Origin of the sequence: Alloalcanivorax profundimaris (assembly GCF_015265435.1) — a bacterium.
GTDB classification, from domain to species: Bacteria; Pseudomonadota; Gammaproteobacteria; order Pseudomonadales; family Alcanivoracaceae; genus Alloalcanivorax; species Alloalcanivorax profundimaris.
The window spans coordinates 221,620-335,946 of the sequence record NZ_JABJWH010000036.1 but is presented as its reverse complement, the minus strand read 5'-3'; the positions used below and the strand labels follow the sequence as shown (position 1 = coordinate 335,946).

99 protein-coding genes and 1 pseudogene (2 of these 100 cut by a window edge) are annotated in these 114,327 nt (G+C 66.6%); 66 read left to right on the top strand and 34 right to left on the bottom strand.

Going from position 1 to position 114,327, the window contains the following annotated elements:
• A protein-coding gene (gene dnaA, locus HMJ39_RS16205) for a chromosomal replication initiator protein DnaA (RefSeq protein WP_194298081.1) crosses the window boundary here: on the bottom strand, positions 1-639 show its start. The gene continues 756 nt to the left of window position 1, outside the view; the window shows 639 of its 1,395 coding nt (coding positions 1-639); the start codon lies at positions 637-639; its stop codon lies beyond the left edge, outside the window.
• Positions 640-1,099: 460 nt separating this feature from the next.
• Here dnaA and rpmH point away from each other — a divergent pair, with 460 nt between their 5' ends.
• The 11 genes from rpmH (at position 1,100) to gdhA (ending at position 15,695) form a co-directional block, all read left to right on the top strand.
• Positions 1,100-1,234 (top strand): 50S ribosomal protein L34, encoded by a 135-nt coding sequence (gene rpmH / locus HMJ39_RS16200; RefSeq protein WP_161382733.1) that lies wholly within the window; start codon positions 1,100-1,102, stop codon positions 1,232-1,234.
• 40 nt (positions 1,235-1,274) lie between these two features.
• Positions 1,275-1,664 carry a ribonuclease P protein component gene (gene rnpA / locus HMJ39_RS16195; RefSeq protein ID WP_161382734.1) on the top strand — a complete coding sequence of 130 codons (390 nt, stop codon included), beginning with the start codon at positions 1,275-1,277 and terminating at the stop codon, positions 1,662-1,664.
• 42 nt (positions 1,665-1,706) lie between these two features.
• On the top strand, positions 1,707-3,452 hold the full coding sequence (gene yidC, locus HMJ39_RS16190; protein ID WP_194298080.1) for a membrane protein insertase YidC: 1,746 nt from the start codon (positions 1,707-1,709) through the stop codon (positions 3,450-3,452).
• A gap of 95 nt (positions 3,453-3,547) precedes the next feature.
• Positions 3,548-4,924: a tRNA uridine-5-carboxymethylaminomethyl(34) synthesis GTPase MnmE gene (gene mnmE, locus HMJ39_RS16185; RefSeq protein WP_194298079.1), complete on the top strand. Its 1,377-nt coding sequence runs from the start codon at positions 3,548-3,550 to the stop codon at positions 4,922-4,924.
• Between the two features lie 111 nt (positions 4,925-5,035).
• The gene (locus HMJ39_RS16180) at positions 5,036-6,067 is read left to right on the top strand and encodes a GGDEF domain-containing protein (protein WP_194298078.1); all 1,032 of its coding nucleotides are present in this window, start codon (positions 5,036-5,038) and stop codon (positions 6,065-6,067) included.
• Positions 6,068-6,130: 63 nt separating this feature from the next.
• A complete protein-coding gene (locus tag HMJ39_RS16175) occupies positions 6,131-7,507 on the top strand; it encodes a class II fumarate hydratase (RefSeq protein ID WP_161382738.1) in 1,377 nt (458 codons plus the stop codon).
• 101 nt (positions 7,508-7,608) lie between these two features.
• Positions 7,609-9,243, top strand: a complete 1,635-nt coding sequence (locus HMJ39_RS16170) for a fatty acid--CoA ligase (protein WP_194298077.1) — start codon at positions 7,609-7,611, stop codon at positions 9,241-9,243.
• 207 nt (positions 9,244-9,450) lie between these two features.
• The gene (locus HMJ39_RS16165; protein WP_194298076.1) at positions 9,451-10,539 is read left to right on the top strand and encodes an efflux RND transporter periplasmic adaptor subunit; all 1,089 of its coding nucleotides are present in this window, start codon (positions 9,451-9,453) and stop codon (positions 10,537-10,539) included.
• Positions 10,539-13,643, top strand: coding sequence for an efflux RND transporter permease subunit (locus tag HMJ39_RS16160; RefSeq protein ID WP_194298075.1), 3,105 nt, complete (start codon positions 10,539-10,541; stop codon positions 13,641-13,643). The genes HMJ39_RS16165 and HMJ39_RS16160 overlap by 1 nt, the downstream gene beginning before the upstream one ends.
• On the top strand, positions 13,633-14,283 hold the full coding sequence (locus HMJ39_RS16155) for a M48 family metallopeptidase (RefSeq protein ID WP_194298074.1): 651 nt from the start codon (positions 13,633-13,635) through the stop codon (positions 14,281-14,283). The genes HMJ39_RS16160 and HMJ39_RS16155 overlap by 11 nt, the downstream gene beginning before the upstream one ends.
• A 77-nt stretch (positions 14,284-14,360) precedes the next feature.
• Positions 14,361-15,695, top strand: coding sequence for an NADP-specific glutamate dehydrogenase (gene gdhA, locus HMJ39_RS16150; RefSeq protein WP_194298073.1), 1,335 nt, complete (start codon positions 14,361-14,363; stop codon positions 15,693-15,695).
• Between the two features lie 63 nt (positions 15,696-15,758).
• On the opposite strand, the gene cspE is transcribed toward gdhA, so the two are convergent.
• Positions 15,759-15,962, bottom strand: a complete 204-nt coding sequence (gene cspE / locus HMJ39_RS16145) for a transcription antiterminator/RNA stability regulator CspE (protein ID WP_089033873.1) — start codon at positions 15,960-15,962, stop codon at positions 15,759-15,761.
• Between the two features lie 205 nt (positions 15,963-16,167).
• On the bottom strand, positions 16,168-17,538 hold the full coding sequence (locus HMJ39_RS16140; protein ID WP_194298072.1) for a WS/DGAT/MGAT family O-acyltransferase: 1,371 nt from the start codon (positions 17,536-17,538) through the stop codon (positions 16,168-16,170).
• Between the two features lie 250 nt (positions 17,539-17,788).
• Here HMJ39_RS16140 and HMJ39_RS16135 point away from each other — a divergent pair, with 250 nt between their 5' ends.
• Together HMJ39_RS16135 and HMJ39_RS16130 are read left to right on the top strand one after the other, a co-directional pair.
• Complete coding sequence (locus HMJ39_RS16135; RefSeq protein WP_194298071.1) at positions 17,789-20,197, top strand: ExeM/NucH family extracellular endonuclease; 2,409 nt, start codon at positions 17,789-17,791, stop codon at positions 20,195-20,197.
• Positions 20,198-20,253: 56 nt separating this feature from the next.
• Positions 20,254-20,835, top strand: coding sequence for an HAD family hydrolase (locus HMJ39_RS16130; RefSeq protein WP_194298070.1), 582 nt, complete (start codon positions 20,254-20,256; stop codon positions 20,833-20,835).
• Between the two features lie 6 nt (positions 20,836-20,841).
• Here HMJ39_RS16130 and HMJ39_RS16125 read toward each other — a convergent pair whose 3' ends face one another.
• From HMJ39_RS16125 to HMJ39_RS16115, 3 genes are all read right to left on the bottom strand, one after another.
• Positions 20,842-22,656, bottom strand: coding sequence for an acyl-CoA dehydrogenase C-terminal domain-containing protein (locus HMJ39_RS16125; RefSeq protein WP_194298069.1), 1,815 nt, complete (start codon positions 22,654-22,656; stop codon positions 20,842-20,844).
• 176 nt (positions 22,657-22,832) lie between these two features.
• Positions 22,833-23,645 carry an SDR family NAD(P)-dependent oxidoreductase gene (locus HMJ39_RS16120; RefSeq protein ID WP_194298068.1) on the bottom strand — a complete coding sequence of 271 codons (813 nt, stop codon included), beginning with the start codon at positions 23,643-23,645 and terminating at the stop codon, positions 22,833-22,835.
• A 77-nt stretch (positions 23,646-23,722) separates the two neighbouring features.
• On the bottom strand, positions 23,723-25,429 hold the full coding sequence (locus HMJ39_RS16115; protein ID WP_323370922.1) for a potassium/proton antiporter: 1,707 nt from the start codon (positions 25,427-25,429) through the stop codon (positions 23,723-23,725).
• A 274-nt stretch (positions 25,430-25,703) separates the two neighbouring features.
• Between HMJ39_RS16115 and mnmG the strand changes: the two genes are divergently transcribed.
• From mnmG to glmS, 15 genes are all read left to right on the top strand, one after another.
• Complete coding sequence (gene mnmG / locus HMJ39_RS16110; RefSeq protein WP_194298066.1) at positions 25,704-27,590, top strand: tRNA uridine-5-carboxymethylaminomethyl(34) synthesis enzyme MnmG; 1,887 nt, start codon at positions 25,704-25,706, stop codon at positions 27,588-27,590.
• Positions 27,587-28,204 (top strand): 16S rRNA (guanine(527)-N(7))-methyltransferase RsmG, encoded by a 618-nt coding sequence (gene rsmG, locus HMJ39_RS16105; RefSeq protein ID WP_194298065.1) that lies wholly within the window; start codon positions 27,587-27,589, stop codon positions 28,202-28,204. The genes mnmG and rsmG overlap by 4 nt, the downstream gene beginning before the upstream one ends.
• Positions 28,201-28,992, top strand: coding sequence for a ParA family protein (locus HMJ39_RS16100; protein ID WP_194298064.1), 792 nt, complete (start codon positions 28,201-28,203; stop codon positions 28,990-28,992). The genes rsmG and HMJ39_RS16100 overlap by 4 nt, the downstream gene beginning before the upstream one ends.
• A gap of 29 nt (positions 28,993-29,021) precedes the next feature.
• The gene (locus HMJ39_RS16095; protein ID WP_161382753.1) at positions 29,022-29,939 is read left to right on the top strand and encodes a ParB/RepB/Spo0J family partition protein; all 918 of its coding nucleotides are present in this window, start codon (positions 29,022-29,024) and stop codon (positions 29,937-29,939) included.
• 346 nt (positions 29,940-30,285) lie between these two features.
• On the top strand, positions 30,286-30,666 hold the full coding sequence (locus HMJ39_RS16090; protein WP_161382754.1) for an ATP synthase subunit I: 381 nt from the start codon (positions 30,286-30,288) through the stop codon (positions 30,664-30,666).
• A gap of 24 nt (positions 30,667-30,690) precedes the next feature.
• Positions 30,691-31,599: a F0F1 ATP synthase subunit A gene (gene atpB, locus HMJ39_RS16085; RefSeq protein ID WP_194298063.1), complete on the top strand. Its 909-nt coding sequence runs from the start codon at positions 30,691-30,693 to the stop codon at positions 31,597-31,599.
• Positions 31,600-31,644: 45 nt separating this feature from the next.
• The gene (atpE, locus tag HMJ39_RS16080; protein ID WP_138773561.1) at positions 31,645-31,866 is read left to right on the top strand and encodes a F0F1 ATP synthase subunit C; all 222 of its coding nucleotides are present in this window, start codon (positions 31,645-31,647) and stop codon (positions 31,864-31,866) included.
• A 58-nt stretch (positions 31,867-31,924) separates the two neighbouring features.
• Complete coding sequence (locus tag HMJ39_RS16075) at positions 31,925-32,395, top strand: F0F1 ATP synthase subunit B (RefSeq protein WP_194298062.1); 471 nt, start codon at positions 31,925-31,927, stop codon at positions 32,393-32,395.
• Positions 32,396-32,414: 19 nt separating this feature from the next.
• Positions 32,415-32,951, top strand: coding sequence for a F0F1 ATP synthase subunit delta (locus HMJ39_RS16070; RefSeq protein ID WP_161382757.1), 537 nt, complete (start codon positions 32,415-32,417; stop codon positions 32,949-32,951).
• Positions 32,952-32,967: 16 nt separating this feature from the next.
• Complete coding sequence (gene atpA, locus HMJ39_RS16065) at positions 32,968-34,512, top strand: F0F1 ATP synthase subunit alpha (RefSeq protein WP_161382758.1); 1,545 nt, start codon at positions 32,968-32,970, stop codon at positions 34,510-34,512.
• Positions 34,513-34,535: 23 nt separating this feature from the next.
• The gene (atpG, locus tag HMJ39_RS16060) at positions 34,536-35,396 is read left to right on the top strand and encodes a F0F1 ATP synthase subunit gamma (RefSeq protein WP_161382759.1); all 861 of its coding nucleotides are present in this window, start codon (positions 34,536-34,538) and stop codon (positions 35,394-35,396) included.
• 49 nt (positions 35,397-35,445) lie between these two features.
• Positions 35,446-36,831, top strand: coding sequence for a F0F1 ATP synthase subunit beta (gene atpD, locus HMJ39_RS16055; protein ID WP_194298061.1), 1,386 nt, complete (start codon positions 35,446-35,448; stop codon positions 36,829-36,831).
• 21 nt (positions 36,832-36,852) lie between these two features.
• Entirely contained in the window at positions 36,853-37,278 is a 426-nt protein-coding gene (locus tag HMJ39_RS16050) for a F0F1 ATP synthase subunit epsilon (protein WP_194298060.1), read from the top strand.
• 117 nt (positions 37,279-37,395) lie between these two features.
• Positions 37,396-38,754 (top strand): bifunctional UDP-N-acetylglucosamine diphosphorylase/glucosamine-1-phosphate N-acetyltransferase GlmU, encoded by a 1,359-nt coding sequence (gene glmU / locus HMJ39_RS16045; RefSeq protein ID WP_194298059.1) that lies wholly within the window; start codon positions 37,396-37,398, stop codon positions 38,752-38,754.
• A gap of 28 nt (positions 38,755-38,782) precedes the next feature.
• A complete protein-coding gene (gene glmS / locus HMJ39_RS16040; protein WP_194298058.1) occupies positions 38,783-40,615 on the top strand; it encodes a glutamine--fructose-6-phosphate transaminase (isomerizing) in 1,833 nt (610 codons plus the stop codon).
• 20 nt (positions 40,616-40,635) lie between these two features.
• Here glmS and msrA read toward each other — a convergent pair whose 3' ends face one another.
• The gene (msrA, locus tag HMJ39_RS16035; protein WP_194298057.1) at positions 40,636-41,736 is read right to left on the bottom strand and encodes a peptide-methionine (S)-S-oxide reductase MsrA; all 1,101 of its coding nucleotides are present in this window, start codon (positions 41,734-41,736) and stop codon (positions 40,636-40,638) included.
• A gap of 213 nt (positions 41,737-41,949) precedes the next feature.
• Between msrA and HMJ39_RS16030 the strand changes: the two genes are divergently transcribed.
• The gene (locus HMJ39_RS16030; RefSeq protein ID WP_194298056.1) at positions 41,950-43,350 is read left to right on the top strand and encodes a phospholipase D family protein; all 1,401 of its coding nucleotides are present in this window, start codon (positions 41,950-41,952) and stop codon (positions 43,348-43,350) included.
• A 15-nt stretch (positions 43,351-43,365) separates the two neighbouring features.
• Here HMJ39_RS16030 and HMJ39_RS16025 read toward each other — a convergent pair whose 3' ends face one another.
• The gene (locus HMJ39_RS16025) at positions 43,366-44,976 is read right to left on the bottom strand and encodes a class I adenylate-forming enzyme family protein (protein WP_194298055.1); all 1,611 of its coding nucleotides are present in this window, start codon (positions 44,974-44,976) and stop codon (positions 43,366-43,368) included.
• 224 nt (positions 44,977-45,200) lie between these two features.
• Between HMJ39_RS16025 and HMJ39_RS16020 the strand changes: the two genes are divergently transcribed.
• Both HMJ39_RS16020 and HMJ39_RS16015 read left to right on the top strand, forming a co-directional pair.
• Positions 45,201-46,493: an ABC transporter substrate-binding protein gene (locus HMJ39_RS16020; RefSeq protein ID WP_228462410.1), complete on the top strand. Its 1,293-nt coding sequence runs from the start codon at positions 45,201-45,203 to the stop codon at positions 46,491-46,493.
• Positions 46,494-46,501: 8 nt separating this feature from the next.
• On the top strand, positions 46,502-46,942 hold the full coding sequence (locus HMJ39_RS16015) for an acyl-CoA thioesterase (protein WP_161382770.1): 441 nt from the start codon (positions 46,502-46,504) through the stop codon (positions 46,940-46,942).
• Positions 46,943-46,950: 8 nt separating this feature from the next.
• Here HMJ39_RS16015 and HMJ39_RS16010 read toward each other — a convergent pair whose 3' ends face one another.
• Positions 46,951-47,205 carry a hypothetical protein gene (locus tag HMJ39_RS16010; RefSeq protein ID WP_194298054.1) on the bottom strand — a complete coding sequence of 85 codons (255 nt, stop codon included), beginning with the start codon at positions 47,203-47,205 and terminating at the stop codon, positions 46,951-46,953.
• Positions 47,202-48,026, bottom strand: a complete 825-nt coding sequence (locus HMJ39_RS16005) for an MlaA family lipoprotein (protein WP_194298053.1) — start codon at positions 48,024-48,026, stop codon at positions 47,202-47,204. The genes HMJ39_RS16010 and HMJ39_RS16005 overlap by 4 nt, the downstream gene beginning before the upstream one ends.
• 196 nt (positions 48,027-48,222) lie before the next feature.
• On the opposite strand from HMJ39_RS16005, the gene HMJ39_RS16000 reads away from it, so the two are divergent.
• Both HMJ39_RS16000 and HMJ39_RS18975 read left to right on the top strand, forming a co-directional pair.
• Entirely contained in the window at positions 48,223-48,798 is a 576-nt protein-coding gene (locus tag HMJ39_RS16000) for a histidine kinase dimerization/phospho-acceptor domain-containing protein (RefSeq protein ID WP_228462409.1), read from the top strand.
• Between the two features lie 18 nt (positions 48,799-48,816).
• On the top strand, positions 48,817-49,044 hold the full coding sequence (locus HMJ39_RS18975) for an ATP-binding protein (protein ID WP_256244428.1): 228 nt from the start codon (positions 48,817-48,819) through the stop codon (positions 49,042-49,044).
• Positions 49,045-49,053: 9 nt separating this feature from the next.
• Here HMJ39_RS18975 and HMJ39_RS15995 read toward each other — a convergent pair whose 3' ends face one another.
• Together HMJ39_RS15995 and HMJ39_RS15990 are read right to left on the bottom strand one after the other, a co-directional pair.
• Positions 49,054-50,031: an NADPH:quinone oxidoreductase family protein gene (locus HMJ39_RS15995; RefSeq protein ID WP_194298052.1), complete on the bottom strand. Its 978-nt coding sequence runs from the start codon at positions 50,029-50,031 to the stop codon at positions 49,054-49,056.
• A 270-nt stretch (positions 50,032-50,301) separates the two neighbouring features.
• Positions 50,302-53,433 carry a penicillin acylase family protein gene (locus HMJ39_RS15990; RefSeq protein WP_194298051.1) on the bottom strand — a complete coding sequence of 1,044 codons (3,132 nt, stop codon included), beginning with the start codon at positions 53,431-53,433 and terminating at the stop codon, positions 50,302-50,304.
• 213 nt (positions 53,434-53,646) lie between these two features.
• On the opposite strand from HMJ39_RS15990, the gene HMJ39_RS15985 reads away from it, so the two are divergent.
• A complete protein-coding gene (locus HMJ39_RS15985; RefSeq protein ID WP_194298050.1) occupies positions 53,647-54,786 on the top strand; it encodes an alkane 1-monooxygenase in 1,140 nt (379 codons plus the stop codon).
• 72 nt (positions 54,787-54,858) lie between these two features.
• Here the strand turns inward: HMJ39_RS15985 and HMJ39_RS15980 are convergent, their stop codons facing one another.
• Both HMJ39_RS15980 and HMJ39_RS15975 read right to left on the bottom strand, forming a co-directional pair.
• Positions 54,859-55,704 (bottom strand): MerR family transcriptional regulator, encoded by an 846-nt coding sequence (locus HMJ39_RS15980; protein ID WP_161382780.1) that lies wholly within the window; start codon positions 55,702-55,704, stop codon positions 54,859-54,861.
• A 70-nt stretch (positions 55,705-55,774) separates the two neighbouring features.
• On the bottom strand, positions 55,775-57,505 hold the full coding sequence (locus HMJ39_RS15975) for an SDR family oxidoreductase (RefSeq protein ID WP_194298049.1): 1,731 nt from the start codon (positions 57,503-57,505) through the stop codon (positions 55,775-55,777).
• Positions 57,506-57,816: 311 nt separating this feature from the next.
• On the opposite strand from HMJ39_RS15975, the gene HMJ39_RS15970 reads away from it, so the two are divergent.
• Positions 57,817-60,114, top strand: coding sequence for a mechanosensitive ion channel domain-containing protein (locus HMJ39_RS15970; protein WP_256244429.1), 2,298 nt, complete (start codon positions 57,817-57,819; stop codon positions 60,112-60,114).
• A gap of 248 nt (positions 60,115-60,362) precedes the next feature.
• Here the strand turns inward: HMJ39_RS15970 and HMJ39_RS15965 are convergent, their stop codons facing one another.
• On the bottom strand, positions 60,363-61,205 hold the full coding sequence (locus tag HMJ39_RS15965) for a metal-dependent hydrolase (RefSeq protein WP_194298048.1): 843 nt from the start codon (positions 61,203-61,205) through the stop codon (positions 60,363-60,365).
• A gap of 88 nt (positions 61,206-61,293) precedes the next feature.
• Here HMJ39_RS15965 and HMJ39_RS15960 point away from each other — a divergent pair, with 88 nt between their 5' ends.
• Entirely contained in the window at positions 61,294-62,283 is a 990-nt protein-coding gene (locus tag HMJ39_RS15960) for a hypothetical protein (RefSeq protein WP_194298047.1), read from the top strand.
• Positions 62,284-62,295: 12 nt separating this feature from the next.
• On the opposite strand, the gene HMJ39_RS15955 is transcribed toward HMJ39_RS15960, so the two are convergent.
• On the bottom strand, positions 62,296-65,163 hold the full coding sequence (locus HMJ39_RS15955; RefSeq protein ID WP_323370921.1) for an EAL domain-containing protein: 2,868 nt from the start codon (positions 65,161-65,163) through the stop codon (positions 62,296-62,298).
• 156 nt (positions 65,164-65,319) lie between these two features.
• Here HMJ39_RS15955 and uvrD point away from each other — a divergent pair, with 156 nt between their 5' ends.
• Both uvrD and HMJ39_RS15945 read left to right on the top strand, forming a co-directional pair.
• Positions 65,320-67,479 carry a DNA helicase II gene (gene uvrD, locus HMJ39_RS15950; RefSeq protein WP_161382784.1) on the top strand — a complete coding sequence of 720 codons (2,160 nt, stop codon included), beginning with the start codon at positions 65,320-65,322 and terminating at the stop codon, positions 67,477-67,479.
• A gap of 63 nt (positions 67,480-67,542) precedes the next feature.
• Positions 67,543-68,703 carry a TRAP transporter substrate-binding protein gene (locus tag HMJ39_RS15945; RefSeq protein WP_194298046.1) on the top strand — a complete coding sequence of 387 codons (1,161 nt, stop codon included), beginning with the start codon at positions 67,543-67,545 and terminating at the stop codon, positions 68,701-68,703.
• A 69-nt stretch (positions 68,704-68,772) separates the two neighbouring features.
• On the opposite strand, the gene HMJ39_RS15940 is transcribed toward HMJ39_RS15945, so the two are convergent.
• Genes HMJ39_RS15940 through HMJ39_RS15930 form a run of 3 tightly spaced genes read right to left on the bottom strand, consistent with a single transcriptional unit; the run spans position 68,773 to position 71,143 of the window.
• Positions 68,773-69,162 carry an acyl-CoA thioesterase gene (locus tag HMJ39_RS15940; protein WP_194298045.1) on the bottom strand — a complete coding sequence of 130 codons (390 nt, stop codon included), beginning with the start codon at positions 69,160-69,162 and terminating at the stop codon, positions 68,773-68,775.
• A gap of 47 nt (positions 69,163-69,209) precedes the next feature.
• Positions 69,210-70,589, bottom strand: a complete 1,380-nt coding sequence (locus tag HMJ39_RS15935; RefSeq protein WP_194298044.1) for a TRAP transporter large permease — start codon at positions 70,587-70,589, stop codon at positions 69,210-69,212.
• On the bottom strand, positions 70,580-71,143 hold the full coding sequence (locus HMJ39_RS15930) for a TRAP transporter small permease subunit (RefSeq protein WP_228462407.1): 564 nt from the start codon (positions 71,141-71,143) through the stop codon (positions 70,580-70,582). Before HMJ39_RS15930 ends, HMJ39_RS15935 begins: the two co-directional genes overlap by 10 nt.
• A 332-nt stretch (positions 71,144-71,475) precedes the next feature.
• Here HMJ39_RS15930 and HMJ39_RS15925 point away from each other — a divergent pair, with 332 nt between their 5' ends.
• The 9 genes and pseudogenes from HMJ39_RS15925 to arsH all read left to right on the top strand — a co-directional run.
• The gene (locus HMJ39_RS15925) at positions 71,476-72,474 is read left to right on the top strand and encodes a substrate-binding domain-containing protein (protein WP_161382788.1); all 999 of its coding nucleotides are present in this window, start codon (positions 71,476-71,478) and stop codon (positions 72,472-72,474) included.
• A 102-nt stretch (positions 72,475-72,576) separates the two neighbouring features.
• The gene (gene pstC / locus HMJ39_RS15920; RefSeq protein WP_161382789.1) at positions 72,577-73,953 is read left to right on the top strand and encodes a phosphate ABC transporter permease subunit PstC; all 1,377 of its coding nucleotides are present in this window, start codon (positions 72,577-72,579) and stop codon (positions 73,951-73,953) included.
• Positions 73,953-75,314: a phosphate ABC transporter permease PstA gene (pstA, locus tag HMJ39_RS15915; protein WP_194298043.1), complete on the top strand. Its 1,362-nt coding sequence runs from the start codon at positions 73,953-73,955 to the stop codon at positions 75,312-75,314. The genes pstC and pstA overlap by 1 nt, the downstream gene beginning before the upstream one ends.
• 26 nt (positions 75,315-75,340) lie before the next feature.
• Complete coding sequence (pstB, locus tag HMJ39_RS15910) at positions 75,341-76,144, top strand: phosphate ABC transporter ATP-binding protein PstB (protein ID WP_228462432.1); 804 nt, start codon at positions 75,341-75,343, stop codon at positions 76,142-76,144.
• 25 nt (positions 76,145-76,169) lie between these two features.
• Positions 76,170-76,886 (top strand): phosphate signaling complex protein PhoU, encoded by a 717-nt coding sequence (phoU, locus tag HMJ39_RS15905; protein WP_161382792.1) that lies wholly within the window; start codon positions 76,170-76,172, stop codon positions 76,884-76,886.
• A gap of 117 nt (positions 76,887-77,003) precedes the next feature.
• Positions 77,004-77,345, top strand: a complete 342-nt coding sequence (locus HMJ39_RS15900; RefSeq protein WP_194298041.1) for an ArsR/SmtB family transcription factor — start codon at positions 77,004-77,006, stop codon at positions 77,343-77,345.
• A 282-nt stretch (positions 77,346-77,627) separates the two neighbouring features.
• Positions 77,628-78,122, top strand: coding sequence for an arsenate reductase ArsC (locus HMJ39_RS15895; protein ID WP_194298040.1), 495 nt, complete (start codon positions 77,628-77,630; stop codon positions 78,120-78,122).
• Complete coding sequence (gene arsB / locus HMJ39_RS15890; protein WP_194298039.1) at positions 78,122-79,141, top strand: ACR3 family arsenite efflux transporter; 1,020 nt, start codon at positions 78,122-78,124, stop codon at positions 79,139-79,141. Before HMJ39_RS15895 ends, arsB begins: the two co-directional genes overlap by 1 nt.
• Before the next feature lie 114 nt (positions 79,142-79,255).
• Positions 79,256-79,960 (top strand): annotated as a pseudogene (gene arsH / locus HMJ39_RS15885) (arsenical resistance protein ArsH); the annotation flags it as partial.
• Here arsH and HMJ39_RS15880 read toward each other — a convergent pair.
• The 3 genes from HMJ39_RS15880 to HMJ39_RS15870 are packed head-to-tail and all read right to left on the bottom strand — an operon-like array spanning position 79,947 to position 82,253.
• Positions 79,947-81,128 (bottom strand): hypothetical protein, encoded by a 1,182-nt coding sequence (locus HMJ39_RS15880; protein ID WP_194298038.1) that lies wholly within the window; start codon positions 81,126-81,128, stop codon positions 79,947-79,949. The pseudogene arsH and the gene HMJ39_RS15880 overlap by 14 nt on opposite strands.
• Positions 81,129-81,133: 5 nt before the next feature.
• Positions 81,134-81,685: a YaeQ family protein gene (locus HMJ39_RS15875; protein ID WP_194298037.1), complete on the bottom strand. Its 552-nt coding sequence runs from the start codon at positions 81,683-81,685 to the stop codon at positions 81,134-81,136.
• A gap of 19 nt (positions 81,686-81,704) precedes the next feature.
• Positions 81,705-82,253, bottom strand: a complete 549-nt coding sequence (locus tag HMJ39_RS15870) for a TMEM165/GDT1 family protein (RefSeq protein ID WP_194298036.1) — start codon at positions 82,251-82,253, stop codon at positions 81,705-81,707.
• Positions 82,254-82,562: 309 nt separating this feature from the next.
• Between HMJ39_RS15870 and HMJ39_RS15865 the strand changes: the two genes are divergently transcribed.
• Positions 82,563-83,159, top strand: coding sequence for a TetR/AcrR family transcriptional regulator (locus tag HMJ39_RS15865; protein WP_256244433.1), 597 nt, complete (start codon positions 82,563-82,565; stop codon positions 83,157-83,159).
• A 23-nt stretch (positions 83,160-83,182) separates the two neighbouring features.
• On the top strand, positions 83,183-83,389 hold the full coding sequence (locus HMJ39_RS15860) for a SlyX family protein (protein WP_161382801.1): 207 nt from the start codon (positions 83,183-83,185) through the stop codon (positions 83,387-83,389).
• A 36-nt stretch (positions 83,390-83,425) separates the two neighbouring features.
• On the opposite strand, the gene phoR is transcribed toward HMJ39_RS15860, so the two are convergent.
• The 4 genes from phoR to HMJ39_RS15840 all read right to left on the bottom strand — a co-directional run bounded on the left by phoR (position 83,426) and on the right by HMJ39_RS15840 (position 86,984).
• Positions 83,426-84,736, bottom strand: coding sequence for a phosphate regulon sensor histidine kinase PhoR (phoR, locus tag HMJ39_RS15855; protein WP_194298035.1), 1,311 nt, complete (start codon positions 84,734-84,736; stop codon positions 83,426-83,428).
• Between the two features lie 36 nt (positions 84,737-84,772).
• Positions 84,773-85,477, bottom strand: coding sequence for a phosphate regulon transcriptional regulator PhoB (gene phoB / locus HMJ39_RS15850; protein ID WP_161382803.1), 705 nt, complete (start codon positions 85,475-85,477; stop codon positions 84,773-84,775).
• An 88-nt stretch (positions 85,478-85,565) separates the two neighbouring features.
• Entirely contained in the window at positions 85,566-86,453 is an 888-nt protein-coding gene (gene ubiA / locus HMJ39_RS15845; protein WP_194298034.1) for a 4-hydroxybenzoate octaprenyltransferase, read from the bottom strand.
• Positions 86,454-86,456: 3 nt separating this feature from the next.
• The gene (locus tag HMJ39_RS15840; protein ID WP_194298033.1) at positions 86,457-86,984 is read right to left on the bottom strand and encodes a chorismate--pyruvate lyase family protein; all 528 of its coding nucleotides are present in this window, start codon (positions 86,982-86,984) and stop codon (positions 86,457-86,459) included.
• Positions 86,985-87,213: 229 nt separating this feature from the next.
• Between HMJ39_RS15840 and rd the strand changes: the two genes are divergently transcribed.
• The 4 genes from rd (at position 87,214) to HMJ39_RS15820 (ending at position 89,654) form a co-directional block, all read left to right on the top strand.
• Positions 87,214-87,378, top strand: a complete 165-nt coding sequence (gene rd / locus HMJ39_RS15835) for a rubredoxin (RefSeq protein WP_138773523.1) — start codon at positions 87,214-87,216, stop codon at positions 87,376-87,378.
• A gap of 47 nt (positions 87,379-87,425) precedes the next feature.
• Positions 87,426-88,577: an NAD(P)/FAD-dependent oxidoreductase gene (locus HMJ39_RS15830; protein WP_194298032.1), complete on the top strand. Its 1,152-nt coding sequence runs from the start codon at positions 87,426-87,428 to the stop codon at positions 88,575-88,577.
• Positions 88,578-88,599: 22 nt separating this feature from the next.
• A complete protein-coding gene (locus HMJ39_RS15825; protein ID WP_194298031.1) occupies positions 88,600-88,971 on the top strand; it encodes a hypothetical protein in 372 nt (123 codons plus the stop codon).
• Between the two features lie 80 nt (positions 88,972-89,051).
• Positions 89,052-89,654, top strand: coding sequence for a hypothetical protein (locus HMJ39_RS15820; RefSeq protein WP_194298030.1), 603 nt, complete (start codon positions 89,052-89,054; stop codon positions 89,652-89,654).
• Positions 89,655-89,741: 87 nt separating this feature from the next.
• On the opposite strand, the gene HMJ39_RS15815 is transcribed toward HMJ39_RS15820, so the two are convergent.
• The 3 genes from HMJ39_RS15815 to znuC are packed head-to-tail and all read right to left on the bottom strand — an operon-like array spanning position 89,742 to position 92,623.
• On the bottom strand, positions 89,742-91,049 hold the full coding sequence (locus tag HMJ39_RS15815; RefSeq protein ID WP_194298029.1) for an MATE family efflux transporter: 1,308 nt from the start codon (positions 91,047-91,049) through the stop codon (positions 89,742-89,744).
• Positions 91,050-91,059: 10 nt separating this feature from the next.
• Positions 91,060-91,845: a zinc ABC transporter permease subunit ZnuB gene (znuB, locus tag HMJ39_RS15810; RefSeq protein ID WP_194298158.1), complete on the bottom strand. Its 786-nt coding sequence runs from the start codon at positions 91,843-91,845 to the stop codon at positions 91,060-91,062.
• Entirely contained in the window at positions 91,838-92,623 is a 786-nt protein-coding gene (gene znuC / locus HMJ39_RS15805; protein WP_194298028.1) for a zinc ABC transporter ATP-binding protein ZnuC, read from the bottom strand. Before znuC ends, znuB begins: the two co-directional genes overlap by 8 nt.
• 93 nt (positions 92,624-92,716) lie before the next feature.
• Here znuC and HMJ39_RS15800 point away from each other — a divergent pair, with 93 nt between their 5' ends.
• Entirely contained in the window at positions 92,717-93,604 is an 888-nt protein-coding gene (locus HMJ39_RS15800; protein WP_194298027.1) for a metal ABC transporter solute-binding protein, Zn/Mn family, read from the top strand.
• Positions 93,605-93,695: 91 nt separating this feature from the next.
• Positions 93,696-94,829, top strand: coding sequence for a cellulase-like family protein (locus tag HMJ39_RS15795; RefSeq protein WP_194298026.1), 1,134 nt, complete (start codon positions 93,696-93,698; stop codon positions 94,827-94,829).
• A gap of 10 nt (positions 94,830-94,839) precedes the next feature.
• On the opposite strand, the gene HMJ39_RS15790 is transcribed toward HMJ39_RS15795, so the two are convergent.
• Entirely contained in the window at positions 94,840-95,763 is a 924-nt protein-coding gene (locus tag HMJ39_RS15790) for a homoserine kinase (protein WP_194298025.1), read from the bottom strand.
• Between the two features lie 106 nt (positions 95,764-95,869).
• On the opposite strand from HMJ39_RS15790, the gene HMJ39_RS15785 reads away from it, so the two are divergent.
• From HMJ39_RS15785 to HMJ39_RS15755, 7 genes are all read left to right on the top strand, one after another.
• A complete protein-coding gene (locus HMJ39_RS15785) occupies positions 95,870-96,916 on the top strand; it encodes an alpha/beta hydrolase (RefSeq protein WP_194298024.1) in 1,047 nt (348 codons plus the stop codon).
• Between the two features lie 149 nt (positions 96,917-97,065).
• Complete coding sequence (polA, locus tag HMJ39_RS15780) at positions 97,066-99,831, top strand: DNA polymerase I (RefSeq protein WP_194298023.1); 2,766 nt, start codon at positions 97,066-97,068, stop codon at positions 99,829-99,831.
• 2 nt (positions 99,832-99,833) lie between these two features.
• Entirely contained in the window at positions 99,834-100,337 is a 504-nt protein-coding gene (locus tag HMJ39_RS15775) for a hypothetical protein (protein WP_194298022.1), read from the top strand.
• Positions 100,338-100,353: 16 nt separating this feature from the next.
• Complete coding sequence (gene tmpT, locus HMJ39_RS15770) at positions 100,354-101,019, top strand: thiopurine S-methyltransferase (RefSeq protein ID WP_194298021.1); 666 nt, start codon at positions 100,354-100,356, stop codon at positions 101,017-101,019.
• 60 nt (positions 101,020-101,079) lie between these two features.
• A complete protein-coding gene (locus tag HMJ39_RS15765) occupies positions 101,080-101,328 on the top strand; it encodes a DUF4160 domain-containing protein (RefSeq protein ID WP_194298020.1) in 249 nt (82 codons plus the stop codon).
• Positions 101,306-101,566, top strand: coding sequence for a DUF2442 domain-containing protein (locus tag HMJ39_RS15760; protein WP_194298019.1), 261 nt, complete (start codon positions 101,306-101,308; stop codon positions 101,564-101,566). The genes HMJ39_RS15765 and HMJ39_RS15760 overlap by 23 nt, the downstream gene beginning before the upstream one ends.
• A gap of 138 nt (positions 101,567-101,704) precedes the next feature.
• Positions 101,705-102,094 carry a DUF3775 domain-containing protein gene (locus HMJ39_RS15755; protein WP_194298018.1) on the top strand — a complete coding sequence of 130 codons (390 nt, stop codon included), beginning with the start codon at positions 101,705-101,707 and terminating at the stop codon, positions 102,092-102,094.
• Here HMJ39_RS15755 and HMJ39_RS15750 read toward each other — a convergent pair.
• The gene (locus tag HMJ39_RS15750; protein WP_194298157.1) at positions 102,091-104,439 is read right to left on the bottom strand and encodes a helicase-related protein; all 2,349 of its coding nucleotides are present in this window, start codon (positions 104,437-104,439) and stop codon (positions 102,091-102,093) included. The two genes, HMJ39_RS15755 and HMJ39_RS15750, sit on opposite strands and share 4 nt — an antisense overlap.
• Positions 104,440-104,612: 173 nt before the next feature.
• Here HMJ39_RS15750 and HMJ39_RS15745 point away from each other — a divergent pair, with 173 nt between their 5' ends.
• A complete protein-coding gene (locus tag HMJ39_RS15745; protein ID WP_194298017.1) occupies positions 104,613-106,703 on the top strand; it encodes a VIT and vWA domain-containing protein in 2,091 nt (696 codons plus the stop codon).
• A gap of 86 nt (positions 106,704-106,789) precedes the next feature.
• Here the strand turns inward: HMJ39_RS15745 and HMJ39_RS15740 are convergent, their stop codons facing one another.
• A complete protein-coding gene (locus HMJ39_RS15740; protein ID WP_194298016.1) occupies positions 106,790-107,470 on the bottom strand; it encodes an SDR family oxidoreductase in 681 nt (226 codons plus the stop codon).
• Between the two features lie 215 nt (positions 107,471-107,685).
• On the opposite strand from HMJ39_RS15740, the gene HMJ39_RS15735 reads away from it, so the two are divergent.
• The 3 genes from HMJ39_RS15735 (at position 107,686) to HMJ39_RS15725 (ending at position 111,529) form a co-directional block, all read left to right on the top strand.
• The gene (locus tag HMJ39_RS15735) at positions 107,686-108,159 is read left to right on the top strand and encodes a peroxiredoxin (protein WP_194298015.1); all 474 of its coding nucleotides are present in this window, start codon (positions 107,686-107,688) and stop codon (positions 108,157-108,159) included.
• A gap of 344 nt (positions 108,160-108,503) precedes the next feature.
• The gene (locus tag HMJ39_RS15730; protein ID WP_194298014.1) at positions 108,504-110,498 is read left to right on the top strand and encodes a hypothetical protein; all 1,995 of its coding nucleotides are present in this window, start codon (positions 108,504-108,506) and stop codon (positions 110,496-110,498) included.
• Between the two features lie 203 nt (positions 110,499-110,701).
• Positions 110,702-111,529 carry a mechanosensitive ion channel family protein gene (locus HMJ39_RS15725; protein WP_194298013.1) on the top strand — a complete coding sequence of 276 codons (828 nt, stop codon included), beginning with the start codon at positions 110,702-110,704 and terminating at the stop codon, positions 111,527-111,529.
• 54 nt (positions 111,530-111,583) lie between these two features.
• Here HMJ39_RS15725 and HMJ39_RS15720 read toward each other — a convergent pair whose 3' ends face one another.
• Together HMJ39_RS15720 and HMJ39_RS15715 are read right to left on the bottom strand one after the other, a co-directional pair.
• Positions 111,584-113,365: a thiamine pyrophosphate-requiring protein gene (locus tag HMJ39_RS15720; RefSeq protein ID WP_194298012.1), complete on the bottom strand. Its 1,782-nt coding sequence runs from the start codon at positions 113,363-113,365 to the stop codon at positions 111,584-111,586.
• A 23-nt stretch (positions 113,366-113,388) separates the two neighbouring features.
• Positions 113,389-114,327: the 3' portion of a pyridoxal phosphate-dependent aminotransferase gene (locus HMJ39_RS15715; protein WP_228462406.1), read on the bottom strand. It continues 240 nt past the right edge of the window; only the last 939 of its 1,179 coding nucleotides appear in the window; its start codon lies beyond the right edge, outside the window; it ends in the stop codon at positions 113,389-113,391.

The window sequence follows — 114,327 nt, the reverse complement described above, 5'->3', positions numbered from 1 at the left end:
GTTACGCAGCGCCGAAATCATGTCCGCCACGAAACGCTCGCTGTGCAGGTACACCACCTTGGCGTTGGGATTGCGGCGCTGCAGTTCGTTGCCCACGGCATGCATGAGGTGGGTCTTGCCCAGGCCCACGCCGCCGTACAGCAACAGGGGGTTATAGCCGTGGCTGGCCGGGTTCTCCGCCACCTGCTGGGCGGCCGCGCAGGCCATGCGGTTGGACTTACCTTCCACGAAGGTAACGAAGGTAAAGCTGGAATTCAGATTGCTGCGGTGCTTAGCGGCGCCGCCCAGTTCCGGCGAGACCGCCTTGGCGCGAGGTTCGCTCACCGCCTGGGGGGCGCGCCGCTCCGCCGGGGCCGGACCGGGAGCCCGAGCCGGCGCCGCCGGTGCCCGGGAGCTGCCCACCTCCAGGCGCAACTGGGGCAGGGGGCCGCTCTGCAGCTCGCCCAGCACCTCACCGATGCGTTCCAGGTATTTGTCGCGAACCCAGTCGACCACGAAGCGATTGGGGGCGAAAAGGGTGAGTTCTCCGCCGTCCGCGGACGCCGTCACCTGCAGCGGACGGATCCACATATTGAATTGCTGCGAGGGCAATTCATCCTCCAGCCGCGTCAAACAGCGATGCCAAAGCTCCTCGGACACGTCCCCGCCTTTGCCTGAATACATGGAAAACAAGACGTCGCATTCTATACCCCGGCCCGGTCGATTATCCACAGCTGAACGGCTGTTTTTCGGGTCCCGCACGCTGTGGATAACTATGACCACAACCCTGTGCGCCACCGGGCCGATAACCCTGGGGACAACCCGCTGGACCAATTCATTCCACAACCTTCGACAGACTATCCGCCGTCCATCACCAAAGGTTACACACAGTTATACGGTAGTTACCAACATGACAACCCATTGATTTCATTATGGTTTTAGCACTTTTCCACAAAAACGACCTTCCCCTACTATTACCACTGCTACTAAAAAATATTTAAATTCATAATTCTTTTAGTAACTGAACCCGGCCCGGAACAACGCGATTGACACAGGGCCACCACGGGACTATTATCCGCGCCCTCTATTGACCACGAACGCCACTTTTGGGGATGACGCCATGAAACGGACATTCCAGCCGAGCAACATCAAGCGCAAGCGCAACCACGGTTTCCGTGCCCGTATGGCCACCAAGAATGGCCGCAAAGTACTGGCCGCCCGTCGCGCCAAGGGCCGTAAACGGCTGACGGTATAAGTCAGCCTTCGGTGCTGACTGACTTCCGTCACTGTTCTCCATGGTGCGCCAGTCAGCGCCGGCCGTTCCCCGCCCGCTTTCCTTCACCCGTGATCAACGCCTGACCGATGGCGGCCAGTTCCGCGCCGTGTTCGACAAGCCGGATTACCGGGTTTCCGATCGCCATTTCCTGATTCTTGCCCGTCGCAACGATCTGTCCCATGCCCGCCTGGGTCTGGTGGTGGGACGCCGTCGTGCCCGCCGCGCCGTGGATCGGGGCGCTATCAAGCGCCGTGCCCGGGAACAATTCCGCTTGCGCCAATACGAACTGGCCGGCCTGGACCTGATCGTCCTGCTGCGCGCGCCCTGTCCCGCCGATGGTGGCCGAGGCGCCACGCCGTTGCTGGCCGGGCTGCTGGACAAGCTGCTTGCCAAGCGCGGGCAAGACTGAGAAACTGCCGTCCGCTTTTTCTCGCCAGAATTAAATCTGACTATGGACATCCCCCGCGCGTTAGTGATCACCGGCATCGCCGTTGTTTCCTACCTGCTGATCCAGGCCTGGCAACAGGACTACATGGCTCCGGACACCACCCCGGTGGCCCAGGAGCAAACCGCCGCCCCGAACAGCGGCGCCGCCGCCGAGGATCAGGACGAGGAACACCTGCTCCCCGAGCCCGATGCCGGCCCGGAGCAGGGCGCTGTACCGGACGTGGCCGCCGGCCAGGACACCGGTTCCGACAACGCCGCCACGGCGCGGGCCGATCGCATCCAGGTGAACACCGACGTGCTGTCGCTGGAGATCAATCCGGTGGGCGGCGACGTGGTGCGTGTGGCGCTGCCGGAATACCCCCGCCACGCGGATACGCCGGATCAGCCTTTCGTGCTGCTGGAGGACGACGCCACCCGGACCTATGTGGCGCAAAGCGGTCTGGTGGGCCCCAACGGCACCGACACCCGGGAAGGCCGGCCTACCTGGGCCGCCGCCCAGCCCAGCTACAGTCTGGACGAAGGCCAGAAGGAACTGAACGTGGACCTGACCCTGGATCAGGGCGGTGGCGTTCAGATCATCAAGCGCTACACCTTCGAGCGCGGCAGCTACCTGGTGCGGGTCAGCCACATCGTCCGCAACAACGGCAACCAGCCCTGGCAGGGCGCCCTGTACGGCCAGATCAAGCGGGATGGCAGCGATGACCCGGGTAAGAGTACCCAGGGCTTCATCCCCATGCCCACCTATCTGGGCGCCGCCTACTGGAGCGAGGAAAAGCCGTACAACAAGCTGCCCTTCGACGACATTCAGGAAGATCCGCTCAAGCTGACCCAGGAAGGCGGCTGGATCGCCATGCTCCAGCATTACTTCGTATCCGCCTGGGTGCCGGATGCCCAGGGCCGCTATACCTATTCCACGGTGTACCGCCAGAACCGGGACGAATACCTGCTGCGCTTCGTGGGCGCCAACCAGGAAGTGGCGCCCGGCGAGGAGAAAGTGTTCTACGCCGAGTTCTACACCGGCCCCAAGGTCCAGGATCACCTGGAAGCCATCAGCCCGGGCCTGAACATGACCGTTGACTATGGCTGGCTGTGGTTCATCGCCCAGCCCATCTTCCACGTGCTGGTGTTCCTGCAGAGCGGTGAGCTGGATCTGTTCGGCCTGGAACTGGATCTGGGCGTGGGCGTGGTCAATTGGGGCGTGGCCATCATTCTGCTGACCCTGATCATCAAGCTGCTGTTCTTCAAGCTCAGCGCCACCAGCTACCGGTCCATGGCCAAGATGCGCAAGGTGGCTCCGGAAATGCAGCGCATCAAGGAAGAGTACAAAAGCGACCGCCAGAAGCAGCAGCAGGAAACCATGAAGCTGTTCCAGCGCGAGAAGATCAATCCGCTGGGCGGCTGTCTGCCCATGCTGGTGCAGATGCCGGTGTTCATTTCCCTGTACTACGTGCTGCTGGAATCCGTGGAGCTGCGCCAGGCGCCGTTCTTCCTGTGGATCAATGACCTGTCGGTGATGGATCCCTACTTCGTACTGCCGATCCTGATGGGCGCGTCCATGTTCCTGCAGACCCGTCTCAACCCCACGCCGGCGGACCCCACCCAGGCCCAGGTGATGAAGTGGATGCCGCTGATCTTCTCGGTGTTCATGCTGTGGTTCCCGGCCGGTTTGGTGCTGTACTGGCTGACCAACAACCTGTTGTCCATCGGCCAGCAGTATCTGATCACCCGCAAGATCGAAAGCGAAAGCTAGCGGTTCTCCGACACCGCCACCGTGAAAAGGCCGGTCCCCGTGACCGGCCTTTTCTTTCCTGGCCTCCGAGCCCCGGCCCTTTCTATAATTCCGCCATGTCTGTGAGCGCCCCGGATACCATTGTTGCCGTCGCCACCGCCCCCGGTCGGGGCGGCGTGGGAGTGGTGCGTTTGTCCGGACCGGACGCCGGGCGCATTACCCGGGCGCTGATTGGCGATCGCGAGCTGACGCCGCGTACCGCCCATTTCGCGCGCTTTCGGGACCCGGCCGGAGAAGTCATCGACGAAGGCCTGGTGCTCTGGTTTCCGGCACCGGGCTCGTTCACCGGCGAGGAAGTGGTGGAATTGCAGGGCCATGGCGGGCCGGTGATCCTGGATGCCCTGGTCGCCGCCTGCGTGCACCAGGGGGCGCGCCCGGCCAGGGCTGGCGAGTTCTCCCAGCGTGCCTTCCTCAACGACAAGATGGATCTGACCCAGGCCGAGGCGATCGCCGACCTGATCGACGCCGGCACCCGTGAATCCGCCCGGGCCGCCCTGCATTCCCTGCAGGGGGTTTTCTCCCGGGAGGTCAACGAGTTGGTGGAGCAGTTGATCCAGCTGCGCATCTATGTGGAGGCGGCCATCGATTTCCCCGAGGAGGAAATCGACTTCCTGTCCGCAGGCGGCGTCGCCGACGACCTGAACCGGGTCATCGACCAGGCGGGGGCGGTGCTGGCCAGTGCCCGCCAGGGCCGGCTGGTTCGCGAGGGGCTGACCCTGGTGATCGCCGGCAAGCCCAATGCCGGCAAGTCCTCCCTGATGAACGCCCTGGCCGGCCACGAGGCGGCCATCGTCACCGAAGTGGCCGGCACCACCCGGGATGTGTTGCGCGAGGCCATCCAGCTGGACGGCATGCCGCTCAACCTGATCGATACCGCTGGCCTGCGGGAAAGCCCGGACCGGGTGGAGCAGGAGGGCATCCGCCGGGCGTTCGAGGAGATCCGCAAGGCGGACCGTTTGCTGGTGGTGATTGATTCCCAGGAAGCCGGCGTCAATCTCGACGATCTCACCGATCTGCTGCCCAGCAGCCAGCAGGAGCTGGACGGCCTGGACCTGCCGGTGACCCGGGTGCTCAACAAGGCCGACCTGAGCGGCCTGTCACCGGGCCCGCACCCCAATCAGCCGGACACCTTCGTGCTCTCCGCCGCCACCGGCCAGGGCCTGCTGGAGCTGCGCGACCATCTCAAGGGCGCCGCTGGTTACCAGGGCACCGGGCAAAGCCGCTTCTCGGCCCGTCGCCGTCACATCACCGCCCTGGAACAGGCCCTGGCCGCGCTCGCCAAAGGGCGCGACCAGCTGCACGCCCACGCCGCCGGGGAATTGCTCGCCGAGGATCTGCGCGCCGCTCAGCACGCCCTGGAGGAGATCACCGGCGCCTTCACCGCCGACGATCTGCTCGGGCGCATCTTCTCGTCCTTCTGTATCGGTAAATAGTCCGAAATCGGGTATGGTGCTTGCTGGCAGTTTGCTACTAGGTGCCCGACACGATGATGGGGCCGCCCCCGGCGCGGGATGGGGGAAATAAAAAATAAGCCGGTGTATACCATGGGGATGAAAAGACCGGGCGGCGACTATGATGGCCAGTCGCAACGCCGTGCCTTGCTGAAGGCGCTTTTGATCATCACCGCGCTGTGCGGCATGTTGTTCTTCGTGATCAACAGCCGCCGCGGCGTGATGATTCTTGCCTATCTGGAGTTGGGCGCGGCGGTGGCTTCCCTGGCGCTCTATATCGTGGTTCGCCGTACGCGACGGTTGCTGCTCTGGACGCTGCTTTATCTGATTCCCTTCCTGACCATCATGATGGCGGCGCTGTACATACCGGGTTCGTCGCCCACGGTGTTTCTGTGGGTGTACATCGTACCGGTGCTCTGCCATCTGTTGCTCGGCCAGCGGCTGGGGCTGGCGGTGTCGGTGTTCTATATCCTGGTGGCCCTGGTGATGTTCCTCTACAAGAATCCGGCATACCTTCACAGCAATCAGTACGCCGAGATCGCCAACATCACCCTGTCCCTGGCGGCCACCCTGGCGTTCGCCTACGTCTACGAATTCAGCAGCCACCGCTCGCGCTCGGATCTGATGGTGATGGCCTCCACCGATCCGCTCACCCGTCTGGCCAACCTGTACCGGTTCCGCGAGGCGTTCGACTACGAGAAGCGCCGGGCCTTGCGTCTGGAGTCGCCGTTGAGCGTGCTGGTACTGGACCTGGACCACTTCAAGACCGTCAACGACACCCATGGCCACAAGGTGGGCGATCTGGTGCTCATCCATGTGGCCCAGCGTCTGCGCGAGCGGTTGCGTGGCACCGATTTGCCGTGCCGGGTGGGCGGCGAGGAGTTCACCGTGCTGCTGCCGGACACCGGCCGCGACGAGGCGGTGCTGGTGGCGGAAACCCTGCGCGAGCTGATCGAGAAGCAGCCCTACCGGGGCGGGCGCCTGGTGATTCCGCTGTCCTGCAGCATCGGCGTGGCGGAGTGGGGCGCCGACGGCGACACCATCGACGAGCTGGTGGAAGCCGCCGACCAGCGCCTTTATATCGCCAAGCAGCGCGGCCGCAACCAGGTGGTGGCCGAGGGTTGAACTCTGGACGTCCGGCGGGGCCTTACCGATACTGAGGCGACACTTTCCCGCAAGGAGACGGTGATGAGCGAAACACGGGTAGAGAAGGATTCCCTGGGCGAAATCGAGGTACCGGTGGAGGCGCGATGGGGCGCGCAAACGCAGCGGGCGGTGAACAACTTTCCGATCAGCGGCCGACGTCTGCCGGCCCGTTTCATTCAGGCGGTGGTGCGCGTCAAGCGCTGCGCCGCCCAGACCAACGCGGATCTGGATCAGCTCGACGAGCACAAACGCGCCGCCATCGTCGGCGCCTGCAATGAGCTGCTGGAGGGCCACCACCTGGATCAGTTCCCGGTGGACGTGTTCCAGACCGGCTCCGGCACCAGCACCAATATGAACGTCAACGAGGTGATCGCCCACCTGTGCCGGGACGCCGGCGCCGAGGTGCACCCCAACGACCACGTCAACCTGGGCCAGAGCAGCAACGACACCATCCCCACCGCTCTGCACCTGTCCTCGGTGTTGGCGGTCACCGAGCAGCTGCTGCCCGGGCTGGAACACCTGATCGCCACCCTGGGCCTGCGCGCCAGCGAGGGCAAGAAGCTGGTGAAGACCGGCCGCACCCATTTGATGGACGCCATGCCGGTGACCGTGGAGCAGGAACTGCGCACCTGGGTGCTGCAGTTGCAGGGCGCCAGCGAGCGGCTGGCCCGGGCCCGGGACGAGCTGCAGGCGCTGCCCCAGGGCGGCACCGCCGTGGGCACCGGCATCAATGCCCACCCGCGCTTCGGCGAGGCCTTCGCCGCCACCCTGGCCGACGACACCGGCCGGCCGTTCTCCGCCTTGCCCCATCCGGCCCTGGCGCAGAGTGCCCTGGACGCGCCCCTGAATCTGTCCGCCGCCCTGCGTGGCCTGGCGGTGGTGCTGATGAAGATCGGCAACGACCTGCGCTGGATGAACTCCGGCCCGATCCATGGCCTGGGCGAGCTGCAACTGCCCGCCACCCAGCCCGGTTCCTCGATCATGCCCGGCAAGGTCAATCCGGTGATCTGCGAGTCCGCCACCATGGTGGCCGCCCAGGTGATCGGCCTGGACCAGGCCAACACGGTGGCGGCGCAAAGCGGTAACTTTCAGCTCAACGTGATGCTGCCCCTGGTGGCCACCAACCTGCTGGACATGACCGAATGGCTGGCCAACAGCTGCCGCAACCTGGCCGACCAGGCCATCGAAGGGATGACCTGGAACCAGGAGCGTCTGGCCGAGGGCGTGGGCCGCAACCCGATCCTGGTGACCGCCCTGAACCCGGTGATCGGCTACGAAAAGGCGGCGTCCATCGCCAAGGAGGCGTTCGCCACCGGCCGCGCCGTGATTGACGTGGCCGCCGAACACACCGACCTGGACCGCGACGAGCTGAAACGGCTGCTGGACCCGCTCAAGCTCACCGGCCCCGACCCGGAATAAGCCGCGACGCACCGGTCACGCCGCCGGGGTGACGCCGGCGGCGGCCTGTGCCAATCTTCCGACCCCTAATAATGACTAGATCTCGGTGATGGAGAGCAAGCATGAGCAAAGACCTGACCATTGATCGCACCCCCGAGGCGGTGGAATCGCCGTTGCTGATTCACGGCATCCTGGAATCCGGCGTGCGGTCCGCTCCGGATCAGGAAATCGTCTACGCCGATCAGCGCCGTCTGACCTACCGCGAACTGGAACAGCGCGTGCACCGCCTGGCCGGCGCGCTCGCCGCCCAGGGCGTCAAGCCCGGCGACACCGTGGCGGTCATGGACTGGGACACGCACCGCTACCTGGAAGCCTTCTTCGCCATTCCCATGATGGGCGCCGTGCTGCACACCGTGAACGTGCGGCTCAGCCCGGAGCAGATCCTCTACACCCTGAACCATGCCGAGGACGACGTGATCCTGGTGAACCGGGAATTCCTGCCGGTGCTGGAAGAACTGAAGGATCGCATCGAGACCGCCAAGACCTTCATCCTGCTCGACGACGAAGGCGGCAACCTGGACAGCAAGCTGGATCTCGCCGGCGAGTACGAAGCCCTGCTGCAGCAGGCGCCGGACCAATACGACTTCCCGCTGCTGGACGAGAACACCCGCGCCACCACCTTCTACACCACCGGCACCACCGGCCTGCCCAAGGGCGTGTATTTCTCCCACCGCCAACTGGTGCTGCACACCTTCGCCGGCCGCGCGGCGCTGTCCGGTTCCGGCCATGGCCGGTTCAACCAGGACGACGTCTACATGCCGATCACGCCCATGTTCCACGTGCACGCCTGGGGCGTGCCCTACGTGGCCACCCTGCTGGGCGTGAAGCAGGTGTACCCGGGCCGCTATGTGCCGGAAAGCCTGCTCAAGCTGCTGCTCACCGAGAAGGTCACCTTCTCCCACTGCGTGCCCACCATCATCCAGATGCTGCTGCAGTCGGAAGCGGCCAAGAGCATCGATCTGAGTGGCTGGAAGGTGATCATCGGCGGTTCCGCCCTGGCCAAGCCCCTGGCCAAGGCCGCCCTGGCCCGCGGCATCGACATCTATTCCGGCTACGGCATGAGCGAGACCTGCCCGCTGATCTCCGTGGCGCTGCTCACCCCGGAACTGGAAAACGCCGACGCGGAAACCCAGGCCGACTACCGCAGCCGCACCGGCCGCCCGGTGCCCATGGTGCAATGGCGCATCGTCGACACCGACATGAACGACGTGCCCCACGACGGCAAGAGCCAGGGCGAGCTGGTACTGCGTGCGCCCTGGCTGACCCAGGGCTACCTGAAGGACGAGGAAAACTCCAAGACCCTGTGGCACGGCGGCTGGATGCACACCGGTGACATCGGCGTGATCGACGGCGACGGCTGGCTGCGCATCACCGACCGCATCAAGGACGTGATCAAGACCGGCGGCGAGTGGGTCTCTTCCCTGGATCTGGAAGGCCTGATCCTGCAGCACGACGCCGTGGCCGAGTGCGCCGTGGTGGGTGTCGAGGATGCCAAATGGGGCGAGCGCCCGGTGGCCCTGGTGGTCAAGGGCGGCGAGGTGGACGAGCAGTCGATCAAGGACCTGGTGGGCGAGTACGCCGACAAGGGCGTGATCAGTCGCTACGGCGTCCCCGACCGGGTGGTGTTCGTGGACGAACTGCCGCGCACCTCCGTGGGCAAACTGGACAAGAAGAAAATGCGCGCCGAAATGGTGTGATCCCGCCCGGGGCCGGCCACCGCCGGCCCCGTTGCCTCCCCCCGCCGATCCAGAAATTCCGATCCTCTGGACGCCAAAGGGTGTACCCTTCGGGAACCGTCCGAAGACCGGCCGGTCAGCTTACTGTAACCCTCACACTCCGCGATCCCTCCGCCCGGGAATGGCCGCCTTTTCGGGGACGGGTGTGCCTGCAATCTGGAGAACACGATGTTGCGAGTCATCGCGAGCCTGGCCCTGGTGGTCGCCCTGGCCCTGGGGGTGTGGTGGTGGCGCCAGGACGCCGGCGACGCGGCCCCGGCCCAGCGCCCGCCCACCGTGGTCAACGTGGCCCCGGCCATTACCCGGCCGCTTACCCACCGCCTGGACGTGGTGGGCACCGCCCGGGCCAGCCGCGCGGTGACCCTGCTCACCGAAGTGGACGGTCGCGTCGAGGCGTTGCATTTCGAGGAAGGGCAGAGCGTGTCCGCCGGGGATCTGCTGGTGGCCCTGGACGACCGCCAGGCCCGCGCTGATCTGGGTCGGGCCCGGGCCGAGTACCAGCGCGCCCTGTCCGACTACCAGCGCGCCGCCCGGCTGGCCGGCAGCCGCTCCATCTCCGAGGCGGAAGTGGACACCCTGAAAACCACCCTGGAAGCGGCCAAGGCGGATCAGGCCGCGAGCATGGCGGCCCTGGACGACCATCGCATCCGCGCGCCGTTCGACGGGGTGGTGGGCCTGCGTCAAGTGGACCCGGGTGCCTATCTTCAGGTCGGCGACGCCATCGCCACCCTGGACAGTATTCTCACCCTGGACGTGCGCTTCCAGGTGCCGGAGCGTTACCTGGCCGACCTGCACGTTGGCCTGCCGGTGGATATCACCAGCGACGCCTACCCGGGCAAGACCTTCCACGGCCAGGTGGCGCTGCTCGATACCCGGGTGGACGCGGCCAGCCGCAGCCTGCCGGTGAAGGCGGTGCTCGACAATAGCGAGACGCTGCTGCGTCCGGGCCAGTTCCTGCAGGTGTCGGTGCTGCTGGAGGAACACCCGGCGGTGCTGGTGCCGGAACAGGCGGTGATCACCCAGGGCGCGCAAAGCTATGTGTTCACCGTCACCGATACCCAGCGTGCCGAACGCCGGCCGGTGAGCTTGGGGGGCCGCCGTGACGGCTGGGTGGAGATCACCGCGGGGCTGGCTGACCAGGAGGCGGTGATCGTGAACGGACACAGCCGTCTGGGCAGCGGCGCGCCGGTGAAGGTGGTCGAGGACCAGGGCGCTCTTCTGCCCGCGCAGCGGGCGCTGCTGGCGGAGCCGGCCTGATGATCCTGAGCGACGTCTCGGTCAAGCGGCCGGTCTTCGCCACCGTGATCAGCCTGCTGATCGTGGTGTTCGGCATCAGCGCTCTTTTGAAACTGCCGGTGCGTGAGTATCCGGACATCGACCCTCCGGAGGTCACCGTGGAGGTGACCTACGACGGCGCCGCCCCGGAGGTGATCGATACCCAGATCATCCAGGTGGTGGAGGGCGCCATCGCCGGGGTGGAAGGGGTGCACCGCATCGAATCCCGGTCACGGCTGGGTTCGGCGCGCACCTCCGTGGAATTCAACCTGGACCGAAATCTGGACATCGCCGCCAACGATGTTCGTGATGCCGTGGCCCGGGTGCTCAACCAGCTGCCCGAGGAAGCGGACGCGCCGGTGATCGCCAAGAGCGATTCCGACGCCCGGCCCATTATCTGGGTCACGCTCAGCAGCGACAGCCTGGCCCCCCAGGAACTCACCGACTTCGCCGAGCGCAACCTGGTGGACCGCTTCGCGGTGCTGGACGGCGTCTCCGAGGTGATGATCGGCGGTGAGCGTCGCTACGCCATGCGCGTCTGGCTGGACCGTCAGCGCATGGCCGCCAACGGCATTGCCGTGAACGACATCGCCGGCGCCCTGCGCGCCAACAACGTGGAGCTGCCCGCCGGCCGACTGGAATCCGACAGCCGCGGCTTCACGGTGCGCGCCGATAACCGGCTGGCCACGGTGGACGCCTTCCGCGAGCTGGTGCTGCGCCGCCAGGGCGACTACCTGCTGCGCCTGGGCGACGTGGCGCGGGTGGAGCTGGGGGTGGAAAACGACGACACCATGCTGCGCGCCAACGGCAAGCAGGCCATCGGGCTGGGCGTGATCCGCCAATCCAAGGCCAACACCGTGGCGGTGTCCGACCAGGTGCGCGCGGAAATTCAACGGCTGCGGGACAACCTGCCCGCCGACATCGGCCTGGACATCAACCACGACGAATCCCTGTTCATCCGCGCCTCGATCCGCGAGGTGCTGATCACGCTGGCCCTGTCCATGGCCCTGGTGGTGGCGGTGATCTTCGTGTTCCTGGGCAGCCTGCGCGCCACCCTGATCCCGGCGGTGACCATTCCGGTGTCGGTGATCGGCGCCTTCATCGGGCTGGGTGCCCTGGATTTCTCCATCAACGTGCTCACCCTGCTGGCGCTGATTCTGGCCATTGGCCTGGTGGTGGACGACGCCATCGTCATGCTGGAGAACATCCAGCGGCGCATCGACGAGGGCGAATCGCGGCTGATGGCCGCTTTTCTCGGCGCCCGCCAGGTGGCCTTCGCGGTGGTCGCCACCACCCTGACGCTGGTGGCGGTGTTCGTGCCAATTTCCTTCATGGGCGGTGACGTAGGCCGGCTGTTCGGCGAGTTCGGCTTTACCCTGGCGGCGGCGGTGATCATCTCCAGCCTGGTGGCGCTGAGCCTGGCGCCCATGCTGTGCTCCCGCTGGCTGTATCCCCACCGCAAGGACGACACCGAGAAGCACGGTCTGGAGCGGGCCCTGGGCCGGCTCAACGGCCTCTATGCCCGAGGGCTGGCCGCCACCCTGGGCCGGCCCTGGCCGGTGGTGGCGGTCTCGTTGCTGATCTGCCTGCTCGCCGGCCTCGCCTACAACGGCATTCCCCGGGAGCTGTCGCCCACCGAGGACCGGGGCGTGTTCATCGTGCCCGCCACCGCGCCCCAGGGCGCCACGCCGGAGTACACCGCCTGGCATCTGCGGCGGGTGGAATCGCTGCTGGCGCCGCTGCTGGAGGAGGGCGGCGAGGGCCAGCGCACCTTGTCCATCGTCGGTTTCCGCGGCCAACCGGAACGGGCCTTCATGATCGCCCGCCTGAAACCCTGGGAAGAGCGTGAGCGCAGCCAGCAGGACATCGTCGACGGCCTGCGCGGCCCTCTGAGCGAGGTGGCGGGCCTGCGCGCCTTCGCCATCAATCCGCCGGGGCTGGGGCAAAGCGGCTTCAATCAGGATCTGGAAGTGGTGATCGCGGGGCCGGACTACGCGTCGGTGAAACGCTGGAGCGAAACCATGATGGACGCCATGAGCGCCAATCCGAACCTGATCAGCATCGATACTGACTACGAGGAAACCCAGCCGCAGCTGGACGTGGTGCTGGACCGGGCCCGGGCGGCGGACTTCGGGCTCACCGCCGCCGACGTGGGCCAGACCCTGCAGGCCATGTTCGCCACCCTGCAGGCCTCCACCTACGTGGACCGGGGCCGGGAGTACGACGTGCTGCTGGAAGCCGCCGACGCCGATGCCCGCGCCCCGGAGGACGTCAATCCGATCTACCTGCGCACCGAGGGCGGTGCCTTGGTGCCGCTGGCCAGCGTGGTGGACCTGAACACCGTGGGGGCGGCGCCGGAGCTGCGCCGCGTGGACCGGCTGCCTGCCATTACCCTGTCCGCCAACCTGGGCCCCGGCTATGACCTGGGCAGCGCCATTGATTTCATCGAAACCACCGTGGACGATATTCTGCCCCTGGAAGCGCGGCTCGGTTACAAAGGCACCGCCGAGGAATTCACCGAGGCGTCCTCGGCGATCCTGGTGACCTTCGCCCTGGCCCTGGTGATCGTGTTCCTGGTGCTGGCGGCCCAGTTCGAAAGCTGGATCCATCCGTTGATCATCCTGCTCACCGTGCCACTGGCCATCGCCGGCGCGTTGCTGGCGCTGTGGGTCACTGGCAACAGCCTCAACATCTACAGTCAGATTGGCATGATCATGCTGCTCGGTCTGATGGCGAAGAACGGCATTCTGATCGTGGAGTTCGCCAACCAGCTCCGCGACCAGGGCCTGGCTGTGCGCGAGGCCGTTTACCAGGGGGCCATCATCCGTTTCCGGCCGGTGCTGATGACCGGTGTGTCCACCATCTTCGGCGCCATCCCGCTGGTGTTCGCCAGCGGCGCCGGCGCCGAAAGCCGGCTCACCATCGGCGTGGTGATCCTCGGCGGGCTGTTGTTCGCCACCGTGCTCACCCTGTTCATCATCCCGGTGCTGTACGTGTGGCTGGCGCCCCACGCCAAGGCCGCCGACGCCGTTAAACGACAACTGGAGCAGGAAATGAAGGGGGACGAGGCGTCCCATGGAGTATGAACTGGTGCGCTCCCGCCGGCGCAGTCTGGAAGTGCGGGTGTTCCCCGACGGTCGCGTGCAGGTCCGTGCCCCCCAGCGTCTGGCTCTGCGTCATGTGCGGGCGTTCGTCGATGAGCGCCGTGGCTGGATCGAGAAGCAGCAACGGGACATGGCGGAGCGGCCCCGGCAACGCTGGCGCCATGGCGACCGCTGCGCGCATCTGGGTGAACCCCTGACCCTGGAACTGGCCGCCGGCGGACGACGGAAGGTGGCGCGGCGGGCGGACCGTCTGCGCGTCACGGTGCCCGAGCCGGATGACGAGCGGCAGGTCAGCGACGCCGTTCATGAATGGTGGCGCGCCGAGGCCCGGGCTCTGTTCCAGGCGCGCATCGAGCAGCTGTTTCCCTGGTTCGCCGCTCGCGGCCACCGCTTTCCGGTGCTGCGGGTGAAGAAGATGCGCACCCGCTGGGGCTCCTTGTCCCAGCGAGGCTACATCAACCTCAATCTACTGCTGATGCAGTATCCGACGGCGGTGATCGACTATGTGGTGATGCACGAGCTTTGTCACCTTGAGCACATGAACCACGGTCCGGATTTCCACGCCCTGATGGACCGGCGCATGCCCGACTGGCGCCATCGCAGAACCCTTCTGGAGGGCTGAGCCTGCACGGCCGGTTTTTACTTTTTTTGAAGCGTCCCTGACTTGCCCTTGATGGCGACTCCGTTTTCATGGACGCCATGGATACTCAAGCGATACTGGAACGCATCAAGCAAAGAGACCCGCACCACGAACATTTCCATCAGGCGGCGCGCGGTCTGCTGGACAGCGTGGCCGGCCCGCTGGCGGAACAAGGCTCGGCATTCGACGACGATGCCCTGATGACCCGTCTGCTGGAGCCGGAGCGGGTCATGATCTTCCGCGTGCCCTGGGTGGACGACCAGGGACACACCCGGGTGAACCGGGGCTTCCGCGTGCAGATGAACGGCGCCCTCGGACCCTACAAGGGCGGTCTGCGGTTCCACCCCTCCGTGAACCTGGACGTCTTGTCCTTCCTGGCCTTGGAACAGACCTTCAAGAACGCGCTCACCGGCCTGCCGCTGGGCGCCGGCAAGGGCGGCGCCGACTTCGATCCCAAGGGGCGCGGCGACGCGGAGATCATGCGTTTCTGCCAGGCCTTCATGACCGAGTTCCACCATCACATGGGCGAGGACACCGACGTGCCCGCCGGCGACATGGGCGTGGGGCCCCGGGAGGTGGGCTATCTGTTCGGCATGTACCGCAAGCTCAGCCGCACCCATACCGGCGCCTTCACCGGCAAGCAGCCCGCCTTCGGCGGCTCCCTGTTGCGGGTGGAAGCCACCGGTTACGGGCTGATCTATTTTCTCGGCAACATGCTGGCGCAGGGCGGCGACCGTCTGGACGGCAAGACCGTGGCGATCTCCGGCGCCGGCAACGTGGCCCGGCACGCCTTGGAAAAGGCCCTGGAGCAGGGCGCCCGGGTGATCAGCCTGTCGGATTCCCAGGGCACCGTGGAAGTGCCGGAGGGTTTCACCGAGACGATGCTCAAGGCGGTGGCGGAGATCAAGACCGTCGGTGGCCGCGTGGCGGACCTGGCGGAGCGCTTCGACGGCGTGTGCTACCACGAGGGTCAACGGCCCTGGGGGCTTCGTTGCGACATCGCCTTGCCCTGCGCCACCCAGAACGAGCTGGATGAGGATGACGCCGGCCAACTGTTGGACAACGGCTGCGCCTGGGTGGCCGAAGGGGCCAACATGCCGTGCACCGCCGGCGCCGTGAAACGGCTGCGCGAAGGCGGCGTGGTGTTCGGCCCGGGCAAGGCCGCCAACGCCGGCGGCGTGGCCGTCAGCGGTCTGGAAATGGGCCAGAACAGCCGCCGGGAATTCTGGTCCGAGGAGGAAGTGGACGAGCGGCTTCGGGCGATCATGGCGCGCATTCACCGGTGTTGCGTGGCGCACGGCGGCAACGGCGGGCGGCCGGACTATCTGGTGGGCGCCGACCTGGCAGGCTACCTGAGGGTGGCGGACGCCATGGCCGGGCAGGGTATTCTGTGAACGCCGGGCCGGGAAATGAAAAGCCCCGCGCGAGGCGGGGCTTTTCCCAGCAAGGGCTGGCCCTTACTCAGCGACGACGTTCGCAGCCTGCGGACCTTTCGGACCTTGCTGGATGTCGAAGCTTACCTTCTGACCTTCGGCCAGCGTCCGGAAGCCGGAGCCGTTGATTGCGCTGAAGTGAACGAAAACGTCCGCGCCACCGTCATCCTGGGAGATGAAACCAAAACCCTTGGACTCGTTGAACCATTTAACGGTACCAGTAGCCATGTGAATCTATACCTCAAAACTTTTCATAGGGTGGTGCATGCAAACCAGGAGGGGGGTGTTCGGAGACTTCTTGAGCTTCACGCGGAGGAAGGCAACTACCAAAACCAGCCACTGCCACAATCTGCAGCAATTCGACTTTACTACCCTTTTTCGTACCGCACCAACTATTTTTTTGTAACCCGTCCGTGACCGCTGAAACCGCCGCCTAGCGCAGGCCGGCGGCGATCTCCAGGTCATCAATGGACTGTTCCAGGTAGTCGAGAAGCCGCTGCATGGAAGGCAGGGTTCGCCGGCAGGCGATCAGCCCGAATTCGATCTGATCCCGGTAACTGGTCAGGGTCATGTTCAGGGCGATGCGGTCCAGCACCACCGATACCGGATACTGGCCCTGCAGCTGGGCGCCGTTCCAATACAGCGGTTCCTTGGGCCCGGGCACGTTGGAAATGATCACGTTGAAGGCGCGCCATTTGGGCGCCAGGCCGGTGAGCAGATTGAGGCCGGTGGGGGCCATGCTCAGGGCGGTGAAGTTGAGAATTTCCTCCGGGCTCATTTGCGCGAAACGCTGCTTGGCCTCCCTCACCGAGGCTTGCACCACCCGCAGCCGGTTGGCCGGGTCGCAAATGTGCGTGCCCAGATTCGCCAGGATCATGGCGATCTGGTTGCCGCCGGCGCTGTCGTCCTTGCGCAGGGACATGGGCACCATGGCGATCAGCGGCGCATTGGGCAGGGCGTTCTGGCTGATCAGGTATTCGCGCAGGGCATGGCCGCACATGCTCAGCACCACGTCGTTGAGGGTGCAGTTGAAGGCGGCGGCCAGTTTCTTCAGCCGTGGCAGGGAATAGCTCTGCGCCGCGAAACGCCGGGAGCCGGTGATGCACTGATTGAGGATCGTGTCCGGGGCCTGGAAGATGGACACGAAGTCCGGGTCGTCCTTGGCTTTCTGGGTGACCCGGTAGATTTCCCGGGCCAGGGCCGGCACCGTGGCGATCTGGCGGCTGGCGCCGGCGGTCAGCCGGGCCAGGCTGCTCACCGCGTCCACCGGGCTGCTGAGGCCGCGCCCGCGCTTCTTGGGCTTGTAGGCCCACACCGGCGGCAGGTCCCGCTCTTGCGGATCCGGCGACAGGGCTCGCATGCCCATGCGCATGGCCGAGATGCCGTCGACCATGGAATGGTGCACCTTGGTGTAGAGTGCGAACTGACGGCCGCGAATGCCCTCGATCAGGTGTGCTTCCCAAAGAGGACGTTCCCGGTCGAGAAGATTGGAGTGTTCCGCCGACACCAGTGATAGCAGCTCACGAATGCGGCCGGGCTTGGGCAGCGCCTCATGGCGGAAATGGTGATCGATGTCGAACTGGCGATCCTCGTCCCAGTGCCACTGGCCCATGCGGCGTCGCAGACGCTGGTTGAACGGCGGTTCCGGGTGACAGTAATCGCGAATCGAGCTGGCCAGCTCGCTGACGTATTTCGGGCCGGCGCCCTCGGGAAACGAAAAAAGCTGCAGGCCGGCCACGTGCATGGGCTGCTGGCGTTTTTCCAGATACAGGAACAACTGATCCACCGGACTCAGAGTCTTCATGCCATCCTCATTTGTTATCGCCGTCCCGCTCGGGAACAGGACGCGCTATCTCCTTGGCGTTCCAGGACATCTTAGCAGAGCGGTCCCGGTCCTGACTGTGCTTTCCGGTAACCGTGCCCCGGCCCGGGAGCCGGCCGGAATGTGCACCGGTTCGCGTTGTGAACTCTTGCAAAAAGGCTGCCATCCCGATGCAACGGTTCGGTCACGGGGCCTTGCCACGGTGCTTCGATCACCGTTTACGGAGAGGGTCATGCGAATCACCATCATGGCGCTGGCGGGGCTGGGTCTGGCCAGCGCCGCCCAGGCCAATATTCTGATCAGCGAGTACGTCGAAGGCGGCGGCTATAACAAGGCCATCGAACTGCACAACGCTGGCGAGGTCAGTGAAAGCCTCGATGGCTACACCCTGGCGCTGTACAGCAACGGCGGCACCGAGCCGGGCGCCACCCTGGCCCTGGACGGCCGGGAGCTGGCCGCCGGCGAGGTTCTGGTGATCGCCTCCAACCAGGCCGGGGGCGAGCTCGCCGGCCTGGCGGACCTGAGCAGCGCCGCCATCAATCACAACGGCGACGACGCCTATGTGCTGCGCGACGCCAACGGCGTGGTGGACAGCTTCGGCCGGGTTGGCGAGGACCCGGGCGACGCCTGGACCGGCGGCGGGTTGAGCACCCGGGACCGGACCCTGCGTCGCAAGGACAACATCAACGCCGGTGATACCGTGATCGACGACGCCTTTGATCCGTCGGCGCAGTGGCAGGGCTACACGGTGGACACCCTGGACGGACTCGGCGCCCCTGGCGCTGGCAGCGTGGAGGGTGGTGGCGAGCCGGTTCCCCTGGGCGCCTGCGGCGAGCCGGTGACCCGCGTCGCCGCCATTCAGGGCGACGGCGACGCCTCGCCGCTGACCGGCGAGGGGCACGTGATCGAGGCGGTGGTCACCGCTGTGTACCCGGCCTTCGACGGCTTCTATGTGATGGAAACCGAGGCCCACCGGGACAACGATCCGGCCACCTCCGAAGGGCTGTTCGTCTATCAGCCGGAGGCGGACGTGAGCGCCGGTGACCGGGTGCGGGTGAGCGGGACCGTCGACGAGTACTACGGCCTCACCCAGATCAGCGCCGACGATCGGGCCGTCTGCGAGCAGGGCCTCACCGTGTCGCCGGTGGCGCTGACCCTGCCGTTCGACGACCCGGCCGACCGGGAGGCCCTGGAAGGCATGCTGGTGTCCGTGGAGCAGCCGCTCACCGTGAGCGACAACTACGAGCTGGCCCGCTACGGCAGCATGACCCTGAGCAACGGCCGCCTGTTTAATCCCACCAACGTCGCCGAACCCGGCGCGGCGGCCCGGGCGGTGAAGGACGCCAACGAACACAATCAGGTGCTGCTGGACGATGCTTCCAACGAGCAGAACCCGGCCACCGTGATCTACCCGGCCGGCGGTCTGGCGGCGGACAACACGGTGCGCGCCGGCTACCGCACCCGGCCGTTCCAGGCGGTGTTCACCTACGGCTTCGAAGAGTGGCGTCTGCAGCCGGTGGGCGAAGTGGCGTTCGACATCGCCGCCAACCCCCGCGCTCCGGCCCCGTCCCGCGCAGCCGGCAGCGACCTGCGAGTGGCCGCCTTCAACGTGCTCAACTACTTCAACGGCGACGGCCAGGGTGGCGGGTTTCCCACCGAGCGCGGTGCTCGGGACGCCGAGGAACTGACCCGGCAGCAGACCAAGCTGGTGGCCGCGCTTAAGGACATCGACGCCGACGTGGTGGGGCTCATGGAGGTGGAGAACGACGGCTACGGCCCGGATTCCGCCCTGGCGCGACTTACCGCCGCTCTGGGGCCGGCCTGGCGCTACGTGGACCCGGGACAGGACCGTCTGGGCGACGACGCCATCGCCGTGGGCCTGATTTACCGGGGCGACGCGGTGGCCGAGGCCGGCACCGCCGCCACCACCGCCGCCGGCGCCTTCGGCAACGACACCAACCGCCAGCCCCTGGCGCAGACCTTCCGCCCGCTCAACGGTGGCGAGGCGGTCACCGTGGTGGTCAACCACTTCAAGTCCAAGGGCAGCTGCCCGGACGACGGCGCGAACGCCGAGCAGGGCGACCTGCAAGGCTGCTGGAACGCGGAGCGGGTGGCCGCCGCCGAGCAATTATTGAGCTGGCTGGAGAGCGATCCCACCGGCGCCGACGAAGGCAACCGGCTGATCACCGGGGATCTGAACAGCTACGCCATGGAAGACCCGATCACCACCCTGCGCGACGCCGGTCTGGTGGATCTGATCCAGCGCTTCCAGGGCGAGAACGCCTACAGCTACACCTACATGGGCGAGGCCGGCTATCTGGACCACGCGCTGGCCTCCGAAGCACTCAATGGCAAGGTGCTGGCCGCCCACGAATGGCACGCCAACGCCGACGAGCCGGTGGCGTTCTCCTACGGCCTGCCGGATTATCAGAGTGATGACCAGCACAGGCTCTATTACGCCGCTGACGCCTGGCGTGCCTCCGACCACGATCCGGTGATCGTGGATCTGGCCCTGTCCGGCGACGCCGGTGGCGAGCCGGACCCGGGGGATGACACCGGTGACGGTGACGACAGCGACGGCGGCGGCCTGGGCTATGGCCTGCTGCTGATGCTGGCGGGTCTGCTGCGCCGTCGTCACTGACCGTTGCGCGGCGGCGCGGTACCCTTGGGCGCCGTTTGATCGTCAAGGAGACGCCCATGCCGCCGCGCCGCTTCCAGGCCCTGCTGTTCGACCTCGATGGCACCCTGGTGGACACCCGCCTGGATTTCGCCGCCCTGCGCCGGGAGCTGGGCTTCCCGGACGGCATCGGTCTGCTGGAGCACCTGGAGACCCTGCCGGCGGCGGACGTCCACCGGGCCCGGGCGGTGATCGACCGCCACGAAATGGCCGGCGCCTCGGCGGCCACCTGGATCGACGGCGCCCAGGCGCTGCTGGCGGATCTCCACCGGCGCGGCGTGCCCACCGCCATTCTCACCCGCAACAGCCGTGCCGCCGTGGCGCGCACCGATCAGGTGCTGGGGCTGCCGGTGGACCTGATCCTGACCCGGGAAGACTGCCCGCCCAAACCGGACCCGGGCGGCCTGCTTCGCATCGCCGATACGCTGCGGCTGACGCCGGCACGCTGCCTGTACGTGGGGGATTTCGTCTACGATCTGCGGGCCGCGCGGAACGCGGGCATGGCGGCGGGGTTGCTGCTCAACGGAAAAAACGGGCATTTCGCCGATCAGGCCGACCGTGTGGTCGGCCATCTCGGCGAACTGCTGGACTGGCTGGAATAGCCGGGTTTACTCGTAGTCGAACGAGAAGTGTTCCGGCGCCAGCTGCATGGTGCTCTTGGTGGGTTTGAGGGCGCCCTCGGCATGGCCCTTGGCGGTGGGCAGCATGCGCTCGAAGAAGAAGTCCGCGGTGGCCAGCTTGGCCTGGTAGAACTCCTTGGGCTCGTTGCCGCCGTTTTCCAGTTTGTCCCGGGCCACCTTGGCCTGCAGCGCCCAGAAGTACGCCATCATGGCGTAGCCGGAATACATCAGGAAATCGTGGCTGGCGGTGCTCACCATGTCGCGGTCCTTGGCCGCCACCAGCATGATGCGGGTGGTCAGGTAGTTCCATTCCGCGGCGATCTTGAGCAGCTTCCAGGCGTAGGGGCGCAGGTCGCTGTCGGTGAGGTACTTGCGGCCGAAGTCGAGCAGCTTTTTGGAGAAGTCGCGCACGCACTTGCCACGGCTGGACAACAGCACCTTACGGCCCAACAGGTCGAGGGCCTGAATGCCGGTGGTGCCTTCATAGAGCGTGGCGATCCGCGCGTCGCGCACGATCTGCTCCATGCCGTGTTCCTTGATGTAGCCGTGGCCGCCGAAGATTTGCATGGCGTCGTTGGCCACTTCCAGGCCTTTTTCGGTGAGGAAGCCTTTCAGAATCGGCGTCAGGAAGCCCAGGTCGCTGTCCCAGCGATCGTACTTTTCCTGATCGTCTTCCAGCATCCCGGAAATCATGTTGTCCGCGTACTGGGCGGCGAAATAGATCATCGCCCGGCCACCTTCGGCGATCGCCTTTTGCTTGAGCAGCATGCGGCGTACGTCACCGTGGTGGATCAGGGCGTCGGCCACCGCGTCCGGGTCCTTCTTGCCGGACAGGGCACGCATGGAACGGCGCTCCTTGGCGTAGGGCAGCGAGCCCTGATAGGCCAGCTCGGCGTGGGCGATGCCCTGACAGGCGGTGCCGATGCGCGCTGAGTTCATGAAGGTGAACATGCACTCCAGGCCCTGGTTGGCGGGGCCGATCAGAAAGCCGGTGGCTTCGTCGAAGTTCATCACGCAGGTGGCCGAGGCCTTGATGCCCATTTTCTTTTCCAGGGAACCACAGACCACGCCGTTGTCCTCGCCGATCTTGCCGGGCAGGTACTTGGGCACGATGAACAGGGAAATGCCCTTGGTGCCCTTGGGTGCGTCCGGCAGGCGGGCCAGCACGATGTGCACGATGTTCTCGGTGAGATCGTGGTCGCCGGAGGAGATGAAGATCTTGGTGCCGGTGATCTTGTAGGAACCGTCGTCCTGGGGCTCGGCCTTGGTTTTCACCTGGCCCAGGTCGGTGCCGCACTGGGGTTCGGTGAGGCACATGGTGCCGCCCCAGGTGCCCTCGGTGAGCTTGGTCAGATAGGTCTGCTTCTGCTCGTCGTCGCCGTGCAGCTGGATGGTGTTCATGGCGCCCAGGGACAGGCCCGGGTACATGGCGAAGGACCAGTTGGCGGCGCCCATCATTTCCTGTTTGAACAGATTCAGGGACATGGGCAGGCCCTGGCCACCGAATTCCGTCGGGTGGGAAAGGCCCTGCCAGCCACCGGCCACGTATTCGTCGTAGGCTTCCTTGTAGCCCTTTGGCGTGGTGACCTGGCCGTCTTCCAGCTTGCAGCCTTCCTCGTCGCCGCTCTGATACAACGGCGCGATGGTGTTTTCACACAGCTTGGCCATCTCGCCGAGGATCGCCTCCACCATGTCCGGGGTGGCGTCCTCGCCGTTGGGCAGGGTCTTGTAGTGGCGCTCGTAGTCGAACACCTCGTTGATCAGGAAGCGCATGTCGCGCAGGGGGGCCTTATAGGTCGGCATAATACACTCTCGTTCCGCGATTCCGGACGCGGGCGCCCGGCCCGCATTGACAATGCCGAGCATATTAGCGAACGAGCGTTGACTGACATTGACGGCGAAGCGGAGGCCGCCGGCTTTACGGTGAATCAGCGTTTTTTGGAATTACGAGAACGGGTGTGCACAAAAAACGGGCGACCTCAGTCGCCCTTGCCCTTCCAGCCGTACATGGAGGTGGATACGCCGGTGCGTCTCGCCACCTGGTCCCAGACCCGCCGGGGCAGAATGCCCTTGAGCAGCTCCACGGAACGGGCCATGGGCGGCTCGATCACGAACGCCTCGCCCTTGGCCACGCCGCGCAGAATACTGTCCGCCACGCCGCTGGGGGTGAGCATGGGTGAGAACAGCGGCGTCTTCACGCCCTTGAACATGCCCGTGGAAATGTAGCTGGGGCACACCGTGGTGACCTTCAGCCTGTGCTGGTCGCGCTCGGCCAGCTCCAGACGCAGGGATTCGGAGAAGCCCACCACTGCCCACTTGCTGGCGGCGTAGGTGCTGCCGTAGGGCAGGCCGATGAACGCCGAGGCGCTGGCGATGTTCACCAGGTGGGCGCGGTCGGCGGCCAGCAGGTCGTCCATGAAGGCGTGGGTGCAGGCCATCAGCCCCTCGGCGTTGACCTTGAAGGTGTCCAGATGGTTTTGCAGCGGCACCTGCTCGAATTCGCCGCCGTGCACCACCCCGGCGTTGTTCACCAGAATGCTCACCGGCCCGCGCTCCTCGTGGAGCTGGTCGCGGAATTTGGCGATCGAGGCGATCTTGCTCACATCCAGGGTGTAGGCGTGGGCGTTGCCGCCGGCGTTGGTGATGTGGTCCACCACCTCGCGGGCGGCGGCGATGCGCCGCGCGGTAACGATCACCTCGGCGCCCCGGGCGGCGAACTTCTCGGCCATCATCCGGCCGATGCCCGCGCCGGCGCCGGTGATCAGAACACGGTGGTTGTCGAAACGGGCCATATTCGCTTCCTGCGGTTTGCAATGAACCCCCAGCATACAGGTCCGCGGGCCCGGGCCGAATTGGCGCAAGGGGCTGGTTATTTCGGCAACTTGATCCCGATCAGAATGGCGCGGCCCTTTTCCACGGTCCGGGCCCGCAGTTTCAGCCCGCTCAGGCGGATGGTGTCGCCCACCACGGTCTGCTGGCCAAAGTGCCGTTCGAACAGGGCTTCCACGGTGAGTCCTTCCAGGGCCGGGTCCGCCTTCTCCATGCCGTACACCGCCACCAGCTGGTCCACCGGCACGCTGCCGCGCAGGAAGAACTCGCCGTAATAGCGTTTCTCGTCCTTGGACAGCCGGTGGCACATGTCCGAGAGGTAATCCTTCTCCGCCAGCGGCGCCAGCCAGGTGACCAGATCGCCGGCCTGGATCACCGGGTCCTCGGCCAGATTGCGGAATTCCTGATTGCGGATGATCAGCAGCGGCGTGATGCGCGGCGTGGTGATGGCGCCCAGGCGCTGGCCTTCCGCCTTGGCGCCGGCGTCCACCTCGAACTGCATCACGTAGCGGTCGCCGGAGGCGGCCAGCGGCACCATCTGCCTGGGCGGCGTGGTGGCCGGCACCGACACCTTCAGGAGGCGCGCCACCCAGCGCAGGCTGGCGCCCTGGGCGAGCAGGGAAATCAGCACCACCACCAGGGTGATGTCGAACAGCAAGCGAGTCTGGCCGACTCCGGCCAGCAGTGGGAACACGGCCAGCACGATGGGCACCGCGCCGCGCAGGCCGGTCCAGGCGATGAACAGTTCTTCGCGCCAGGTGAAGCGGAACGGCAGCAGGCTGGCCCACACCGCGATGGGGCGCGCCACCAGCATCAGGAACAGCGCCACCAGCAGGGCGTCCACCAGGCTTTTGCCCAGCTCCGAGGGGGTCACCAATAGCCCCAGCATCAGGAACATGCCGGACTGCGCCAGCCACGCCATGGAATCCATGGAGCGCAGCACGTTGTCGCCGGTGCCGCCGCGCCGGTTGCCGGCCACCAGACCGGCCAGGTAGATGGCCAGGAAGCCGCTGCCGCCGGCCAGGTTGGTGGTGGCGAACACCATGGCGCCGCCGCTGCACAGCAGAAGGGCATGCAGCCCTTCGTTGCTGCGCACGCGCAGCAGGATTTCGCTGAGCAAGGCGCCCAGGCTCAGGCCCATGAGCACGCCCAGGCCGAACTGCTGAACCAGGGTGATCAGCATCGGCCAGCCAAAGCCGATGTCCGGGTTCACCAGCACCCCCACCAGCATCAGGGTGATGAAGATCGCCATGGGGTCGTTGAGGCCGGACTCGATCTCCAGGGTGCTGGCCACCCGCTCATTGAGGGTGACGCCGGCGCCCTTCACCACATTGAACACCGCGGCGGCGTCCGTGGAGCCGATGATGCCGCCGAGAAGCAGACCCAGGCGCCAGTCCACGCCGATCAGCCAGGTGGCGAAAGCGCCCACCAGGCCGGCGGAAAGCGCTACCCCCAGGGTAGCCAGGCTCAGCGCCGGCTTCAGGCCCAGCCGGAAGGTACTCAGGCGGGTACGCAGGCCGCCGTCCAGGAGAATCACCGCCAGGGCGATGTTGCTGACCACGTAGGCCAGGGAGAAATCGTCGAACTCAATGCCGCCCAGTCCGTCCTCGCCGGCGGCCATGCCCACCACCAGGAACACCAGCAGCGAGGGCACGCCAAAGCGGGCGCTCAGAGTGCCCAGCAGCAGGCCCACGAACATCAGGCCGGTGCCAACGAGGAGAAAGACGTTCAGTGATTCCAAATGCACTCCCGGAATATCAGGCAGAAAAAAGACCGCTTTCTATTATATAGGAAGACGGCCCGGCTCTCAGTGACACGCTACCGGTTCGTGGCGGCCGGCTCCCAAAGGCGCGGCAAAGAAGGGTAGGAGTGGCTTCAGCCGCGATCATCGACGCCGGTTATCGCGGGTGAAGCCACTTCTACCGCGATGAGCCTTTAAATTGGGCGTGTTCGGATTATACTAGCGCGCCCGATCTGATCATATTTTAAACGCGCGTCCGGCGTGCGGAGAGAGCATCCCCATGGAATACCCCCATCGATTCGGCGTCATCGTGATTGGCGGCGGCCATGCCGGCACCGAGGCGGCCCTGGCGGCGGCCCGCATGGGCGTGGACACGGTGCTGCTCACCCACAATATCGAGACCCTGGGACAGATGAGCTGCAACCCGGCCATCGGCGGCATCGGCAAGAGCCACCTGGTACGCGAGATCGACGCCCTGGGCGGCGCCATGGCCCGCGCCACCGACCGCGGCGGTATCCAGTTCCGGGTGCTCAATGCCCGCAAGGGCCCGGCGGTGCGCGCCACCCGCGCCCAGGCGGACCGGGTCCGCTACAAGGCGGCGATCCGGGGCATCCTGGAAAACCAGCCCCACCTCACGCTGTTCCAGCAGTCGGTGGACGATCTGATCGTGGAAAACGGTCGTTGCGTGGGCGCGGTCACCAACATGGGTCTGCGTTTCCACGCCGACGCCGTGGTGCTTACCGCCGGAACCTTCCTGGGTGGCGTTATCCACGTGGGCCTGGACAACCATCAGGGCGGCCGCGCTGGCGACCAGCCGTCCAACGCCCTGGCCCGGCGCCTGCGTGAGTTGCCGTTCCGGGTCGACCGCCTGAAGACCGGCACGCCGCCGCGCATTGACGGCAAGACCGTGGATTTCTCGGTGATGGAAGAGCAGTGGGGCGATGCACCGCTGCCGGTGATGAGTTACCTGGGCAAGGTGGAAGAGCACCCCCGCCAGACCTGCTGCTTCATTACCCACACCAATGAGCGCACCCACGATATCATCCGTGCCGGCTTCGACCGCAGCCCCATGTTCACCGGCGTGATCGAAGGCACCGGGCCGCGTTACTGCCCGTCCATCGAGGACAAGGTCAACCGCTACCCGGAAAAGAACAGCCACCAGATCTTCGTCGAGCCGGAGGGGCTGGATACCCACGAACTCTATCCCAACGGGATTTCCACCAGTTTGCCGTTCGATGTGCAGATGGAAGCGGTGCGCTCCATTCGCGGCTTCGAGAACGCTCACATCACCCGGCCTGGCTACGCCATCGAGTACGACTATTTCAATCCCCAGGACCTGAAGCACAGCCTGGAGACCAAGCACATGCCCGGGCTGTTCTTCGCCGGCCAGATCAACGGTACCACCGGCTACGAGGAGGCCGGCGCCCAGGGGCTGCTGGCGGGCCTGAACGCGGCGCGCCTGAGCCAGGAGCGGGCCCCCTGGACGCCGCGCCGGGACGAGGCCTACATCGGCGTGCTGGTGGACGACCTGATCACCATGGGCACCCGGGAACCCTACCGGATGTTCACCAGCCGGGCGGAATACCGCCTGCTGCTGCGTGAGGACAACGCCGACCTGCGCCTCACCGAGCAGGGCCGCGAGCTGGGCCTGGTGGACGACGAGCGCTGGGCCGCCTATTGCGCCAAGCGCGAGGGCATGGAAACCGAGCAGGCGCGGCTCAAGGCCACCTGGGTGCGTCCCGATACGCCGGAAGCGGAGCGCGTCAACGCCCTGCTCGACAAGCCGCTGTCCCATGAATACAACCTCATGGACCTGCTCAAGCGGCCGGAGCTGAACTACCGCCCCCTGGCCGAGGCCGCCGGCCTGGCGCCGGTCGCCGACGCGGTCATCGAACAGGTGGAGATCGTCGCCAAATACGCCGGCTACATCGACCGCCAGGAGGCGGAGATCGCCAAGCTGCGGGCCGCCGAGGACCAGCCGTTACCGGCGGACTTCGACTACCAGGTGGTGAAGGGGCTCTCCAACGAGGTCAAGCAGAAGCTCAACGAGGTGCGCCCGGCCACCATTGGACAGGCGGGCCGGATCCCCGGGGTCACCCCGGCGGCGATTTCCCTGCTGCTGATCTTCCTGAAGAAACACCAGCACCAGACGGCCCGCCAGGCATGAGCGACCGGGACCGCCTGGCCGGCGGCCTGCGCGAGCTGGATCTGACCCTCGATGACGATCAGGTAACGGCGTTGCTAACCTATCGGGATTTGCTGGTGAAATGGAACCGGGCGTTCAATCTTACCGCGGTGCGTGACCCCGGCGAGATGATCGCCCGCCACCTGCTCGACTCCCTGGCGGTGTTGCCGCACCTGGAGGCCGGCCCCTCCCTGGACGTGGGCACCGGTGCCGGCTTGCCCGGCATTCCCCTGGCCATCGCCCGCCCGGATCAGGCCTTCACCCTGCTCGACGGTAACGGCAAGAAGGCGCGCTTCGTGCGCCAGGCCCGGCGTGAACTGGGCCTTGAGAACGTGGAGGTTGTGCACGCCCGCGTGGAACAGTACCGTAAGGCTCCATCGCAGATTATCAGCCGCGCCTTCGCCGCCCTGCCCGATATGCTGGCGGTCACGGGGCCCTTGATCGCGCCGGAAACCCGCGTTCTGGCCATGAAGGCGACCGCCGTGGAGCGCGAACTGGCCGAGCTGCCGGCCGGCTGGACCGCGCGCGTGGAACCCCTGGCCGTGCCCGGCCTGGCGGAAACCCGCGTGCTGGTGATCATAAGGAGACCGCAGTGACCACCGTTTTTGCCATTGCCAACCAGAAAGGCGGGGTGGGCAAGACCACCAGCAGCGTCAACCTGGCCGCCTCCCTGGCGGCCACGCGCAAGAAGGTGCTGCTGGTGGACATCGACCCGCAGGGCAACGCCACCAGCGGCGCCGGCGTGGACAAGTACGAGCCGGAATACACCGTCCATGACGTGCTCATGGGCGACGTGGACATGGAGCAGGCGCTGGTGGGCACGCCGGAGGACTCCGGCTTCGATCTGATCGCCGCCAACGGCGACCTGACCGCCGCGGAAGTCCAGCTGCTGGACATGAAGATGCGCGAGTTCCGCCTGCGCAACGCCCTGGCCCGGATTCGCGACGATTACGACTACGTCATCATCGACTGCCCGCCCTCGCTGAACATGCTCACCGTCAACGCCCTCACCGCGGCGGATTCGGTGATCGTGCCGATCCAGTGTGAGTACTACGCCCTGGAGGGGCTCACGTCGCTGATGAACACCATCGAGAAAATCCGCTCGGTGCTGAACCCCAAGCTGCACATCGGCGGCCTGTTGCGCACCATGTACGACCCGCGCAACAGCCTCTCCAACGATGTCTCCAACCAGCTGATCAGCCACTTCGGCGACAAGGTCTACCGCACCATCATCCCGCGCAACGTGCGGCTGGCGGAGGCGCCCAGCCATGGCGCGCCGGTGATCACCTATGATCCCAAATCCCGCGGCGCGGTGAGCTACCTGGCGCTGGCCGGCGAGATTCTGCGTCGCGAGCAGGCGATGCAGAAACCCCAGCAGGCATAAGCAAGAACCGACTTGAGTGAGATCCGACTATGGCGGCAAAGCGTAAACGAGGCCTCGACCGCGGTCTGGACGCCCTGATCAGCAGCAGCGAGGCGCGCCGGCAGCACATGGAGGAAGTCAGCGTCGAGGACGGCGCGGAGGCATCGGCGCCGGCCCAGCGACCGCCCCGGGACGGTGAATTGCGCCACCTGCCGGTGGAGTTCATGCAGCGCGGGCGTTACCAGCCGCGCAAGGACATGTCCGCCGATGCCCTGGAGGAACTGGCCGAGTCGATCCGCGCCCAGGGCGTGATGCAGCCGATCGTGGTGCGCCCGCTGGGCGAGGACCGTTACGAGATCATCGCCGGCGAACGCCGCTGGCGGGCGGCGCAGATGGCGGAACTGGACGTGATCCCCGCCGTCATCCGCGAGGTGCCCGACGAAGCCGCCATCGCCATGGCGCTGATCGAGAACATCCAGCGCGAGAACCTCAACCCCATGGAGGAGGCCCTGGCGCTGTCGCGGCTCAAGGAGGAATTCGGGCTGACCCATCAGCAGGTGGCCGACGCCGTGGGCAAGTCCCGGGCCATGGTCACCAACCTGCTGCGTCTGATGAGCCTGGAGGCGGACACCAAGAAGCTGCTCGAGCACGGCGACCTGGAAATGGGCCACGCCCGGGCGCTGCTGGCGCTGACCGGCGCCAAGCAGGTGGAGGCGGCGCGCACGGTGGTGGCCAAGGGGTTGTCGGTACGCCAGACCGAGGCCCTGGTGCGCGAGTTCGAGAAGGAAAAGCCCGCCAAACCGGCGCCGGCCAAGGAAGACCCCAATGTGCGCCACCTGATCAACGATCTCTCCGACCGCCTCGGCGCCCCGGTGCAGATCCAGCAGGGCAACGGCGGCAAGGGCAAGCTGGTGATCAGCTACAACAACCTGGACGAGCTGGACGGTATCCTCGCCCACATCAAATAGCGTCTCGTCCCATGGGATGGACGTTTTCCCTTGCGCATTAATCAACCCGCTTGACGCAGTGGTCGGAGAGGCGTATCAATAGCCGCCATCTCCGACCACAAAAAACGTTCTTTTGTATAGAAAAGAGCGTCTGTTCAAATTTTGCGCTGATTCCGGTCCTTTCGGGTCAAACAATCGGCCTGCGCCGGTTGATACCGGTATACCTTCCCCATATACTTCCCGCGCCAAAGATCAGGGGGTACCCGCGACCTTCTCCTGACACGCTCCGGCGGCGTCAGCAGCGAAACACGGGAGCACGGTGGCCAATTTTGATGAGCGAGCCCGCAGAACCTTGTTCTGGGGGTTGATGCGCGCCCAAATCAGCAGCGCGATTTTATTCGCCGCTCTGGTTACCGTCCTTGCCGGCGCCAGCCTCGGCCTCGCGGCCGCCTGGGGCGGCATCATCAGCCTGATCGCATACGCCTGGGGTGGCTTCCAAGTGTGGCTGCACCCGGGCAATCGCGCGCCTGAGCGGATGGCGGGCGCCGCCCTGCGGGCCGAGGCCGGCAAGGTGGTGATCATGCTGGCGCTGTTCGGCCTCACCTTCGCGAAGGTGCCGGGGCTGCGCGAGTTGACACATGTAGTGGTTCTGTTTCTCGGCTTTCTGCTGGCGCAGATCGCCGGCTGGGTCCAGGTCGCGCGCCTGGACCGGCGCCTGGGAACGGGGCCGGACGGTCAAGACGACTAGACTGGACAGACTGTAGGTATCGATATGGCAGCGAGCTCCGCCAGCGAGTACATCAAGCACCATTTGGGAAACCTCACCTATGGCCAACTGCCCGCCGGTTATGAGCGAAGCTGTCACGGTCACGAGGAAACGCTGAGCGACGCCACCTGGACCTTCGCCTGTAACGCCCAGGAAGCCAGCGACATGGGCTTCGCCGCCATCCACGTGGATTCCATGGCCTGGTCCGGCGGCCTCGGCATCCTGATGTGCCTCCTGTTCTGGCTGATGGCCCGCAAGGCCAGCGCCGGCACCCCCTCCGGCATGCTCAACTTCGTGGAAATGATCATCGAATTCGTGGACAGCCAGGTCCGCGACTCTTTCCACGGCAAGAGCAAACTGATCGCCCCGCTTTCCCTGGTGATCTTCTGCTGGGTGTTCCTCATGAACCTCATGGACCTGATTCCGGTGGATGTGGTTCCCATGACCTTCCAGTGGATCATGACCACCTTCTTCGGCTGGACCGCCCACGAAGCCTATTTCCGCATCGTTCCGACCACCGACCCCAACATCACGCTGTCCATGTCGATCTGCGTGTTCTTCCTGGTGATCTTCTACAGCATCAAGGTCAAGGGCGTGGGCGGTTTCCTCGGCGAACTGAGCTTCAAGCCGTTCGAGGCCGGCAGCACCGTGGGCAAGATCCTGCTGCTGCCGATCAACCTGATGCTGGAAACCATTTCCCTGCTGTCCAAGCCGGTATCCCTGGGCTTGCGGCTGTTCGGCAACATGTATGCCGGCGAATTCGTATTCATCCTGGTGGCCGGCATGATGGGCACCTGGCAGGCCATCGCGGCCTGGCCCTGGGCGGTGTTCCACATTCTGGTGATCACCCTTCAGGCGTTCATTTTCATGGTGCTGACCATTGTCTACCTGAGCATGGCGGTGGAAGAGCACTAAGCAACGTTTCCTAACTCAACTGAAGCACTTAACGGGAGTGTAAAGATGGAAGATGTAAACCTTCTCGCGGCTGCACTGGTTGCTGGCATGGCGGGCATCGGCGCCGGTATCGGCTTCGGTCTGATGGGCGGCCGGTTCCTGGAATCCGTGGCACGCCAGCCTGAGCTGGGCCCGATGCTGCAAACCCGCATGTTCATTATCGCGGGTCTGCTGGACGCCGTGCCGATTATCGGTATCGCCATCGCCTTCCTGCTGATTTTCCTGTAAGACGCGATTCAAACCGAGCCCCGGTTCAGGGAAATCTACGTAATGCTGAGGTGTTGGCATGAACATTAATGCGACACTAATTGGCCAGGCCATCTGGTTCATTCTGTTCGTCGCCTTCTGCATGAAGTTCGTCTGGCCGCCCATTTCCCGGGCCCTGGACGAGCGTAAGCAGAAGATTGCCGAGGGTCTGAGTGCCGCCGATCGCGCGGAGCGCGATCTGGAACTGGCGCAGGAAAAGGCATCCGCCAATCTCAAGGACGCGAAGGACAAGGCCGCCGAGATCATCGAGCAGGCCAACAAGCGCGCCAACCAGATCGTCGAGGAAGCCAAGGACCAGGCCCGCGTCGAGGGCGAGCGCCTGATCGCCAAGGCTCAGTCCGAAATCGATCAGGAAATCAACCGCGCCCGCGAAGAGCTGCGTAAAGAGGTGTCCGCTCTGGCATTGAGTGGCGCCGAACAAGTGCTGGCACGCGAAGTAAACCGCGACAGTCACAAGCAGCTGCTTGATGACCTGGCGGCTCAACTCTGAGTGATAGGGATGGCACCCCATGGCTGAATTGACCACCATCGCACGTCCCTACGCCAAGGCCGCGTTTCTGTTCGCGAAGGAACAGAATGGCCTGGCGGAATGGGAACAGATGCTGGGTCTGGCGGCGGCAGTGGCGCAGGACGCCGACATGCGCGCCTACCTGGACCAGCCCGAGCTGGACCGTGCCCAGCAGGCCGAGGCGTTCATTGAGGTCTGCGGCGACGAGCTCAGCGAAGGCGCTCGTAATTTCATCACCCAGTTGGCGGCCAACAAGCGCCTGGCGCTGTTGCCCACCGTCCGGGTGTTGTTTCACGAGCTGCTGGCCGCCGATCAGCGCATCACCGATGTGGAACTGATCGCCGCGTTCGAGCTCGATGACGCCGAAACCGAGAAGCTGGTGGCGGCGCTCAAGCAGCGCCTGGGCCAGGAGGTGCAGGTGTCCACCGCCGTGGACGAGTCACTCATTGGTGGCGTGCTTGTGCGAGCCGGCGATACCGTAATTGATGGCAGTGTGCGAGGCCGACTCGATCGTCTGGCAGAGCAACTGAACTCTTGAGTTTGAGGGATTAGAGATGCAGCAACTCAACCCGTCCGAAATCAGCGAGATTATCAAGTCGCGCATCGCGAAACTTGATACCTCCACCGAGGCACGGAACGAAGGTACGGTGGTATCCGTATCCGACGGTATCGTGCGCATTCATGGTCTGGCCGACGTGATGTTCGGCGAGATGATCGAGTTTGAGGGCGGCATCTACGGCATGGCCCTCAACCTGGAGCAGGACTCCGTCGGCGCCGTGGTACTGGGTGACTACCTGGGCCTGGCCGAAGGTCAGAAGGTGAAGTGCACCGGCCGCATTCTGGAAGTGCCGGTGGGCCCTGAACTGCTCGGCCGCGTGGTCGACGCCCTGGGTAACCCGGTGGACGGCAAGGGCCCGATCAAGTCCGACGAGACCGACGCCGTGGAGAAAGTGGCGCCGGGCGTGATCTGGCGCCGCGAGGTGAACGAACCGGTACAGACCGGCTTCAAGTCCATCGACGCGATGACCCCGATCGGCCGCGGCCAGCGTGAGCTGATCATCGGCGACCGTCAGATCGGTAAGACCGCCGTTGCCGTGGATGCCATCATCAACCAGAAAGATTCTGGTATTAAGTGTATCTACGTGGCCATCGGCCAGAAGCAGTCCACCATCGCCGGCGTGGTGCGCAAGCTCGAAGAGCACGGCGCCATGGACAACACCATCATCGTCGCCGCCTCCGCCTCCGATCCGGCCTCCATGCAGTTCCTGGCCCCGTTCGCCGGTTGCACCATGGGTGAATATTTCCGCGATCGCGGCGAAGACGCTCTGATCGTTTACGATGACCTCACCAAGCAGGCCTGGGCCTACCGCCAGATCTCCCTGCTGCTGCGCCGCCCGCCGGGCCGCGAAGCGTACCCGGGTGACGTGTTCTACCTGCACTCCCGTCTGCTGGAGCGCGCCGCCAAGGTCAACGAGGAATTCGTCGAGAACTACACCAATGGTGAAGTGAAAGGCAAGACCGGTTCCCTGACCGCCCTGCCGATCATTGAAACCCAGGCCGGTGACGTGTCCGCGTTCGTACCGACCAACGTGATCTCCATCACCGACGGTCAGATCTTCCTGGAAACCAGCCTGTTCAACTCCGGCATCCGTCCGGCGATGAACGCCGGTGTTTCGGTATCCCGGGTGGGTGGTTCCGCGCAGACCAAGATCATCAAGAAGCTCGGCGGCGGTATCCGTCTGGCGCTGGCTCAGTACCGGGAACTGGCGGCCTTTGCCCAGTTCGCTTCCGACCTGGACGACGCCACCCGCGAACAGCTCGAGCACGGCCAGGCCGTGACCGAACTGATGAAGCAGAAGCAGTACAGCCCGATGTCCGTGGCGGAAATGGGCGTGGTGCTCTACGCCGCCAACAACGGCTACCTGAAGGGTATCGAGATCGAGAAGATCGGTTCCTTCGAGGCGTCACTGCTGGATTACATGAACAGCGAACAGAAAGCGTTGATGGACAAGATCAACGAGAAGGGTGACTACAACGACGAGATCGAGGCCGGTATCAAGGAGGCCATCGAGCAGTTCAAGGCCACCCAAACCTGGTAATTCGCTGAGAAAGGATCAGTCCTATGGCTAGCGGTAAAGAGATCAAGGGCAAGATCGCCAGCGTCCAGAGCACGAAGAAAATCACCCGTGCGATGGAAATGGTGGCGGCCAGCAAGATGCGCAAGGCGCAGGAGCGCATGGAGGCGAGCAAGCCTTACGCGACCCGCATGCGTCAGGTGGTCGCCCATCTTGCCAATGCTGATCTGGAATACCGGCACATCTACCTGCAGGAACGGGACGTCAAGAACGTCGGGTACATCGTGGTCACCTCCGATCGGGGGCTGGCCGGCGGCCTGAACGTGAACCTGCTGAAAAGCGTGGTTAAGGACGCCCGTGAGTGGGAAGAAAAGGGCGCCAAGGTCCAGCACTGCGTGGTGGGCTCCAAGGGGCTGGCCTTTTTCAGAAGTGTCGGCGGCAATGTCGAGGCGTCGGTGAACGGCCTCGGCGACGCGCCTCACCTGAGCGATCTGATCGGGTCCATCAAGGTGATGCTGGACGCCTACGAAAACGGTGAGATCGACCGTCTGTACATCGTGTACAACGAGTTCGTTAACACCATGACGCAGAAGCCCAAGACCATCCGCCTGCTGCCCCTGGAACAGGGCGAGGACGAGGAGCTCAAGCGTCACTGGGACTACATCTACGAGCCAGCGCCCAAGGAGTTGCTCGACGAGCTGCTGGTGCGGTTCATCGAGTCCCAGGTCTATCAGGGCGTGGTTGAGAACAATGCCTGCGAACAGGCCGCGCGGATGGTGGCGATGAAGGCCGCCAGCGACAACGCCGGCGAGATCATCAGCGATCTCCAACTGGTGTACAACAAGGCGCGCCAGGCTGCCATTACGCAGGAAATTTCCGAAATCGTTGGTGGTGCCGCCGCTGTATAAGGGTGTGCGAAAGCAAGCGGCGAGAAACGCAAGTTAAGAGGATGCAAGCATGAGTAGCGGTCGTATTGTTCAGATCATCGGTGCTGTGATCGACGTCGAATTCCCGCGCGAGTCCGTGCCCAAGGTGTATGACGCACTCACCGTGGACGGTACCGAAACCACCCTGGAAGTTCAGCAGCAGCTGGGTGACGGCGTGGTGCGCACCATCGCCATGGGTTCCACCGAGGGTCTGAAACGGGGCCTGGACGTGACCGACACCGGCGAGCCGATTCAGGTGCCGGTGGGCACCAAGACCCTGGGCCGGATCATGGACGTGCTGGGTCGCCCGATCGACGAAGCCGGCCCCATCGGCGAAGACGAGCGCATGGCCATCCACCGCGAAGCGCCCTCTTACGCGGATCAGGCAGCCACCAACGAACTGCTTGAAACCGGCATCAAGGTGATCGACCTGGTGTGCCCCTTCGCCAAGGGCGGTAAAGTCGGCCTGTTCGGCGGCGCCGGCGTGGGCAAGACCGTGAACATGATGGAGCTGATCCGGAACATCGCCATCGAGCACTCCGGTTTCTCCGTGTTCGCCGGCGTGGGCGAGCGTACCCGTGAGGGTAACGACTTCTACCACGAGATGAAGGACTCCAACGTACTGGACAAGGTGTCCCTGGTATACGGCCAGATGAACGAGCCGCCGGGTAACCGTCTGCGCGTGGCGCTGACCGGTCTGACCATGGCCGAGAAGTTCCGGGACGAAGGCCGCGATGTACTGTTCTTCGTGGACAACATCTACCGTTACACCCTGGCAGGTACCGAGGTATCCGCACTGCTGGGCCGTATGCCCTCCGCGGTGGGTTACCAGCCGACCCTGGCGGAAGAGATGGGCGTTCTGCAGGAGCGGATCACCTCCACCAAGACCGGTTCCATCACCTCCGTTCAGGCGGTGTACGTGCCCGCGGATGACTTGACCGACCCGTCCCCGGCGACCACCTTCGCCCACCTGGACGCCACCGTGGTACTCAGCCGTGACATCGCCTCCAAGGGTATCTACCCGGCGATCGACCCGCTGGACTCCACCTCCCGCCAGCTGGATCCGCTGGTGATCGGCCATGAGCACTACGAAGCGGCGCGCGGCGTGCAAACTGTGCTGCAGCGCTACAAGGAGCTCAAGGACATCATCGCGATCCTGGGCATGGACGAGCTGTCCGAGGACGACAAGACCACCGTGTCCCGGGCTCGGAAAATCGAGCGCTTCCTGTCCCAGCCGTTCTTCGTGGCGGAAGTGTTCACCGGCTCACCGGGCAAATACGTATCGCTGAAGGAGACGATCCGCTCCTTCCAGGGTATCCTGAACGGTGATTACGACCACATCCCCGAGCAGGACTTCTACATGAAGGGCTCCATCGACGAAGTTGTAGAGGCTTACAACAAGCGCGGTGACAAGTAACCTGCGCGGGGAGGAACCCAGATGGCGATGACCGTGCATTGCGACATTGTTAGTGCCGAAAGACAGCTCTATTCCGGCCTGGTGGAAATGGTAGTGGCCGCTGGCGTGGAAGGTGACCTGGGCGTGATGCCCGGGCACGCTCCGCTGCTGACCCGCCTCAAGCCCGGCCCGGTACGCGTGAAGACGCAAAACGGCGACGAGCAGGTGTTCTACGTCTCCGGCGGCTTCCTGGAAGTGCAGCCGAAACTGGTTACCGTGCTGGCGGACACCGCCGAGCGCGCCCAGGATATGGACGAAGCCGAGGCGGAGCGCGCCAAGCAGCACGCCAAGGAAGCTCTCGAAGGCAAGAGCGCCGAGATGGACTACACCCGTGCCGCCGCGGCGCTGGCCGAGGCCACGGCCCGGCTGCGTACCATCGAGCAAATCAAGAAGATGGCCAAGCGGTAACGCCGGGCCGGATAGCGGAACGACGAATAAAGGGTGGCTTCGGGCCGCCCTTTTTCGTTTCTTGCGTTATGATGAGCGCCGTATCTTCGGAGGCAACAGGACTCAAGGGAACGGAGTATGAGTTTAGCGGTTGTGATTCTCGCCGCGGGCAAGGGAACCCGCATGAAATCCGAGCTGCCCAAGGTGCTGCACCCGATCGCCGGGCGGCCCATGGTCCAGCACGTGGTGGACGCCGCCGGCGCCCTGTCGCCGGCCAACACCGTGATCGTCTACGGCCACGGAGGCGACCGGGTCCGCGAGGCGGTCACCGGCGAGCGGCTGCGATGGGCGGAACAGGCCGAACAGCTTGGCACCGGCCATGCGGTGGCCCAGGCCCTCCCTTATCTGGACGAGGACGTGGTGCTGGTGCTCTACGGCGACGTGCCGTTGATCCGGCCGGAGACCCTGCGCCGCTTCGTGGGCCGGGTCAACGACCAGAGCCTGGCGCTGATGACCCTGGAATTGCAGGACCCCGCCGGCTACGGCCGCGTGGTGCGCGGTGCCGACGGCCGGGTCCTGCGCATCGTCGAACAGAAGGACGCCAGCGACGAGGAAAAAGGCATCCGCGAAATCAACACCGGCATCCTCGCCTGCACCCGTCGCTTCCTTAACGACAGCCTGCCGCGCCTGTCCAACCGCAACGCCCAGGGCGAATACTATCTCACCGATCTGATCGCCATGGCGGTGGACGCTGGCATGGACATCGCCGTGGACCAGCCGGACCATCCCTGGGAGGTGGACGGTGTTAACGACCGGGTGCAGCTGGCGCGTCTGGAGCGGGTCTACCAGGGCGTGCGCGCCGAGGCGCTGATGCGCGAAGGCGTCACCGTGCTCGACCCGGCCCGTCTGGACATTCGCGGCCAGGCGGACGTGGCCAGCGACGTGATCCTGGACGTGAACGTGATTCTGGAAGGCCGGGTTTCAATCGGCCCGGGGGCGCGCATCGGCGCCCACTGCGTGATACGTGACGCCGACCTTGGTGCCGGCGTGGTGGTGGAGCCGCACTCGATCATCGACGGCGCCACCGTGGGCGACCACTGCCAGGTGGGCCCCTTCGCGCGCCTGCGCCCGGGCACGGAGCTTGCCGCCAAGGCCAAGATCGGCAACTTCGTGGAAACCAAGAAGTCCTCCATCGGCGAAGGGTCCAAGGTCAATCATCTGACCTACATCGGCGACAGCCGCGTCGGCAAGGACGTGAACGTGGGCGCGGGCACCATCACCTGCAACTACGACGGCGCCAACAAATTCCAGACCGTGCTCAAGGACGGCGTCTTCATCGGCTCCAACAGCTCCCTGGTGGCGCCGGTGACGGTGGGCGAGAACGCCACCGTGGGCGCCGGCAGCGTGATCACCAAGGACGTGCCCGGCAACGGGCTCGCCGTGGCGCGCGGCCAACAGCGCAACATTGAAAACTGGCCGCGCCCCACCAAGAAGTAGGGTTTCGGCGAAGGAAAAGGAAAGGTCCATGTGCGGAATCGTCGGCGCCATCGCCCAGCGTAATGTCACCAATATCCTGATCACCGGCCTCAAGCGCCTCGAATACCGTGGCTACGACAGCGCCGGCGTGGCGCTGGTCAACGCCAACGGCCTGCAGCGGGTACGCCGCCAGGGCAAGGTGGCCGCCCTGGAAGAGGCGGTGCGCGAGCAGAACGCCGCCGGTTTCCTGGGCATCGCCCACACCCGCTGGGCCACCCACGGCCGGCCCTCCGAGGCCAACGCCCACCCGCACCAGTCCGGCGACGGCCTGGCCGTGGTGCACAACGGCATCATCGAGAACTTCCAGGAACTCAAGGACGAACTGGAAGGCCAGGGTTACCAGTTCCAGTCGCAAACCGACACCGAGGTGATCGCTCACCTGGTGCACCGCACCCTGGAGGAAACCGGCGGCGACCTGAAGCGCGCGGTGCAAAAGGCGGTGAAGCAGCTGCACGGCGCCTATGCCCTGGGCGTGGTGGATCAGCGCGAGCCGGACCGGTTGGTGGCGGTGCGTTCCGGTTCGCCCCTGGTGGTGGGCCTGGGCATCGACGAGAACTACGTGGCCTCCGACCAGCTGGCGCTGCTGCCGGTGACCAACCGCTTCATCTTCCTGGAGGAAGGGGACCTGGTGGAGCTCACCGTGGACCGGGTCGGCATCACCGATGTGGCCGGCAACCCGGTGGAACGGGAAGTGCACGAATTCGACGGCGCCCATGAGGACGTGGAGAAAGGCGAATACCGGCACTTCATGCAGAAGGAAATCTTCGAGCAGCCGGCGGCCATCCAGCGCACCCTGCAGGACCGCATCGATTCTCCGGACGCGGTCAGCGCCGCCTTCGGCGACCGCGCCGAGGCCATCTTCGACCGGGTCAGGACGGTGCAGATCGTTGCCTGCGGCACCAGCTACCACGCCGGCATGGTGGCCCGGTACTGGCTGGAGGCCCTGGCCGGCATTCCCTGCCAGGTGGAAGTGGCCAGCGAGTTCCGCTATCGCCGGCACGTGGTGCCGGCGGGCACCCTGTTCGTGACCATCTCCCAGAGCGGGGAAACCGCCGACACCCTGGCCGCCCTGCGCGACACCCGTTCCGACAATTACGTGGGTCGTCTGGCGATCTGCAACGTGGACGGCTCATCCCTGGTGCGCGAATCCGAACTCACCTTCCTGACCAAGGCCGGCCCGGAAATCGGTGTCGCCTCCACCAAGGCGTTCACCACCCAGCTGGCCGGCCTGATGATGCTGGTGCTGGCCCTGGGCCGCCGCCACGGCCTGGGCGACGAACGCATCGAGACGATTCTCGGCGAGTTGCGCCAGTTGCCCAACCTGATTGAACAGGCCGCCGCCCTGGACAAGCCCATCGAGGCCCTGTCCCGGGCGTTCGTGGAAAAGAACCACACCCTCTTTCTGGGCCGGGGCGTGCAGTTCCCGGTGGCCATGGAAGGCGCCCTCAAGCTCAAGGAAATTTCCTACATCCACGCCGAGGCCTACCCCGCCGGCGAGCTCAAGCACGGCCCGCTGGCCCTGGTGGACAAGGAAATGCCGGTGGTGGCGGTGGCCCCCAACGACGAGCTGCTGGAAAAGCTCAAGTCCAACCTGCAGGAAGTGCGCGCCCGGGGCGGCGAGCTCTACCTGTTCGCCGACAAGCACGCCCGCGTGTCCGACGGCGAGGGCATCCATGTACTGCACCTGCCGGCGGTGCCGGAGATCATCGCGCCCATCGTTTACACCGTGCCGTTGCAGCTGCTCAGCTACCACGTGGCGGTACTGCGCGGCACCGACGTGGACCAGCCCCGCAACCTGGCCAAGTCGGTGACCGTGGAATAACCCCCGGGCCGGGACGATGATTACTCCTTGAACAGGTACAGGTAGTCGCCGTAGCCCAGCGCCTTCATCTTCTCCTTGGGGATGAACTGCATCGCGGCCGAGTTCATGCACCAGCGCTTGCCGGTGGGCGCCGGGCCGTCGTCGAACACATGGCCCAGGTGGGAATCCGCGTACCGGCTGCGCACCTCGGTGCGCGTGATCCACAGCAGATTGTCCTCGTGCAGGGTCACCATGTCGTCGTTGATCGGCTTGGTGAAGCTGGGCCAGCCGGTGCCGGAATCGAACTTATCCGTGGAAGAGAACAGCGGTTCGCCGCTGATCGCGTCCACATAGAGGCCGTCCTTCTTCAGGTCGTGATAGGGGTTATTGAAGGCCGGCTCGGTGTCGTCCTCCCGGGTCACCTCATAGCCCCGCTCGGTCATCATCGAGCGCAGTACCTTGTTGCTGGGCCGGTGGAAGCGGTCCGGACCTTCCCAGGGCGCCCCCAGGGTGAACTCCTCTTCCTCTTCCTCCTCCTCGATGGCCTGCTTCCAGGGCCGGGCCTCCGGGTCGTCCCAGTGCTTTTCCAGGAACTGGTCGCGGCCCGAGTTGTAGCGGTAGAACTTATAACGCAGCGGGTTTTTCTTGTAATAATCCTGGTGGTAATCCTCGGCCTCGTAGAACGTTCCCAGGGGCAGGATCCCGGTGACCACGGGCTTGTCGAAGCGGTCGCTGTCCGCCAGCGCCTTTCGCGAAGCTTCGGCGAGCCGTTTCTGCCGCTCGCCATCATAGAAAACGGCGCCGCGGTACTGGCTGCCCTGGTCGATGAACTGACCGTCCGGGTCGGTGGGGTCGATGTGTTGCCAGAACCAGGCAAGCAGATTCCGGTAGCTGACCACCTCCGGATCGTAGATCACCTTCACCGCCTCGATGTGGCCGGTGCCGCCGGCGGACACCTGCTGATAGGTGGGGTCGGCGAGCTCGCCGCCGGTGTAGCCGCTGATCGCCTCGGAGACGCCGTCCAGGTGCTCGAAATCGGATTCGGTGCACCAGAAGCAGCCGCCGGCGAACACCGCCGTGGCCTGGGCGGCGGCCGCCGGCAGCGAGGCCAGCAAGGCCAGGGTCAGGATGACAATACGCATAACGAACCTCCTTGGTTGGCGCTTGGATGCGCCGGCCGCGCCGGTGTTACAGCGTTGATGGTGAAAGTATGCGCCGATTCGCGTGCAGATGGCGACAAGACGGGTTTACGGGGCGCCGCCGATCCGGGCTAAGATGCCACTCTGGCCCGCTATGGGTTGCCAAGGGAGACGACGATATATGGCGACGGAAATTCGCGACAGCCTGAAACAGCAATGAGCGCCGGCGCGCCGAGCAGCCGGGTCCGCGACTCCCGCTTCTGCCTGCTCGCCGACAGCGAGGAAGCCTTCGTGATGCGCGCCGCCACCGCGCGGTTGGCGGAAAAGACTCTGGATCTGCAGTACTACGTCTGGGACGACGACACGGTCGGCAAGTTGCTGGTCCACCGGGCCCTGGAAGCGGCCCGCCGGGGAGTGCGCGTGCGCCTGCTGCTGGACCACGCCAACCAGCTCGGCCGGGACGTGAAATGGGCGGCGCTCAATGCCCACCCCAATGTGGAGGTGCGGCTGTTCAATCCGTTCCGGGGCCGCTACAAGCATTTCGTGCAATGGCTCTACCATGCCCCCCGGCTCAATCACCGCATGCACAACAAGGCCTGGATCGCCGACGGCGAGCACGCCATCGTCGGCGGCCGCAACATCTCCGAGCATTACTTCGGCGTCCACCCGGAGGCCAACTTCCGGGATCTGGATCTGTACGCCCGGGGGCCCATCGTCGAGGAAACCCGCGCCGCCTTCGACCGCTACTGGAACAGCGACGTCACCGTGCACCTGCGCCGGCTCAAGCACCGCTCGGAGGCGGACGCCGACCGGCTCTGGCAGGAGCTTCAGGCCTGGCGCGCCCGGCTGGACGGCTTTCCCTACCATTACGAGCAGGATCTGGAGCGCTTCCAGGCGGCGGTGGCGGCCGCCGACCAGCGCCAGATCCAGGCGCCGGCGGCGCTGCTGTTCGACCCGCCGGACAAGGCCAAGGGCGCCACCCAGCGCCTCATGGGCGATCAGCTGGCGGAGTTGCTCAGCCGACGCTCCCTGCGCGAGATCCTGATCGAGGCGGGTTACTTCATTCCCGGCGACGACTTCGTCGATACCCTGGCCGATCTGCACGGTCGCGGCGCGCGCATCGGGTTGCTCACCAACAGCCTGGCCACCAACGATGTGATCGCCGCCCACGCCGCCTACGCCCATTACCGCCGGGCGCTGGTGGAGGCCGGCGTCGAGGTCCACGAACTGCAGCCCAACGCCCGCACCGGCCAGCATCTGGCGCGCCTTAAACCGGGCCGCTCGAAATCGGCGTTGCACACCAAGGCCATGGTGCTGGACCGCCGGGAACTGTTCGTGGGCTCGTTCAATCTGGACCCGCGCTCGGCGAACCTGAACACGGAAATGGGCTACTACGTGAACTCCGAGGCCCTGGCGGCCCGGGTGGCGGCGTTCGTGGAGGAGGGCATGGCGCCGCAGAACAGCTACCGGGTGAGCCTCGACGAACGTCAGCGGCTGACCTGGGGCGCCGGCGACACCCGGGGCCCGGTGCAATCGCACCGCGAACCCCAGGTCACCAAGGCACGCTGGCTGGCGTCGCGCTTCTTCGGCCTGCTGCCGATCGAGAACCTGCTCTAGGGTCTGTTCACCCTGCTAGTCCCGGGCGGCCTGTTCGCGATCCTTCCAGTAGGGATCGCGCAGTTCACGCTTGAGGATCTTGCCGATGGTGCTGCGCGGCAGCTCCTCGCGTCGCTCGAGGGCGGCCAGCCGCTGGCCCTTGCCGAGGCGTTCGTTGGCCCAGTCGCGGACCATGTCCAGGTCGCCGGTGGCGCCCTCGGCGAGCACCACCAGGCCCAGCGGCGTTTCGCCCCACTGCTCACTGGGGATGGCGATCACCGCCGCGTCCGCCACCGCCTCGTGCTTGAGCAGCACCCGCTCCAGGTCCTCGGCGTAGATGTTGAAGCCGCCGGAGATGATCATGTCCTTGCGGCGGTCCAGCACCGACAGGAAGCCGTCCTCGTCCAGGCGGCCCATGTCGCCGGTGCGGTAGAACACCTCGCCGTCCGGGCTGGTCCACAGCAGTTCGCTGGTCTTGGCGTCGCGCTTGTAGTAGCCGCGCATCATGGCGCCGCTGCGGCCCACGATCTCGCCGATCTCGCCGGCGGGCACTTCCTTGAGGTCCTCGTCGATGATGCGCAGCTCGCAGCCCGGGCTGGCCTTGCCCACGGTGTCCCACTTGGTGGGGTTCTCGGCGCAGTTCAGGGTGGTGGTGACGCCGCCCTCGGTGAGCCCGTAGAACTCGATGATGTTGCCCGGCCAGCGCGCCATGGCGTCGGCGATCACGTGGCCGCGCAGGGGCGCGCTGGTGGAGAACTTCACCTTGAAGCTGCTCAGATCGAACCGCTCGAAATCCGGCTCCGCCAGGATACGCTGATACTGCACCGGCACCAGCATGGCGTGGGTGGCCCGGTATTGCTGGGCCAGCTCCAGGAAGCGGTGGGCGTTGAATTTGGCCATGCTGACGATGGTGCCGCCGCCGAACAGGGTGGGCAGCACCGCCACCAGGGTGGTGTTGGAGTACAGCGGCGTGGACACCAGGGTCACCGCGTCCTGGTCATAGCCCAGGGCGTGGCCGCGCTCCACGTGGCGGGCGCGCAGCCGGTGATCGTGGAGAATGCCCTTGGGCACGCCGGTGGTGCCGGAGCTGTAGATGATGTTGAACGGGTCGTCCAGGGACGGCGTATGGTCCGGGGCGTCGGCGCGGGCGTCGCCCAGCCAGTCCTCGAAATCCAGCCAGCCGTCAGCCTGGAAATCCAGCGCCACGCGGCCGTCCGGCGGCACGTTGTGCAGGCTGTCCAGCAGCGGCTCGATCAGCGCCCGGTGCTTGTCGGACACGAACAGGAAGCGGGCGTCGCAGTCGTTGACCATCAGCGCCAGGGTCTCGCCGGCGGCCATGCCGGACAACGGCACCATGCAGCCGCCGGCGGTGAGGGTGCCCATGAACAGGGTCAGGTAGCGGGCGCTGTTCTCGGACAGGCCGGCCACGGTGTCGCCGCGTTGCAGGCCGGCGGCGCGCAGCCGGTTGGCCACCCGGTTGACGCCGTCGACGAACTGCCGCCAGGTGAGCGTGCCGGTCTCATCGTGGACCGCCGGATGATCCGGCTGTCGGGCCGCCAGTTCTTGCAGCCGTTGGGGGATGGAGACGAAGCCGTCCTCCGGCAGGGAGGGGGCGTACACCGGCATGGCATCACTGATAGAGGTCATCGAACTCTCCCGGCGGGCCCGCCCGCCCGGGGCGGCCACCATATATTGTGGAATTTTGTTTTAAATTAGGCCGTCGAGCATACTCCCCGGTATGTTCGCGCTCAATACCGCAAGACTACAAAACCGGTGGCCGGATCGACCAATGGCTAATAACCTCTACCGATGGGGTTGTGCTAATGGTCGAAATAGCGGATCAATGATGATAATAAAAAGAGGGTACTGTCATGGGATGCAAGCAAGGCAAGCGGGTGACGGCCCGCCTGGCCCGGTGTCTCGCCGCCGTCCTGGTGGTCGCGTGCGCGGTATTGTCCGGGGGGATGGCGGTGGCGGCGACGCCGGTGAAACTGGGGCTCAACTATCCACACACCGGTGAATACCGGGAAGAAGGGCTGATGCAGAAACGCGGCGCCCTGATGGCGGTGGAGGAGATCAACGCCGCCGGCGGCGTGTTCGGCCGGCCCTTGGAGTTGCTCGACCGGGACTCCGCCTCCCAGGCGGACCGGGCCCGGGCCAACGTGGACGAACTGGCCGCCCAGGGCGTGGCCATGCTGTTCGGCGGCTCCTCCAGCAGCGTCGCCATCGCCGCCAGCGAACAGGCCCGGCGCCATAACCTGCTTTATTTCGGCACGCTCACCTACTCCAACGACACCACCGGCAAGGACGGCCACCTGGGCATGTTCCGGGAGTGCTACAGCGCCTGGATGGCGGCCCGGGTGCTGGGCGATTACCTGAAACGGGAATACGGCGACAAGACTTACTATTACGTCACCGCCGATTACACCTGGGGCCACACCACCGAGGCGTCCATGCGCGAGCTCACCGGCACCACCGACGAGCGTCGCCACGGCTCGGTGCTGGTGCCGTTCCCCGGCGGCCGCTATCACGAGATCCAGGAGGCGGTGAAGGCCGCCGCGGAGAGCGACGCCGAGGTGTTGGTGATGGTGCTGTTCGGCGAGCAGATGGTGCATGGCATGACCATCGCCCAGCAGATGAATTTGCCCAAGCGCATGCAGATCGTGGTGCCCAATCTCACCCTGAGCATGGTGGAACAGACCGGGCCCTTCATCATGGCCGGGGTGATCGGCGCCGCGCCCTGGACCTGGAACGTACCCTTTGAATTCGATTACCCGCGCGGCCGCCAGTTCGTGGAGGGCTTTTCCGAGCGCTACCACACCCGGCCCTCCACCTCGGCGGCCTCCGCCTACAGCATCGTCTATCAGTGGAAGGACGCGGTGGAGCGGGCCAACAGCTTCAACACCGCCTCCGTGCGCCGGGCCCTGGAAGGCCACCATTACAGTCTGCTCAAGGACGAACAGTACTGGCGCGCCTTCGATCACCAGAACGTGCAGTCGGTGTACGCGGTGCGCATCAAACCCCGCGATCAGGTGATGCAGGACGAATACCGGCAGAATTTCTTCGAAATCATCAATAGCATGTCCGGTGAGGACGCGGCGCCGACCGAGCAGCAATGGCGGAAGGAACGGCGCCGCCACGACCGCCCCGAACAATTGGAATAGGAGACCCCATGCGCGAACCCTTCCGGTTCCGTTTCCGGGTCCGCTACAACGAATGCGACGCCCAGCAGGTGGTGTTCAACGCCCGTTACGCGGACTACGTGGACCTGGCCATGACCGAATTCATGCGTGCCCTGGGCCGTGACTACAAGGCCCTGCTGGCCCGTGGCCTGGACAACCAGGTGGTCAAGCTGACCCTGGAATGGCGCGCCAGCGCCGTGTTCGATGACGTGCTCGACGCCCGGGTGCGCACCCTCAAGGTGGGTAACACCTCCTTCGTGCTGGAACTGGATCTGGTGAGGGTCGCCGACGGCGCGTCGCTGTGCCGGGCGGAGGTGGTGTACGTGATGATGCGCACCGAGCCGTTCGAGAAAACCCCGGTGCCGGAGGATCTGCGCGCCGCCCTGGAGGAAGGCGCGCCGGAGGTGCTGATCGATCAGAGCGGCGGCTGATCGCGACTTCAGTCGCGATCTCCGGAACCCCGCTCATGGCGGCCGGTGTTCACCAGCCACCGCTCGAACTCTTCCAGGGACACCGTGACGTTGTGTTCCCGCCGCCGTGACCGGGAAGGGCGATAGTGTTCCTCGTAGTGGTTCAGCCGTAGCCGGCCGTCGCCGGTGAGGCTGAGCCGCCGCTCGCGGTAAATCAGCCGGTCGCCGCCGCGCTCCTGATGGCGCGACAGCACCAGGGTTTCCACTTCCTGTTCGCCGATCATGGCGCCTCGGCCCCGGCCGGCGTGGGCCGCTGTTGCGGTGACGCCGTGGGCGCCGGGGCGTCGTCGTTGGCGGCTTCCGGGGCCACCGCGCCGACCCGGCCCTCGAACACCAGCTCCGCGCGGCGTTGGGCGATGTAGTCGCGCATCGCCTGGTAATAATCCGGGCTTTGTTCCAGTTGGTCGGTGAGCGGCAGGGCCTGGTAGCGGCCGTCCACCACGCCGGCCACGCGCTTGCCGGCCTTGATGCTGTCCACGGTCTCGCTGTCGGTCTGGCCGAACGGGTCCAGGAACAGCCCGATCACCCGGCCCGTGGCGTCCCGGCTGTTGCTGGAGCCCAGCAGTGGGATCTCGATGATCGGTCCGGCCCCGATGCCCCACACCCCCAGGGTCTGGCCCATGTCCGCATCGTGGTAGGGCATGCTCCAGTGGGAGGCCACGTCGAAGATCCCGAGTACGCCCACGGTGCTGTTGGTCAGGAAGCGCCCCAGGGTATTCGCCGAGCGGCGGCCGTTGCCCTGTAGCAGGTCGTTGATGAACACCCCGGGTTCGGACAGGTTGCTCACCACGTTGTGCACGCCGTCGTTGACCGGCTCCGGCAGCCAGCCATAGGCGGTGGCCAGGGGCTTGAGCAGCACGGTGTCGAGCACCCGGTTGAAGCCGAACACCGCCCGGTTCACCGGCTCGGCGGGGTCGTGCACCGCTACCCGGTCCGGCGGCGTGGGGGGATCGTCGTCGGGTGCGTGGGCGCAGGCGCCGAGGAAAATCAGCAGAATGCCCACGATCAGCAGGCGCGTCCGGGCAGGCAGGCGTCGTTCAATCACGGTGGCTCAACTCCATCACCGGTTTCGGGAGAGCGTTGAACACTAGGGCCCCCGTCTTGCCCGGGTATGTCCGGATGATTGCGGCGCCGACACTTTATTGCCGGGTTGAAATATTTGTGTTCGGCGACGCTTGCTCGTACTTTTCTAGCGGATCGAATGCCTGGAATGGATTGCCTGGAATGGACCCTGGAGCCCCGTGAGCACGCTTCTGATCGTCGATGACGACGCCGAGATACGTTCGCTGCTGAAGCGCTTTTTCGTGCAGCACGGCTACCTGCTGCCCATCGAACTGCGCGACGGCAGCTGGCTGGGATTCACGGCGCCGCGCAGCTGGGGGCTGGAGCCGGTGCCCCGGGCGTTCAACGCCATGCAGGCGCGCATCCAGCAGCTGATCTCGGACCGCACCCAGATGCTGGCGGCCATTTCCCACGATCTGCGCGCGCCCCTCACCCGCATGCGGCTGCGCGGTGAGTTCGTCAACGACCGCAAGCAGCAGGGCCGGCTGTTCCGGGACATCGACGAAATGCAGGCGATGATCAACGCCGCCCTGGCGTTCTTCCGGGACGACACCCTCAAGGAGTCGCCCACCCACTTCGATCTCGGTGAGTTGCTGCTGACCCTGGTGGAGGACTACACCGACCAGTGGCTGCCGGTGACCTGTCCGGATCCGGGCAAGCGGGTGCATTTCGGCCGGCCCGGCGCGCTCAAGCGGGTGCTGACCAACCTGATCGACAACGCCCTGCAGTACGCCGGCGAGGCGACGCTGGAATAAAGTCAGGCGGAGGGGCGGGTGATACTGTGGGTCCGTGATCGCGGCCCCGGGTTGCCGGAGTCCGAACTGGAAAAGGTGATGGCGCCTTTCTATCGGCTGGAGGCGTCCCGTAACCGGGCCACCGGCGGCGTCGGCCTGGGGTTGGCCACGGCGCGGGCGGTGATCGCCGAGGAAGGCGGCGAGCTGACGCTCGCCAACCGGCGCGGCGGCGGACTGAGCGCCCGGATCACGCTGCCCGCCGCTTGAGGGGGCCGTTCAGTCGCTGACCTTGAGCACCACCTTGCCCTTGGCGCGGCGGGAGGTGAGCGCCGCCAGGGCGTCCTCGTACCGCTCGAAGGGGAACACCTCGCTGACGCGGGGGTCGATCTTGCCCTCGGCGAACAGCTGCATCAGTTCCTTCACGTTCTGGATGTGTTCCTTCGGCTCGTGCTGGGTGAAAGCCCCCCAGAACACGCCGACGATGCTGCAGCCCTTGAGCAGGGCCAGGTTGGCGGGGATCTTGGGGATCTCACCGGCGGCGAAGCCGACGATCAGGAAGCGGCCGTTCCAGGCCATGTTGCGCAACGCCGGCTCGGTGAAGCGGTCGCCCACCGGGTCGTAGATCACGTCGATGCCTTTCGGGTAGCGGCTCTTGAGGGCCTGCTTGAGGTCCTCGTCGCTGTAGTTGATCAGGTCATCGGCGCCGGCTTCCTTGGCCACCTGAAGCTTGTCGTCGGTGCTGGCGGCGGCGATCACGGTGGCGCCCATGGCCTTGCCCAGTTCCACCGCGGCCAGGCCCACGCCGCCGCTGGCGCCGAGCACCAGCAGGGTTTCCCCGGGCTGGATGTGGGCGCGCTGCTTGAGCGCGTGGTAGCTGGTGCCGTACACCATGCTGAAGGCGGCGGCGGTTTCATCGCTCATGCTGTCCGGCACCGGGATCACGCGGCTTTCGGACACCACCATTTCCTCGGCGAAGGCGCCGTAGCCGGTGAGACCCATGACCCGCATGCCGGGTTTCAGGTGTTTCACGTCCGGCCCCACCTCGACGATCTCGCCGGCCATCTCGCCGCCCGGGGAGAACGGCAGTTCCGGTTTGATCTGGTACTTGCCCTCGATGATCAGGGTGTCCGGAAAGTTCAGGCCGGCGGCCTTTACCTTCACCTTGACCCCGTCACCGCTCACCTCCGGTGAGGGCACGTCCTCGATGACCAGCTTGTCCGCCGGTCCCAGTTCCTTGCACAGAATGGCGCGCATGCGTCTCTCCCGAACTAAAAAGACAGTGAAACGAACACGCTAAACCCGGACCCTGGATTAAACAAATGCATAAGGCTGATCAGCGGACATGAACGGAATGAATAAAACGAGTTGAAAGTGGCAAGTTAAAAGTTGAAACGCGGGTGGGGCACGGGTGCCGCCACCGCCGTGCCCGCGCTGGAACGAACGACCAAACCACGCAATGACCTTGCACGGCCGCGGGCCGCGGCAGGGGCGACCCGCCACGACCCTTTCAACTTTCAACTCTGTTTATCGATGGTTGGTGAATTCCACCACCTGCTGGAAGGTGGGCCGGTTCTGCCAGTGAATGCCCGGCACCGAGGACAGGCCGATGGCCCGGTGCTGGATGTTGTCGGCGCTTTCGTCCACTTCCCAGCTGTCCAGGCTGGCCAGCCCGCCCAGGTCGTCCAGGGCCTGGCCCAGGCTTCGCGCGAGGGCCTGGCGGCAGCTTTCCGCCTGGTCGCTGTCGGCGCAACGCAGGGCCCGGTAGGGCGCCTCGCTGGTGCCCAGGGCCTGTTCCAGCACCCGCTCCAGATAGCCGTAATAGCCGCTCTGGTAGGCCGACCCCATGCCGCCGGGCTTGTTGTCGCGGCCCATCAGCGACAGGTTGCGGCCGTCCACGTCCTCCATGGCGGTGAGCTGCGGCAGCAGCGCCTCGATCATGCGCGGGTACCAGGCGTCCATCAGTGCCACCGCCGCTTCCGCGTCGTAGTCGCCGTCGCCGTCCCGGTCGCGGCGGAAGGCACCGCCGGCGATCCAGTCGCGCATCAGCTCGATCGCCGAGGCCTCGTCGCCGGTCACCGGGGTGGTTTCCAGCAGATCCAGGGCCCGGGGCAGCACTTCCTGGCCGCGCAGGTCCACCACCGCCGCGTCGCCCATGGCCTCCACCAGGTTGGCCAGGGTCACGCCGCCCTGGTCCACCAGGTCGCGCAGGCGGACTTCCAGCATGTCGTTGCGGTGGGTGGGGCCATAGCTGGCGTTGGCGTCGGCGGCCCACCAGTCCCGGGCCGGCCGGTTGTTCCAGCTGGCCAGGTAGCCGCGCGCCGGGTTGGCGTCGTTGGGGTGGGCGTCCAGGGGCAGAAAACCTTGCCAGTCGTATCGGCCGTTGCCCCAGCTGGGCAGTTCCGGGTGCACGCCCGGGGCCCGTTGCGGATAGAGCCCGGAATGGAAGAAGGCGATGTCCCGGTCGTCGATGTAGAACCAGTTGAAGCTGCCGGTGGTGTTGTTGAACACCTGCTGGAAGCTGCTCACGTCATGGACGTCGTTGCGGGTGGCCTGCATGAAGGGCAGGGCGGTATCCAGCTCGGCGAAGTAGGTGCTGCGCTGGCGGGTGAGCGCCACCGGCTGGCCGCCGGCGGCGGCGAAGCCGATCACCGGCCCGTACTCGGCGGTGCGGATCACGCGCCGGTGCACGGCGAAGTTCTGGCCCACGCTGGCCGGGTCGTCGGTGGGCACCGCCAGGTTCCAGCGCGCCGGCCAGCTTTCCTCGATCACGTCGAAGGGCTGGCACTGGCCGTTCATGCGGTAACCGCCCTCGCCGTGGGCCGGCGGGTCGGCGGGCTGGCACAGCGACACCACGCGCACGTCGGTGAGGTCGGAACTGCCGGAGGTGGCGCTCCAGGCGAAGTCCGGGCCCCGGCCGATCACCACGTAGGGCAGGCCGGTGAAGGTCATGCCCCGGGTGTTGATGTCGCCGCCGTGCACCGACATTTCCAGCAGCAATTGCGGCACGAAATAACTGGTCTGCGGGCCGAACACCGCCAGCGGCCGGCCGCTGGCGCTGTGCTCGGCGGTCAGCAGCAGGGCGTTGGAGATGGCGTTGGGGAACCCTTCGCGCAGGCTGGCCACACCGGTAGCCAGCCGTTGCACGCGTTCGCGCACCGCCAGGCGCTGCTCCTCGCTGAGCGCCCCCGGCGCCGGGCTGGCGGCGGGTTTGTCGCGGCCCAGCCGGTCCACCTCGATGCGCACCCGCGCCCAGCGCGCCGCCAGTTCGCCGTCCTTCAGGGACGACAACGACAGCAGCCCGCCAAGCAGCTCACCCACGGATTCCAGCAGGCCGCCCACCACGCCGGTGCCGGGCAGCGCCGGCAGGTTGCCCGCCGCCGTGGGGCAGGTGTCCTGGCCGGGGCGGCCGCAGGGCGCGGTGGTCAGGGGCTCATAGGGTTGCCAGGTGCCGGCGTCGAACATCACCGCGCCGGGGAAGCGGCCCGCCAGTTCCCCGGACAGCGGGCACAGATCCCGGTCGATGGCCGGCGGCGACTGGGTGGCGAAGGAGCGGTCCGTGGTGACCGTGGATTCCGGGTCGGTGGCGTGGCGCAGGTCCCGCCACAGGTCGCAGGCCGCCTGGTCGGAGCCGGTTTCCTGGCGCAGTGCCTGGAGCAGTAGCACATTGGCCTGCTCGTCGCCGCCGCCGCCGGCGAAGATGCCCTGGATCAGGGTGGCGATGGCCACCACGTCCTCGATCACGAAGGGCTCCAGTTGCACGCCCAGGCCCAGGTACTCGATGGGCGCTTCCAGCAGGCCGCTTTGCACCTTGGCCACATAGTTGTTGAGCCCTTCCACGTAATGGACGGCGTCCTGGTAGACCTGGGCGCCGTCGTCGCCGAAGCGGGCTACCGCGTTGGCGATCTGGGCAGTGCGGTCCTCTTCCCGGTAGGGGGCGTTCACGGCGATGTCCCGGTCGAAGGAGAAATCCGCCGGCCCCAGGAACCGGGACAGCTCGCCGCGCCCGGCGCGGCGCAGCACGTCGAGCAGGAACAGGCGGTCCGCGGCGGTCACGTAGCCGACGCCGAACAGAGCGTCGGCGCGGCTGTCGCCGAAAATGTGCGGCACGCCGTAATCGTCGCGCTTGATGGCCACGGTCCGGCCCTCGCCGGTGACGGTGATCTCGCTTTCCCAGGCGCCGGCGTCCGGGGCGCTCAGCGGCGAGGGTTTGAAGTAGCCGGTCAGGTCGTTGTCGGTGAGCCCCTCCGGGCTGCGCACCAGGGCGTCGTACAGGGCCAGCTGGTCGTCGAAGTGGGGTTCCTTGGAGAGCGCCGGCACCAGGCCGGTTTCCGCCACCAGATCGTCGAGCACGCCGCTGATCAGATCGGACACCCCGGGCACGTCGGCGACCAGGTTGCTCAGGCCGCCGTTATCGTCCTGGCCCGGGGGCAGCACATTGAGCACCCGGCCGTAGTCCGCGTAGGGCGCGGTCACCGTCGCCGGCCGGTCCTCGGGCAGGGTTGGTTCCTCCGGTTCCTGGGGCTGTTCCGGCTCCTCGGGGCCGGGCTCGTTGGGTTCGGGGGTGGCGCCGCCACCACCACTGCCGCCGCCACCGCCCCCACAGGCGGTGAGCAGGCCCACCAGAAACAGGCCGAACAAGAGGTTGGATAGTCTCATGATGCCTCCGGATTTGTTGTTTTTGAGGGAGGGTTGGTTATTGACTGATCAGATTTGCACGAACGTACGAGGAAAGGGAGGCGGCGCAACAAAAGTGCAGCGAAACGCTACCGGCTGTAATACCCGGCGGCGAGCAAGGTTGTTCATATTGACACTGAGCAATGGCAGTGTTGATCATTAATTAAACGGCGTGCGGTCGAGAAGGAGAACAACATGAATACCGCGACCCTCAACAACCGGGACGGCGACTGGCGCGACAGCCGTCGCTACTGGTGGCTGCTCAGTATTCTCACCATGCTGCTGCCGGTGGGCGCCGTGCAGATGGTGCTGCTCACCGGCTGGCCGGTGATGTGGTGGTTCGGGTTTCTGTTCGTGTTCGGCGTGATCCCCCTGTTCGACGTGCTGCTTGGCGAGGACACCGCCAACCCGCCGGAGGAATCCGTGCCGGAACTGGAGCGCGACCGCTACTATCGCTGGGCGGTGTACGTGTCCGTGCCACTGCTCTACGCCGGCTTTCTCTACGCCGCCTGGGTGGCGGCCACCTGGGGACTGGCCTGGTACAGCTATCTGGGCCTGGCGGTCTCCACCGGCTGCGCCACCGGCATCGCCATCAACACCGCCCATGAGCTGGGCCACAAGCCGGACCGGATGGAAAAGTGGTTGGCCAAGGTGGCGTTGGCGCCGGTGTTCTACGGGCATTTTTACGTGGAGCACAACCGCGGGCATCACGTGCGGGTTTCCACCCCGGAGGACCCGGCGTCCTCGCGGTTCGGCGAGACCTTCTGGGCGTTTCTGCCGCGTACCGTGATCGGCAGCCTGCGCTCCGCCTGGCATCTGGAGAAGCAACGGCTGGCGCGGCAGGGTAAACCGGTATGGAGTCCGGCCAACGACAACCTGCGGGCCTGGGCGCTGTCCGTGTTGCTGTGGGGGGCTCTGGTGGCCTGGCTGGGCTGGGCGGTGCTGCCCTTCCTGGTGATCCAGAGTGTGTTCGGCTTTCAACTGCTGGAAGTGGTGAACTATCTGGAACACTACGGCCTGCGGCGGCAAAAAAAGGCCAACGGCCGTTACGAGCGCTGCCGGCCGGAGCACTCCTGGAATTCCAACCGGCGGGTAACCAACATCTTCCTCTACCAGCTGCAGCGCCATTCCGACCACCACGCCTACCCCACGCGCAGCTACCAGTCCCTGCGCCACTTCGACGAGTCGCCGCAGTTGCCCGGCGGGTATGCGTCGATGATTCTGCTGGCCTGGGTGCCGCCGCTGTGGTTCCGGGTGATGAATCCGCGGGTGGCGGCGCATTATGGCGGCGATCTGAGTCGCGCCAATATCAAGCCGGGGCTGGATCGCGACTGAAGCGAGGTGCCGCCCGGTCGCTCCTACGCCGGGTTCCAGGCCGCCGTAGGAGCGAGTTCAGTGGCGATCGCTTCAGAGCTGTTTCTTTTCCAAATGGTCGAGCACGTTTTCGAGCCGGTCCACCAGCACCTTGTTGATGCTCTTTTCCAGCACCCGGCCCAGCTCGTCGTTGACCACCGCCTCGGCGAGCGGGCGGATGCGGGTGATGAACTCCGCCAGCCGGGCCACGTCGTCCCCTTCCGGCAGGCTGTTGGGGCCGTATTTCTCGTCCACCAGATGCTCGACGATCATGTCGATGAAACGCTCGGCGAGCTTGTCCACCTCGCCGCGCACCAGGCGCACATGGGTGAGCACCGCATCCAGGGGCACGCCGTTTTCCACCAGCTCCTTGCCGGCGTTGTAGATGCGCGGGTAGGGCACCCGCAGGCGGGTGCCCTCGGGGATGATGTAGCCCAGGGACACCGCCTTGGTCATCACCTCCGGGGTGATGTCCTCGCCGAAATCGTCGATCAGATCCTGGTAGTCCAGATAGGAGGGCACGCTGGGGTTCTGCCAGGAGGTCACCGCCACCTCCAGGCCGAGAATGTCGTTCAGGTCCCGGCCCTGTTCCCAGGCGCTGAGCAGGTCGCGGATATTGTTCAGGGTGTAGCCGCGCTCCAGCAGGGCGCCGATGATCTTCAGCCGCGCCAGGTGCACGTCGGTGTAGATGCCGGTGCGGCCGCGTTTCTCCGGTGGCGGCAGCAGGCCACGATCCTGATAGGCGCGCACGTTGCGCACCGTGGAGCCGGCCTCGCGGGCAAGCTTGTCGATGGTGAATTCCTGGCGCTCCTGGAGCGCCTGATCCACCTCCGGGGTGTCCGGAGCGTTCTGGGTCAGGCGGCGCAGGATGGCCGCCGGGGATTTGCGGGAAGCACTCATGGCGAAATCATAGACCGGTTCGTCTTCACGCGCCACGGACGGCGTGGCGGCCCGGCGGCAGGATACCGGTTCACGGCGCCACGTCCAGCCGCGCCAGGCGCCGTGCCAGCGGCGGCGCCAGCCGGCCCACCCAGCGCATGCCGCTGGCCTCCACGCTCACCGGCACCTCGGCGCGGTTGCCCTCCACGGCGGCGACGATAGCCCGGGCCACCCGGTCCGGCGTGAAGCCGCGCCGCTGGTAGAGGCGCTGGGCCGCTTCCCGGCGGCGGTCCTGCTCGGCGTCGTCCACGCCCACGAAGCGCGCGCGGCCGGTGATCGGGGTGTCGATCAGCCCCGGGCAAATCGCCGAGACGCCGATGTCGCGCTCCGCCAGTTCCGCGCGCAGGCACTCGGTGAGCATCAGCACCGCGGACTTGCTGGTGGCGTAGGCGGGCAGGGCCCGGGAAGGCAGATAGGCGGACGCCGAGGACACATTGACGATGTGCCCGGCCTTCACCTGGTCGATCATCTGCCGGCCGAACAACCGGCAGCCGTGGATCACGCCCCACAGGTTCACGTCCAGCACCTGTTTCCAGTCCCGCACGCTGGTGTCCATGAGCGGCCCGGCCAGGCCGATGCCGGCGTTGTTGATCACCACGTCCGGGGCACCCAATTCGCGCTCCACGTAGCGGGCCAGGGCTTCCATGGAGCGGGCGTTGGCCACGTCGGTGCGGCGGCTCAGGGCCTCGCCGCCGGCCTGGCGCACCGCCTCGGCGGTGGCCGCCGCCGAGTCCGGATCGATGTCGGTGCACAGCACGGTGGCGCCCCGTTCGCCGAACGCCAGGGCGGTTTCCCGGCCGATGCCGGAGCCGGCGCCGGTGATCACCACCAGTTTGCCGGTGTCCGGGCCGGCGTCGGCGCGCACCCGGGCGCGGGCCAGGCGCGCGCTTTCCGGCGCGCCTTCCACATGGGCGATGAATTCCTTGAGGTAATCGGCGGTGACCGGCGCGTGGGCCAGCAGCGGGCCCCAATGGCCGGTGTTCATCTCGCGACGCCACAGCGGGCCGGTCCATTCGGACAGACCCTCGAGCAACCCGGGCCCCACATAGCGGTCGCGCAGCGCCACCATCAACTGCACCGGAATCCGGGTGTGGCGCTCCCGGGGGCGCAGCAGGCGCGGCAGCATATTGGCGCGGTACAGCGCCACGCCCTGGGCGCCGTCGCGGCTCTGGGTGGCGCTGGGCGTGGCCTGCAGGCCTTCGGTGCGGCGCAGCACGCCGGGCCAGGCATCGCCCAGGCCCAGCTTCCAGGCCAGAGGCGCCAGCCCGGGCAAATGAAAGGCGCCGATGTACCAGCTCTTGGCCAGCTGGCGCAGGCTGGCCAGGGGGTCGCCGCCGGCGCGCAGGCCCTGACCCACGTGGTCCAGGCAGGGGCCGGAGAGGGTGGTGTAGGAGGCGATGCGGCTTTCCGCGCCGGGCTCGGTGACCGCCTCCCAGCTCTGGATCGAGCCCCAGTCATGGGCCACCAGATGCACCGGGCGGCCCGGGCTGAGGGCGTCGATCACCGCGAACAGGTCGTCGCGCAGTTCGCCCAGACGATAGGCGGCCAGCGCCCGGGGCGCGCAGGAGGCGCCGGCGCCGCGCACGTCGTAGGTGGTCACCCGGTAGCCGTCGCCAAGGGCGTCGGCCAGGGCATCCCACACCTCGCCGTTGTCCGGGTAGCCGTGCACGCACAGCACCGTGGGGGCGTCGCGGTCGCCCCGGCTGCGGGTGGCCAGGTTGACCCCGTCGCGGATCACCGTGCGGTGTTGCCACTGCTCCATTGCTGAACCTCGTGTCAGGTTGCCGGCGTGAAGACCCATTCTGCGGGCTGGGCGGCCGCCGGCCATTCGCCGTCGCGCCCGGCGCGGCCGTCAATGAGCCATTGGGCGATGTCAATTTTGCGATTTTTTACGGTCCGGCGGGAGCCCTGTAACGACTTGCTGTGTTCTTGTTGTGCCCTGCATCGGGGCATCGTCCGGTGACGATCCTTGTCGTAGCCTTCACCCGTTGATGTCGCCCGTTTGCTTAGGGTCTGTGCTCACGAAACCGCGCCCGGGAAGGCGCACCGTCGAGAATACTGAGGAGGGTAAGCGTGCCTACACACCGTCGACTATCCGCGGGCCTCGCCGGCCTGTTGTCCTTGCTGATCCTGATGTTCGCGCCGCCGGCGCTGGCCCAGCAGCAGGCCGATGCCGGCGGGGAGCCGGCCTACGGCAGCCTGGCGGACCTGCTCGAGGATGAGGCTTCGCGCAATGCCCTGATCGAGGAACTGCGTGGCCTGGAGGCGGCCCGAACCGACCAGGCGCCGGGCGTGGAAGGCGCCGCTCCACCGGCGGAGATCGCCGCCCAGGCGCCCAGTGATCAGCGGCCGGAGCAGGTGTCCTTCGCCCGTCGCATGGCCGCCACCACCGGCCACCTGGCCGCCAACATGGGCGACCAGTTCGCCGCCCTGGGCGCCGCCGTCGGCGGCCTCCTCGGTGGCGGCGAGGCGGCCGCGGAGGGCGCGGATCTGGCGCCGGTGGACCTGCAGGAGGCCGGCGCCGCGGCGGTCAATCTGGCGATCCTGGTGATCGCCACCTTCGTGGTGTTCTTCGTGCTGCGGGCGGTGGCGCGCCCCTCGTTCCGGGCGCTGAGTGGCTGGGCCCTGCGCGGCTCGGAAAAACTGGCCATGTTGCGCACCATCGTGGCCGTGGCGGTGGCCGCCTTCGTCGACGTGGTGGTGGTGGCGCTGGCCTATCTGGCCGGCGGGTTCGTGTCCTCGTTGCTGGTCAACGAGGTCAACGCCGATGCCACCCGCCTGGCCCTGTTCCTCAACGCCTTCCTGGTGGTGGAGCTGTTCAAGGCCGGCCTGCGCATGCTGTTTTCCTCCGGCTACGAAGGCCTGCGCCTGGTGCCCGTGGCCGCCGATCAGGCGCGCTACTGCAACCGCTTCCTGGCCAACCTGGCCGGCTTCATCGGCTACGGCATGCTGGTTCTGGTGCCGGTGTTGAACTTCAACCTGTCGCCGGCGCTGGGTTCCGGCGTGGGCACTGTGATCATGCTGCTGGCGCTGATTTTCGCGGTGGCGGTGATTCTCAAGAAGCGCACCGTGCTGCGCGACCGTCTGTTCGCCCGCGCCGAGCAGAGCTCCGGCCCCGGTCGCGTGCTGCTGCGCCTGCTGGGCCGCCTCTGGCACGTGCTGGCCCTGGCCTACGCGGTGCTGGTGTTCGCCGTTACCGTGGTGGACCCGGAAGCCGCCCTGCCGTTCGTGGCCGTGGCGACCCTGCTGACGGTGGTCTACGCCGGCCTGGGCCTGCTCATCTCGGTGGTGCTGAGCCAGCTGATCGGCAAGGAAATCCGGCTTTCCGACCGGCTCAACGCGGCCATGCCGCGCCTGCAGGCCCGTGTGAACACCTACGTGCCCACCGGCCTGAAGATCATCCGCGCCCTGCTGCTGGTATTGGTGGCGGTGCTGGTGCTGGACGCCTGGGACCTCTATGACCTGGCCGCCTGGTACGCCAGCGAGGCCGGTGGCCGCACGGTGAGCGCCATCGTCGACGTGCTGGTGATTCTGGCGGTGGCGGCGCTGGTCTGGATTGGCCTGGCCAGCCTGCTGGAGCACAAGCTCAGCCCCAAGGAGGACGCGGACCCGGCCGCCGCCGCCCGCGCCGAGACCCTGATGGGGCTGTTCCACACCACCCTGGCCATCGCCATCATCATCATGACCTCGATGATCGTGCTCTCCGAGATCGGCATCGACATCGCGCCGCTGATCGCCGGCGCCGGCGTGCTCGGCCTGGCGGTGGGCTTCGGCGCCCAGAAGCTGGTGCAGGACGTGATCACCGGGGTCTTCATCCAGCTCGAAAACGCCATGAACACCGGCGACTTCGTGAGCGCCGGTGGCAATTCCGGCACCGTGGAGCGGGTTGGCATCCGCTCCGTGGCCATGCGCGATCTGGCCGGCACCTACCACATCGTGCCGTTCTCCGCGGTGGGCGCGGTGTCCAACTACACCCGCGAATTCGGCAACCACGTGGGCGAGTACGGCATCGCGTACCGCGAGAGCATCGACGACGCCATCGTGCAGTTGGAGGCGGCCTTCGAGGAGCTCAAGGAGGGGCCGCTGAAGGACAATATCCTGGCGCCGATGACGGTTGCCGGGGTCTCCGCCCTGGCGGACAGTTCGGTGAACATCCGCGTGGTGATCAAGGCGTCCCCGGGCATGCAGTGGGCCGTGGGCCGCGCCTACAACCGGCTGGTGAAGAAGTACTTCGACCAGGCGGGCATCGAGATTCCGTTCCCGCACACCACGCTGTACTTCGGCGAGGACAGGGACGGCTCCGCGCCGGCGGCCAACGTCCGTGTGCTCGGCGACAGCCGGGTGGTGGATACCCAGGACGGCGGTCGCTGATCCGCGTTTGCTCTCTCCATCCGGGCCGCGTAACGGCGTGGTCCCCCTTCCGGGAACGCCGTGAACCCGTCCCTGGGGGCTCCCGGTCAAACATCCTGTTTGACAGGGTCCCGGAAGGGGGACCACGCCGTTACGCTATGGAGGTAGCGTCGCGCGTGATGAACAAAAAAAGCCGGCGGGACGCCGGCTTGGAAATCGGGATCGCCGGGGGGGACGATCACCGGGGGGAAAGAAGCGGACCGTCTCGGTCAGGCCGCGTCCTTCAGAGCATGGGCCACCAGCTCGTCGAATTGCTCCAGGAACTGGCGATTGTCGTGGTCCCAGGGGTGGAAGCCCGGTTTGAACCAGTCCAGCCAGGCCTTGGCGGTGTAGCGGAAGATGCCCTTGCGGCCCAGGCTGTGGCGCCACACCGCGCGCCAGCCCTGGCGGTCGAACAGGCCGCCGCTGACCCGCACGTTGTGCAGATAGAACGGCAGGAACAGGGCGAAGAACACGCTGGTGGACAGCACCAGGGCGAAGCAGCGCAGGGCGTAGGCGCTGGCCTGGTCGTCGGTGCCCACGGCCAGCTGGTAGACATCGAACGCCACCGCCTTGTGCTCGGTTTCCTCCAGGGCGTGCCAGTTCCACAGGGCCTGGTAGCCTTCGTCGGCGCCGTCCAGAATCTCCGGCAGGCTCAGCAGGCCGTCGGCGAGAATGGCGGTGAGGTGCTCCAGGGCCACGGTGCCTGACAGCTGGAAGGCCTTGGGCGTGGATTTCTGGATGCGCGCCAGCAGGGCGGCGACCAGTTTTTCCTGGGCCTCCACCGGCACGCCGGCGTCGTTGACGTACTGGTTGTATTCCTCGTGTTCGCGGCCATGCATGGCTTCCTGACCGATGAAAGCGGTCACCGCCGCTTTCAGGTCCGGGTCCTGGACGAGGTCACGATAGTGGCGCACGCTGTCGATGAAAAAGCGCTCGCCCACCGGGAAGAACAGGCTCAGGGTGTTCAGGAACTGGCTCACGTTGCGGCCATCCCGGTGCCAGGACAGTGCCTTGCTGGCGTCCAACTTGAAGCGCAGGTTGCGGCGCGTGGGCAGGATGTTGATCGCCATGGTTCTGTACCTCTAGTGATTGTTACATTGATGAATGATACATTCTGGCCGCGAGCGGCGCTTGGCTTTACGTAAAGGAAGGAATGTCGTGACGGCGAATAAACAAGAGAAGGCAAATCGTTTACTGGATGCCATGGTGGCCCACTTTCAGGAGACCCTGGACCCGGACCGGCTGGACGGCTGGCTGGAGGCGGAGCTGGATTTCCTGCTCGAACAGGCCGGCGGCCTGACCCTCAATGAGGTGGTCAGCGCCGACCAGGTGCTGACCACGGCCCGCAAGTACGCGGTGAGCACCGAGCTGGGCGGCGGCATTCCGGAGCTGGTGGGGGAAATGGTGGACCGGCTCTACCACCACGGCATCCAGGAAGAGCGCCGCGTCGGCGACGTGGTGGATGAGGCCACGGTGACGGCGCTGGTGGACAAGGCCCTGGAGATCCCCCTGTCCCGGCGGGGCATTGGCTGGCTGAGCCGCAACCCGGTGTTGCTGGCGGTGCTGGCCGGCGGCACCCAGCTGGGTCTCAAGACCTGGTTCCACCAGGGGGTGCCGGAATCGGTGCGGGCGCTGCTCGGCCGGCGGGTGCCGGCGCGCTGGCGGGCCAGCCTGGAGCTGCGTTTGCAGGACTGGCTGCAGGAGCGTCTGGCGGCGCTGCTGGCGGACCCGTGGCTGTACAGCGACGACAACCTGGATGCGCTGCGCGATCTGGTTCTGGTGGCCTGGCAGGATTTCGCCGAGCGGCCGCTGCGGGATCTGCGCGACCTGCTCGACAGCGAGGACATCCAGGAGCTGTTCGTGATCGGCTACGATTTCTGGCTGGATTTCCGCCACGGCGATTACTTCGCGACGCTGCTGGATACCGGCGTGACCGCGTTCTTCGACAAGTACGGCGAGAGCACCCTGCGCGAGCTGATCGACGAGGTGGGCCTGACCCGGGACCAGCTGCTCGACGACGCCCTGCGCTTCGGGCCGCCGGCGGTACGGGTGCTGCGCGAGCGCGGCGTTCTCGATGCCTGGCTGCGCCGCCAGTTCGAGCCGTTTTTCGCCAAGCCCGAGACCTTGGCGATCCTGGAGGGCGACTAGCCGCGGCCGGCCTCAGGCCGGGCCGTCGCCCACCTGGCCGTGCTGGTGCTTGAGCAGGGTGAGTAACTGATCCTCCGCCACCGGCCGGCTGATCAGGTAGCCCTGGATGCTGTCGCAGCCCATGTCGCGCAGGATGTCCAGGTGCCGGTCGGTTTCCACCCCTTCCGCCACCACGCTCATGCTCAGGCTGTGCGCCATCTCGATGATGGCGCGGGTGATGGCGGCGTCCTCCGGGCTGTGGTCCAGATCGGTGATGAAGGTGCGGTCGATCTTGAGGGTGTCCACCGGGAAGCGCTTGAGGTAGTTGAGCGACGAATAGCCGGTGCCGAAGTCGTCCAGGGAGAGCCCCACGCCCCGTTCCCGTAATCGCTCCAGCAGGGCGATGTTCTGCTCCATGTCTTCCATGATCAGGCTTTCGGTGAGCTCCAGCTCCAGCAGGTGGGCGGGCAGCTCGGTGAGGTGCAGGATGCGGTCCACCACGTCCGCCAGATTGCCCTTGCGGAACTGGTGGGCGGACAGGTTCACGGATACGCGGATGTCGCCCAGGCCGCGCCGGTGCCACTGGCGGGCCTGGCGGCAGGAGCGCTCCAGCACCAGCTCGCCAATGGCGGAAATCAGGCCGGACTCCTCCGCCAGGGGGATGAACTCCGATGGCGGCAGCAGGCCCATGGTGGGGTGCTGCCAGCGCACCAGGGCCTCCACCGAGGAGATGGTGTCGCTGGCCAGGTCCATCTTCGGCTGGTAGTGCACCACGAATTCGTTCTTGAAGATCGCCTTGCGCAGGCTGGTTTCCAGGGCCAGCTGTTCCACCGAGGCCATCTGCATGCCCATGCGGTAGAACTGGAAGTTGTTGCCGCCGCCACGCTTGGCCTGGTGCACCGCCATTTCCGCCTGGTTGATCATCGCCTGGGCTTCCTGGGCGGTGCTGGGGAACACGCTGATGCCGATGCTGGCGCCGAGCAGCAGCTCGTGGCCGTCGATCAGGAACGGCTTTTTCATCATGTTGATGAGCTTCTGGCACAGCACGCCGATTTGCGCCTCGCCGCCGCAATCCTCCAGCACCAGGGTGAACTCGTCGCCGCCCACCCGGGCCAGATTCTCGTCGTTGACCCCGCACGAACAGATGCGCTCGGCGGCTTGCTTGAGCAGGCGGTCGCCGATCTCGTGGCCGAGGCTTTCGTTGATCGGCTTGAAGCGGTCCAGGTCGATCATCAGCAGGGCGGCTTTTTCCCGGTTGAGCCGGGCCAGGGTCAGAGCGCGCTGCAGGCGTTCGCGGAACAGGGTGCGGTTGGGCAGGCCGGTGAGGCGGTCGTAGTTGGACAGAAACTGCACCCGCTCCTCGGTTTCCTTGCGCGAGGTGAGGTCGGAGAGCATGCCCACGTAGCGGATCACCCGCTGTTTCTCGTCCAGCACGCTGCTGATTTGCAGCCACTCCGGGAACGGCTCGCCGTTGCGCCGGCGCTCGCTGATCTCGCCCTCCCAGAAGCCGCTGCGGCGCAGCGCCAGGGTGATGCCACGGTAGACGTCCCGGTTGCGCTCCATGTGCGGGTTGTCGGTCATGGTCAGGCCCAGCACCTCGGACTCCCGGAAGCCGGTGATTTGCTCGAAGCGGGCGTTCACCGCCAGGAAGCGGAAGTGCCGGTCGAGGATGAAAATGCCCTCCGGGGCATTCTCGAACACCGTGGCCGCCAGCCGCTGCTGCTCCTGGGCCTCGCGGGTGGCGGTGATGTCCCGGCGGGTGCCGATCATGCGCAGAGCGCGGCCGTTGTCGCTCCATTCCACCACCCGGCCCTCGTCCTCGATCCAGCACCAGGGGCCCTTGGCGTGGCGCAGCCGGTAGAGGGCGTGGTAGCGGTCGGTCTCGCCCTTGAAGTGGGCCACCATGGCGCGGCGAATATTGGGGAAATCGTCCGGGTGCACCAGCTGCTGCAGGTCACCGAAGAAGTTGCGGAAGTACTCGCTCTCGTAGCCGAGAATGCGGTCGAAATTGGTGTGGTAGTTGGTGCCGGTCTGCAGATCCCAGTCCCACAGGCCGATGTTGCTGGCGTCCAGGGCCAGTTGCAGGCGCTCGCCGGTGGCGCTGAGCTCCTTGTTGGCCTGCTCCAGGGCATGGGTGCGGTCGCTGACCATGGATTCCAGCCGGTCGTTGGCCTCCTGCAGCCGGCGGCGCGCCTCCTTGCGCTCCATGATTTCCTCGGCGAGCTTTTCGTTGAGCGCCTCGGCGTTGGCCCGGGCCCGGTCCAGGTAATCGATCAGCGCCGTGTTGCTGGTCTGCAGGTCCAGGGCCTGGTGGGTGGTCAGATTGATGCGCCGGGCGGTGATGAACAGAAAGCCCAGGGTGGCCACCAGCATGGCGGCCAGGGCCGGCTCGTTGTCGTGGGTGAGCACCAGCTGCACGCAGGCCGGCGCCAGCAGGCAGGTCTGGTAGAGCAGCACCGTGGGCAGGTGGCTGCTGTAGGCGGCCAGGGCCAGGATGCTCAGGCCGGTGCCCAGGCTGCTCATGGTCAGCTGCGCGTAGAGCATGGACTCCGACAGGATGGTGTCGGTGGGGTTGAACAGAAAACCGGCGGAGCCCATGCACACCGCCGTGGTCAGGATCGACAGCGACACCCGCCACAGGTCCCGCGGGCCGCCGCCGTACCCGGCCCGGGACGCCAGCAGCCAGCCCAGCCGCACCGCCACCAGCCCCAGCACCGCCACGGTCCAGGACACCAGCCAGACCCGGGGCACCGGGGTGCTCCAATAGGCCCACAGCACGGCGACGACGGCCAGGGCCTCCAGCACGTTCATGCTCTTCACACCGCTGGTCAGGTGCTGGCACTGGGCGCGGATCACCGCCTTCTGCTGCTTGCTGGTATGTAGCTCGGATGACGTCGACACAGATTCTTCCAGGCTCTCGGCCTCGGGCGCCGCTCGCGGGGCGCGCCGGCTTTTTGTTTGGCAGTTTACCCAGCCCCATCGCCAAGGGAAACCGGATAGCGCGTTGCCGTTCACATCTACCGCGTCCGGGCGGCGGTTCTGATAAACTTCGGCGCCATGGATGACGTGACCCCCCTGATCGAAGGCCTCAACCCCGCCCAACGCGACGCCGTGACCGCCGAGGACCCGCACCTGCTGGTGCTGGCCGGCGCCGGCTCCGGCAAGACGCGGGTCCTCGTGCACCGCATCGCCTGGCAAATCGCCACCGGCCAGGCGTCGCCGTTCGGCGTGCTGGCGGTGACCTTCACCAACAAGGCCGCCGCGGAAATGCGCGGCCGCATCGAGCAGCTGCTGGACATGCCCGCCGGCGGCATGTGGGTGGGCACTTTCCACAGCATCGCCCACCGCCTGTTGCGCACCCACTGGCAGGAAGCCGGGCTGCCCCAGAACTTCGAGATCCTCGACGCCGAGGACCAGCAGCGCCTGGTGCGCCGGGTGATCCGCGAGCTCGGCCTCGACGAGCAGCGCTGGCCCCACCGCCAGGCCACCTGGTTCATCAACGGCCAGAAGGACGAGGGTTTGCGCGCCGCTCACATGGATATCGGCGAAGGCGACCTTTTCCTTAAGACCATGCAGAGCATCTACCAGGCCTACGAGGACGCCTGCGCCCGGGGCGGCCTGGTGGATTTCAACGAAATGCTGCTGCGCGTGCTGGAACTGTTCCGCGACAACGACGACCTGCGCGGCCACTATCAGCGCCGCTTCCGCCACCTGCTGGTGGACGAGTTCCAGGACACCAACGCCATCCAGTACGCCTGGCTGCGGCTGCTGGCCAGCGCCGACAACGCGGTCACCATCGTCGGCGACGACGACCAGTCGATCTACGGCTGGCGCGGCGCCAAGATCGAGAACATCCACAAGTTCAGCCGCGACTTCCCGGACACCCGCACCATCCGCCTGGAGCAGAACTACCGCTCCACGGGCACCATCCTGCAGGCCGCCAACGCGGTGATCAGCCACAACAGTGACCGCCTCGGCAAGGAGCTGTGGACCGACGGCGGCCACGGCGAGCCGATCCGCGTGTACGCCGGCTTCAACGAGGTGGACGAGGCGCGTTTCATCGCCGGCAAGGTGGAAAGCCTGGCCCAGGAAGGCATGGCGCGCCGGGAAATGGCGGTGCTGTACCGCTCCAACGCCCAGTCCCGGGTGCTGGAGGAGGCGTTCCTGCAGGCCGGCATTCCCTACCGGATCTACGGCGGGCAGCGCTTCTTCGAGCGCGCCGAGATCAAGAACGCCCTGTCCTACCTGCGCCTGTTGAGCAACCGGCGGGCGGACTCCGCCTTCGAGCGGGTGGTCAACACCCCGACCCGGGGCATCGGCGCCAAGACCCTGGAGGCGCTGCGCCAGATCGCCCGGGACCGTTCCCTGCCGCTGTGGGACGCGGCGGCGGCGATGATCAACGAGCGCCTGCTCAGTGCCCGCGCCGGCAACGCCCTGCTGGCCTTCCTGCAGCTGGTGGACCGGCTCGCCGAGGAAACCGCCAACCTGGACCTGGCGGAAACCGCCGAGCACGTGATCGCCGCCAGTGGCCTGATCGAGTTCCACGGCCAGGAAAAAGGCGAGAAAGGCCAGCAGCGCCAGGAGAACCTGCGCGAGCTGGTCTCCGCCACCCGCCAGTTCGGTGACGAGGACGGCGAGGACGACCCCCTGGCCGCCTTCCTGGACCACGCCGCCCTGGAATCCGGCGAGGGTCAGGCCGACGCCCACGAGGACGCGGTGCAGATGATGACCCTGCACTCCGCCAAGGGTCTGGAATTCCCGGTGGTGTTCATCACCGGCGTGGAAGAGGGGCTGTTTCCCCACCAGATGTCCGCCGAGGACCCGGGCCGGCTCGCCGAGGAGCGGCGCCTGTGCTACGTGGGCCTGACCCGCGCCATGCGCGAGCTGTACCTGACCCACGCCGAGAGCCGCCGGCTCTACGGCAGCGAGACCTTCAACCCGCCCAGCCGCTTCCTGCGCGAGATTCCCGGCGAGCTGGTGGAGGAAGTGCGCGCCCGCGCCGGCGTCAGCCGGCCCATGGGCGGTGGCGGGGGAACGCTGCGCCAGGAGGACGCCAATGGTATTGTGCTGGGGGCGCGGGTGCTGCACCCGAAATTCGGCGAGGGCACGGTACTGCATTTCGAGGGCCAGGGCCCTAACGCCCGCCTGCAAATCAACTTCGATGGCGCCGGCACCAAATGGCTGGTCAGCCAGTACGCGCGCCTGGAAGTGATCTGACACCACCCGCGATCAGTGGCATAAAAACCAGTCGCACAACAACAATACGATCGGGAGATACCAATGGATCGTCGTAAATTCGTTTCCGCCCTGGGTCTGGGGCTCGGGGCCGCCGCCTTGACCGCCTGCGGCCAGGACAACAAGGATTCCGCCAAGGACGCCGCCCAGGCCGGCGCCGCCGCCGAGGGCGCCGGCAAGAGCCCGGCCAAGACCATGGAATGGAAGCTGGTCACCGCCTGGCCCAAGAACTACCCGGGCCTGGGCACCGGCGCCAACCGCTTCGCCGAGCGGGTCACCGCCATGTCCGGCGGCCGTCTGAAGGTGAAGGTCTACGGCGCCGGCGAGCTGGTGCCGGCCATGGGCGTGTTCGACGCGGTCCGCGACGGCAGCGCCGAGATGGGCCACTCCGCGTCCTACTACTGGAAGGGCAAGCACCCGGCCACGCCGTTCTTCACCGCCGTGCCCTTCGGCCTCACCGCCCAGGAGATCAACAGCTGGATGAACTTCGGCGGTGGCCAGGAGCTGTGGGACGAGCTGTACGGTGAATTCGGTATCAAACCGCTGCCCTGTGGCAACAGCGGCACCCAGATGGGCGGCTGGTTCCGCAAGGAAGTGAACAGCCTGGAGGACATCAAGGGCCTGAAGATCCGCGCCCCGGGCCTGGCCGGCGAGATCATGCAGCGCATCGGCGCCACCCCGGTGCAGATGCCCGGCGGCGAGGTGTTCACCTCCATGCAGACCGGCGCCCTGGACGCCGCCGATTGGGTCGGCCCGTACAACGATCTGGCCTTCGGCCTGCACAAGGTGGCCGACTACTATTACTACCCGGGCTGGGCGGAGCCGGGCGCCATGCTCGAGATGATGATCAACAAGGACAAGTGGGACGCCCTGCCGGACGACCTCAAGGCGATCGTGAAGAGCGCCGCCGAGGCGGAGAACCAGCACATCTACGACGAGTTCACCGCCCACAACGCCGAGGCACTGAAACAGCTGGTGGACGAACACGGTACCCAGCTGCGCCGCTTCCCGGACGAAGTGCTGATGAAGCTCCACGAAACCAGCGAGCAGGTGATTCAGGATCTGGTGGCCGGCAACGATCAGGCGCGCCGCATCTACGAATCCTACAAGAGCTTCCGCGAATCCGTGGTGCCCTACGTGGCGGTGGCGGAGCAGTCCGCGCTCAACGTGCGCTCCATGGTACTGGACCAGAAACAGCCCGGCTGACGCCGGGCCGGCAACCGGGGTCGCGCCGGCCGGCGCGGCCCGTTCTTCCTCCCGATCCCCCGGGGGCGATCAGTCCCGTGGCACCGCCCGGGTGCGACCGTTCTGGTCGATGGCCACGAAGGTAAAGTGCCCCTCGGTGACCTTGGCCAGCTCGCCGTTGTCTTCCACGATCCACACCTCCACCAGAATCTGCATGGAGCTGCGGCCGATGTCCTGCATGCGCGTGTAGCAGCTCACCACGGCGCCCACCGGCACCGGGCGCAGGAACGCCATGGAATCGATGGCCACGGTGGCCACCCGGCCGTTGGCCCGGGCGCGGGCGGTGACGGCGCCGGCCAGATCCATTTGCGAGACCAGCCAGCCGCCGAAGATGTCGCCGTTCCAGTTGGCGTTCTCCGGCATGGCGATGGTTTGCAGGGCCAGGGTGCCCTGGGGCCGAGGAGTGTCGTCGTTGGTCATGTTATTGGAATCCGATCCGTGTCGTATGCGTTGAAGTCGGGAAACAGTTATCCATACAGCAGCCCGGGCAGCCAGGTGGCCAGTTGAGGGAAGAGGGCCAGGATGCCGAGCATGATCAGCTGAATCAGGATAAAGGGTATCACGCCTTTATAGATGTGCGCGGTAGGCACTTCCGGCGGCGTCACCCCGCGCAGGTAGAACAGCGCGAAGCCGAACGGCGGGGTCAGGAACGAGGTCTGCAGGTTGAGGGCGATCATCACGCCCAGCCACACCGGGTCCACCCCCATGGCCAGCAGCACCGGGCCGACGATGGGCACCACCACGAAGGTGATTTCCATGAAGTCGAGGATGAAGCCCAGCAGGAACACGATCAGCATCACCACCAGGATGGCGCCCAGGGTGCCGCCGGGCAGGGCGTCGAACAGGTGCGCCACGGTCTCGTCGCCGCCGAAGGCGCGGAACACCAGGGAAAACAGGCTGGCACCGATCAGGATCATGAACACCATGGCGGTGACACGGGTGGTGCCGCGCACCGTTTCGCGCAGGATGTGCCGGTCCAGCTGATGGTTGATGGCGGCCAGCAGCAGGGAGCCGAAGGCGCCCACGCCGGCGGCCTCGGTGGGGGTGGCGTAGCCCCATAGAATCGAGCCCAGCACCGCCACGATCAGCAGCAGCGGCGCCACCAGGCCGCTGATCAGGGAAGCGTCCTCGGGCACGCCGTCCACCCGGGCGTCCTCGCGCTTCATGGCCGGCGCCATGTCCGGGCGCAGGCTGCTGATCACCAGCACGTAGAGCAGGTACAGGCCCACCAGGATCAGCCCCGGGATCAGGGCGCCCACGAACAGGTCGCCCACGGACACCGTGTCCAGGGACCAGTTGCCCTGGCGCAGCTGGGCTTCCTGGTAGGCGGTGGAGAGCACGTCGCCGAGCAGCACCAGGGCGATGGACGGCGGAATGATCTGGCCCAGGGTACCGGTGGCGCAGATCAGGCCGGTGGCCAGCCGCGGGCTGTAGCCGTGGCGCAGCATGGTGGGCAGCGACAGCAGGCCCATGGTCACCACGGTGGCGCCGACGATGCCGGTGCTGGCGGCCAGCAGGGTGCCCACCAGCACGATGGCCAGGCCCAGGCCGCCGGGAAACACCGCCAACAGGCGGCCCATGCTCGCCAGCAGGCGCTCCGCCACCCGGGATTTCTCCAGCATCACGCCCATGAACACGAACAGGGGCACCGCCATCAGGCTGGTGTTTTCGATGATGCCGAACAGGCGGCCGGGCAGGAAGGTGAGCTCGGAGAGCGCGAACTGGCCGGTGAGCAGGCCGCCGATGCCGAATATCAGCGCCACCCCGCCCAGGCAGAACGCCACCGGGTAGCCGCTCAGCAGCACCACGCCCACCGCCAGGAACATCAGCAGGGGGATCAACTCCATGCGTCCCCCTCATCCTCCAGCTCCGGATCCGGCGCCCGGGCGCCGGCCAGGGTCAGGCCGTTGTGGATCAGCTCCGCCACCGCCTGAATGGTGAGCAGGGCGGGCAGCGCCAGCAGCAGGCTCTTGAGCACGAACACCAGGGGCAGGCCGCCGTTGTCGGAGCGCTCCAGGCCCGCCCAGCTGCGCAGCACGTACTGGAAGCTCAGGCCGAAGATGGCGATGCACAGCGGCAGCAACAACAACAGGGTGCCGAGCAGATTCACCAGGGCTTTCCGCCGCGGGCTGAAATGCTGGTAGAAGACGTCCACCCGGACGTGCTCGTCCAGGGCCAGGGTATAGGCCGCGCCGAGCATGAACAGGGCGCCGTGCAGGTAGGTGATGCTCTCCTGGAGCGCGATGTTGCCGATGCCGAAGCCGTAGCGCAGCACCACCACCAGTACCATCAGCAGGACCATGGCCATGGCGAACCAGGCGCAGAAATGGCCTACCCCGCAGGTAAAGGCGGTCAGCCGCCGCTGCCAGCGCATCAGGGTGCGTTGTTGTCGTGAAGTCAAAATTGCCTCGCCGGGTCCCGGGTCCGGCGCGATTATACGGGTGATGGGCCGCCGGGTCAGCCAACACGGGCCCTGGCGGCGCTTTCCGGGCGCCGGAATGGGCGCCGGGGCGCTGTCATATTGCTGTCATTTGGGGGTTCTACACTGCCGGTCGACTGGAGGACAGCCTGTGCCGGGTACCGAGACGCCTGTCACATTGCTGCAACGGTCTCAGCCCAGAATCGACACCCCCTGGCCCGGGCGTCGTCGGGGGAACCGGATCAGCGAGCCCGGGCAAGGATGGCATCGAAGGTGATGTCACTCAATTCGTAGATGCAGACGAGGATTCCAAAATGCGTTTCAAGAAAGCTCTTGGTGTGGCCTTTGCCGCCGTTACCATGACCGCCGCCGCCTCTCCGGCCATGGCCCGTGACACCATCCAGATCGCCGGTTCTTCCACCGTGCTGCCGTACGCCAGCATCGTGGCCGAGCAGTTCGGCAACGCCTTCCAGTTCGAAACCCCGGTGGTTGGTTCCGGCGGCTCCAGCGGCGGCCTGCGCCAGTTCTGCCAGGGCGTCGGCGAAAACACCATCGACATCGCCAACGCGTCCCGTCCGATCAAATCCAGCGAGATCGAAAGCTGCGCCAACGCCGGCGTGAAGCAGATCCTGGAAGTACGCTTCGGCTACGACGGCATCGTGTTCGCCTCCAACGCCAGCAAGGGTTCCTTCAAGCTGAAGCCCGAGTTCGTGTACAAGGCGATCGCCGCCGAAGTACCGAAAGACGGCAAAATGGTGTCCAACCCGTACACCAAATGGTCCCAGATCGACAAATCCCTGCCCGACCAGGAAATCGTGCTGGTGATCCCGGCCTCCAACCACGGCACCCGTGAAGTATTCGAGGAGAAAGTGGTTCTGGACGGCTGCCAGGTGGACGACGAGGAAGCCTGCCTGCAGTTCCGTCAGGACGGCCGCGTGATCGAGATCTCCGGTGACTACACCGAGACCCTGGCGCGCCTGCAAGCGCAAGCCGACGCCGTGGGCGTATTCGGCCTGGGCTTCTACGAGCAGAACCGTGACCGCCTGAAAGTGGCCACCATCGACGGCGTCACCCCGACCCTGGAAACCATCGGCTCCGGCGAGTACCCGGTTTCCCGCCCGCTGTTCTTCTACGTGAAGGGCGAGCACATCGGTTCCATCCCCGGCATCGAGGAATACGTGCAGTTCTTCCTGAGCGAAGACGTATCCGGCTTCGGCAGCCAGCTGGAAGAAGCCGGCCTGATCCCGCTCAACGACAAAGAGCGCGAGCAAGCGGTCGCCCAATTCGAAGACCGCAAGGTCGTAAGCAAGTAAGATAGGCGCCCATGCCGATCCACGGCCCCCGTCGGCGAAACGCTAGCGGGGGCCGTTGTTTACCTGGGTTGAAGCACCGGAACACGGGTTACTGGAGTCACGATGGATAACATGACGCTGATCGTACTGCTCCTGATCCTGATGGGCGTGGCCTATCAACTGGGTCTGACGCGGAGCCGCGCGATCGCTCGCAACACCGCCGGGCGCATGAACTCCCGCCCCGGCTACTATGGATGGCTGGTGGCGCTGTGGTGTGGTCTGCCGGCGCTGCTGGTGTTCGTGCTCTGGACGCTCCTGGAGCCCTCGGTGATCCGTTCCGTGGTGCTCAACCAACTGCCGCCGGAAATGGCGGACCTCACGTCGCAGCAGGCGGATGTCCTGATGCGCCGTCTGAATGATATCGCCAGCGGCTACGGTGTCGCCGGCGAGCCGGCCGCCTACGAAGTGGCGGCGGCGGAAACCCTGTCGCGGCTGCGCTCCATCGGCGAACTGGCCAAGATCGCGGTGATGGCGTCCCTGGCCCTGGCCGGGCTGTTCCTGGCCCGTGGCCGGATCCGCGCCGACATGCGCGCCCGCAACCATGTGGAAAAGGTGGTCAACGTCGGCCTGTTGCTGTGTTCCGGCGTGGCGATCCTGACCACCGTGGGCATCGTGTTCTCCATGTTCGGCGAAGCGATGCGCTTCTTCTCGTTCGTGCCGCCCACGGAATTTTTCTTCGGCACCACCTGGAACCCCCGCTTCAGCACCACCGGCGGCAGTTCCTACGGCGATTTCGGCCTGTTGCCCCTGCTCTGGGGCACCCTGATGGTGAGCTTCATCGCGTTGCTGGTGGCGGTGCCCCTGGGCTTGATGACCGCCATCTTCATGTCCGAATACGCGCCCGGCTGGTTGCGCTCGTTCGCCAAACCGGTGATCGAGGTGCTGGCCGGCATTCCCACCATCGTCTACGGCGTGTTCGCGCTCATGGTGGTGGGCCCGTTCTTTTCCGATCTGGGTGACCTGGTGGGCATCCAGGTCCGATCCACCAGCGCCCTCACCGCCGGGTTCGTGATGGGCGTGATGATCATCCCGTTCGTGTCGTCGCTGTCCGACGACATCATCACCCAGGTGCCGCAGTCGCTGCGCGACGGCTCCCTGGGCCTGGGCGCCACCAAGTCGGAAACCATCCGCCAGGTGGTTTTGCCGGCGGCCCTGCCGGGCATCGTCGGTGCCTTTCTGCTGGCCGCCAGCCGCGCCATCGGCGAAACCATGATCGTGGTGCTGGCCGCCGGCAACAGCCCGATTCTGCACGCCAACCCGTTCGAGGCGGTCTCCACGGTGACGGTGACCATCGTCAACCAGCTCACCGGCGACACCGACTTCGCCAGCCCGCAGTCCCTGGTGGCGTTCGCGCTGGGTCTGACCCTGTTCGTGATCACGCTGGGCCTGAACGTGGTGGCTCTGTACATCGTCCGTAAATACCGGGAGCAATACGACTGATGAGCAGCACGATGGATTCGGCGGCGGACAAGCGCGATCAGATTCAGAGCCGGGTGGCGAACAGCCTGCGGCGCCGTCACGCCAAGGAAAAACGCTTCAAGATGTTCGGTCTGGCGGCGGTGCTGATCGGGCTGGCCTTCGTGGCGGTGCTGTTCGTCAGCATCTTCTCCCGGGGGCTGCCGGCCTTCTGGCAGTCCTCCATCACCCTGGACGTTTACTTCGACCCGCAGATTCTGGACGTGGGCCCGCCGCCGGAGCAGCGCCAGGACGAATCGCCCCGGGACTTCGAGCAGCGCCAGCAGTCCTGGCGCACCAAGCTCACCATGGCCAACTGGAACGAGGTGCTGCAAAACGCGCTGATCGACGCCAAGCCCGAACTGGAGGAGCACCGGCGTTCCCTGCGCAAGCTGTTCACCAATGGTGAGAAATACCGGCTCCGCGACATGGTCGCCGAGGAGCCCTCGCTGATCGGCCAGATCCGCTCCATCGAGCTGCTCGCCGACGCCGAGGTGGATGTCTGGGTGCGGGGCAACATCGACCGCAGCCTGCCGGACGAGCGGCTGCAGCTGAGCCCGGAGGTGCGCCGCATCGCCGACCAGCTGCACGACGAGGGCATTCTCAACGTGTCCTTCAACACCGTGCTGTTCACCAACTCGGATTCGCGCAGCTCGCCGGCCTCGGCCGGTCTGGCCGGCGCCTTCATGGGTTCGCTGTTCATGATGATGGTGGTGATCTGCCTGGCGGTGCCGGTGGGCGTGGCCAGCGCCATCTATCTGGAGGAGTTCGCGCCGCAGAACAAGTTCGTGGATCTGATCGAGGTGAACATCAACAATCTGGCGGCGGTGCCGTCCATCGTGTTCGGCCTGCTGGGCGCCTCGATCTTCATCAATTATCTGCGGCTGCCGTTGTCGGCGCCCCTGGTGGGCGGCCTGGTGCTCAGCCTGATGACCCTGCCCACGGTGATCATCACCACCCGCTCGGCGCTCAAGGCGGTGCCGCCGTCGATCCGCCAGGCGGCGCTGGCGCTGGGCGCCTCCCGGGTGCAGACCGTGTTTCAGCAGGTGCTGCCGCTGGCGATTCCCGGCATTCTCACCGGCTCCATCATCGGCGTCGCCCAGGCCCTGGGCGAAACCGCGCCGCTGCTGCTGATCGGCATGAATGCCTTCGTGGCCAACATTCCGGCCACCCCGTTTGAACAATCCACGGCCCTGCCGGTCCAGATTTATCTCTGGCAGGGTAACGAAATGCGCAATTTCTTCGAGGCGCGCACCTCGGCGGCGATCATCGTGCTGGTGCTCATGATGATCACCCTCAACGCGCTCGCCATCTGGCTGCGCAAGAAATTCGAGACAAGGTGGTGACAATGAAGATGGTTGATCCGGATGTAATGGTTCGGCGCGACGAAGAGCGGCAATCACAACGGCCGGCGTCGCAGACCGCCAAGATGAGCGCCCGGGACGTGAAGGTGTTCTATGGTGACAACGAAGCCATCAAGGGCATCGATCTGGACATCATGGAAAACGAGGTGATCGCCTTCATCGGTCCCTCCGGCTGCGGCAAGTCCACCTTCCTGCGCACGCTCAACCGCATGAACGATACCATCGAGAACTGCCGCATCGAGGGCAAGGTAACGCTGGACGGCGACGACATCTACGATCCCTCGCTGGACGTGGTGCTGCTGCGCGCCAAGGTGGGCATGGTGTTCCAGAAGCCGAACCCGTTCCCCAAGTCGATCTACGACAACATCGCCTATGGCCCGCGTCTGCACGGCCTCGCCAAGCGCAAGTACGACCTGGACGAGATCGTCGAAAGCAGCCTGCGCAAGGCGGGCCTGTGGGAAGAGGTGAAGGACCGTCTCGATCGCCCCGGCACCGGCCTGTCCGGCGGCCAGCAGCAGCGTCTGTGCATCGCCCGCGCCATCGCCGTGAGCCCGGAGGTGATTCTCATGGACGAGCCCTGCTCGGCCCTGGACCCCATCGCCACGGCCAAGATCGAGGAGCTGATCGACGAGCTCACCGAGTCCTACACCATCGCCATCGTCACCCACTCCATGCAGCAGGCGGCCCGGGTTTCCCATCGCACCGCCTACTTCCATCTCGGCGAGCTGGTGGAAGTGAACGACACGGAAACCGTCTTCACCAACCCGGAACACGAACTCACCGAAGCTTATATCACCGGCCGCTTCGGCTAACACCGCGGTTCCCAGGAGAACAAACATGGATCGCATGCATTTTGGTCAGCACAGCTCCTCGCAGTTCAATGAAGCGCTGGAGTCGATTCGCAACCACCTCATGGAAATGGGCGGCCTCGTGGAAAAGCAGGTGGTGGACGCCCTGGAGGCGTTGCTGCGCGCGGATTCCGGCCTCGCCGAGAAGGTGCTGCACACCGAGGAACGGGTCGACCAGCAGGAAATCCAGATCGACGAGGAATGCGCCCGGGTGCTGGCCCTGCGCCACCCGGCGGCCTCGGATCTGCGCCTGATCATCGCCGTTTCCAAGGCGGTGTCGGATCTGGAGCGCATCGGCGATGAATCCGCCAAGATCGCCGCCATGGCCCTGCAGCTCGCCGAGGAAGGCGAGTCCCCGCGCGGCTACGTGGAGGTGCGCCACATCGGCAACCACGTGCGCAACATGCTGCGCGACACCCTGGACGCCTTTGCCCGCTTCGACGCCGACAAGGCGGTGGAAGTGGCCGCCGAGGACTCCGAGGTGGATCTGGAATACCGCTCCGCCATGCGCGCCCTGGTCACCTTCATGATGGAAGACCCGCGCGCCATCTCCCGGGTGCTCAACATTATCTGGTCGCTGCGCGCCCTGGAGCGCATCGGCGACCACGCCCGCAACATCGGCGAGCAGGTGATCTTCCTGGTCAAGGGCACCGACGTGCGCCACATCTCCGTCGACGAGATGGAGAAAGAGGTGAAAAAGACCTGATTGGTCCGTACCATTGACCTGTTTTCTGCCATAAAAACTTCATGGGCCCGGCCTTGCGCCGGGCCTTTTTTTGTCTAATATATCCATAAATCCGGATATACGAATATAGGAATGCACATGCACGCCGTTCAAGCCGCCCCTACTCCGCTCTCCGTCGCCGGGCTCTGCAAATGCCTCGGTGATGAGTCGCGCCTGAGTCTGCTCTGCCTGATGGGCGTGGACCGGGAGGTCTGCGTGTGTGACCTGGTGGCCGCCCTGGACGCGCCGCAATCCACCATTTCCCGCCACCTGGCGCAGCTGCGCCAGTGCGGCCTGGTGGTGGCCCGGCGGCAGGCCACCTGGATGCATTACCGTGTCAACGACGCCCTGCCTGAGTGGGCGCTCACTACCATCGAAACCCTTGTGAATGAAGCGCGGGAGCAGCTCGGGCTGCAACCGCTGCAAGGACAATGTTGCTAGGGCCTGTTCACACTACTTGCACCGCACCTGTTGCGGCTATAAATCCACCCATCAAGGCACGAGGAGAGAAGTTTGGTAGCTCCAAATGAACGACGAGTAACGCGGAGGGGTGGATTTATAGCCGCAACCCGAAGGGCTGGCGCCCTTTTGGCCTCCAGCGTCGTTGTCGGTCGCTTATTTGGAATGACCAAACGGCGCTCCCTCCGCCTAGCTGGAGGTCCAAAATGACACCCAGCAGGCGCGATGCAAGTAGTGTGGACAGGCCCTAAGAGGATGATCGACATGAAAGCGCCGCTGAAAATACTGTTCCTGTGCACCGCCAACTCCTGCCGCTCGATCCTCGGCGAGGCCCTGGCCAACCACCTGGGCGAGGGGCGCCTGATCGCGCGCAGTGCCGGCAGCCACCCCTCCGGCCGGGTTCATCCCCGGGCCCTGGCGGTGCTGGAGCGCCACGGGGTGCCGGTGGGCCAGCCGGTGTCCAAGTCCATGGATGACCTGGACGACGAATGGTTCGACGTGGTCATCACGGTGTGCGACGCCGCCGCCGGGGAAGCCTGCCCGGTGTGGCTGGCCGAATCCGCCAAGGTGCACTGGGGCATCCCCGATCCGGCCGCCGCCGAAGGCGACGACCCGGCCATCGAGGCGGCGTTCGAAGCCACCTACCAGCGACTGCGCGGCCGGCTGGAGAAGCTGGTGGCGCTGGACCTGGAATCCATGGCCCCGCCGGGGCTCACCGCCTCCCTGCAAAAAATCCACCGGGAAGCGGGCGAGCACTGATGCCGTTCTTCGAGCGTTTCCTGAGTGTCTGGGTGGCGCTGGCGATCGCCGCCGGTGTCGCCCTGGGGCTGGCGGTGCCCGGGCTTTTCCAGGCGGTGGCGGCCTTCGAGGTGGCCCATGTGAACCTGGCGGTGGCGGTGTTCATCTGGGTGATGATCTACCCGATGATGATCCAGATCGACTTCGCCGCCATGAAGCACGTGGGCGACAAACCCAAGGGGCTGCTGCTGACCCTGGTGGTGAACTGGCTGATCAAGCCGTTCACCATGGCCGCCCTGGGCTGGCTGTTCTTCAAGGTGCTGTTCGCCGACCTGGTGGACCCGGCCACCGCCAGCGAATACATCGCCGGCATGATCCTGCTGGGTGTGGCGCCCTGCACCGCCATGGTGTTCGTGTGGAGCCAGCTGACCCGGGGTGACGCCAATTACACCCTGGTGCAGGTGTCGGTGAACGACATCATCATGGTGTTCGCCTTCGCCCCCATCGCCGCCCTGTTGCTGGGGGTCAGCGACATTACCGTGCCCTGGGACACCCTGGTGCTGTCCACCGTGCTGTATGTGCTGCTGCCGCTGGCGGCCGGCGTGATCACCCGGCGCCTTCTGAGCGTCCGCGGCGGCGACCAGGCGGTGGACGATTTCGTGCACCGGCTCAAGCCGGTCAGCGTGCTGGGCCTGCTGGCCACCGTGGTGCTGCTGTTCGGCTTCCAGGCGGAAACCATTCTCGCCAAACCCCAGGCCATCGTGCTGATCGCCGTGCCGCTGCTGATCCAGACCTACGGCATCTTCCTGATCGCTTTCCTCGCCGCCCGCTGGCTGCGCCTGCCCCATCGTATCGCCGGCCCGGCCTGCCTGATCGGCACCTCCAACTTCTTCGAGCTGGCGGTGGCCGTGGCCATCAGCCTGTTCGGCCTGTCCTCCGGCGCCGCCCTGGCCACGGTGGTGGGCGTGCTGGTGGAGGTGCCGGTGATGCTGTCGCTGGTGGCCATCATCAATCGCACCCGACATTGGTTCGAGGAATAGCGGCAAGTTAAAAGTTGCAAGTTACAAGCGCGGGCACGGCCTTGCCGTCGGTAAGGCTTACTCCGCGCTTCAACTTTCAACTTGTAACTTGCAACTGATTTAAGGAATTCGAAGATGTCTGATCTGCCCAACATCGATAACGGATGCTTCCAAACACCGGACGCGACGTCCGTGTTCAAGGACGCGCCATCGTCTCATCGACCGCGCATTCTGCTGTTATACGGCTCGTTACGGGCGCGCTCGTTCAGTCGCCTGGCGGTGGAAGAGGCGGCCCGGCTGCTGGAGGCCATGGGCGCGGAAACGCGGATCTTCGATCCACGGGGCCTGCCGCTGCCGGACGCCGAGCCGGCGGAGCACCCCAAGGTCCAGGAACTGCGCGAACTGGCGCAATGGTCCGAGGGCATGGTGTGGTGCTCCCCGGAACGCCACGGCGCCATGACCGGCATCATGAAGGCGCAGATCGACTGGATTCCCCTGGCGCTGGGCGGCGTGCGTCCGACCCAGGGCAAGACCCTGGCGGTGATGCAGGTGTGCGGCGGCTCGCAGTCGTTCAACGCGGTCAACCAGCTGCGCGTGCTGGGCCGCTGGATGCGCATGCTCACCATCCCCAACCAGTCCTCGGTGCCCAAGGCGTTCCTGGAATTCGGCGACGACGATCGCATGAAACCCTCGCCCTTCTATGACCGCATCGTCGACGTCATGGAAGAGCTGATGAAGTTCACCCTGCTGGTACGCGACCGCGCCGACTACCTCACCGACCGCTACTCGGAGCGCCGCGAAAGCGCCGAGGAAGTGTCCCGCCGCGTCAATCAGCGGGCTTGTAGAAGGGCAGGCAGGGCCGCCGGTCGCCGTCGGTCGGTGGCGCGTCGAAGCACAGCTCGGTGGCCGCGCGCCTGGGGGGGGCGGCGCGGGACCGCCAGGGATTGGCCGGCGGGTTCGAGGCTCCGGCAAGCCAGTGGAACAGGCGCAGCCGGGCGTCCAGAACGTCCAGGCGGGCGATATAGGGCATGAAATCCGGGCCCTGGATCGCCACCAGCCGGTTGCCCACCGGATTGGTCAGCCGCGACCGGATTCCCGGGGCGGGCAGCGAGAAAGGCGTGCTCGAACGTGCTTCGGGGGGAAGCGTTGCCTGCGTCATGTAATGCCGGTACAAGGGAGTGAGCCGGTTCACCGTCATCCTCGGGCGGAGTCCGGCGCTTAGCCACAGCCGCTCATACAGCCCCACCGACTCGTTGTCCCGCTGGAGCTGCCGCAGGAACAGATTCGCCATCAGCCGGAACTCGGCCTTGAACGCCTCGTCCATGTTCCGCTCGTCCTGGCCGAGAGGGGCGGGCAGGGGGTTGGGCATTCGGCCGCTTTGAACCAGCAGGGCGGCCAGGCGCGACTTCTCCTCCAGCATGGCGACCACGGTCATCTTGCTGATCAGGTTATGCGGACGGGCAAGCAGGTCGCGCAGCCGGCCAATCTCCCCGGGCAGGGTGTCGGCGTCCTCGGCGCCGCTGGCCACCGCCAGGGATTGCAGGCGAGCCCCAGCCATCAACAACGAATGGGGTGGGAAACGGGCCTCCAGCGTGGCTGGCGTCAGCTCGGCGAAATCGTCCAGGGACAGAATGTGCAGATAGCGTTGCCGCAATACCGCGTGCCGGGACAGCAAGGCGCGGCTCTCGGCGGGGCTGGCTTGCTGCCGGCGCAGACAGCCGGCTTCCCGATACCGGCACAGCAGTGGCTGATCCATTAACGGGGCAGCGGAACCGCCCGGTGGGTCCGTTTCCAGCAGCCGGTTTGAGCGGCGGAAGGCCGCGCCCACGGCGCAGCCGTCCTGGTCCGGCGTGGCGCCCAGGCCCAGCAAGCAGTCGTAGGCCCGGCTTTCGGTGGGCGCGTCGGCCAGCCAGGCCTTCGCCCTGGCGTTGAGCGGCTCGTCCTGGAGCCCGATGATCAGGAGGGCGGGGATCGCCACTATCACGGCGATCCAGAATGCTTTTTTCATGGCGGTTACGATTTGTCGCCGGCGTACCAGGTGGCGAGGCCCACTTCGGTGGATCCGGCGGTGTCGCCGAACCAGAGCTGGCCGTCCTGGATCATCGCCTGCAGTTGCATGGCGCGCTGGCAGTAGCCGGCCAGCGCCGCTTCACTGGCGGGGTCCACGTGGACGATGCGCAGGTTGCCGAAACGCCGCACCTTGTCGCGCATGCCTTCCCACCATACCTGGGGGCTGCGTTGTCCGTAGACGTAAACGGTGACCCGGCGGGCCAGGCCGCAGGCCTTGCGCAGCCGCTTCTCGTCGGGCATCCCCAGTTCAATCCAGTGTGCCAGGGTCTGGTCCGGCTCGCGTTGCCACAGGTCCGGTTCCTCGGTGTTGGAAAGGCCCCGGGTAAACGACAGGTCCTGGTGGGCGTTGAGGGCGAAGGCCATCAGCCGCAGCATCATGCGCGATTCGGTCTCGGACGGATGCAGCGCCACCGTCAGGTTGTGGGTGGCGTAGTAGTCGCGGTCGAGATCCGAGACGGTCAGCTCGGCCTTGTGGATGGTGGCGGTCAGCGCCATGGATGGTTCCCCTCTTGATTCAAAGCAGCGCCCAGGCGCCGAAGGCGATGAACAGGGCGGCGCTGATCCGGTGCGCCCAGATTTCGAAGCGCTCGCTGGCGAGGCGGTGAGCCACCCAGATCACCGGCAGGTTGGCGGCGATCATACCCGTGGTGGTGCCGAGAAGCACCGGCCAGAATTCCTGGAAGCGCACCGCCAGGGCCACCGTGGCCACCTGGGTCTTGTCGCCGATCTCGGCGATGAAGAACAGCACCAGGCTGGTCAGAAAGGGCCCGAACCGGTACCGGTCGCCGATCTCCTCGTCCTTGTCCGGAATCAGCATCCACAGGCCCAGGGCGATGAAGCTCAGGCCCAGGATCCAGGTTAGCCAGTCGGCGGGAATGGCGTCCGCCAGCCAGTCGCCGAACCAGACGCTGAGGCCGTGGTTGATCAGGGTGGCGACGACCACGCCGGCGAGAATCGGCCAGGGCTTGCGATAGCGCACCACCAGGGCCAGTGACAGCAACTGGGTCTTGTCACCGATTTCGCCCAGGGCGACCAGCAGGGTGGAAGAGAGAAAAGCGTCCAACGGGGTTCCTTAGGGGGCGGGATCGATCAGCAACCGGAGACATCGCCCGTCGATCCCGCCCCCGCGGAATACGGACAATGCCTCAGGTCTCGTCGATACCACCGGCGCCATGCTTGGCGCGGCGGGACACGGCCGCCATGCGCATTGAGGCGCAAAGATGTTGACGACCGTCCAGGGCGGGGTGGCCCGGCGACTACTCCCCCAAGACGGCGCCAACCTTAGCGGGGCGGGTCGGGGAAGGCAAGTCCGGCTGCGCCGGCGCGGCTTCATGTGTAGGCTGTGAACACCGCGAGTCGGAGGATGAAAAGCGTGTCCACATACCACCACGGCAACCTGCGCCCGGCGCTGGTGGAAGAGGGGCTGGCGTTGCTGGCGGAAAAGGGCGGCGATGGCTTCAGCCTGCGTGAACTGGCGCGCCGGGTGGGCGTCACGGCCAACGCCAGTTACCGGCACTTCGCCAACAAGGATGCCTTGCTGCTGGCCCTGGCGGCGGAGGGGTTCCGGCGCCTGCGCGCCGCCCAGGAGGCCGCCGAGGCGGCCGCGGACGGACCCGGGCGACAGCTGGTGGCCGGCGGGCTCAGCTATCTGCGTTTCGCCCACGCCAATCCCGCGCTGTTCCGGCTGATGTTCAGCGGCGCCGCCGCTGCCCGCCGCAGCGGCGACAACGATGACCCGGAGCTCACCGAGGCCTCCGCCGCCGCCTTCGAGACCCTGCGCCAGGCGGTGGCGCGCACCGGCCTGGCCGGGGACGACGACGGCCACCACGCGGCGCTGCGTGCCTGGGCCATGGTGCACGGCTTCAGCCATTTGCTGCTCGACGGCCAGCTCGACCACCTGGGCGGCGACCCCCTGGCCGAAGCGGAAGCCGCGCTTACCGACGCCATTCGCGCCGCCGGCCCGGTATAATGCCGCCCCCGGAGGAGAGCCCCATGAGCGAAAACCGTTTTCTTGATATCGAAACCAAGCTGGCCTACCAGGAGGACCTGGTGGCCAGCCTCAATCGCATCGTCAGTGACCAGCAGCGCAAGCTGGACGAGATGGAAGCCGCCTACCGCAAGCTGATCGACCGGGTGGTGGAGCAAGGCGAGGAGCTGGCGGCCCTGCGCATCCAGGACGCGCCGCCGCCGCATTACTGACGCCCCGCCCAGCCGTTCCTACGGCGGTGGTCGGCGTCAGGGGTTCGTCACGGCGGGTTTGCCCGCCACCCGGGCCGGCGGAAAGTGGCAGGTGAAGGTGCTGCCCTTGCCCAGGGCGCTCTGGATTTCCAGCTTGCCGTCGTGGCGCAGCATCACGTGCTTGACGATGGCCAGCCCCAGGCCGGTGCCGCCGGTCTGGGTGACGCGGCTGTTGTCCGGCCGGTAGAAGCGTTCGGTAAGCCGGGGAATGTGCTGCGGATCGATGCCGGGGCCATCGTCGCTCACCGACAGGTGGCCGCCCTGGTCGTCCTGGCGCCACTCGATGTGAATGTGCCCCTGCGCCGGCGTGTATTTCACCGCGTTGGTGATCAGGTTGCCGAAGGCGCTTTCCAGTTCCGCCGGGTTGGCCACCAGGCGCGCGTCCTCGGGCACCGCCAGGGTGATCTCGTGATCCTTTTCCCGCGCCAGGGCCAGGGCGTTCTCGCGCATGCGGTGCAGCATGCCGTGCACCGCCACGGTCTGCCCGGTGTTGTCGGCCTTGGTGTTCTCCAGCCGTGACAGCAGCAGGAGGTCGTTGACCAGGGCCTCCATGCGGTGGCTCTGGGTGTCCATGTGGTGCAGGGCGCGGCGCAGCCGGGTTTGCTCCTCGGGCACCGTGTCCAGCAGCGTTTCCAGGTAGCCCTTGAGCACGGTGAGCGGCGTCTTCAGTTCGTGGCTGACGTTGGCGACGAAATCCTTGCGCATCTCTTCCAGGTGATGGAGCCGGGTCATGTCCCGGGCCAGGATCAGCTGGTCGCCCTCGCCGAACTCGGTGATGCGGAACTGCAGGATGCGGTTGTCATCCACCGGCGCCGGAATCTCCAGCGGCTCGTTGAAACGCCCCTTGGCCAGGTAATGGGTAAAGCGCGGATGGCGGATCAGGTTGGTGAGCGGTTGGCCCAGGTCCTTGTCCGGCCGCAGGCCCAGGTGCTTCTGGGCGGCGTGGTTCCAGTATTCCAGATGGCCGTGCTGGTCGATCATCACCACCACGTCCTCCAGGGCGTTCACCGATTCCTGGGCGCGCTGGATGATGCCCTGCAGGTTGTCCTGGGCGCGCCGCTCCTGGCGGAACAGGTGCTCCAGGCGGGTGTAGAACTCGCCCCACAGGCCGCCGGCGTCCGGCGGATCGGTGTGTTCCTCGCGCACCAGCCAGGTGTACAGGGCGAACAGCTGGCGGGTGCTCCAGATGATGTAGAGCCCCAGCCCGGCGATCAACGGCCAGATGGTTCGCCACAGCAGACACAGCAGCAGGGAGGCCGCCACCAGGATCAGGATGCGGTTGACTTCCTTGGCCAGACTGGCCCTCATTCCCGAGGGATGCTTCATGCAATGAACCCTAAACCATCAGGAGGCCTGGCTGGTCTTCACCGAGAACCGGTACCCCGTGCCCCGCACCGTTTGAATGAAACCGTCGAACCCGTGCGGCGCCAGGGCCTTGCGCAGCCGGCGGATGTGCACGTCGATGGTGCGGTCCTCCACGTACACGTTGGCGCCCCACACCTGATCCAGCAACTGGGTGCGTGAATAGGCGCGCTCCTGGTGGCTCATGAAGAACTCCAGCAGACGGTACTCGGTGGGGCCCATGTCCACCGGATTGCCGTTGGCGCTGATGCGGTGGCTCACCGGGTCCAGGCACAGCCCCTCCACGTCGATGGCCTTCTCCGCGGCGGCCACCGAGGAGCGCCGCAGCACCGCCTTGATGCGGGCGATCAGCTCGCGGGTGGAGAACGGCTTGGTGATGTAGTCGTCGGCGCCCACGTCCAGGCCCTGGATCTTGTTGTCTTCCTCGCTCTTGGCCGTGAGCATGATGATCGGGACCTCGGTGGTGGCGTCCTCGCGTTTGAGGCGGCGCGCCAGCTCGATGCCGCTCACCGACGGCAGCATCCAGTCCAGCAGCACCAGATCCGGGCGCTCATCGACAATGCACTCGTGGGCGCGCTGGGCGTTCTCGGCCTCGAGCACGTCGAAATCGGCCAGTTCGAGGGCCACGGCCACCATCTCGCGGATGGCCGGTTCATCGTCAACGATCAGAATGCGGTTTCGGGACATGGCTGCAATCTCTGGTTTTTCGCCGTTTTTGAATTGTCCCCTATTACATTGCCTTTTTATGACATCCCGATGACAAATTTGCACCCTTTCAGACACCACCGGCAATCAAATACTGCAGGTACAGCCCAACGAACACGCAGCCTCCAGTCCAATGGTTGCTGAGGAACGCGTGGAAACAGGGCCACCGCTCCCGGTAACGGATGCGCCATTGTTGATGAACGAAGCCCGCCGCCATGCCCGCCAGCCCCAGGTACCAGGGCCAGGCGAAACCGAGCCGCTGCCCCACCAGCCACAGGGCCACCAGGGTGAGCCCCTGCAGCACGCCGATGATCAGCTTGTCCAGGTCGCCGAACAGGATGGCGGTGCTCTTGATGCCGATTTTGAGGTCGTCTTCCCGGTCGCACATGGCGTACTCGGTGTCGTAGGCCACGGTCCACAGCAGGTTGGTGATGAACAGCAGCCAGGCGATTTCCGGCACGGCGCCGGTTTCCGCGGCGAACGCCATCGGCACCGCCCAACTGAAGGCGGCGCCCAGGAACAGCTGGGGCAGGTAGGTGAAGCGCTTGGTGAACGGGTAGAGCAGGGCCAGCCCCAGGCCGCCGAAGGACAGCAGCAGGGTGAAGCGGTTGAGGAACAGCACCAGCACCAAGGCCACCAGCCCGAGGCCGGCGAACAGCGCCAGGGCCTGCTTCGAGGACAGCGCCCCGGTGGCCAGGGGGCGGCCCTCGGTGCGCGCCACATGGCCGTCGAAGTCCCGGTCCGCGTAGTCGTTGATCACGCAGCCGGCGGCGCGCATCACGTACACGCCGAGCACGAAGATGATGATGTGCTTGAGGCTGGGGGTGCCCTCGCCGGCGATCCACAGCGCCCACAGGGTGGGCCACATCAGCAGCATGCTGCCGATCGGCTTCTCCAGGCGCATCAGCTGGATCCAGGGCCACAGGGCCGGGTAGCGGTGTTCCACGAAAGCGAGCATAGGTCAGCGGTCCGGTTCGAGCAGCAAATCCCAGAGCGCGGGCAGGAAATGCTCGGCCACCAACAGCGGCCGGCCGCGCTTCACGAACCGGGATTGTCGCCCCCAACACGGCCCCTGGCCAGAGGGGCTGAGGCCGAAGCGCACCCACACCTGGTCGCGTCGGGCCGCCGGGCGACGGTACAGCTCGCTGCCCAGGGAGCGGCTGCCCATGTGCGCCAGGCCGCGGTTGGCGCCGGCCAGGGTGGTCAGCGGCAAGACGCTGCGAGCTTCCACCACGGGGCGCTCGTGCACCAATAAGGTGACTTCGCGGATCAATGCCCGCTGTCGGCCCATCTGGCCGAGCTGGTGCTGCTCTTCGAAGTCCGGCGCGCCGACCACCCGCCGCGACGGCGCCACCCGGAAAGGACCCAGGCCGCGCAGCCGGGCGGTGAGCGAGCCGGGGTCCGCCAGCCAGTCGCGGATCAGCGGCGGCAGCACAAGGCGTTCCTGGGCGCGCCAGTGGGCATCGGCGTGCAAGGCGGTATCGGGCATGATTCTGGCTCGGTCGCGATGGGCGCGGGGACTATGGCCCAGGATGACCGTTCAATCAAGCGTCGGCACGAACCCTGCTTACCGCTACCGCGGCGGGCCGCGATGGCTCGCGGGCAAAGTTACCATTACTGACTGTCATTGATTTTTCCAACGCCCGTGGCTACGTTAGCGGGCCCCCTGGAACGGCCCGTTTACTCGGGCCCGGATTCCGACGAAACGAGGTTTTAGCATGAAAAAATGGGAATGCGTGGTGTGCGGCTTCATCTACGATGAAGAAGAAGGTCTGCCCGAGGAAGGCATCGAACCCGGTACCAAGTGGGAAGACGTCCCCGAGGACTGGGTGTGCCCGGACTGCGGCGTGGGCAAGGAAGATTTCGAGATGATCGAGATCTGAGCCGCCATCCCTTCCAGTTCCTCCCTTTCGCCGATCAAGGACCCGCCATGAATCCCATCGTCGTCATCGGATCCGGCCTCGCCGGTTTCAACACGGTCAAGGAATTCCGCAAGCTGGACAAGGAGACCCCGGTGGTGGTGCTCACCGCCGACGACGGGCGCAACTACTCCAAGCCCATGCTCTCCACCGGCTTCACCAAGGAAAAGACCGCCGACGAGCTGGCCATGGCCACGCCGGAACAGGTGGCCGAGCAGTTCAACGTCACCGTGCGCACCGGCGTCCACGTGGCCGGCATCGACACCGACAAGCAGCGGGTGCTGCTGCCCGACGACCACCTGGACTACAGCGCCCTGGTGCTGGCGCTGGGCGCCGACACCTGGACCCCGCCCCTGGAAGGCGACGCCGTGGGCGAGGTGTTCTCGGTGAACGACCTGATGGACTACGGCCGCTTCCGCCAGGCCCTGGACGGCAAGAAGAGCGTCACCATTCTGGGCGGTGGCCTGATCGGCTGCGAATTCGCCAACGACCTGTCCAACGGCGGCTTCCAGGTAAGCCTGGTGGAGCCGCTCGGCCGCTGCCTGCCCATGCTGCTGCCCGAGGCCGCCTCCGCCGCCGTGGGCCGGGGCCTGGAAAGCCTGGGCGTGGAATTCCACTTCGGCCCCCTGGCCAAGGCGGTGCATCGCGACCGGAACGGCGAGGGCCTGGTCACCGAGTTGTCCGACGGCACCCATCTGAAGTCCGACGTGGTGCTGTCCGCCATCGGCCTGCGCCCGCGCATCGACATCGCCAAGGAAGCCGGCCTGCGCACCAACCGTGGCATCCTCACCGACCAGCAACTGCGCGCCAGCGCCGACAACGTCTACGCCCTGGGCGATTGCGCCGAGGTGGAAGGCCATGTGCTGCCCTATGTGCTGCCGCTGATGGCCAGCGCCCGGGCCCTGGCCAAGACCCTGGCCGGCGAGGCCACCCCGGTGAGCTACGGCGTCATGCCGGTGACCATCAAGACGCCGGCCTGCCCGGTGGTGGTGTGCCCGCCGCCGGAGGAGCTGGACGGTGACTGGGAGGTGGAGGAAGACGGCAACAGCGTGCGCGCCCTGTTCCGCGACCGGGACGGCGCCCTGCGCGGCTATGCCCTTACCGGCGAGGTGGTCAAGGAAAAGCTCAAACTCAACAAGGAACTGCCGGCGCTGATGCCGTGAACGGCGACCGCCTGGAGAGTCGATGAAATTCCGTCTGATCCTGCTGCTGCTGGGCTGGCGGCTGGCCTGGCTGGCCCGCCGTCACGCCGGCTTCCGCCAGCAACTCGAACACCGTGACGTGGTCATGCAATGGCGCACTTTCGACGGTCGGGCCGCCCGCTGGTATCACTTCCAGCCCGGCCGGGTGGACCGCGGCGGTGGCTTGCACCCGGCCCCGTCGGTGACGCTCAACTTCAAGGACGCGGACTATGCTTTCCGCACCCTCAAGGCCTCCGGCAAGAACCAGATGGCCTTCATGGAAGGCATGCAGGCCGGCGACATCAAGGTGGAAGGCGATCCCGGCCACCTGATGTGGTTCATGACCCTGATGAAGTTCATCGTCGGCAAGGCCTGAATAACGAAGGCTTGATCCAGGCCGGTTGCGTCGCCCGGCGGGACGATTAGGATGGGGGCATCGAACTCAAAGGAACCCCCATGATTGCTTTGCGACGTACTTTTCTGGTCCTGCTCACCCTGGCCCTGGGCGCCTGCGCCACCCCCACCGAGGTGAGGTCCGGCTGGAACCCGCCGGCCGGTGAGCGCCCGCACTTTGAAAGCCTGTTCGTGATCGCGCTGGTCAACGACGATCAGGGGCGCGTGGCCGTGGAGGACGCCCTGGGTGATGCCCTTCGTGACCGCACCCGCCAGGTATACCTGGCCCACCGGCGCCTGGACGCCGCCGCCGACGGCGACGATCTGCGCCAGCGGGTGGAGAAGGCCGTGGACCGCACCGGCGCCGACGGCGTCCTGGTGGTGTCCTTCCTCAAGGCGGAGGTGCGCGCCGACTATGTGCCGCCGCGCCTGCAGGGCTTTGGCCCGTCCCTGGGCGCCGGCTACGACACCGTCTATGCCCCGGGCTACTACGTGGAAAACCGCGATTACTACCTGCAGAGCTCCCTCTATCAGGTGGGCCGCGACAGCCCGGTGTGGCAGGCCCAGTCCCGGGTGATCAACCCCACCAGCCTGCATAACGCCGTGCGTGGCTACGCCGGCGATCTCGCCAAGCGCCTCGACGAGGACGGCGCCCTGGCCCGTTAAACCCTGACCCATCGCGGCTGAAGCCGCTCCTACCGCGCACCCCGTAGGAGCGGCTTCAGCCGCGATCCGGCCGTGCGGATTTCCGCCTCAGCCGCGATCACGCCGCCGCCAGACCAGCGCCATCAGCACCCCCCGACTGGCCATCCAGGCATTCATGGCCAGCCACAGCCCGTGATTCCCCCAGCCGGTGGTAAGCCACCAGACCGGAAAGAACAGCGCCGTGGCCACCATCATGGTGTTGCGCATGGCCCGGGCCCGGGTGGCGCCCACGAACACCCCGTCCAGCCAGAAGCCGGCGCTGGCGGTGACCGGCAGCAGCAGCATCCAGGGCAGGTAGGTGGTGGCGGTCTCGCGCACCGCCGGCAGGTCCGTGAGCAGGTGGATCAGCGGCGCCCCGCCCAGGGCGAACACCGCCAGAGCCAGGCCGGCGACCAGCACGGTCCAGCGCCCGGTGGCCTTCACCGCGGCGTCCAGGGCCCGCCGGTCGCCGCGCCCGGTGGCGTCGCCCACCAGCGCTTCGGCGGCGTTGGCGAAGCCGTCCAGGGTGTTGCTGAGCAGCAGCAGGAAGGTGATCAGCACCGCGTTGGCCGCCAGGATGGTGTCCCCCAGCCGCGCCCCCTGGGCGGTGAAAAAGAAAAACACGCTGAGCAGCGCCAGGCTGCGCAGGAAGATATCCCGGTTCACCGCCAGCAGGCGCAGCATCGGCGCCAGCCGCCGCAGGGCGCCGGCGGGCAGGGTCCGCCAGGCATCGCCGAAGATCTCCCGGCGCAACCAGAACAGCCCGCCGGCCAGGCCCAGGTATTCGGACAGGGCGCTGGCGGTGGCCACGCCGCGCACGTCGAAATGCCACACCTGCACCAGCAGGAAATCCAGCAGGGCGTTGCTGGAATGCATCACCACCGTCATCTTCAGCGGCACGCTGGTGCGGTGCAGGCCGATGGCGAAACCGATCAACGCGAAATTGCCCAGCGCCGCCGGCGCCCCCAGGATGCGGATGCCGATGTAGTCCCGGGCCAGATCCTGGACCTCCGCGCTGCCGCCCAGCAGCCACAGTCCCAACTCCCGCAGCACCGGCTGCAGCACGATCAGCAGGCCACCCAGCACGGTGGACAGCAGCAGCGCCCGCAGCAGCACCACCAGGGCCGCCTCGCCGGCGCCGCGCGCCTGGGAGGTGAAGCCGGTGGTCCCCATGCGCAGGAAGTTGAACGAGAAATACAGGAACATGAAGAAGTTGGCGCCCAGTGCCACCGCCGCCAGGTACACCGGTGAATCCAGGTGGCCAACCACGGCGGTGTCCACCAGCCCCAGCAACGGCGCGGTGATGTTGGACAGCAACAACGGCCAGGCCAGCGCCCAGATGCGACGATCGAGACCGGGTTCGGAGGGCGTGCTCATGACGGCCTGATCAGGACGAGGGTTTGCGCAGCAGGGTGAGGCCGAACAGCACCGCCGCGGCCACCACGATGGACGGGCCCACCGGCGTGTCCGCGTGCCAGCTCAGCGTCAAACCCAGGGTCACCGCTACCAGGCCGATCAGGCTGGCGAAGCAGGCCATTTGCTCCGGGGTGCGAGCCAGCCGCCGGGCGCCGGCGGCGGGCATCACCAGCAGGGAGGTGATCAGCAGCACGCCCACGGTGCGGATGGCGCCGGTGATCAGCAGCGCCAGCAGCAGCATCAGCAGCAGGCGGGTGGCCGGCACCGCCACGCCTTCCACCCGGGCCAGGTCCTCGTTGACGGTGATGCTCAGCAGGGAGCGCCAGCGCCAGGCCAGCAAGGCGAGGATCGTCGCCGCCCCGGCCCACAGGATCAGCACGTCCCGCCAGGACACCGCCAGCAGATCGCCGAACAGGTAGGCGAACAGGTCCACCTGGACGCTGTCCTGCAGGCTCAGGGCGATGATGCCCAAAGCCAGGGTGATGTGGGCGACGATGCCCAGCAGCGTGTCGTCGGCGATCTGTCGCTGGCGCTGCAGGCCCACCAGGGCCACCGCCACCACCAGGCAGGCGGCGATCACCGCCAGGTAGAGATTGATCTGCAAGGCCAGGGCCAGGGCGGCGCCGAGCAGGGCGCTGTTGGCCATGGTGTCGCCGAAGAACGCCATCCGCCGCCACACCACGAAGGCGCCCATGGGGCCGGCCACCAGGGCCACGGCCAGGCCGGCCAGCAGCGCCGGGGCGAGCAATTCAATCATGGGAATGCCCTCCGTGGTGGTGCGCGCCATGATCGTGCTCGTTGCCATGCACGTCGCCGCTGAGATCGTGGTCGTGGTCATGGTGGTGGGTGTACAGGGCCAGGTTGGTCATGCCGGCGGTGCCGAACAGACGCTGGTAGGCCGGGTCCCGGCTCACCGCCTCCGGCGTGCCCGAGCAGCACACATGGTGGTGCAGGCAGACCACCTGGTCGGTGCGCGCCATCACCAGGTGCAGGTCGTGGGAAATCAGCAGGATGCCGCAGCCGGTCTCGTCGCGGACCTGGCCGAGCAGGCCATAGAGCGCGTCCTGGCCGGCCACGTCCACGCCCTGGGCGGGCTCGTCCAGCACCAGCAGGTCCGGCTTGCGCAGCAGCGCCCGGGCCAGCAGCACGCGCTGCATCTCGCCGCCGGACAGCTGGCGCACGGCGCGCCGCCGCAGGTGCGCCACGCCGGTGCGCTGCAGAGCGTCGCGGCGGGCCCGGGTGCGGCCCGGCGCCGCCAGCCACAGGAAGCGGTCCACGGTGAGCGGCAGGCTCTCGTCCACGCGCAGATGTTGGGGCATGTAACCCAGGGTCAGCCCGGGCCGGCGCGTCACCCGGCCACGGTCGGGCCGGGCCAGGCCCAGCACCAGCCGCGCCAGGGTGCTCTTGCCGGCGCCGTTGGGGCCGATCAGGGTGGTGATCCGCCCCGGCGCCAGGGTCAGCGACACGTTTTCCAGCACCGTCTGGCCGCCCAGGGTGAGGGCGGCGTCTTCCACGGTGACCAGTGGTTGGGTCATAACAACGAAGTTCCGGCCAGGCCAAAGAGGTAATGATATACTATTTCATTCGTCAAACGCCCGCCGGTGGCGGCCGGCATTCTGGATGTGTTCATGCGTTACCCGATTCTCGCCCTGCTGCTGATTCTCAGCGCCCCCCTGTCCGCCCGCACCCTGGTGGCCAGCGTCGAGCCCCTGGCCATGGCCCTGCGCGATCTGTACGGCGACAGCGCCAAGGTGGAAACCCTGCTGACCCCCAACCAAAGCCCCCACAACCCGATGCTCTCGCCGCGCCAGATGCTGCGGCTGCGCCAGGCGGACCTGGTGGTCTGGCTGGGCGCCGAAGCGGAGCCGGCGGTGGCGGACCTGATGGCGCGCCGTGACGGTCCCGCCGTGGCGATGCTGTCGCTGCCCGACGTGACCCGCCGGCAGGGCGGCCACGACCACGGCAATGATGACCACGGCCATGACCACGACCACCATGACCACCATGACCACCATGACCACCAGGGCCGGTTGGACCCGCACCTGTGGCTGGACCCGGCCAATGTGGCGGCGCTGGCCCGGGGGCTCGCCGAGCGCGACGCCGGCGGTCTCCCGGAAGGGCAGCCGGCGGCGTTCCTGGCGGCCCTGGAGCGCGCCACCGACGCCGCGCGGGCGCGTCTGGCACCGCTCTCGGAGCGGCCCTGGCTGAGCTTCCATAATCCCTGGGGCTATTTCCAGCAGCGCTTGGGGCTGCGCGAACCGGTCACCGTCAGCGAGCAGCTCGGCGCCGGCCCCGGTAGCCGCCGGTTCGTGGCCCTGGCGGAACGGGTGGAGCGCGAGTCGGTGCGTTGCGCCGTCGCCGAGCCGGAAGCCCAGCGCGCGCTGCTGGCCCGGCTGTGCCCGGACTGCCGGCGGGTGGGCCTGGACCCGCTCGGCCGCGACCATCCCGGCGGTGGCTACGGCGCCTGGCTGGACCAGGTCATCGCCGCCGGTTTCCAGCGCTGTCTGGCGCCCTGAACCGGGCCGCCGCGCCCTTCGGCCAACCCCGCCCATTGAGCCGGCGGCCGAAACCGTTATCCTGAACCGTTTCTCGGGTTGAGGTGAGTACATGGGGCAGCGGCAGGGAGAGACCGGACGTCTCGCCATCACGTGCTGGGATTACGCCTGGCCCCTGGGCCCGGCGTACGGCGCGGTGCCCGGCGCCGTGGAAGCGCGCCTGGACGAAGCCGTGGCACGGGGCTTCAACGCCGTGCGGCTGGACCCCTACCCCCATCTGCTGGCCACCCCGGCCAACAGCGTGCACCTGGACCACTGCGAGATCCTGGCCGAGCCGGACCGGCGCCGCGGCCTGTCCGGCGGCGCCGTCACCGTGCCCATCCGCAAGGCCTTCCAGCGCCTGCTGAACGCCGCCGCCGAGCGCGATCTCAAACTGTGGTTGAGCGGCTTCTTCCTGCCCGACAGCCGTGCTCGGCGCTCCTTCGTGCGCCGCCCTGGCGACTTCGTCGACGTCTGGGTGGAAACCCTGGAGCTGATTCGCCGCTGGGGCCATCTGGACACCGTGGTGGCGGTGGACTTTTGCCACCACTTTCCCTTCCCGCCCTGGAGCCACGGCCCGATCCGCCGTTTGTTCGGGCAATCCGCCCACCGGCCCCTGCCGGCGCGCTGGAGCCGGGAGCAGGAAGCGGAGGTGGAACGTTACCTGCTGGAAGTGCCCCGCGCCCTGCGTGCCCATTTCCCGGACATCCACTTCGGGCTCAGCGCCGCCGCCGCCGACAGCGAGCACCTGCGCCAGCTGGACACCAGCGAGCTGGATTTTCTGGATCTGGGGCTGTGGCTGGACGACGACCCGCGCTTCCGCCTGGCCACCGGCGCCGATCTGCCGGTGCCCGGCGTGCTCGGCCGGCGCCTGACCGGGCCGCTGCGCGGCGCCCTGCTGGACGCCACCGGCGACCACTGGCGCGACCGCCTCCGGGAGCAGCTCAACCGGCGGCTGGCGTTCGCCCGGGTGCGGCGGCTGCAGCCGGTGCTGGGTGAAGGCTGGCTGACCCCGGTCGGTACCCCGGGGCGCCTGTCCCGGCGCTGGGCCCGTTTCACCGAAACCGTGGTGGGCCAGGCGGTGGCCGACGGCGTCGGCGCGCTCACGCCCACCAGCCTGGCCGCGCCGCACAACGACTGGCTGTGGCGCGAGGCGGACTGGCTCGCCCACCTCAACCATCTGATTCTCACCGGCCCGGGCCGCTAGCGGCCCGGTTCTACAGTTCGCCGAGCGCGTCGAAGCGATAGCCGAAGATGCGGGCGAACTCCGCCGGGTCCTTGCTGCCCTGGCCCTGGGCGTCGCCGGACACCGGCCCGATCAAGCGCGACAGCCAGAAACGCAGGGCCGCCACCGCCATGGCCAGGTTCAGCACCGCCGTGTCCCAGTCGCCGCCGGCGTCCCGATAACCGGCCAGCAGCGCCGCCTCCCGGCGCGGCACCGGGCGGCCCTCGGCGGCCACCGCCCAGTCGTTCAGCGCCACCGCCAGGTCGTACTCCGGGCGCTCCAGGCAGGCATTGTAGAAATCCAGTACCCCGGTGAGGCGCCCCTGGCGGTCGAACAGGGCGTTGTCGCGGAACAGATCGGCGTGGATCAAGGTGTCGTCCGGCTCGATGTCCTCCCAATGGGCCAGCACCTGCTCCGCGTGGCGTCGGTCGCCGTCGCTCAGCCGGCACAGGTGGCGGGCGAAATCCGCCAGCCGCTCGCGTTCGTCGGGCAGTGCCCGGGCCGGCTCGGCGGGCTGGCGGTGCAGATCGGCGAGCAGGGCGCCCACCTGGCGGCAGTGCTCCGCCTCCGGCTGGAAACAGTGCGCCCCGGGCAGGCGCGGCACCAGCACCGCCGGCTTGTCCGCCACCCGGCGCAGTACCGCGCCGGCGCGGTCCGTCAGGGGCGCGGGCACCGGCAGGCCGCCTTCCGACAGGGCGGTGAGCAGATCCAGATAGGGCATCAGGGTGTCCGCGTCGAAGCGTTCGAACACGGTGAGCACCACCGGCCGGGCGCGGTCCAGGCCGTCCCGGGCATCAATCAGCCAGGTGCTGTTCTCGATGCCGTGGCGGGCCGCCTCGGCGGTTTCCAGGCGCAAATCATAGGCGGCCAGCAGCGACGCCAGCTCGCCCTTGTCGAGACGGGTATAAACGGACATCAATCCATCCTGGAGAGAAAAAAGGCCGGGGATGACCGGGCCCAGTACCTCCGGCGATGGTATAACCCCGGACATCCCGTGAACAGGCCCGTTTTCAAGGAGCATCATGTCCCTGCAAGAGAAGATCGAACGCACCTCGGTGCGCGCAATGATGGCCCTGCCCGCCGCCGTCGCCGGCCGTCTCGCCGGCCTGGTGGAGCAGGTCGACCGGTCCACCCTGGATCCGCGCCTGCGTCTGCTGCTGGCCCTCGGCGACGGCCGCAAGGGCTTCCATGAACTGCCGCTGCCCAAGGGGCGTGCCCTGTACGGCCAGTTGATCCGCATGCTGGACGTGCCCGAGGAAGCGGTGGCCGAGGTGCGCGACATCCAGGTGCCGGTGGAGGGCGACGCCATCCTGGTGCGCCTGTACCGGCCCAAGGACCGGGTGGGCCCGGCGCCGGCGGACGGTCTGCCGGCGATCCTGTTCTGCCACGGCGGCGGCTTCACCATCGGCAGCGCCCGCGAATACGACCGCCTGTGCCGCCACATCGCCAACGCCACCGGCGCCGTGGTGCTCAACGTGGATTATCGCCTGGCCCCGGAACACCCGGCGCCCACCGCCGCCGCCGACGCCGTGGGCGCCTGGCGCTGGCTCACCGAGCAGGCCCGGGACCTGGGCATCGACCCGGAACGGATGGCGGTGATGGGCGACAGCGCCGGCGGCTGCCTGAGCCTGGTGATCGCCCAGCAGGCGGCGCTCGCCGGCCTGCCGCTGCCCAAGCTGGTGGTGGCGGTTTACCCCAAGGCCGACGGCGCCACCGACATGCCCTCCGCCGCGCAGCTGGGCGGCGGCCAGGGCGGTCTGGACAAGGACATGATCCAGTGGTTTCACGGCCACTACATCCAGGACGAAAGCCTGCTGGCGGATTACCGCGTCTCGCCGCTGCGCAACCCGGACCTGGCCGGCCAGCCCGCCACCCTGATGATCACCGCCACGGACCCCCTGCGCGACGAGGGCCTGGCCTACGGCGATCGTCTCAAGCAGGCCGGCGTGTCCGTGCTCAACCTGGACTATCCGGAGCTGGTGCACGGCTTCATCACCATGGGCGGCGCCCTGCCGGCGGCGCGCAAGGCGGTGGCCGAGATCCTGGCCCACGCCCGCGAACGACTGTAGGAGCGGCTTCAGCCGCGATTGGCCCGGCAATCTTCCCAGGGCCGAATCGCGGCTGAAGCCGCTCCTACGATATCCGCACCCCGACCCTGACCCGGGGCCTTGGCGGCGCTACACTGTGGCTTTCCGAATTTGCCCGACCAAGGACCCCCATGGCCGACCCCAAACCGATCATTCTCGTCGACGGTTCTTCCTACCTGTACCGCGCCTTCCACGCCCTGCCGCCGCTGACCACCTCCGACGGCCGGCCCACCGGCGCGGTGCGCGGGGTGGCGGCCATGCTGCGCAAGCTGATCAAGGACTATGACCCGGACTACATGGCGGTGGTGTTCGACGCCAAGGGCAAGACCTTCCGCGACGAGCTGTTCGAGCAGTACAAGGCCAACCGGCCGCCGATGCCCGACGAGCTGCGCGAGCAGGTACGGCCGCTGCACGACCTGATCCGCGCCATGGGCCTGCCGCTGATCATCGAGGAAGGCGTGGAAGCGGACGACGTGATCGGCACCTTCGCCCGCCAGTTCAGCGCCGAGCAAAAAGCGGTGCTGATCTCCACCGGCGACAAGGACATGGCCCAGCTGGTCAACGACCACGTCACCCTGATCAACACCATGAACGACGCCCTCTACGACATCGAGGGCGTGAAGAAGAAGTTCGGCATCGGCCCGGAGCTGATCATCGACTTCCTGGCGCTGATGGGCGACAAGGTGGACAACATCCCCGGCGTGCCCGGCGTCGGCGAGAAAACCGCCCTGGCCCTGCTCACCGGCCTGGGCTCGCTGCAAAACATCTACGACAACCTGGACAAGGTGGCGGAGCTGGAATTTCGCGGCGCCAAGAGCATGGGCAAGAAGCTCGAGGAACACCGCGAGCAGGCGTTTCTGTCCTATGAGCTGGCCACCATCAAGGTGGACTGCGAGCTCCACGAAGGGCTGGACGAGCTCAAGCTGCAAAGCCCGGACAGCGAGCAGCTGGCCCGTTATTACCGGGACCTGGAATTCAAGGGCTGGCTGTCCGAACTGCTGGAAGGCCAGGACCCGGCCGCCGGCGGTGAAGCCGCCGAAGTGGCCCTGGAGGAGGAAGCCGGCATCGACCGGAGCGGCTATGAGACCGTGCTCACCGAGGACGCCCTGGACGCCTGGCTGGACAAGCTCAAGCAGGCGGAGCTGTTCGCCTTCGACACCGAAACCACCAGCCTGAACTACATGGACGCCGCCCTGGTGGGCGTCAGCGTGGCCACCGCCGCCGGCGAGGCGGCCTACATTCCGTTCGGCCATGACTACGCCGGCGCGCCCGAACAGCTCGACGAAAAAACCGTGCTCGAAAAGCTCAAGCCGTTGCTGGAAGACGATGGCCTCAAGAAAGTCGGCCAGAACCTCAAGTACGATATGAGCGTGCTGGCCAACGCCGGCATCACCCTGCGCGGCGTGCAATTCGACACCATGCTGGAATCCTATGTGCTGGATTCCGTGGCCACCCGCCACGACATGGATTCTCTGGCCCTGAAATACCTGGGCCACAAGACCGTGGGGTTCGAGGAAATCGCCGGCAAGGGCGCCAAGCAGCTCACCTTCAACCAGGTGGGCCTGGAGGAAGCCGGCGAGTATGCCGCCGAGGACGCCGACGTCACCCTGCGTCTGCACCAGACCCTGTGGCCGCGCCTGGAAGAGATCGACGGCCTGAAAAGCGTGTTCGAGGACATCGAGATGCCGCTGCTGCCGGTGCTCAGCCGCATCGAACGCAACGGCACCTATGTGGACGCCGACATGCTGCGCAAACAAAGCCAGTCCCTGGCCAAGCGCATGATGGCACTGCAGGAACAGGCCTACGAAGTCGCCGGCCAGGAATTCAACCTGGGCTCGCCCAAGCAGCTCGGTGAAATCCTCTACGAAAAACTGGAAATCCCGGTGATCAAGAAGACGCCCAAGGGCGCCCCTTCCACCGCCGAGGCGGTGCTCCAGGAGCTGGCCATGGACGGCCACAAGCTGCCCGAAGTGATCATGCAGTACCGCGGCGTTTCCAAACTCAAGAACACCTACACCGACAAACTGCCGGAACTGATCAACCGCCGCACCGGCCGCGTGCACACCTCCTACCACCAGGCGGTGGCGGCCACCGGCCGGCTCTCCTCCAGTGACCCCAACCTGCAGAACATTCCGGTGCGCAGCGAGGAAGGCCGCAAGATCCGGCTGGCGTTCTCGGCTCCCCCGTCCGATAAAAACGGGCCGCGTAAAATCGTCGCCTGCGACTACTCACAGATCGAACTGCGCATCATGGCCCACCTGTCCGGCGACAAGGGCCTGCTCGACGCCTTCGAACACAACCTGGACATTCACCGCGCCACCGCCGCCGAAGTCTGGGGCAAGACCCTCGACGACGTCAGCGACAATGAGCGGCGCAACGCCAAGGCCATCAACTTCGGCCTGATCTACGGCATGAGCGCCTTCGGCCTGGCCCGCCAGCTCGGCATCCCGCGCGGCGAAGCCCAGGAATACATCGACCGCTACTTCGAAAAATACCCCGGCGTGAAACGCTACATGGAAAACACCCGCGCCGACGCCGCTGAGAATGGTTACGTGGAAACCCTGTTCGGCCGCCGCCTCTACCTGCCGGAAATCAACAGCCGCAACGGCCAGCGCCGCCAGGCCGCCGAGCGCACCGCCATCAACGCGCCCATGCAAGGCTCCGCCGCCGACATCATCAAACGCGCCATGGTCCAGGTGGACAGCTGGCTCACCGACAGCGACTTCGACGCCCTGATGATCATGCAGGTGCACGATGAGCTGGTGTTCGAGGTGGCGGAAAGCCAGGTGGACGCCCTGGTCAAGGAAGTGAAGCAACGCATGGAAGCCGCCGCCGACCTCAAGGTGCCGCTGATCGTCGACGCCGGCATCGGCGATAACTGGGAAGAGGCGCACTGACCATGGCCCTGCAATCCGGCGCGCCCTCCGCGCGCACCCTGAACCTGCTCTGGTTCGTGACCCTGTCCGCGCCTTTGTTGATTGGCGGGGCGCTGTGGTACCTGGTGCGGTTCGCCGACTATCAGTCCGCCGGCGAACTGGTGCCCCAGGAGATGCTCTGGCAGCTGGCCCTGGGCGCCATGGCGCTGAGCCTGCTGGTGGCCCGGCCGCTGCGCAATTTCATCATGAGCCCGGAGGCGGTGGCCCGCCGACCGCTCACCGGCCGCAAGGCGGACACCGCCCCCTCCGCCGTGGCCGCCGCCAAGGTGCACACCAGCATGTTCGTGTTGCTGGGCATGCTGGACGCGGTGGCGTTCATCATCGTGGCGTTCAGTTTTCTTCACGCCGACGCCACGCTCGCCCTGCTCAATGGCGTCTATGCCCTGGTGCTGGCGGTGATCGCCAAACCGGATTTCGTCACCCTGACCCGCGACACCGAACGGGCCCTGCGCCAAGGGACCCCCTGACTCACCTGGAGACCCCATGGAATCAGCGTTCTGGAAAGAGAAATGGCACAAGCAGGAACTGGGCTTTCACCTGCCGTTCGTGAACCCGGTGCTCAAGCGCAACCTGCCGGCCTTTGACCTGGCGGCGGGGGCCCGGGTGTTCGTGCCGTTGTGCGGCAAGACCCTGGACATGGGCTGGCTGCTGGCCCAGGGCCACCCGGTGGTGGGCGCCGAGCTCAGCGAGCTGGCGGTGCGGCAGCTGTTCGAGGAACTGGGCGTGACGCCGGAAGTGGACGACTGGGCCGGCGGCCAGCGCTGGCGCCACGGTGAGCTCACCGTGTTCCAGGGCGACCTGTTCCAGCTCACCGCCGAGCACCTGGGCCCGGTGGATCTGGTCTACGACCGCGCCGCCCTGGTGGCCCTGCCCGAGGCCATGCGTGCTCGCTATGCGCCGCATTTGCGCACCCTCACCGACGCGGCGCCGCAACTGCTGATCGCCTTCGAATACGACCCGGCGGAAATGGACGGCCCGCCGTTCCCGGTGTTCGCCGAGGAAGTGCGCCGTCTCTACCAGGACCACTACACCTTGCGGGAGCTGTCCCGCCAGGACGTCATCGAGAACCAGGACCGCTTCAAGGAAGCCGGGGTCACCTCTTTCGTGCAGGTGGCCTGGAAGCTGAATCCGCTAGTGGTCACATCTTGAATTCGGTCAAAGGGCGAATCAGATTGGAAGGCGAACAGATGGAACCGGATGGAAGCGCCCATGCCAACAGTATTTCGCTACAAGGGAATTCGTTTTTTCTTTTATTCCAACGAGGGAAATCCAAGGGAGCGGGTCCACATACACGCTGAAAGCGGTGAGGGCGAAGCGAAGGTGTGGCTGTATCCCGAGGTAAGTATCGCTAAAAGTGCGGGTTACAATAGAAAGCAATTGTCCGAACTGGTAGAAGTGGTGAACAGTCATTTTGAAGAAATCGAGAGGGCTTGGCATGAGCACTTCGGTCGGGGCTAAAGCGGTAACTTTCGACGCGGACACCATGTGGGTCGAACTGAGCGATGGTCGCAGTCTGGGAGTGCCCTTGGCGTGGTTTCCGCGACTGCTGAGGGCGGAGCCCGTTGAGCGTGAGCGCTATCGCATCAGCTACACCGGGGAAGGTATTCACTGGGAAGCGCTGGATGAGGACATTTCCGTGGCCGGTCTTCTCGCCGGGCGCGGTGATGTCAGCGAGGCCCATGATGACGTCGCCTGAAACCATCCCTTATCTCCTCCCGTCACTTTATTGAGACGCTCTTTTACGTCCATCACCTTGTGATCCCGGTTCGGGATGGCACCCTTTTCCCATGATGTGGACGCCGGCCCCCGGGCCGGCCCGGAAAAGGAGAGAGCCATGCTGAATGTGAGCGGCGAGACGGTGTGCCGGCTGGTGGAGCTGGCCCAGGCGTTTCAGTCCCAGGAGGCGATCACCCTGCCCAACGACGGCAGCAATCCCATTGACGAGCCCGGCGACGCGCCGGCCCCGGCGGTGGGGGTGGACGATCCGTCCCGGGCGGAGTTCCGCACCATCGTGGCGGATCTGGAGCCGGATCAGCAGACCGAGGTGGTGGCGCTGATGTGGCTGGGCCGGGGCGATTTCCAGGAGGACGATTGGCAGGGCGCGTTGCGCCTGGCCCGGGACGAGTGGACGCCGGAGACGGCGGATTATCTGCTTGGCCATCCGCTGTTGTCCGAATACCTGGTGGAGGGGCTGGCCGCGTTCGGCTTGTCCTGCGACCTCTAAACCACGTCCACCACCCGGCTGGCCTTGCGGTAACGCACCCGCCAGCCGGACCAGGCGGGCAGCTCCCAGCGGCGCGGGGCGGCCTTGCGGCTGCCACCCCGGTATTCCAGCTCCACCCGCCGCTGGGCAATCTGGTAATGCACCCGCATTTTCAGGTCGCTGAGCGTCACCAGGCGCGGGTATTTCTCGTCGAAACGTTGCCGTTCCCAGTCCGGGATGCCCGGGAAGCGCAGGTCCCGCGGTTCCAGCAGGGCGCGGTCGTCCAGGTTTTCCACTCCCAGTTCCCCCAGACGCCGTGCCAGCCAGGGCGCCGCCTCCGGGGCGTCCCCCTGATCGTGGCCCAGGGCCAGATACAGCCGCCAGGCGTCCAGGTCGTTCACCAGCCGTTCGCCGGCCGGGGCCAGGCAATCGCCGTCCAGGATCAGGCGGGCGAGCACCTGGCGGGCGGCGGCGCCCTCCGGGCGGGCGGTGTCGGTGTGGACGCACCGGCCGGCGTAGTACCAGTGGCGGGTCACCACCGGCTCGTCGCCGTGCCACTCCACGCCGCCGGTTTCCGGCTGCGCCAGGCCCTGCTCCACCAGAGCCTGAACGGGTACCGGCGCCAGGCAGGTGGCCAGGGTCAGGGTTTGGCGGGTGCCCTTGCCGGGCAGGCTGTGACTGTCCAGCACCAGGGCCGCCTCCGCCTCCTCCGGGAAGCGGGAATCCTCGCCCACGCGGACTTCCTCGCCGCCGTTGCCCATGGCGTCCCGGCGGCGTTCTTTTTCCCGGCGCAGAAACGCCGCCCGGGGGTTGGCGGCCAGGGCGGCGGCCAAAATCGCCGGAACGTCCTCGTCCAGGCTGGCCGGCAGGCCGGGCAGCTTGAGCAGGGCGCGCATTTGGGTGGCCAGCTGGCGCGCTTCGTCCCGGGCCGCCCGGTTCGGTTTGAGGCTCTCCGGCGGCGTCTGGCGCACCGCCCGCACCAGGGTGGTGGCGTCGCAGGGGCGCGGCTCCCAGTCCGCCAGGGCGCGGCGGCCGTCCTCGTCCCGGGGCAGGGTGAGCGGCCGCCGGCGGGCGCTCAGGGCGGCGGCCAGGTCCACCATGAAGCCCCGGGCCGGGGCGTCCGGCATGGCCACGATCAGGTGCGCGAAGAAGGTGTCCACCGGCAGGTCGAACAGGGCCTGGCCGCGCTCGGTGGCCCGACCATCGGCGTCCAGGGCGCCCAGGCCGTTAAGCTGCCGCTCGGCCCGTTCCAGGGTGTGCGCTGGCAGCGGGTCGGGGAAATCCAGCGCCGCCGCGCGCCGGCCGGCGCAGGCCGCCGCCAGCACCAGCTCGCCCAGTTCTTCGCGTTGGATCTCCGGCGGCGTGCGCGCCTCCAGGGGCGCGTTCTCGCCCCACAGCCGGATCACCCGGCCCGGCGCGGTGCGGCCCGCCCGCCCCCGGCGCTGGTCGGCGCTGGCCTGGGAAATCGGCGTCAACGACAGCACGGTACGGCCGTTGCGCTGGTGGGTGCGGCGCTCCAGGCCGCCGTCCACCACCAGGGTGACGCCGGGAATGGTGAGGGAGGTTTCCGCCACATTGGTGGCCAGGATCACCCGCCGCCGGGGCCCCGGGGTGAGGGCGCGCCGTTGCGCCTCGCCGGTGACGCCGGCGTGCAGGGGCAGCACCTCCGCGTCCAGCCCGCCGAGGGCGGCGGCGGCCTGCTGGATCTCCCGGCGGCCGGGCAGGAACACCAGCGCGTCGCCGTCGTCCTCCGCCAGGCCGGCGCGCACCGCTTCGCGCACCCGGGGCGCCAGGTCCCGGCCGTCGGGCATGCGGCGGTCGTTGTCGGCGTGGTAGCGGGCGCTGACCGGGTAGCCGCGGCCCTCGGAGTGCAAGGCTCGCGCGTCCAGGTAGTGGGCCAGGCGCGGCCCGTCCAGGGTGGCGGAGGTGACCACCAGCCGGTGGCCGCCGTCCTGCTTCAGCAGGGCGAGCAGCAGGTCCGTGTCCCAGCGCCGTTCGTGGAATTCGTCCAGCATCACCGTGGTGAAGCGCTTCAGTCGCCCTTCCCGGTACCAGCGCAGGGCGATGCCCGGCGTGACGAACACCAGCCGCGTCTGGTCCGTGCAGGCCGGGTCGAAGCGCACCGCGTAGCCCACTTCGTCGCCCGGGGCCTGGCCGCGCTGGCCGGCCAGGAAGCCCGCCAGGGCGGTGCAGGCCACGCGCCGGGGTTCCACCACCAGCACCGGCCCGCGCGCCAGGGCCCACACCGGCAGGCGGGTGGACTTGCCGGAGCCGGTGGCGGCGGACACCACCACCGGGCCCTGGTCCAGGGCGTCGAGGAAGGGCTCCTTGAGCGGGTCGATGGGCAGGGCGTCGGCGTGGTTCATGGGCTCCAGGGGGCGATCCGTCATGCGCGGCAATGGTAACGGGCGCCGCCGGCGCCGGCCAACGGGGGGGCTGTTGAACGCCCGGTGACACATCCTGTTAATGAACAGTGTTCAGCAGAAAGCGTTTTCTCCTGTATCAATTGAACGGCGTTTAATAAACATAGGAGAACGTCATGGTTTCCTTTACCTCTTGGGCGCGGCGTCTGGCGGGCGGCCTGACGCTGCTGCTGGTTGCCGCTTCCGCCCAGGCGGCGGGCCTGATGACCCCCACGGAAGGCGGCGTGCCGCCCCTGGAACTGCGCGAGCAGCACGTCACCGTGGACGTGGAGGACGGCTACGCCATCACCGAGGTGGAGCAGGTGTTCCACAACCCCCACGACCGGGACCTGGAGGCGCATTACCGCTTCCCGGTGCCGGAAAAAGGCACGGTGGCGGAGTTCACCGTGTGGATCGACGGCAAACCGGTGGTGGGCGAGGTACTGCCCCGGGAAAAGGCCCGCCAGGTGTATGAACAGGAAAAAGCCGCCGGCCGGGAAGCCGGGCTCACCGAGAAGGACCAGTACAAGGCGTTCGACGTGCGGGTGAGCCCGGTGCGTGGCGGCGTCGACACCCGGGTGCGGCTGGTCTACATGCAGCCCGCCGGCGTCGACACCGACGTGGGCCGCTACGTCTATCCCCTGGAAGAGGGCGGCGTGGACCAGCGCCAGCTGGATTTCTGGACCGCCAACGAACGGGTGGAGGAGCACTTCACCTTCACTCTCAACCTGCGCGCTGGCTACCCGGTGGCGGCGGTAAGGGTACCGGACCAGCCCGGCGCCGCCGTCACCCAACAGGGCCCGCGCCAATGGCGGGTAACCCTGGACAACCGGCCCGCCGCGCCGGGGACCGGCGAGCCGGCCACCGGGGAGGGCGTGGAGTCAGGTGCCGAGCGGGAGGCCGCCGTGGCCGGCGACGGCAAGCCGGCGTTCCGGCTCGACCGGGACATCGTGGTCTACTGGCGCCATCCGGAGGACCTGCCCGGCACCGTGGATCTGGTGGCCTACAAGGCGCCGGGCTCGGACCGGGGCACCTTCATGATGAGCCTCACCCCTGGTGATGATCTCCCCCCGGTCAGCGGCGGCCGCGACTGGGTGTTCGTGCTCGACGTGTCCGGCTCCATGGCTGGCAAGCTGGCCACCCTGGCGGATGGCGTGGGCAAGGCCCTGGGCCGGCTCCAGCCGGAGGACCGCTTCCGCATCGTGCTGTTCAACGACGGTGTCCGCGAGCTCACCGACGGTTTCGTGGCGGTGACGCCGGCGGCGGTGAACGACCACGTGACCCGGGTCGCCGGTTTGCGGTCTTCCGGCGGCACCAACCTGTATGACGGCCTGAAAAGCGGCTTGAAGACCCTGGACGATGACCGCCCCACCGGCATCGTTCTGGTCACTGACGGTGTCGCCAACGTGGGCGTCACCGCGCAAAAACGGTTCCTCGAACTGCTCGATAAGCGTGACGTTCGCCTGTTCACCTCCATCATGGGCAACAGCGCCAACCGCCCGCTGCTCACCGCGCTCACCGACGCCAGCAACGGCTTCGCCCTGAGCGTTTCCAACAGCGATGACATCGTTGGCCGGCTGATGCAGGCCACCGGCAAGCTCACCCACCAGGCCATGAACGACGTGCGCCTGGACATCGACGGCGTGAAAACCGCCGACCGCACGCCGGCGCGCATCGGCTCCGTATACCGTGGCGAGCGCATCGTGCTGATGGGGCATTACTGGGGCGACGGCCCCGCGGACGTGACCCTGAGCGCCCGGGTGGGCGGCCAGGAGCGGCAATACCACAGCCGCTTCACCTTCCCGGAACAGGGCGGCGACAACCCGGAACTGGAACGGCTGTGGGCCTACGCCACCATCCAGGATCTGGCCCGGGAGCGGGATAACTTCGGCGCCGACGCCGACCTGGAGGACGCCATCACCGACCTGGCCCTGGAGTACGGCCTGGTCACCGATTACACCTCCATGGTGGTGCTGCGCGATGAGGTGTTCGAGGAATACGGCATCGAGCGCCGCAACGCCGACCGCCGTGATCTGGAGCGGCTCGCCAAGGCCCGCCGCGAAGCCAGCGCGCCGGCCTCCAACCGGGCCGACCAGAGCCAGCCCATGTTCCAGCAACCGCGCGCTTCCATGGGCGGCGGCGGTGGCAGCGGCGGCGCCGCCGGCCCCTGGTCCTGGCTGCCGTTCCTGGTCATGGCCGTGGCCGGCCTGCTGCGCCGCCGCCGCTAGGCCAGCCCGTCCAGAAAATTACCGATCGGGAAAATGTTCGCCTACGGGACATGCAATCAGCGAAATACTCCCGATCGGTATGATTTTTACCAGGGCAGCACCGAGCCGTCGGAGTGCCAGAAGGTGCCGGTGTTGTCCAGGTTCAGCTCGTCCATGCGCTGCACCAGCCGGTGGGCGGCCTGCTCCGGGGTGATGTGGCCGGTGTGGCCGGTCATGTCGGTTTTCACGTAGCCCGGGTGCAGGATCGCCACGGCCACGCCCCGGTCCTTGAGGTCCACGGCCAGGGATTTGCCGGCGGCGTTGAGGCCGGCCTTGCTGATCCGGTAGCCGTACTTGCGGCCGGAGTCGTTGTCCTCGATGGACCCCATGCGGGAGGTCATCAGGCCGACCCGGGCGCCGTCGCTCAGGTTGTCGAGCAGCGCGTGAGTGACGCGCAGCGGCCCCAGGGTGTTCACTTCGAACTGCTTCTCGATGGTGTCGAAGTTCATGTCCTCCAGGGTTTCGCTTTCCATGATCCCGGCGTTGTTGTAGAGCACGTCCACTTCCGTGTCGCCGAGCTCTTCCTTGAGCGCGGCCACGTCCTCCGCCTTGCTGACGTCATAGCCTTCCAGCACGCGGATGCCGAGATCGTGCAGGTCTTCCTCGCCCTTCTTCTCCGCCGGGCTGCGGCACACGGCGATAACGTGGTTGCCACGCGCCTTCCACAGGCGCGCCATGTCGTAGCCGATGCCGCGATTGGCGCCGGTGATCACGATGGTCTGGCTCATGGCCTGTACTCCCTTGCCTTTGCAATGAATGTTTGCCGCTGCAATGAATGCGTGGGTGTCAGCCTGGGGCCGGTTGGCCGCCGCTTCAAACCGATGGCGGCAAAGGCAACACTCTTTTACGTTGCCGGCGGTGCCCGGGTGCCTGGCCGGCTCGGCGCGGCGCCGTCCGGTCTGGTACATTCGAGGTCCTTTTCCGCAACCCACAGGACACGACCATGACCATTGCCGTAGGCGACAAACTCCCCGACGTGACCATCAAGACCAACGGCGCCCAGGGCCCGGAGGATCTGTCCACCGGTGAGTTCTTCAAGGGCCGCAAGGTAGTGCTGTTCGCGGTGCCCGGCGCCTTCACGCCGGGTTGTTCCAATACCCACATGCCCGGCTTCGTGGTGCACGCCGACGAGATTCTGCAAAAAGCCGACGCCATTGCCTGCATGGCGGTGAACGACGCCTTCGTGATGGGCGCCTGGCAGGACAACCAGAACGCCGAGAAGATCACCATGCTGGCGGATGGCAACGCCGAGCTGACCAAGGCGCTGGGCCTGGAACTGGACGCCTCCGGCGCCGGCCTGGGCATTCGCTCCAAGCGCTTCGCGCTGATCGCCAACGACGGCGTGGTGGAATACCTGGGCGTGGACGCCAAGGGCGTGGAGGACAGCAGCGCGGAAACCGTGCTCAAGCAGCTCTGAGCCGCGCCGACGCGCCGACGAGGCGGCGCCCGGGTTCCGCCCGGGCGCCGTTTTTTGTGTTTGTACGACAGTGCCACAATGGCTGGCCGATACCATGCTAATGGTTATAAACAAGTAGTCACTCAGCACTTTTCGATATTTTGGCCCGATTTGACCGTAAAAGATCATGAAATTGTTACATGGGGCACACAAGGCGGTTTCCTAACGTTGCCATTGAGTGCCCCCGTAACAGCTCTTAAAGCATGACCTACATAGTTTCATAGCCACCCTTTGTACATTCCATTCATGCATTACCGGCGCGTGGGGCGTCGGGCAATGGATTCCTTTTCATGGAGGGTGGAGACATGGTCAGCTCACTGGCTAAACAACTACTACTGATTCTCATGGTGGCGGCGCTGGCCGCTTGTGGTGGCGGCGGCGGCAGCAGCGGCGGCCCGAGCGACAACGGCGGTGGCGGCGCGGAAACGCCCAATACGCCGGACAATCCCGATGATCCGGACAACCCCGATAACCCGGATAACCCCGACGACCCGGACAACCCGGATGAGCCCGGCGACCCCGACGACGGTCTGGACGATGAGGAGCAGGCTGAGGCACTGAGCCTGATCGACACCAGCAACCACTTCACCGCCTCGGTTTGCCCGGGCACCGTGCTGGACGTGCCCCTGGGTAACGCCATCGACACCGTGACCTGCGAGAACGAAGCGCTGGAAAACATCTCCCTGGGCAACGACAACCTGCTCGGCCTGGTGTGCGCGGACAGCGTCGCCAGCACCGACACCGCCCTGGTGGAAAGCCTGGCGGACGTGGAGTTCCTGCCCAACTGCGTGATGGAAAGCACCGTTTACCTGAAGAACACCATCACCGGCCTGCTGGACGGCACCAGCCCGGTGACCCAGGAGCTGTGCCCGAACGCGGACAACCCGGTGACCTGCGTGGTGGATGTGCTGGAAACCACCCCGGACACCCTGCAGAGCGTGTTCACCGTGCTCGGTTGCGAGGACGCGCTCAATCCGCAGACCTGCCTCACCGGCGTGGCCAACAACCTGGCCAGCGGCGAGCTGCTCATCAGCACCGCCAACACCCTGTCCACCGCGGTGTGCCCGGTGGCCAGCAACGAAGGCGAATTCGATCCCCAGGCCTGTGTCACCGAGGTGCTGCAGGGCGTGGGCTCGGTGCTCAACCTGAGCGGTCTGCCCGGCGTGGATGAAATCTGCGGCGACACCGCCGACCCGCTGTCCTGTCTGCTGGAATCCGGCGAACTGCTGGCCCCGGTTACCGACGCCCTGGGTGGCGTGCCGGTGGTGGGCGAGCTGGTGAACAGCCTGATGGGCGCCATTGAAACCGATCCGGGCAACCTGGACCTGCTGCAAACCCTGCCGGAGCTGGTGGCCAACATCCCGGTAATCGGCGACCTGGTCGGCGACGCCCTGGCCGGCGGCGGTGACGACGCCAACCCCCTGTTCGCGCTGCTCGACCAGCTTCAGGGTCTGCCGGAACTGGTGGCCGAAGTGCCGGTGCTGGGTGATCTGCTCAACGGTCTGGCCGGCGGCGACAGCGGCTCCCTGCCCCTGGACCAGCTGGACCTGGAAGGCCTGGCCGAAGCCCTGAGCAGCGGCGACCTGACCCAGCTCAGCGCCCCGGTGCAGGACGTGCTCAATCAGGTGCCGGTGCTCGGCCCCCTGGTCGGCCAGCTGCTCGGCGCCGTGAACTGCGAATCCGGTGACCCGCTCACCTGCCTGACCTCCGCCAGCGACCAGCTCGGCCAGATCAGCGACCTGGTGGGCCAGGTGCCGGTGCTGGGCGATCTCCTCAACCCGCTGATCGCGGCCCTGCTGGACGCCACCGGCGGCGGTGAAGGCGGCGATCCCCTGGCTATCCTCACCGACTCCCTGGAGCAACTGCCGGTGGCCGGCGACCTGCTCAACCAGGTGCTCGGCACCCTGCTGGGCGGCGAGGGCGGCGTGGATCCGTCCAACCCCGGTGACCTGCTCAACCCGGCCACCGATCTGCTCGGCCAGGTGCCGGTGCTGGGTGAACTGGCCACCAACCTGCTCGGCGGGCTGCTGGACGGCGGCGCCCTGGAAGGCGAAGCCGGCCTGGAGAACCTGCTTGGCGGTCTGATCGGCGACAACGGCGCCCTGGTGCCGGCGCTGGGCGATCTGCTGGAGCAGATTCCCGCCCTGGGCGAGCCCCTGGTCACCGTGCTGGACACCGTGGCCGGCGACGACGGCCTGCTGGAACAGCTGCTCAACCCGATCGCCGACGTGCTGGAAGGCATCCCCGGCCTGGGCGACCTGTTCGGTGGCCTGCTGGATGCCCTGTTCGGCTGGACCTGATCCTCTTTGCCTCACTTGAAGTGCCATCATGCCCCGGCTTTCGCCGGGGCTTTTTTGTGGTGGTAACACGGCAGGAGCGACCTCCGCGGCGTGGTGCCCGAGTCAGGGCGCCATTTGTAAAATGCGACCCGGCGTCTGGACAGCGGCGCCCGGCTCCGTAAGGCTTAACGCTTTCTTCACGGTTTTAACGGAGCGCGCATCTGATGGACGACTACATGGGGCAGTTGCAGACGTTTTTTAACGACAACCTGGTGCCTTACGCCTGGAACATCGTCGCCGCCTTGCTGATTTTCCTGATCGGCCTGTGGGTGGTGGCGAGGCTGAGCAAGTGGCTGCAGAACCTGATGGGCAAGCGCCTGGACAGCACCATCGCCAAGTTTCTGGGGCGCATCATCCATGTGTTGCTGTTCCTGTTCGTGGTGATCGCCGCCCTGGACCGCCTGGGCGTGAAAACCACCTCCCTGGTGGCCATTCTCGGCGCCGCCGGCCTGGCCGTGGGGCTGGCGCTGAAGGATTCGCTCAGCAACTTCGCCGCCGGCGTCATGCTGATCCTGTTCCGGCTGTTCCGCGAGGGGCATTACGTGGAAGTGGCGGGCACCAGCGGCACGGTGAAGGAAATCCGCATCTTCGCCACCGTCCTCACCTCGCCGGACAACAAGGTGATCACGGTGCCCAACGCGGAGATCCTGTCCAACAACATCGTCAACTATTCCGAGAAGCCCACCCGCCGCGTGGACATGGTGTTCGGCGTGTCCTACGACGCCGACCTGAGCCAGGTGAAGAAAATCCTCGAGGAGGTGGTGGCCGAGGACGAGCGCTGCCTGAAGGACCCGGCGCCCACCATCGTGGTCGGCGAGCTGGCGGACAGCTCGGTGAACTTCCTGTGCCGGCCCTGGGTGAACAGCGCCGACTACTGGCCGGTGAAATGGGGCATGACCGAGGAAGTGAAGCGCCGCTTCGACGCCGCCGGCATCGGCATTCCCTACCCGCAGATGGACGTGCACCTCAACCAGGCGGACGCCGAAGGCTGACCGGCCGACCGCCCGGCCTCCGCCGGGCGGTCGGCTTCACCGTTTCAAATACTCTCATCGCTTCAAATACTTGGCCGCCATCGCCTTCAGGGATTGGCGCAGTTCCGGCCCGGCTTCCGGGTCCCCCTTGAGGATGGATTCCATGTAGCCTCTCACCTGGCCCATCTCCAGGTGAGAGGGCAAGGGCGGCACATTGGCGTCCACCACCGCGTTGATCACCACCGGCCGGTCCGCCGCCAGGGCGGCGTCCAGCACTTCCGTGACCCGCTCGGCGCTGTCCAGGCGCAGGCCCCGCAAGCCCAGCATCTCCGCGTATTGGTCGTAGTCGAAATCCGGCAGGGCCTGTGAGGACTCGAACTTGGGGTCGCCTTCCATGACCCGCTGTTCCCAGGTCACCTGGTTCAGGTCCCGGTTATTGAGCACCAGCACCACCAGGCGCGGGTCCGCCCATTCCCGCCAGTACCGGGCCACCGTGATCAGGCCGTTGTTGCCAATCATCTGCATGGCGCCGTCGCCGACCATGGCGATCACCGGCCGGTCCGGGTGGGCGAACTTGGCGGCCAGGGCATAGGGCACGCCGTTGCCCATGGAGGCCAGGCCGCCGGAGGTGGAGCCCTGGACATCGTCGCCCACCTTCAGAAAACGCGCGTACCAGTCCGTGGCGGTGCCCACGTCCGCCGCCAGCAGAGCGCCGCGCGGCAGGCGCGGTGACAACTCCCAGAAAATCTTCTGGGGGTTCAGCGGGTCCGCCTCGGTGTTGGCCCGGGCCGCCACCGTGTCCCACCAGTCATTGATCTGTTCCTCCAGGTCCTGCCGCCAGGCGCGGTCCGCCTTGGGGGTGATCCGTTCCAACAGGGCCTTCAGCGTCGCGCCGGCATCGCCGTGCAGGTTCACCTCGGTGGGGTAGCGCAGCCCGAGATTGGCGGCATCGACATCGATCTGCACCGCCCGGGCCTGGCCGGATGCGGGCAGAAACTCCGCATAGGGAAAACTGGTCCCCACCATCAGCAGGGTGTCGCAATGGCGCATCATGCGGTCGCTGGGCTCGGTGCCCAGCAGGCCGATGGTGCCGGTCACTCCGGGGGCGTCGTCGGCAACCATGGTCTTGGCCAGCACCGCCTTGGCGATGCCGGCGCCCAGGGCGTTGGCCAGCTCCAGCAGTTGCGGAACCGCGTCCTTGACCCCGGCGCCGGCCAGGATCGCCACCTTTTCGCCGGCGTCGAGCACCTCGGCGGCGCGGTCCAGGTCCTGATCCAGGGGCAGGCGTAGCGAGGGCCGGTAGCCGACCCCGGACCAGGTGGCGCCGTGACCGTCCGGCGGCGCCTTCATGGCCGCATCCTGGACGTCGTTGGGCAGGATCACGCAGGTCACGGTGCGCTCCGCCTCGGCGATGCGCACGGCTCTGTCGACCACGTGGCGGGCCTGCTCCGGGGCCATCACCGTCTGTACATAGGCGCCCACGTCCTGGAATACGTTTTCCAGGTCCACCTCTTGCTGAAAGTCGGAGCCCAGACTGGCGCGGGCCTGCTGGCCGACCACGGCGACCACCGGCATATGATCCTTGGCGGCGTCGTACAGACCGTTGAGCGCGTGGATGGCGCCAGGGCCGGAGGTGGTCACCACCACCCCGGGACGGCCGGTGTACTTGGCGTGACCGCAGGCCATGAAGGCGGCCAGTTCCTCGTGGCGGGGTTGCACCAGGGTGATTTTGTCATCGGCCCGGCGCAGGGCGCTCATCACTCCGTTGATGCCGTCACCGGAATAGCCGAACACCCGATCGACGCCCCATTGATGGAGCCGGTCGACCAGGAAATCCGATACCGTCGCGGTACTCATACTGCCTCCTTTGCACTGTCTCTTCAGCCGATGAAGCGGCGCAGCCGCTCCAGGCCGGTGTCGATGGCTTCCATGTTGGCGGCGAACGACACCCGCAGCCGCCCCGGCGCGCCGAAGCCGCTGCCCGGGACGACCGCCACGCCGGCCTGGTGAAGCAGGGCCTCCGCAAGCTGATAGTCGTCGTCGATGCCGTCCAGCCCGGCGATCAGTTCACGGGCGTCCGGGAAGGCGTAGAAGGTGCCGTCCGAGGGCGCGCAGCAAACGCCGGGCAGGGCGTTCAGGGCGGGCACCACCCGGTCGTGGCGGCGCCGGTACTCGGCCGCCATGCGGCGCACCGGGGTCTGGTCACCGGTGAGCGCCTCGGTGGCGGCGTGCTGACTGATGGTGGCGGTGCCGGCGGTGCTCTGGCCCTGCACTTTCTTCAGACGGGCGAGCGCGTCCACCGGGCCGGCCACGAAGCCCACCCGCCAGCCGGTCATGGCGTAGGCTTTGGACACGCCGTTGACCAGGAAACAGCGGTCCGCCAGGTCCGGCGCCACATTGAGCAGATTCAGGAATGGCCGGCCGCTCCAGTTCAGGTGCTCGTAGATTTCGTCGCTGACCACCCACAAACGCGGGTGTCGGCGGATCACCGCCGCCAGCCGGCACAGCCGGTCCTCGTCATAGATCCGACCGGTGGGGTTGTTGGGGCTGTTCAAAAACAGCAGCCGGGTGCGGGCGGTGAAGCTGGCTTCCAGGCGATCCGGGTCCGGCAGATAGCCGTCCTCCGCGTCCAGGTCGAAGTACACCGGCTCGGCGCCGGCGAGAATCACCTGGGCTGGATAGGTGACCCAGTAGGGGCGCGGAATCATCGCTTCGTCGCCGGGCCCGAGTAGGGCCTGGCACAGGTCGAACAGGGCCTGTTTGGCACCGCAACCGACCAGCACCTGGTCGTCGCCGAACACCAGGTCGTTGTCGCGGCG

Bases quoted from the DNA above. Each gene is read 5' to 3' on its own strand.
- rpmH (WP_161382733.1), top strand. From the start codon at position 1,100: ATGAAACGGACATTCCAGCCGAGCAACATCAAGCGCAAGCGCAACCAC.
- rnpA (WP_161382734.1), top strand. From the start codon at position 1,275: ATGGTGCGCCAGTCAGCGCCGGCCGTTCCCCGCCCGCTTTCCTTCACC.
- yidC (WP_194298080.1), top strand. From the start codon at position 1,707: ATGGACATCCCCCGCGCGTTAGTGATCACCGGCATCGCCGTTGTTTCC.
- mnmE (WP_194298079.1), top strand. From the start codon at position 3,548: ATGTCTGTGAGCGCCCCGGATACCATTGTTGCCGTCGCCACCGCCCCC.
- HMJ39_RS16180 (WP_194298078.1), top strand. From the start codon at position 5,036: ATGGGGATGAAAAGACCGGGCGGCGACTATGATGGCCAGTCGCAACGC.
- HMJ39_RS16175 (WP_161382738.1), top strand. From the start codon at position 6,131: ATGAGCGAAACACGGGTAGAGAAGGATTCCCTGGGCGAAATCGAGGTA.
- HMJ39_RS16170 (WP_194298077.1), top strand. From the start codon at position 7,609: ATGAGCAAAGACCTGACCATTGATCGCACCCCCGAGGCGGTGGAATCG.
- HMJ39_RS16165 (WP_194298076.1), top strand. From the start codon at position 9,451: ATGTTGCGAGTCATCGCGAGCCTGGCCCTGGTGGTCGCCCTGGCCCTG.
- HMJ39_RS16160 (WP_194298075.1), top strand. From the start codon at position 10,539: ATGATCCTGAGCGACGTCTCGGTCAAGCGGCCGGTCTTCGCCACCGTG.
- HMJ39_RS16155 (WP_194298074.1), top strand. From the start codon at position 13,633: ATGGAGTATGAACTGGTGCGCTCCCGCCGGCGCAGTCTGGAAGTGCGG.
- gdhA (WP_194298073.1), top strand. From the start codon at position 14,361: ATGGATACTCAAGCGATACTGGAACGCATCAAGCAAAGAGACCCGCAC.
- cspE (WP_089033873.1), bottom strand. From the start codon at position 15,962: ATGGCTACTGGTACCGTTAAATGGTTCAACGAGTCCAAGGGTTTTGGT.
- HMJ39_RS16140 (WP_194298072.1), bottom strand. From the start codon at position 17,538: ATGAAGACTCTGAGTCCGGTGGATCAGTTGTTCCTGTATCTGGAAAAA.
- HMJ39_RS16135 (WP_194298071.1), top strand. From the start codon at position 17,789: ATGCGAATCACCATCATGGCGCTGGCGGGGCTGGGTCTGGCCAGCGCC.
- HMJ39_RS16130 (WP_194298070.1), top strand. From the start codon at position 20,254: ATGCCGCCGCGCCGCTTCCAGGCCCTGCTGTTCGACCTCGATGGCACC.
- HMJ39_RS16125 (WP_194298069.1), bottom strand. From the start codon at position 22,656: ATGCCGACCTATAAGGCCCCCCTGCGCGACATGCGCTTCCTGATCAAC.
- HMJ39_RS16120 (WP_194298068.1), bottom strand. From the start codon at position 23,645: ATGGCCCGTTTCGACAACCACCGTGTTCTGATCACCGGCGCCGGCGCG.
- mnmG (WP_194298066.1), top strand. From the start codon at position 25,704: ATGGAATACCCCCATCGATTCGGCGTCATCGTGATTGGCGGCGGCCAT.
- rsmG (WP_194298065.1), top strand. From the start codon at position 27,587: ATGAGCGACCGGGACCGCCTGGCCGGCGGCCTGCGCGAGCTGGATCTG.
- HMJ39_RS16095 (WP_161382753.1), top strand. From the start codon at position 29,022: ATGGCGGCAAAGCGTAAACGAGGCCTCGACCGCGGTCTGGACGCCCTG.
- HMJ39_RS16090 (WP_161382754.1), top strand. From the start codon at position 30,286: ATGCGCGCCCAAATCAGCAGCGCGATTTTATTCGCCGCTCTGGTTACC.
- atpB (WP_194298063.1), top strand. From the start codon at position 30,691: ATGGCAGCGAGCTCCGCCAGCGAGTACATCAAGCACCATTTGGGAAAC.
- atpE (WP_138773561.1), top strand. From the start codon at position 31,645: ATGGAAGATGTAAACCTTCTCGCGGCTGCACTGGTTGCTGGCATGGCG.
- HMJ39_RS16075 (WP_194298062.1), top strand. From the start codon at position 31,925: ATGAACATTAATGCGACACTAATTGGCCAGGCCATCTGGTTCATTCTG.
- HMJ39_RS16070 (WP_161382757.1), top strand. From the start codon at position 32,415: ATGGCTGAATTGACCACCATCGCACGTCCCTACGCCAAGGCCGCGTTT.
- atpA (WP_161382758.1), top strand. From the start codon at position 32,968: ATGCAGCAACTCAACCCGTCCGAAATCAGCGAGATTATCAAGTCGCGC.
- atpG (WP_161382759.1), top strand. From the start codon at position 34,536: ATGGCTAGCGGTAAAGAGATCAAGGGCAAGATCGCCAGCGTCCAGAGC.
- atpD (WP_194298061.1), top strand. From the start codon at position 35,446: ATGAGTAGCGGTCGTATTGTTCAGATCATCGGTGCTGTGATCGACGTC.
- HMJ39_RS16050 (WP_194298060.1), top strand. From the start codon at position 36,853: ATGGCGATGACCGTGCATTGCGACATTGTTAGTGCCGAAAGACAGCTC.
- glmU (WP_194298059.1), top strand. From the start codon at position 37,396: ATGAGTTTAGCGGTTGTGATTCTCGCCGCGGGCAAGGGAACCCGCATG.
- glmS (WP_194298058.1), top strand. From the start codon at position 38,783: ATGTGCGGAATCGTCGGCGCCATCGCCCAGCGTAATGTCACCAATATC.
- msrA (WP_194298057.1), bottom strand. From the start codon at position 41,736: ATGCGTATTGTCATCCTGACCCTGGCCTTGCTGGCCTCGCTGCCGGCG.
- HMJ39_RS16030 (WP_194298056.1), top strand. From the start codon at position 41,950: ATGAGCGCCGGCGCGCCGAGCAGCCGGGTCCGCGACTCCCGCTTCTGC.
- HMJ39_RS16025 (WP_194298055.1), bottom strand. From the start codon at position 44,976: ATGACCTCTATCAGTGATGCCATGCCGGTGTACGCCCCCTCCCTGCCG.
- HMJ39_RS16020 (WP_228462410.1), top strand. From the start codon at position 45,201: ATGGGATGCAAGCAAGGCAAGCGGGTGACGGCCCGCCTGGCCCGGTGT.
- HMJ39_RS16015 (WP_161382770.1), top strand. From the start codon at position 46,502: ATGCGCGAACCCTTCCGGTTCCGTTTCCGGGTCCGCTACAACGAATGC.
- HMJ39_RS16010 (WP_194298054.1), bottom strand. From the start codon at position 47,205: ATGATCGGCGAACAGGAAGTGGAAACCCTGGTGCTGTCGCGCCATCAG.
- HMJ39_RS15995 (WP_194298052.1), bottom strand. From the start codon at position 50,031: ATGCGCGCCATTCTGTGCAAGGAACTGGGACCGGCGGACAAGCTGGTC.
- HMJ39_RS15990 (WP_194298051.1), bottom strand. From the start codon at position 53,433: ATGAGACTATCCAACCTCTTGTTCGGCCTGTTTCTGGTGGGCCTGCTC.
- HMJ39_RS15985 (WP_194298050.1), top strand. From the start codon at position 53,647: ATGAATACCGCGACCCTCAACAACCGGGACGGCGACTGGCGCGACAGC.
- HMJ39_RS15980 (WP_161382780.1), bottom strand. From the start codon at position 55,704: ATGAGTGCTTCCCGCAAATCCCCGGCGGCCATCCTGCGCCGCCTGACC.
- HMJ39_RS15975 (WP_194298049.1), bottom strand. From the start codon at position 57,505: ATGGAGCAGTGGCAACACCGCACGGTGATCCGCGACGGGGTCAACCTG.
- HMJ39_RS15965 (WP_194298048.1), bottom strand. From the start codon at position 61,205: ATGGCGATCAACATCCTGCCCACGCGCCGCAACCTGCGCTTCAAGTTG.
- uvrD (WP_161382784.1), top strand. From the start codon at position 65,320: ATGGATGACGTGACCCCCCTGATCGAAGGCCTCAACCCCGCCCAACGC.
- HMJ39_RS15945 (WP_194298046.1), top strand. From the start codon at position 67,543: ATGGATCGTCGTAAATTCGTTTCCGCCCTGGGTCTGGGGCTCGGGGCC.
- HMJ39_RS15940 (WP_194298045.1), bottom strand. From the start codon at position 69,162: ATGACCAACGACGACACTCCTCGGCCCCAGGGCACCCTGGCCCTGCAA.
- HMJ39_RS15935 (WP_194298044.1), bottom strand. From the start codon at position 70,589: ATGGAGTTGATCCCCCTGCTGATGTTCCTGGCGGTGGGCGTGGTGCTG.
- HMJ39_RS15925 (WP_161382788.1), top strand. From the start codon at position 71,476: ATGCGTTTCAAGAAAGCTCTTGGTGTGGCCTTTGCCGCCGTTACCATG.
- pstC (WP_161382789.1), top strand. From the start codon at position 72,577: ATGGATAACATGACGCTGATCGTACTGCTCCTGATCCTGATGGGCGTG.
- pstA (WP_194298043.1), top strand. From the start codon at position 73,953: ATGAGCAGCACGATGGATTCGGCGGCGGACAAGCGCGATCAGATTCAG.
- pstB (WP_228462432.1), top strand. From the start codon at position 75,341: ATGGTTCGGCGCGACGAAGAGCGGCAATCACAACGGCCGGCGTCGCAG.
- phoU (WP_161382792.1), top strand. From the start codon at position 76,170: ATGGATCGCATGCATTTTGGTCAGCACAGCTCCTCGCAGTTCAATGAA.
- HMJ39_RS15900 (WP_194298041.1), top strand. From the start codon at position 77,004: ATGCACGCCGTTCAAGCCGCCCCTACTCCGCTCTCCGTCGCCGGGCTC.
- HMJ39_RS15895 (WP_194298040.1), top strand. From the start codon at position 77,628: ATGAAAGCGCCGCTGAAAATACTGTTCCTGTGCACCGCCAACTCCTGC.
- arsB (WP_194298039.1), top strand. From the start codon at position 78,122: ATGCCGTTCTTCGAGCGTTTCCTGAGTGTCTGGGTGGCGCTGGCGATC.
- HMJ39_RS15880 (WP_194298038.1), bottom strand. From the start codon at position 81,128: ATGAAAAAAGCATTCTGGATCGCCGTGATAGTGGCGATCCCCGCCCTC.
- HMJ39_RS15875 (WP_194298037.1), bottom strand. From the start codon at position 81,685: ATGGCGCTGACCGCCACCATCCACAAGGCCGAGCTGACCGTCTCGGAT.
- HMJ39_RS15860 (WP_161382801.1), top strand. From the start codon at position 83,183: ATGAGCGAAAACCGTTTTCTTGATATCGAAACCAAGCTGGCCTACCAG.
- phoR (WP_194298035.1), bottom strand. From the start codon at position 84,736: ATGAGGGCCAGTCTGGCCAAGGAAGTCAACCGCATCCTGATCCTGGTG.
- phoB (WP_161382803.1), bottom strand. From the start codon at position 85,477: ATGTCCCGAAACCGCATTCTGATCGTTGACGATGAACCGGCCATCCGC.
- ubiA (WP_194298034.1), bottom strand. From the start codon at position 86,453: ATGCTCGCTTTCGTGGAACACCGCTACCCGGCCCTGTGGCCCTGGATC.
- HMJ39_RS15840 (WP_194298033.1), bottom strand. From the start codon at position 86,984: ATGCCCGATACCGCCTTGCACGCCGATGCCCACTGGCGCGCCCAGGAA.
- rd (WP_138773523.1), top strand. From the start codon at position 87,214: ATGAAAAAATGGGAATGCGTGGTGTGCGGCTTCATCTACGATGAAGAA.
- HMJ39_RS15830 (WP_194298032.1), top strand. From the start codon at position 87,426: ATGAATCCCATCGTCGTCATCGGATCCGGCCTCGCCGGTTTCAACACG.
- HMJ39_RS15825 (WP_194298031.1), top strand. From the start codon at position 88,600: ATGAAATTCCGTCTGATCCTGCTGCTGCTGGGCTGGCGGCTGGCCTGG.
- HMJ39_RS15820 (WP_194298030.1), top strand. From the start codon at position 89,052: ATGATTGCTTTGCGACGTACTTTTCTGGTCCTGCTCACCCTGGCCCTG.
- HMJ39_RS15815 (WP_194298029.1), bottom strand. From the start codon at position 91,049: ATGAGCACGCCCTCCGAACCCGGTCTCGATCGTCGCATCTGGGCGCTG.
- znuB (WP_194298158.1), bottom strand. From the start codon at position 91,845: ATGATTGAATTGCTCGCCCCGGCGCTGCTGGCCGGCCTGGCCGTGGCC.
- znuC (WP_194298028.1), bottom strand. From the start codon at position 92,623: ATGACCCAACCACTGGTCACCGTGGAAGACGCCGCCCTCACCCTGGGC.
- HMJ39_RS15800 (WP_194298027.1), top strand. From the start codon at position 92,717: ATGCGTTACCCGATTCTCGCCCTGCTGCTGATTCTCAGCGCCCCCCTG.
- HMJ39_RS15795 (WP_194298026.1), top strand. From the start codon at position 93,696: ATGGGGCAGCGGCAGGGAGAGACCGGACGTCTCGCCATCACGTGCTGG.
- HMJ39_RS15790 (WP_194298025.1), bottom strand. From the start codon at position 95,763: ATGTCCGTTTATACCCGTCTCGACAAGGGCGAGCTGGCGTCGCTGCTG.
- HMJ39_RS15785 (WP_194298024.1), top strand. From the start codon at position 95,870: ATGTCCCTGCAAGAGAAGATCGAACGCACCTCGGTGCGCGCAATGATG.
- polA (WP_194298023.1), top strand. From the start codon at position 97,066: ATGGCCGACCCCAAACCGATCATTCTCGTCGACGGTTCTTCCTACCTG.
- HMJ39_RS15775 (WP_194298022.1), top strand. From the start codon at position 99,834: ATGGCCCTGCAATCCGGCGCGCCCTCCGCGCGCACCCTGAACCTGCTC.
- tmpT (WP_194298021.1), top strand. From the start codon at position 100,354: ATGGAATCAGCGTTCTGGAAAGAGAAATGGCACAAGCAGGAACTGGGC.
- HMJ39_RS15765 (WP_194298020.1), top strand. From the start codon at position 101,080: ATGCCAACAGTATTTCGCTACAAGGGAATTCGTTTTTTCTTTTATTCC.
- HMJ39_RS15760 (WP_194298019.1), top strand. From the start codon at position 101,306: ATGAGCACTTCGGTCGGGGCTAAAGCGGTAACTTTCGACGCGGACACC.
- HMJ39_RS15755 (WP_194298018.1), top strand. From the start codon at position 101,705: ATGCTGAATGTGAGCGGCGAGACGGTGTGCCGGCTGGTGGAGCTGGCC.
- HMJ39_RS15750 (WP_194298157.1), bottom strand. From the start codon at position 104,439: ATGAACCACGCCGACGCCCTGCCCATCGACCCGCTCAAGGAGCCCTTC.
- HMJ39_RS15745 (WP_194298017.1), top strand. From the start codon at position 104,613: ATGGTTTCCTTTACCTCTTGGGCGCGGCGTCTGGCGGGCGGCCTGACG.
- HMJ39_RS15740 (WP_194298016.1), bottom strand. From the start codon at position 107,470: ATGAGCCAGACCATCGTGATCACCGGCGCCAATCGCGGCATCGGCTAC.
- HMJ39_RS15735 (WP_194298015.1), top strand. From the start codon at position 107,686: ATGACCATTGCCGTAGGCGACAAACTCCCCGACGTGACCATCAAGACC.
- HMJ39_RS15730 (WP_194298014.1), top strand. From the start codon at position 108,504: ATGGTCAGCTCACTGGCTAAACAACTACTACTGATTCTCATGGTGGCG.
- HMJ39_RS15725 (WP_194298013.1), top strand. From the start codon at position 110,702: ATGGACGACTACATGGGGCAGTTGCAGACGTTTTTTAACGACAACCTG.
- HMJ39_RS15720 (WP_194298012.1), bottom strand. From the start codon at position 113,365: ATGAGTACCGCGACGGTATCGGATTTCCTGGTCGACCGGCTCCATCAA.